Origin of the sequence: Streptomyces sp. NPDC012508 (assembly GCF_042902595.1) — a bacterium.
Lineage (GTDB): Bacteria > Actinomycetota > Actinomycetes > Streptomycetales > Streptomycetaceae > Streptomyces.
In genome coordinates this window covers 988,885-1,102,909 of the sequence record NZ_JBIBEO010000001.1, presented here as the reverse complement: position 1 = coordinate 1,102,909, position 114,025 = coordinate 988,885, and the positions used below count along the sequence as shown (strand labels likewise).

101 protein-coding genes and 1 pseudogene (1 of these 102 cut by a window edge) are annotated in these 114,025 nt (G+C 72.3%); 64 read left to right on the top strand and 38 right to left on the bottom strand.

What is annotated here, in order from left to right; translation table 11 throughout:
• Positions 1-142, bottom strand: the 5' end (the start) of a protein-coding gene (locus ACFY8U_RS04745; protein ID WP_389565599.1) for a TetR/AcrR family transcriptional regulator. Its footprint begins 476 nt before the window's first position; the window shows 142 of its 618 coding nt (coding positions 1-142); it begins with the start codon at positions 140-142; the stop codon falls past the left edge of the window.
• A gap of 135 nt (positions 143-277) precedes the next feature.
• On the opposite strand from ACFY8U_RS04745, the gene ACFY8U_RS04740 reads away from it, so the two are divergent.
• The 5 genes from ACFY8U_RS04740 to ACFY8U_RS04720 all read left to right on the top strand — a co-directional run bounded on the left by ACFY8U_RS04740 (position 278) and on the right by ACFY8U_RS04720 (position 6,778).
• Complete coding sequence (locus ACFY8U_RS04740; RefSeq protein WP_389565596.1) at positions 278-883, top strand: TetR/AcrR family transcriptional regulator; 606 nt, start codon at positions 278-280, stop codon at positions 881-883.
• Between the two features lie 135 nt (positions 884-1,018).
• Positions 1,019-1,942 carry a TauD/TfdA dioxygenase family protein gene (locus ACFY8U_RS04735; protein ID WP_389565594.1) on the top strand — a complete coding sequence of 308 codons (924 nt, stop codon included), beginning with the start codon at positions 1,019-1,021 and terminating at the stop codon, positions 1,940-1,942.
• 133 nt (positions 1,943-2,075) lie between these two features.
• A complete protein-coding gene (locus ACFY8U_RS04730; RefSeq protein ID WP_389565591.1) occupies positions 2,076-3,410 on the top strand; it encodes an MFS transporter in 1,335 nt (444 codons plus the stop codon).
• Positions 3,411-3,455: 45 nt separating this feature from the next.
• Positions 3,456-5,204, top strand: coding sequence for an aldehyde dehydrogenase family protein (locus ACFY8U_RS04725; protein ID WP_389565588.1), 1,749 nt, complete (start codon positions 3,456-3,458; stop codon positions 5,202-5,204).
• 95 nt (positions 5,205-5,299) lie between these two features.
• Positions 5,300-6,778 (top strand): long-chain fatty acid--CoA ligase, encoded by a 1,479-nt coding sequence (locus ACFY8U_RS04720; RefSeq protein ID WP_389565585.1) that lies wholly within the window; start codon positions 5,300-5,302, stop codon positions 6,776-6,778.
• A gap of 57 nt (positions 6,779-6,835) precedes the next feature.
• Here the strand turns inward: ACFY8U_RS04720 and ACFY8U_RS04715 are convergent, their stop codons facing one another.
• Positions 6,836-7,216, bottom strand: a complete 381-nt coding sequence (locus ACFY8U_RS04715) for a winged helix-turn-helix transcriptional regulator (RefSeq protein WP_389565583.1) — start codon at positions 7,214-7,216, stop codon at positions 6,836-6,838.
• 121 nt (positions 7,217-7,337) lie between these two features.
• On the opposite strand from ACFY8U_RS04715, the gene ACFY8U_RS04710 reads away from it, so the two are divergent.
• A complete protein-coding gene (locus ACFY8U_RS04710; RefSeq protein ID WP_389565580.1) occupies positions 7,338-7,745 on the top strand; it encodes a RidA family protein in 408 nt (135 codons plus the stop codon).
• A 70-nt stretch (positions 7,746-7,815) separates the two neighbouring features.
• Here ACFY8U_RS04710 and ACFY8U_RS04705 read toward each other — a convergent pair whose 3' ends face one another.
• The 3 genes from ACFY8U_RS04705 to ACFY8U_RS04695 all read right to left on the bottom strand — a co-directional run bounded on the left by ACFY8U_RS04705 (position 7,816) and on the right by ACFY8U_RS04695 (position 9,300).
• The gene (locus ACFY8U_RS04705; RefSeq protein WP_389565577.1) at positions 7,816-8,448 is read right to left on the bottom strand and encodes a UdgX family uracil-DNA binding protein; all 633 of its coding nucleotides are present in this window, start codon (positions 8,446-8,448) and stop codon (positions 7,816-7,818) included.
• A complete protein-coding gene (locus tag ACFY8U_RS04700; protein WP_361757517.1) occupies positions 8,448-8,741 on the bottom strand; it encodes a hypothetical protein in 294 nt (97 codons plus the stop codon). The genes ACFY8U_RS04705 and ACFY8U_RS04700 overlap by 1 nt, the downstream gene beginning before the upstream one ends.
• 175 nt (positions 8,742-8,916) lie before the next feature.
• Positions 8,917-9,300 carry a hypothetical protein gene (locus ACFY8U_RS04695; RefSeq protein WP_389565574.1) on the bottom strand — a complete coding sequence of 128 codons (384 nt, stop codon included), beginning with the start codon at positions 9,298-9,300 and terminating at the stop codon, positions 8,917-8,919.
• Positions 9,301-9,469: 169 nt separating this feature from the next.
• Between ACFY8U_RS04695 and ACFY8U_RS04690 the strand changes: the two genes are divergently transcribed.
• Positions 9,470-9,859 carry a helix-turn-helix transcriptional regulator gene (locus ACFY8U_RS04690; RefSeq protein WP_389565571.1) on the top strand — a complete coding sequence of 130 codons (390 nt, stop codon included), beginning with the start codon at positions 9,470-9,472 and terminating at the stop codon, positions 9,857-9,859.
• Between the two features lie 404 nt (positions 9,860-10,263).
• On the opposite strand, the pseudogene ACFY8U_RS04685 reads toward ACFY8U_RS04690, so the two are convergent.
• Positions 10,264-10,731, bottom strand: a pseudogene (locus ACFY8U_RS04685) (SRPBCC family protein); the annotation flags it as partial.
• A gap of 109 nt (positions 10,732-10,840) precedes the next feature.
• Positions 10,841-11,944, bottom strand: a complete 1,104-nt coding sequence (locus tag ACFY8U_RS04680; RefSeq protein WP_389565568.1) for a glutamate--cysteine ligase — start codon at positions 11,942-11,944, stop codon at positions 10,841-10,843.
• Between the two features lie 192 nt (positions 11,945-12,136).
• Between ACFY8U_RS04680 and ACFY8U_RS04675 the strand changes: the two genes are divergently transcribed.
• The 4 genes from ACFY8U_RS04675 (at position 12,137) to ACFY8U_RS04660 (ending at position 16,622) form a co-directional block, all read left to right on the top strand.
• Positions 12,137-12,673 carry an isochorismatase family cysteine hydrolase gene (locus ACFY8U_RS04675; protein ID WP_389565566.1) on the top strand — a complete coding sequence of 179 codons (537 nt, stop codon included), beginning with the start codon at positions 12,137-12,139 and terminating at the stop codon, positions 12,671-12,673.
• Positions 12,674-12,960: 287 nt separating this feature from the next.
• Positions 12,961-13,452 carry a flavin reductase family protein gene (locus ACFY8U_RS04670; RefSeq protein WP_389565564.1) on the top strand — a complete coding sequence of 164 codons (492 nt, stop codon included), beginning with the start codon at positions 12,961-12,963 and terminating at the stop codon, positions 13,450-13,452.
• Between the two features lie 135 nt (positions 13,453-13,587).
• Positions 13,588-15,168 (top strand): NCS1 family nucleobase:cation symporter-1, encoded by a 1,581-nt coding sequence (locus ACFY8U_RS04665; RefSeq protein ID WP_389565562.1) that lies wholly within the window; start codon positions 13,588-13,590, stop codon positions 15,166-15,168.
• A 32-nt stretch (positions 15,169-15,200) separates the two neighbouring features.
• A complete protein-coding gene (locus tag ACFY8U_RS04660) occupies positions 15,201-16,622 on the top strand; it encodes an amidase (RefSeq protein ID WP_389565560.1) in 1,422 nt (473 codons plus the stop codon).
• An 88-nt stretch (positions 16,623-16,710) separates the two neighbouring features.
• On the opposite strand, the gene ACFY8U_RS04655 is transcribed toward ACFY8U_RS04660, so the two are convergent.
• Entirely contained in the window at positions 16,711-17,766 is a 1,056-nt protein-coding gene (locus tag ACFY8U_RS04655; RefSeq protein WP_361769324.1) for a biotin/lipoate A/B protein ligase family protein, read from the bottom strand.
• 130 nt (positions 17,767-17,896) lie between these two features.
• Between ACFY8U_RS04655 and ACFY8U_RS04650 the strand changes: the two genes are divergently transcribed.
• The 3 genes from ACFY8U_RS04650 to ACFY8U_RS04640 all read left to right on the top strand — a co-directional run bounded on the left by ACFY8U_RS04650 (position 17,897) and on the right by ACFY8U_RS04640 (position 20,747).
• Entirely contained in the window at positions 17,897-18,733 is an 837-nt protein-coding gene (locus tag ACFY8U_RS04650) for an inositol monophosphatase family protein (protein ID WP_389565557.1), read from the top strand.
• 63 nt (positions 18,734-18,796) lie between these two features.
• The gene (locus ACFY8U_RS04645) at positions 18,797-20,218 is read left to right on the top strand and encodes a phytoene desaturase family protein (protein ID WP_389565554.1); all 1,422 of its coding nucleotides are present in this window, start codon (positions 18,797-18,799) and stop codon (positions 20,216-20,218) included.
• Between the two features lie 7 nt (positions 20,219-20,225).
• A complete protein-coding gene (locus tag ACFY8U_RS04640; RefSeq protein ID WP_389565552.1) occupies positions 20,226-20,747 on the top strand; it encodes an O-acetyl-ADP-ribose deacetylase in 522 nt (173 codons plus the stop codon).
• Positions 20,748-20,793: 46 nt separating this feature from the next.
• Here ACFY8U_RS04640 and ACFY8U_RS04635 read toward each other — a convergent pair whose 3' ends face one another.
• Positions 20,794-21,255, bottom strand: coding sequence for an Lrp/AsnC family transcriptional regulator (locus ACFY8U_RS04635; protein ID WP_389565549.1), 462 nt, complete (start codon positions 21,253-21,255; stop codon positions 20,794-20,796).
• A 253-nt stretch (positions 21,256-21,508) separates the two neighbouring features.
• On the opposite strand from ACFY8U_RS04635, the gene ACFY8U_RS04630 reads away from it, so the two are divergent.
• Together ACFY8U_RS04630 and ACFY8U_RS04625 are read left to right on the top strand one after the other, a co-directional pair.
• Complete coding sequence (locus tag ACFY8U_RS04630; RefSeq protein ID WP_389565547.1) at positions 21,509-22,396, top strand: DMT family transporter; 888 nt, start codon at positions 21,509-21,511, stop codon at positions 22,394-22,396.
• Entirely contained in the window at positions 22,389-23,570 is a 1,182-nt protein-coding gene (locus tag ACFY8U_RS04625) for an aromatic amino acid transaminase (protein ID WP_389565544.1), read from the top strand. The genes ACFY8U_RS04630 and ACFY8U_RS04625 overlap by 8 nt, the downstream gene beginning before the upstream one ends.
• Positions 23,571-23,583: 13 nt before the next feature.
• On the opposite strand, the gene ACFY8U_RS04620 is transcribed toward ACFY8U_RS04625, so the two are convergent.
• Entirely contained in the window at positions 23,584-25,488 is a 1,905-nt protein-coding gene (locus ACFY8U_RS04620; RefSeq protein WP_389565542.1) for a cellulase family glycosylhydrolase, read from the bottom strand.
• A gap of 198 nt (positions 25,489-25,686) precedes the next feature.
• Here ACFY8U_RS04620 and ACFY8U_RS04615 point away from each other — a divergent pair, with 198 nt between their 5' ends.
• Positions 25,687-27,741, top strand: coding sequence for a SpoIIE family protein phosphatase (locus ACFY8U_RS04615; RefSeq protein WP_389565539.1), 2,055 nt, complete (start codon positions 25,687-25,689; stop codon positions 27,739-27,741).
• Positions 27,742-27,801: 60 nt separating this feature from the next.
• On the opposite strand, the gene ACFY8U_RS04610 is transcribed toward ACFY8U_RS04615, so the two are convergent.
• The gene (locus ACFY8U_RS04610) at positions 27,802-30,690 is read right to left on the bottom strand and encodes a SpoIIE family protein phosphatase (protein ID WP_389565536.1); all 2,889 of its coding nucleotides are present in this window, start codon (positions 30,688-30,690) and stop codon (positions 27,802-27,804) included.
• A gap of 247 nt (positions 30,691-30,937) precedes the next feature.
• On the opposite strand from ACFY8U_RS04610, the gene ACFY8U_RS04605 reads away from it, so the two are divergent.
• Together ACFY8U_RS04605 and ACFY8U_RS04600 are read left to right on the top strand one after the other, a co-directional pair.
• Positions 30,938-32,419 (top strand): AlkA N-terminal domain-containing protein, encoded by a 1,482-nt coding sequence (locus tag ACFY8U_RS04605; protein WP_389565534.1) that lies wholly within the window; start codon positions 30,938-30,940, stop codon positions 32,417-32,419.
• A 15-nt stretch (positions 32,420-32,434) separates the two neighbouring features.
• Entirely contained in the window at positions 32,435-32,932 is a 498-nt protein-coding gene (locus tag ACFY8U_RS04600) for a methylated-DNA--[protein]-cysteine S-methyltransferase (protein ID WP_389565531.1), read from the top strand.
• A 34-nt stretch (positions 32,933-32,966) separates the two neighbouring features.
• On the opposite strand, the gene ACFY8U_RS04595 is transcribed toward ACFY8U_RS04600, so the two are convergent.
• A complete protein-coding gene (locus ACFY8U_RS04595) occupies positions 32,967-33,686 on the bottom strand; it encodes an NAD-dependent deacetylase (RefSeq protein WP_389565529.1) in 720 nt (239 codons plus the stop codon).
• A 66-nt stretch (positions 33,687-33,752) separates the two neighbouring features.
• On the opposite strand from ACFY8U_RS04595, the gene ACFY8U_RS04590 reads away from it, so the two are divergent.
• From ACFY8U_RS04590 to ACFY8U_RS04580, 3 genes are read left to right on the top strand one after another with little or no spacing between them, the layout of a single operon-like run.
• Complete coding sequence (locus tag ACFY8U_RS04590) at positions 33,753-33,962, top strand: type II toxin-antitoxin system VapB family antitoxin (RefSeq protein ID WP_361443094.1); 210 nt, start codon at positions 33,753-33,755, stop codon at positions 33,960-33,962.
• Positions 33,963-33,966: 4 nt separating this feature from the next.
• Complete coding sequence (locus tag ACFY8U_RS04585) at positions 33,967-34,488, top strand: NUDIX hydrolase (protein ID WP_389565526.1); 522 nt, start codon at positions 33,967-33,969, stop codon at positions 34,486-34,488.
• A gap of 1 nt (position 34,489) precedes the next feature.
• The gene (locus ACFY8U_RS04580) at positions 34,490-34,693 is read left to right on the top strand and encodes a hypothetical protein (RefSeq protein WP_389565524.1); all 204 of its coding nucleotides are present in this window, start codon (positions 34,490-34,492) and stop codon (positions 34,691-34,693) included.
• On the opposite strand, the gene ACFY8U_RS04575 is transcribed toward ACFY8U_RS04580, so the two are convergent.
• Together ACFY8U_RS04575 and ACFY8U_RS04570 are read right to left on the bottom strand one after the other, a co-directional pair.
• The gene (locus tag ACFY8U_RS04575) at positions 34,643-35,137 is read right to left on the bottom strand and encodes an NUDIX domain-containing protein (RefSeq protein WP_389565521.1); all 495 of its coding nucleotides are present in this window, start codon (positions 35,135-35,137) and stop codon (positions 34,643-34,645) included. The two genes, ACFY8U_RS04580 and ACFY8U_RS04575, sit on opposite strands and share 51 nt — an antisense overlap.
• Positions 35,134-36,201: an ADP-ribosylglycohydrolase family protein gene (locus tag ACFY8U_RS04570; protein ID WP_389565518.1), complete on the bottom strand. Its 1,068-nt coding sequence runs from the start codon at positions 36,199-36,201 to the stop codon at positions 35,134-35,136. The genes ACFY8U_RS04575 and ACFY8U_RS04570 overlap by 4 nt, the downstream gene beginning before the upstream one ends.
• 168 nt (positions 36,202-36,369) lie before the next feature.
• On the opposite strand from ACFY8U_RS04570, the gene ACFY8U_RS04565 reads away from it, so the two are divergent.
• On the top strand, positions 36,370-37,524 hold the full coding sequence (locus ACFY8U_RS04565) for a glycerate kinase (RefSeq protein WP_389565515.1): 1,155 nt from the start codon (positions 36,370-36,372) through the stop codon (positions 37,522-37,524).
• Between the two features lie 778 nt (positions 37,525-38,302).
• Here the strand turns inward: ACFY8U_RS04565 and ACFY8U_RS04560 are convergent.
• A complete protein-coding gene (locus tag ACFY8U_RS04560) occupies positions 38,303-39,502 on the bottom strand; it encodes a helix-turn-helix domain-containing protein (RefSeq protein WP_361594556.1) in 1,200 nt (399 codons plus the stop codon).
• A gap of 179 nt (positions 39,503-39,681) precedes the next feature.
• On the opposite strand from ACFY8U_RS04560, the gene ACFY8U_RS04555 reads away from it, so the two are divergent.
• From ACFY8U_RS04555 to ACFY8U_RS04530, 6 genes are all read left to right on the top strand, one after another.
• Complete coding sequence (locus ACFY8U_RS04555; RefSeq protein ID WP_389565513.1) at positions 39,682-40,500, top strand: ABC transporter ATP-binding protein; 819 nt, start codon at positions 39,682-39,684, stop codon at positions 40,498-40,500.
• Between the two features lie 58 nt (positions 40,501-40,558).
• Positions 40,559-41,401, top strand: coding sequence for an ABC transporter ATP-binding protein (locus ACFY8U_RS04550; RefSeq protein ID WP_361594560.1), 843 nt, complete (start codon positions 40,559-40,561; stop codon positions 41,399-41,401).
• A complete protein-coding gene (locus ACFY8U_RS04545) occupies positions 41,398-42,288 on the top strand; it encodes a branched-chain amino acid ABC transporter permease (RefSeq protein WP_361443071.1) in 891 nt (296 codons plus the stop codon). Before ACFY8U_RS04550 ends, ACFY8U_RS04545 begins: the two co-directional genes overlap by 4 nt.
• Positions 42,281-43,384: a branched-chain amino acid ABC transporter permease gene (locus ACFY8U_RS04540; RefSeq protein ID WP_389565508.1), complete on the top strand. Its 1,104-nt coding sequence runs from the start codon at positions 42,281-42,283 to the stop codon at positions 43,382-43,384. Before ACFY8U_RS04545 ends, ACFY8U_RS04540 begins: the two co-directional genes overlap by 8 nt.
• Entirely contained in the window at positions 43,381-44,652 is a 1,272-nt protein-coding gene (locus tag ACFY8U_RS04535) for an ABC transporter substrate-binding protein (RefSeq protein WP_361443065.1), read from the top strand. Before ACFY8U_RS04540 ends, ACFY8U_RS04535 begins: the two co-directional genes overlap by 4 nt.
• A gap of 128 nt (positions 44,653-44,780) precedes the next feature.
• Positions 44,781-45,344: a GNAT family N-acetyltransferase gene (locus ACFY8U_RS04530; protein WP_389565505.1), complete on the top strand. Its 564-nt coding sequence runs from the start codon at positions 44,781-44,783 to the stop codon at positions 45,342-45,344.
• A 63-nt stretch (positions 45,345-45,407) separates the two neighbouring features.
• Here the strand turns inward: ACFY8U_RS04530 and pssA are convergent, their stop codons facing one another.
• The 9 genes from pssA to ACFY8U_RS04485 form a co-directional block, all read right to left on the bottom strand.
• Positions 45,408-46,280, bottom strand: a complete 873-nt coding sequence (gene pssA, locus ACFY8U_RS04525) for a CDP-diacylglycerol--serine O-phosphatidyltransferase (RefSeq protein WP_389566170.1) — start codon at positions 46,278-46,280, stop codon at positions 45,408-45,410.
• The gene (locus tag ACFY8U_RS04520; RefSeq protein WP_260226710.1) at positions 46,273-46,929 is read right to left on the bottom strand and encodes a phosphatidylserine decarboxylase; all 657 of its coding nucleotides are present in this window, start codon (positions 46,927-46,929) and stop codon (positions 46,273-46,275) included. Before ACFY8U_RS04520 ends, pssA begins: the two co-directional genes overlap by 8 nt.
• A 180-nt stretch (positions 46,930-47,109) precedes the next feature.
• Positions 47,110-48,315: an acyl-CoA dehydrogenase family protein gene (locus ACFY8U_RS04515; protein WP_260226711.1), complete on the bottom strand. Its 1,206-nt coding sequence runs from the start codon at positions 48,313-48,315 to the stop codon at positions 47,110-47,112.
• Positions 48,316-48,317: 2 nt separating this feature from the next.
• Positions 48,318-48,842: a MaoC family dehydratase gene (locus ACFY8U_RS04510; protein ID WP_030320137.1), complete on the bottom strand. Its 525-nt coding sequence runs from the start codon at positions 48,840-48,842 to the stop codon at positions 48,318-48,320.
• A 5-nt stretch (positions 48,843-48,847) separates the two neighbouring features.
• On the bottom strand, positions 48,848-49,813 hold the full coding sequence (locus ACFY8U_RS04505) for a CoA ester lyase (protein WP_260226713.1): 966 nt from the start codon (positions 49,811-49,813) through the stop codon (positions 48,848-48,850).
• On the bottom strand, positions 49,810-51,822 hold the full coding sequence (locus tag ACFY8U_RS04500; protein ID WP_389565500.1) for a protein meaA: 2,013 nt from the start codon (positions 51,820-51,822) through the stop codon (positions 49,810-49,812). Before ACFY8U_RS04500 ends, ACFY8U_RS04505 begins: the two co-directional genes overlap by 4 nt.
• A 14-nt stretch (positions 51,823-51,836) precedes the next feature.
• Positions 51,837-53,174 (bottom strand): crotonyl-CoA carboxylase/reductase, encoded by a 1,338-nt coding sequence (gene ccrA / locus ACFY8U_RS04495; protein ID WP_361443054.1) that lies wholly within the window; start codon positions 53,172-53,174, stop codon positions 51,837-51,839.
• Between the two features lie 392 nt (positions 53,175-53,566).
• Positions 53,567-54,406 (bottom strand): TetR family transcriptional regulator, encoded by an 840-nt coding sequence (locus ACFY8U_RS04490; protein WP_389565496.1) that lies wholly within the window; start codon positions 54,404-54,406, stop codon positions 53,567-53,569.
• Positions 54,407-54,527: 121 nt separating this feature from the next.
• On the bottom strand, positions 54,528-56,309 hold the full coding sequence (locus ACFY8U_RS04485) for a 3-hydroxyacyl-CoA dehydrogenase family protein (protein WP_389565493.1): 1,782 nt from the start codon (positions 56,307-56,309) through the stop codon (positions 54,528-54,530).
• A gap of 321 nt (positions 56,310-56,630) precedes the next feature.
• Here ACFY8U_RS04485 and ACFY8U_RS04480 point away from each other — a divergent pair, with 321 nt between their 5' ends.
• Positions 56,631-57,227: a HEAT repeat domain-containing protein gene (locus ACFY8U_RS04480; RefSeq protein ID WP_389565490.1), complete on the top strand. Its 597-nt coding sequence runs from the start codon at positions 56,631-56,633 to the stop codon at positions 57,225-57,227.
• Here the strand turns inward: ACFY8U_RS04480 and ACFY8U_RS04475 are convergent.
• From ACFY8U_RS04475 to ACFY8U_RS04465, 3 genes are all read right to left on the bottom strand, one after another.
• On the bottom strand, positions 57,224-57,637 hold the full coding sequence (locus tag ACFY8U_RS04475) for a RidA family protein (protein WP_389565488.1): 414 nt from the start codon (positions 57,635-57,637) through the stop codon (positions 57,224-57,226). The genes ACFY8U_RS04480 and ACFY8U_RS04475 overlap by 4 nt on opposite strands.
• A 60-nt stretch (positions 57,638-57,697) precedes the next feature.
• Entirely contained in the window at positions 57,698-59,338 is a 1,641-nt protein-coding gene (locus ACFY8U_RS04470; RefSeq protein WP_389565485.1) for an alpha/beta hydrolase, read from the bottom strand.
• A 125-nt stretch (positions 59,339-59,463) separates the two neighbouring features.
• Positions 59,464-60,492, bottom strand: coding sequence for an Rv2578c family radical SAM protein (locus ACFY8U_RS04465; RefSeq protein ID WP_389565483.1), 1,029 nt, complete (start codon positions 60,490-60,492; stop codon positions 59,464-59,466).
• A gap of 162 nt (positions 60,493-60,654) precedes the next feature.
• On the opposite strand from ACFY8U_RS04465, the gene ACFY8U_RS04460 reads away from it, so the two are divergent.
• Together ACFY8U_RS04460 and ACFY8U_RS04455 are read left to right on the top strand one after the other, a co-directional pair.
• On the top strand, positions 60,655-61,098 hold the full coding sequence (locus ACFY8U_RS04460) for an SRPBCC family protein (RefSeq protein ID WP_361443033.1): 444 nt from the start codon (positions 60,655-60,657) through the stop codon (positions 61,096-61,098).
• Positions 61,099-61,335: 237 nt separating this feature from the next.
• Complete coding sequence (locus ACFY8U_RS04455) at positions 61,336-63,786, top strand: MFS transporter (protein ID WP_389565479.1); 2,451 nt, start codon at positions 61,336-61,338, stop codon at positions 63,784-63,786.
• 72 nt (positions 63,787-63,858) lie between these two features.
• On the opposite strand, the gene ACFY8U_RS04450 is transcribed toward ACFY8U_RS04455, so the two are convergent.
• Positions 63,859-64,944 carry a hypothetical protein gene (locus ACFY8U_RS04450; protein WP_389565476.1) on the bottom strand — a complete coding sequence of 362 codons (1,086 nt, stop codon included), beginning with the start codon at positions 64,942-64,944 and terminating at the stop codon, positions 63,859-63,861.
• Positions 64,945-65,248: 304 nt separating this feature from the next.
• Between ACFY8U_RS04450 and ACFY8U_RS04445 the strand changes: the two genes are divergently transcribed.
• The 14 genes from ACFY8U_RS04445 to ACFY8U_RS04380 all read left to right on the top strand — a co-directional run bounded on the left by ACFY8U_RS04445 (position 65,249) and on the right by ACFY8U_RS04380 (position 82,941).
• On the top strand, positions 65,249-67,609 hold the full coding sequence (locus ACFY8U_RS04445) for a collagenase (RefSeq protein WP_389565474.1): 2,361 nt from the start codon (positions 65,249-65,251) through the stop codon (positions 67,607-67,609).
• A 103-nt stretch (positions 67,610-67,712) separates the two neighbouring features.
• Positions 67,713-68,927, top strand: a complete 1,215-nt coding sequence (locus ACFY8U_RS04440; RefSeq protein WP_389565472.1) for an NAD(P)/FAD-dependent oxidoreductase — start codon at positions 67,713-67,715, stop codon at positions 68,925-68,927.
• Positions 68,928-68,959: 32 nt separating this feature from the next.
• Positions 68,960-69,274, top strand: coding sequence for a (2Fe-2S)-binding protein (locus ACFY8U_RS04435; RefSeq protein ID WP_361594588.1), 315 nt, complete (start codon positions 68,960-68,962; stop codon positions 69,272-69,274).
• Positions 69,255-70,721 carry an FAD-dependent oxidoreductase gene (locus ACFY8U_RS04430; RefSeq protein WP_389565469.1) on the top strand — a complete coding sequence of 489 codons (1,467 nt, stop codon included), beginning with the start codon at positions 69,255-69,257 and terminating at the stop codon, positions 70,719-70,721. Before ACFY8U_RS04435 ends, ACFY8U_RS04430 begins: the two co-directional genes overlap by 20 nt.
• A gap of 69 nt (positions 70,722-70,790) precedes the next feature.
• Complete coding sequence (locus tag ACFY8U_RS04425; protein WP_389565466.1) at positions 70,791-71,699, top strand: dihydrodipicolinate synthase family protein; 909 nt, start codon at positions 70,791-70,793, stop codon at positions 71,697-71,699.
• A 54-nt stretch (positions 71,700-71,753) separates the two neighbouring features.
• Positions 71,754-72,758, top strand: a complete 1,005-nt coding sequence (locus ACFY8U_RS04420) for a proline racemase family protein (protein ID WP_389565462.1) — start codon at positions 71,754-71,756, stop codon at positions 72,756-72,758.
• A gap of 104 nt (positions 72,759-72,862) precedes the next feature.
• Positions 72,863-74,176: an aldehyde dehydrogenase family protein gene (locus ACFY8U_RS04415; RefSeq protein WP_389566167.1), complete on the top strand. Its 1,314-nt coding sequence runs from the start codon at positions 72,863-72,865 to the stop codon at positions 74,174-74,176.
• A 72-nt stretch (positions 74,177-74,248) separates the two neighbouring features.
• Positions 74,249-74,935 carry a GntR family transcriptional regulator gene (locus tag ACFY8U_RS04410; protein WP_389565459.1) on the top strand — a complete coding sequence of 229 codons (687 nt, stop codon included), beginning with the start codon at positions 74,249-74,251 and terminating at the stop codon, positions 74,933-74,935.
• A gap of 86 nt (positions 74,936-75,021) precedes the next feature.
• Entirely contained in the window at positions 75,022-75,855 is an 834-nt protein-coding gene (locus tag ACFY8U_RS04405; protein ID WP_389565456.1) for a M55 family metallopeptidase, read from the top strand.
• Positions 75,848-77,185, top strand: coding sequence for a M20/M25/M40 family metallo-hydrolase (locus ACFY8U_RS04400; protein ID WP_389565453.1), 1,338 nt, complete (start codon positions 75,848-75,850; stop codon positions 77,183-77,185). Before ACFY8U_RS04405 ends, ACFY8U_RS04400 begins: the two co-directional genes overlap by 8 nt.
• A 51-nt stretch (positions 77,186-77,236) precedes the next feature.
• Positions 77,237-79,228: a prolyl oligopeptidase family serine peptidase gene (locus ACFY8U_RS04395; RefSeq protein WP_389565450.1), complete on the top strand. Its 1,992-nt coding sequence runs from the start codon at positions 77,237-77,239 to the stop codon at positions 79,226-79,228.
• Entirely contained in the window at positions 79,225-80,157 is a 933-nt protein-coding gene (locus ACFY8U_RS04390; RefSeq protein WP_389565447.1) for an LD-carboxypeptidase, read from the top strand. The genes ACFY8U_RS04395 and ACFY8U_RS04390 overlap by 4 nt, the downstream gene beginning before the upstream one ends.
• 135 nt (positions 80,158-80,292) lie before the next feature.
• Positions 80,293-82,062: a CocE/NonD family hydrolase gene (locus tag ACFY8U_RS04385; protein ID WP_389566164.1), complete on the top strand. Its 1,770-nt coding sequence runs from the start codon at positions 80,293-80,295 to the stop codon at positions 82,060-82,062.
• A gap of 153 nt (positions 82,063-82,215) precedes the next feature.
• Positions 82,216-82,941, top strand: coding sequence for a GNAT family N-acetyltransferase (locus ACFY8U_RS04380; RefSeq protein WP_389565444.1), 726 nt, complete (start codon positions 82,216-82,218; stop codon positions 82,939-82,941).
• A gap of 68 nt (positions 82,942-83,009) precedes the next feature.
• On the opposite strand, the gene ACFY8U_RS04375 is transcribed toward ACFY8U_RS04380, so the two are convergent.
• Both ACFY8U_RS04375 and ACFY8U_RS04370 read right to left on the bottom strand, forming a co-directional pair.
• Positions 83,010-84,119, bottom strand: coding sequence for an adenosine deaminase (locus ACFY8U_RS04375; RefSeq protein WP_389565441.1), 1,110 nt, complete (start codon positions 84,117-84,119; stop codon positions 83,010-83,012).
• Positions 84,120-84,187: 68 nt separating this feature from the next.
• Entirely contained in the window at positions 84,188-84,937 is a 750-nt protein-coding gene (locus ACFY8U_RS04370; protein WP_361440657.1) for a GntR family transcriptional regulator, read from the bottom strand.
• A 157-nt stretch (positions 84,938-85,094) separates the two neighbouring features.
• Here ACFY8U_RS04370 and ACFY8U_RS04365 point away from each other — a divergent pair, with 157 nt between their 5' ends.
• From ACFY8U_RS04365 to ACFY8U_RS04355, 3 genes are all read left to right on the top strand, one after another.
• On the top strand, positions 85,095-86,531 hold the full coding sequence (locus ACFY8U_RS04365; protein WP_389565438.1) for an MFS transporter: 1,437 nt from the start codon (positions 85,095-85,097) through the stop codon (positions 86,529-86,531).
• Positions 86,532-86,744: 213 nt separating this feature from the next.
• Positions 86,745-87,098, top strand: a complete 354-nt coding sequence (locus tag ACFY8U_RS04360) for a hypothetical protein (protein WP_389565435.1) — start codon at positions 86,745-86,747, stop codon at positions 87,096-87,098.
• A gap of 41 nt (positions 87,099-87,139) precedes the next feature.
• Positions 87,140-87,682: a GNAT family protein gene (locus ACFY8U_RS04355; RefSeq protein ID WP_361763357.1), complete on the top strand. Its 543-nt coding sequence runs from the start codon at positions 87,140-87,142 to the stop codon at positions 87,680-87,682.
• Here ACFY8U_RS04355 and ACFY8U_RS04350 read toward each other — a convergent pair.
• Entirely contained in the window at positions 87,666-87,998 is a 333-nt protein-coding gene (locus ACFY8U_RS04350) for a DUF6204 family protein (protein ID WP_389565432.1), read from the bottom strand. The two genes, ACFY8U_RS04355 and ACFY8U_RS04350, sit on opposite strands and share 17 nt — an antisense overlap.
• 68 nt (positions 87,999-88,066) lie before the next feature.
• Between ACFY8U_RS04350 and ACFY8U_RS04345 the strand changes: the two genes are divergently transcribed.
• On the top strand, positions 88,067-88,972 hold the full coding sequence (locus tag ACFY8U_RS04345; RefSeq protein WP_389565429.1) for an arginase family protein: 906 nt from the start codon (positions 88,067-88,069) through the stop codon (positions 88,970-88,972).
• Positions 88,973-89,013: 41 nt separating this feature from the next.
• Entirely contained in the window at positions 89,014-90,966 is a 1,953-nt protein-coding gene (locus tag ACFY8U_RS04340) for a DUF5107 domain-containing protein (RefSeq protein ID WP_389565426.1), read from the top strand.
• A gap of 22 nt (positions 90,967-90,988) precedes the next feature.
• Here the strand turns inward: ACFY8U_RS04340 and ACFY8U_RS04335 are convergent, their stop codons facing one another.
• Positions 90,989-92,371, bottom strand: coding sequence for an FAD-binding protein (locus tag ACFY8U_RS04335; RefSeq protein ID WP_389565423.1), 1,383 nt, complete (start codon positions 92,369-92,371; stop codon positions 90,989-90,991).
• Positions 92,372-92,550: 179 nt separating this feature from the next.
• Between ACFY8U_RS04335 and ACFY8U_RS04330 the strand changes: the two genes are divergently transcribed.
• Complete coding sequence (locus tag ACFY8U_RS04330; RefSeq protein WP_315894318.1) at positions 92,551-92,760, top strand: helix-turn-helix domain-containing protein; 210 nt, start codon at positions 92,551-92,553, stop codon at positions 92,758-92,760.
• Positions 92,760-93,317, top strand: coding sequence for a Clp protease N-terminal domain-containing protein (locus tag ACFY8U_RS04325; protein WP_389565418.1), 558 nt, complete (start codon positions 92,760-92,762; stop codon positions 93,315-93,317). Before ACFY8U_RS04330 ends, ACFY8U_RS04325 begins: the two co-directional genes overlap by 1 nt.
• 27 nt (positions 93,318-93,344) lie before the next feature.
• Here ACFY8U_RS04325 and ACFY8U_RS04320 read toward each other — a convergent pair whose 3' ends face one another.
• From ACFY8U_RS04320 to ACFY8U_RS04310, 3 genes are all read right to left on the bottom strand, one after another.
• Positions 93,345-93,692, bottom strand: a complete 348-nt coding sequence (locus ACFY8U_RS04320) for a VOC family protein (RefSeq protein ID WP_361440630.1) — start codon at positions 93,690-93,692, stop codon at positions 93,345-93,347.
• A 21-nt stretch (positions 93,693-93,713) separates the two neighbouring features.
• The gene (locus tag ACFY8U_RS04315; RefSeq protein WP_389565414.1) at positions 93,714-94,550 is read right to left on the bottom strand and encodes a methyltransferase domain-containing protein; all 837 of its coding nucleotides are present in this window, start codon (positions 94,548-94,550) and stop codon (positions 93,714-93,716) included.
• An 89-nt stretch (positions 94,551-94,639) separates the two neighbouring features.
• Entirely contained in the window at positions 94,640-95,170 is a 531-nt protein-coding gene (locus ACFY8U_RS04310; protein ID WP_389565411.1) for a GNAT family N-acetyltransferase, read from the bottom strand.
• A gap of 189 nt (positions 95,171-95,359) precedes the next feature.
• Here ACFY8U_RS04310 and ACFY8U_RS04305 point away from each other — a divergent pair, with 189 nt between their 5' ends.
• The 3 genes from ACFY8U_RS04305 to ACFY8U_RS04295 all read left to right on the top strand — a co-directional run bounded on the left by ACFY8U_RS04305 (position 95,360) and on the right by ACFY8U_RS04295 (position 99,982).
• Positions 95,360-97,210, top strand: coding sequence for a transketolase (locus tag ACFY8U_RS04305; RefSeq protein ID WP_389565408.1), 1,851 nt, complete (start codon positions 95,360-95,362; stop codon positions 97,208-97,210).
• A 266-nt stretch (positions 97,211-97,476) separates the two neighbouring features.
• Complete coding sequence (locus ACFY8U_RS04300) at positions 97,477-98,709, top strand: aminotransferase class I/II-fold pyridoxal phosphate-dependent enzyme (RefSeq protein WP_389565405.1); 1,233 nt, start codon at positions 97,477-97,479, stop codon at positions 98,707-98,709.
• A gap of 40 nt (positions 98,710-98,749) precedes the next feature.
• Positions 98,750-99,982 carry an MBL fold metallo-hydrolase gene (locus tag ACFY8U_RS04295; protein ID WP_389565403.1) on the top strand — a complete coding sequence of 411 codons (1,233 nt, stop codon included), beginning with the start codon at positions 98,750-98,752 and terminating at the stop codon, positions 99,980-99,982.
• On the opposite strand, the gene ACFY8U_RS04290 is transcribed toward ACFY8U_RS04295, so the two are convergent.
• Together ACFY8U_RS04290 and ACFY8U_RS04285 are read right to left on the bottom strand one after the other, a co-directional pair.
• Positions 99,962-100,618 carry a DedA family protein gene (locus tag ACFY8U_RS04290; RefSeq protein WP_389565401.1) on the bottom strand — a complete coding sequence of 219 codons (657 nt, stop codon included), beginning with the start codon at positions 100,616-100,618 and terminating at the stop codon, positions 99,962-99,964. The genes ACFY8U_RS04295 and ACFY8U_RS04290 overlap by 21 nt on opposite strands.
• Positions 100,615-101,388, bottom strand: a complete 774-nt coding sequence (locus tag ACFY8U_RS04285) for an MBL fold metallo-hydrolase (RefSeq protein WP_361595038.1) — start codon at positions 101,386-101,388, stop codon at positions 100,615-100,617. Before ACFY8U_RS04285 ends, ACFY8U_RS04290 begins: the two co-directional genes overlap by 4 nt.
• A gap of 307 nt (positions 101,389-101,695) precedes the next feature.
• Here ACFY8U_RS04285 and ACFY8U_RS04280 point away from each other — a divergent pair, with 307 nt between their 5' ends.
• From ACFY8U_RS04280 to ACFY8U_RS04255, 6 genes are all read left to right on the top strand, one after another.
• On the top strand, positions 101,696-102,100 hold the full coding sequence (locus tag ACFY8U_RS04280; protein ID WP_389565398.1) for a hypothetical protein: 405 nt from the start codon (positions 101,696-101,698) through the stop codon (positions 102,098-102,100).
• Positions 102,101-102,215: 115 nt separating this feature from the next.
• Positions 102,216-104,411 (top strand): phage holin family protein, encoded by a 2,196-nt coding sequence (locus ACFY8U_RS04275; RefSeq protein WP_389565395.1) that lies wholly within the window; start codon positions 102,216-102,218, stop codon positions 104,409-104,411.
• Between the two features lie 194 nt (positions 104,412-104,605).
• Positions 104,606-105,973 carry an amino acid permease gene (locus ACFY8U_RS04270; RefSeq protein ID WP_389566160.1) on the top strand — a complete coding sequence of 456 codons (1,368 nt, stop codon included), beginning with the start codon at positions 104,606-104,608 and terminating at the stop codon, positions 105,971-105,973.
• 81 nt (positions 105,974-106,054) lie between these two features.
• Complete coding sequence (locus ACFY8U_RS04265) at positions 106,055-106,402, top strand: hypothetical protein (RefSeq protein ID WP_389565392.1); 348 nt, start codon at positions 106,055-106,057, stop codon at positions 106,400-106,402.
• 51 nt (positions 106,403-106,453) lie between these two features.
• On the top strand, positions 106,454-106,600 hold the full coding sequence (locus ACFY8U_RS04260; protein WP_389565390.1) for a hypothetical protein: 147 nt from the start codon (positions 106,454-106,456) through the stop codon (positions 106,598-106,600).
• 54 nt (positions 106,601-106,654) lie between these two features.
• Complete coding sequence (locus ACFY8U_RS04255) at positions 106,655-108,460, top strand: alpha/beta hydrolase (RefSeq protein WP_389565387.1); 1,806 nt, start codon at positions 106,655-106,657, stop codon at positions 108,458-108,460.
• 12 nt (positions 108,461-108,472) lie between these two features.
• On the opposite strand, the gene ACFY8U_RS04250 is transcribed toward ACFY8U_RS04255, so the two are convergent.
• Positions 108,473-109,678 carry a low temperature requirement protein A gene (locus ACFY8U_RS04250; protein ID WP_389565384.1) on the bottom strand — a complete coding sequence of 402 codons (1,206 nt, stop codon included), beginning with the start codon at positions 109,676-109,678 and terminating at the stop codon, positions 108,473-108,475.
• Positions 109,679-109,865: 187 nt separating this feature from the next.
• On the opposite strand from ACFY8U_RS04250, the gene ACFY8U_RS04245 reads away from it, so the two are divergent.
• Both ACFY8U_RS04245 and ACFY8U_RS04240 read left to right on the top strand, forming a co-directional pair.
• Positions 109,866-110,228 carry a hypothetical protein gene (locus ACFY8U_RS04245; RefSeq protein WP_389565379.1) on the top strand — a complete coding sequence of 121 codons (363 nt, stop codon included), beginning with the start codon at positions 109,866-109,868 and terminating at the stop codon, positions 110,226-110,228.
• A gap of 19 nt (positions 110,229-110,247) precedes the next feature.
• A partial coding sequence (locus ACFY8U_RS04240) for a caspase family protein (RefSeq protein ID WP_389565376.1) occupies positions 110,248-114,025 on the top strand: 3,778 nt, incomplete at its 3' end.

The following is a 114,025-nucleotide window of genomic DNA, read 5'->3' as shown; positions in this document are numbered from 1 at the left end:
CGATGCCGGCCGCGGCTGCGACGGCGCTCACCGAGGCCTGCGCCCAGCCCACCTCGGCCACGACGTCGGTGGCGTGCTGGACCAGGTGCTCTCGTGCGTCCCGGAGCCGCGCCAGTTCGGCCGGCGTCTTGCGGTAGGCCATGGAAGCAGTGAATCACCGTTCAGACCTTCACGCCAGAGCCGGGGTGGGGGCCGGTGCGGTTCGGGGTACCGGACCTGGCGTCGGTCCGTGCGGCCGGTGTGGGGGTCGGCCGCCGTCGCCCCGTAGGGTCGGGGCATGGTCGACGAGCAGGCGGGGCGGGGCAGCGGACGTGGTCCTGGGCGGCCGCGCGAGGAGCGGGTCACGCGCGCGGTCCTGGACGCCGTGGTCGCGCTGGTGGCCGAGCAGGGCATGGGGGCGGTCACCATGGACGCCGTGGCGACCCGGGCCGGGGTCAGCAAGCCGTCGATGTACCGGCGTTGGTCCACCAAGCAGGATCTCGTCATCGCCGCCGCCGAGTCGCGGGTCGGTCCGCTGACCGTTCCGGACATGGGGGACTTCCGCGCCGAGCTGCGGGCGGTCCTCATGGCGCGCCTTGAGGCGTACCGGCAGCCGGGGATCGACAGGCTGCTGGCGGGGGTGATGGCGGCCGCGGCCGACCCGGGCTCCGAGCGTGGCGCGTACGGGGAGTACACCGCCCGCGTCACGGGGGAGATGCGGCACATCGTCGAGCGCGGAATGGCGCGGGGCGAACTGCGGCCCGGGATCGACGTGGACGCGGCGGTGACGCTGGTGGCGGCCTCGCTGGTCTTCCGGATGGTCGCCGAACTGCGTATGCCCGACGAGCGGCTGGTCGACTCGGTGGTCGACCTCATCGGCCGCGCCGTCGGGGCCCCGGACTGACGGGGCGTTCCCGCCGGCCTCCCCGGACGGATATTCGTTACTGGCGGTTTTGAATTCATGGCCGCAGACCCTTGCCAGGGCGACTCTGGATATCGATACTCCCGGTAACGATTCTTCGAGCCGTTCGGAGGGACCATGGACACCACCGTTGCCGACCCCAAGCCCGTCCTCGACAAGCCCCTGATGCACTACGGGGTACGCGTACTCGACCGCACATCGCCGGGGACCCCGGAGACCCGGTACGACCTCCTCGACGTCACTCCGCTCACCCCGCACTTCGGCGCCGTCCTCGGCGGCGTCGACCTCACCGGGGCGATCGGGGACGACCTCGCCGAGGAGCTGCGGCAGGCGCTCCTGGAGTGGAAGGTCGTCTTCTTCCGCGGCCAGACCGGCTTCACGGCCGAGCACCAGCTCGCCCTCGCCGGTGTCTGGGGGCCGCCCGAGCCCAACCCGTTCTTCCCCGGCACCGAGCACGTCGGCGTCTCCAGGCTCGCCAAGGACGCCAAGGCCCAGGGCAACAAGAACATCTGGCACAGCGACCACTCCTTCATGGTCAACCCGGCCCTCGGCTCGGTGCTCCGCGCCGTCGAGGTGCCCGCCGCGGGCGGCGACACGATGTGGGCGGACATGGGTGCCGCGTACGACAACCTCTCGGACGAGCTGAAGGAGCGGATCGAGGGCCTCACCGCGGTCCACGACTGGGAGCCCAGCTGGGGCGCGCTGATGAACGACGCGCAGAAGGCGGCCTTCCGCAAGAACTGGCCGCAGGTCGAGCACCCGGTCGCCGTGCGCCACCCGCGCAGCGGCCGCAGGACGCTCTACGTCAACGAGCCCTTCACGACCCGCATCGTCGGCCTGTCGGACGCCGAGAGCCGCGAGCTGGTGGACGAGCTGGTGCTGCAGGCCCGGATTCCCGAATACCAGATCCGCTTCCACTGGGAGGCCGACTCGATCGCCATCTGGGACAACATCGCCACCCAGCACTACGCGATCAACGACTACTACCCGCGGCGGCGGGTCATGGAACGCGTCGCGATCGAGGGCGTTCCCCTCTCCTGACCCCCGGCGTCCCCGCCTGCGGCGCTGCCGCCTCCGGCATTCCCGCCCCCTGCATTCCCGACTCCTTCGCCCTCCTTCCCTCCCCGCCCTCCCCGCCCGGCAACGACGCCGGCCGCACCCCTCCGGAGGTTCAGTGACCGCCGCTGACACCACATCGACGCCGCTCGGTGATCCCTCGTCGGCAGACCGCGGCACCAGGTCCCGCGCCTGGGCCGTCACCGGCCTGCTCGTCGTCTTCATGATGATCAACTTTGCGGACAAGTCGGTGCTGGGCCTGGCGGCCGACGAGATCCGCGCCGATCTGGACCTCAGCGCGACGGAGTTCGGGCTCGCCAACAGCGCCTTCTTCCTGCTCTTCTCGGTCGCCGCTGTCGTGGTCGGGGTGTTCGCCGACAAGGTGCGGCCCACCACGGTGATCCTGGTCATGGCCCTGCTCTGGTCGGTGGCTCAGGTACCGCCCGCCATAGGCGGCGGACTCGCCTTGCTGGTCGGCTCCCGGATCGTGCTCGGCGCCGCCGAGGGGCCGGCCTTCCCGGTCGCCCAGCACACCGCGTTCAGCTGGTTCCCCGACCACCGGCGCAATCTGCCGGGCGCCCTGGTCACGCTCGGAATCACCCTCGGTGTGATCACCGCTGCCCCCGGTCTCACCTGGGTCATCGACCACCACCACTGGCGCACCGCGCTGTGGGTGCTCGCCGCCATCGGCCTGGTGTGGGCGGCGGTCTGGCACTTCTTCGGCGGGACCGGAACGTACCGGACCGCCGACGCACCACGTGCCCACGGCGATGCCGCCGAGGCCCGTACCGGCGCTCCCGCCCCCGAAGCGGCCGGGGAGCGGGTTCCGTACCGGCGCATCTTCGCCACTCCGACCTGGCTCGCCGTCACCGCCGCCTACTTCACGTGCTATTGGGCCGTGGCGCTCATGCTGGTGTGGCTGCCGTCGTACCTGCGCAACGGACTCGGCTACTCCTCGTCCGAGGCCGGCCGCCTGGTGGTCCTGCCCTGGGTGATGGGCGCGGTCGTCCTGCTGGCGCAGGCCGGCATCACCGGATGGCTGATGCGGCGCGGCGTCAGCACCCGGTGGGCGCGCGGCGGCGTCGGTGGCGCGGCTCTCGCTCTCGGCGCGCTCGCGTGCCTCGGCGTGCCGCTCGTGGACGGCAGCGGCGCCAAGACCGCGCTGCTCGCCGTCGGCATGGGCCTCGGAGGTTCGTACGCCGCCGTCGCGGCCACCACCGTCTCCGAACTGGCCCCTCCGGGCCGGGCCGGAGGAGCCCTCGGCGTCATGAACGCCGTGGTCACCACGGCGGGCCTGGCCGCGCCGGCCATCGTCGGTGTGATGGTCGACCGGCAGGGTCCGGGCGGCTATCAGAACGCCGTGATCGTGACCGGCGCGATGCTCCTCGTCGGAGGGCTGCTCTCCGCCACGCTCGTCGACCCGGCCCGCGACCGCGCCCGGCTCCGCGCCTGATCCGTCGTCCTCGTACCCCGTCGCCGACCAGGAGTTGACCTCACCATGACCCCTGCCCCCGTTCCCTCCACTCCCACGCCCGCCGTGGACCTCGACACCGCCCCGCTCGACCGCGCCGTCGCCGATCTGCGCGCGGGCGCCGAGACCTGGGCGGCCACGCCGATCGCCGAGCGGATCGGTCTGCTGGAACGCATGCTGCCGCGGATCGCCTCGCGCGCCGCGGAGATGGTCGCGGACTCCGCCGCGGCCAAGGGCCTCGCCCCCGGCTCCCCGTGGACCGCCGAGGACTGGATCGGCGCCCCCTGGGCCCTCGCCCAGGGAGTGAGCGCCCAATTGCACGTCCTGCGCCGGATCGCCGCGGGCAAGTCACCCGTGGACCCGGGCGCCGTGCGCGAGCGCGACGGACGTGCCGTCGTGGACGTCTTCCCCGCCACCGGCTGGGACGCGCTGCTGCAGAACGGGACCACGGCACAGGTGTGGACGACGCCCGGCACCACGGCGCGCCAGGTCGTCGACCGGGCCGCCGGGGAGTACCGCGGACGCGCCGGACGCCCCGCCGTCGCGCTGGTCCTCGGCGCCGGGAACGTCGCGGCCATCACCCCGCTCGACATCCTGCACAAGCTCTACGCCGAGGGGCAGACCGTCATCGCCAAGATGAACCCGGTCAACGACTACCTCCGCCCCCACTTCGAGCAGGTCTTCAGCGAGTTCGTCGACCGGGGCTGGGTGCGCTTCGCCGACGGAGGAGCCGACGTGGGTGGCCATCTCGCCGGTCACGACCATGTCGACGCGATCCATGTCACCGGCAGTGAGAGGACGCACGACGCGATCGTGTGGGGCACGGACGAGCGGGCCGCCGAGCGCCGCCGTACCGACACGCCCCTGAACGACAAGCCCTTCAGCAGCGAACTGGGCGGTGTCACCCCGTGCATCGTGGCGCCGGGCGCGCCGGGCGACTGGAGCGCCGCCGACTTCCGGTACCAGGCCGAGCACATCGTCACCAGCAAGATGAACAACTCCGGCCACAACTGCGTCGCCAGCCAGATCCTGATCCTGCCCCGCGACTGGGACGGCAGCGACCGGCTGCTCGACGAGATCCGCCGGCTGCTGCGCGAACTGCCGCCCCGCGCCGACTACTACCCGGGCGCGGACGACAGGCTCGACGCGGTCCTCGCCGCTCATCCGGAAGCCGAGGTGTTCGGTGACGGCAGGTGCCGGGTCCTCGTCCCCGATCTCACCGGCGTGGACGACATGCTGCTCACCGACGAGGTCTTCGGCAGCGCGCTCGGCGTCGTCCGGCTTCCGGGGGCGGACGCGGACGCGTTCCTCCGCGAGGCCGTGAACTTCGCCAACGACCGGCTGCCCGGCACCCTGGGCGCCACGCTCATCGTCCACCCCAGGACCGAGCGCGCCCACCGCGCCGCCGTGGACTCGGCGATCGAGGGGCTGCGCTACGGCACCGTGGGCGTCAACGCCTGGTGCGCCCTCGGCTTCCTGCTGGGGTACACGCCCTGGGGCGCGTACCCCGGTCACACCCGGCAGGACATCGGCAGCGGCATCGGGTTCGTACACAACGCGTATCTGCTGGAGGACATCGAGAAGACGGTGCTCCGCTCACCGTTCGCCCCCGCCCCGCGCGGCCTGTTCACCGGCTCGCCGTCCCTGTCTCCGCGGCCTCCGTACTTCGTGACCAACCGCACCGCCCTGACGACCGTCGAGCGGCTGACCCGCTTCACCGCGGCGCCCTCCGCCGCCAGGCTTCCGGCCCTTTTCGCCTCCGCCCTGCGCGGCTGACCCGCCGCGCCCCCCCCGGCACGGCGAGTACGCCCGCCTGCCGGCCAACGCCCGCCCGCCCCGACCGTCCCTCGGACCTACCCGAAAGCCGTCCCATGAACCTCGCCGAGATCCTGCCCCGCACCGCCCTCGAACACGGCCACCGCACCGCCGTCGAGCTGGGCGACACCGCCTTCACGTACGCCGAACTCGACACCCTCTCCGGTCGCGTCGCCGCCCTGCTCACCCACCGCGGCGTCGCCCCCGGCGACCGCGTGGGTGTGATGCTGCCCAACAGCCTCGACTTCCCCGCCCTCTACTACGGCATCCTGCGGGCCGGCGCCGTCGCCGTCCCCATGAACCCGCTCCTGAAGTCCCGCGAGGTCGCCCACTACCTGAGCGACTCCGGCGCGGTGCTGCTGTTCGCCCACGAGGTGTGTGCCGCCGAGGCGGTACGGGGAGCGGAGGGCACCGCGACGACCGTCGTCCCGCTCGCCGCCGGGACACTCACCGAACTGCTCGCCGAGCATCCGGAGCCGGCCGCCTTGCTCCCGCGCGCGGACGACGACACCGCCGTACTGCTCTACACCTCGGGCACCACCGGCTCCCCGAAGGGCGCCGAACTCACCCACGCCAACCTGCTGCGCAACGCCGAGATCTCCGCGCGCTCGCTGATCCGTCTCACCCCCGAGGACGTGATCCTCGGCTGCCTGCCGCTGTTCCACACCTTCGGCCAGACCTGCGCCATGAACACCGCCGTCGTCGCGGGCGCCCGGCTGACCCTGACGGGCCGCTTCGACCCTGCCGACGCGCTCCGGACCCTCCAGGAGCGGGGCGTCACCGTCTTCGCCGGAGTGCCCACGATGTACGCCGCGCTGCTCGCCGCCCGTACCGCGCTGCCCGAGGCGTACGACACCGCCACCTTGCGTCTCTGCCTCTCCGGTGGCGCGTCCCTGCCCGTCGAGGTCCTGCTCGGTTTCGAGAAGGCCTTCGACGCGCCCGTCCTGGAAGGTTTCGGGATGTCCGAGACCTCGCCCGTCGCCTGCTTCAACCACCTGGACCGCCCGCGCAAGCCGGGTTCGGTGGGCACCCCGATCGAGGGCGTCGAGCTGCGTCTGATCGACGTGCACGACGGCGTCGGTGAGCTGTGCGTGCGCGGCCACAACGTCATGAAGGGCTACCTCGGGCGTCCGGAGGCCACGGCGGAGGCCCTCCAGGACGGCTGGCTGCGCACCGGCGACCTCGCACGCGTCGACGAGGACGGCTACTACTACATCGTCGACCGGAAGAAGGACCTCATCATCCGCGGCGGATTCAACGTCTACCCGCGCGAGGTGGAGGAGGTGCTGTACGAGCACCCCGCCGTGGCCGAGGCGGCGGTGGTCGGCCTGCCCCACGCGACCCTCGGTGAGGAGGTCGCGGTCGCTGTCGCGACCCGTCCCGGGGCGGAGGTGACGGCCGACGAGCTGCGGCAGTTCGTCCGGGAGCGGGTGGCGGCGTACAAGTACCCGCGGGAGATCAAGCTGGTGGAGGCGCTGCCGAAGGGAGCCACCGGAAAGATCCTGAAGCGGGAGATCACCTTCGGCGCGGAGTGACGGGGGGGACCGTCGAGCAGGGCCGGTCCGGGCCGGGGCGGCAGGGGAGCCGATCCGTCACGCGTCGAAGCGGCGGCGGGACTCCTCGATGTGGCCGAGGTTCTCGTGGGTCCAGTCGCACAGTCCGTCGATCGTCCTGCGCAGGGCCCGGCCCGGCTGGGTGAGCTCGTACTCGACCCGCGGCGGCACGGTGGGGTGGACGGTCCGCCGGACCAGGCCGTTGCGCTCCAGCATGCGCAGGTTCTGGGTCAGCATCTTGTGGCTTATGCCCTCGACCTCGTTCCGCAGCTCGCTGAAGCGCAGCGTGCGTTCACCGAGGAACTCGATGATCAGCAGCGCCCATTTGTTGGCGACGTCCGAGAAGATCTCCCGCGCCAACGAGTCCGCGCGTGCCAGGTCCGTGTCCTGGGCCGAGCCCTTGAACTGCTTGGTCACCATGAGGTTCCCCAGTCACCGAAAAGTGCGTTCTTCCATGTCAGGGGCCACTCTCCTACGGTTCCCAAGTAACCACAAGAGACCGAGCCCCCGCCGGGGCTCGCGTGACAAGGAGGCGGGCGACATGGCCATCACCCTGGTGAACCCGAGCGGACTGCCCACGGTCGATGCCTACCGGCAGGTGTCGATCGCGACCGGCTCGAAGCTGGTCTTCGTCGCAGGACAGGTGGCGTGGGACGCCGCCGGCGTCACGGTGGGCGAGGGTGACCTCGCCGCGCAGGTCGAGCAGTGCTACCTCAACGTCGCCACCGCGCTGGCCGAGGCCGGCGCCTCGTTCGACGACGTGGCGAAGCTGACCGTCTACGTCGTGGACTGGACCCCCGACAAGATGCCGCTGCTCATGGAAGGCGTGGGCCGTGCGACCGCGAGGCTGGGCGTCACCCCCGTACCGCCCGCCTCGCTGCTCGGCGTCGCGGCGCTGGACGTACCCGAGCATCTGGTCGAGATCGAGGCCACCGCGGTCATCGAGTGACCACCTGGCCGCCCTGCTCGAAGGGCTGCGAGCCACCCGGCTCGTAACCGGCGCGTGCCCACGCGCCTGGTCACAGGGCGCGCGCCGCGACCCGCAGGTCGGCGGTCAGGCCGGCGAGGGCCGCGTCCCGGTCGTCGGCGCGCAGGACCGCCGAGGGGTGGATCGTGGCCACGCACCGGATCCCGTCCGCGTCGGGCAGGGGCCGTACCACCCCGCGGTCCGAGCCGACCCGGAACGTCGGGCCGAGCAGCGACCGGCCGGCCGTCGCGCCGAGCACCACGACCATCTCCGGTGCGACCAGCCGGAGCTCCGCCTCCAGCCAGGGCCGGCAGGCCAGGGTCTCCCGGAGGCTGGGTGCCTTGTGGATGCGGCGCTTCCCGGGGCCCTTGCGGGTGAACGAGAAATGCTTGACCGCGTTAGTCAGGTACACCTCCGCCTCGTCGATCCCCACCTCCGCGAGGGCGCGCGAGAGCAGCCGCCCCGCCGGGCCCACGAACGGCTCACCCTCCAGGTCCTCGCGGTCGCCGGGCTGCTCACCGACGAGCATCATCCGGGCGTGAGGGTCGCCCCGGCCGAACACCGTCGCGGTCGCGTCCCGGTACAGCGGGCAGCCCTCGCACTCCGCCGCGGCCTTCCTGTGTGCGGGGATCCCGCCCCGCGAGGGAAGGTACGGAGTGGCGTCGTACCGCTCGTCGGCGGGCATCAGGCAGCGGCGCCCGAGGGTGCGGGGCCCGTGTCGGGCGTGGCCGGCCGGGCGGGGCCGACGACGGTGAGGGGAATGCCCAGGTGCTCGCACAGCCGCCGGGCTCGCGTGAGCGCGCTCAGTGAAGCCGCTGAGGGGTCCGCGGTGGGCAGCTGCACGCGTACGTGTCGCGGGCGGTGGGCGTGGACGAGCGCCTCGGTCTCCAGGGAGGCCGCCGCCCTGCTGCTGACATCGAGGTCGCGCAGAAACGTCACGTGCAGGACGCCGTCCTCGATGGCGTGGCTGATCAGCATGACGGTCTCCTTCTGTGCCGGCGTCCCTGCTGGACGGGACGTTCCATGCCCAACCGGGGCGGCTCGGCAAAAGGCCAGCGCTTGGGCCACCAACGAGCCATTGTCCGAGGAAGCAGGCCTTCCCGCACGTCCGCCGAGTCGGGGCGGCGTGCGGACCACCGCGCCATGTCGCAGGTCAGGCTGCGCCGCGGTTGCGGTTCGCGGAGCGCGGGGCGTGGGGGAGGTGCGTGATCCAGAGAGCCCCGGCTTCGAGCTGTTCCAGGTCGAGGCCGGTCTCCTGGCTGAGGTCCGCCATGCTGATGCCGTGGTGGTGCCGGCCCATGGTGCGGGAGATCTTCGCGAACCAGAGCTCCGCGTCGTGGTACGGGCGTCCTCTCAGCTCGTTCACGAGGAGGGCGAGGTGCTCGACGCTGCAGGCCGACAAGGGTCGCTGGCCGTCGTGCAGGGGGTCGTCGGGGTCGACGTACGACGAATCAGGTGCGCGCCCTTCGTACGGGCGTGGGCCGGTCGGGCATCCGCACACCCCACAGGGGGCGTGGTGGCGGGCGTCGGAGGTCATCGCGCACCTCCAGCAGGATCGCGGGGGGCGGGGGTGCCGCCCGGGGCCGGTCGGATTCCGGGGGAGCTCTCACCCGTAATGGTGCGCGCCCCTCCGATATACGTCAAGGAATACGTGAAAATCAGGACGTATAGTGAATGATCCGCGTCCAGATGGGCAGAGGAATGCCATGGCAGATGGCGCACGCCACCACCCGAGCTGGACCTTTCTGACCAATCACGCTCGGGTGCTCCTGATGCTCTCCCGTGATCCGGGGATCCGGCTGAGAGATGTCGCCGCCGAGTGCGGGGTGACGGAGAGAACCGTGCAGGCGATCGTCTCCGACCTGGAGGCCGACGGGTACGTCACTCGCACCCGGGCGTCGGACGGCCGTCGGAACCGCTATGAGATCAACCCCAAGGCCCAGTTCCGCCACCCCGCCGAAGCGGGGCACGAGATCGCCGGCCTCCTCGCCCTGCTGGCCGCCCCCGCCGAGTCGCAGGATCGTGTGGCGGCCGGGACGGGAGGCGGCGGATCCGGCCGGGCCCGCGACACCAGGCGGCGCGACGGCGAGGCGTGACGGCCCGGGGGAGAGCCCGGGAGGCGCGGGGGAGAGGCCCTGAACGCCCAGGGGAGCCCTGACGCCTGGGGGAGAACCCATGCAGGGCAGCCCATGGCAAGGGCGGTCCACGACAAGCAGAGCGCGCGGCCCACGACAAGCACAGTGCACGGAAGGCGCCAAGCGCAGCGCACGGAAGGGTGGCCGCCGACCCCGCGGGGTCGGCGGCCACCCTTCAGCTGTCGAGGCGAGCGGGTTCGCCCGCGAGGTCAGCCGTGCCGCATGTCGTCCGGGTCCACCGGCATCCGGCCGGCCCCCGGCGTCGGCGGCTTGTCCGCATAGCCCTGGCGAGGCGGTGCCCCCTCATCGGTCATGCGTGCCTCGCCCATGGCCGTGGTGCCGCTCGCACCGGCCGGATCCGTCATGGCGGCGCTCTCCGCCGGGGTGATCCGGCCGCGCCAGCCGCCGGTCTCCCGGCCGCGATCCTCGATGAAGCCCTTGAACCGCTTCAGATCGCCCTTAACCCGCCGGTCGAGCATGCCCAGCGCGTCGCCGGTCTTCTCCGCCATGCCTTCGGGCTGGAAGTCCATGGCCAGACTGACGCGCGTGTGCGCGGGGTCGATCTGCTGGAACGTGACGACACCCTTCTGGTGTACGTCGCCACTGACCGTGCGCCAGGAAATCCGCTCGTCGGGCAACTGGTCGACGATCTCGGTGTCGAACTCCCGCTGGACACCCGCCACCTTCGTCCTCCAGTGGCAGTGCTGATCGTCCAGCTGCTGTACGGTCTCCACGCCCTCCATGAAGCTGGGGAACTCCTCGAACTGCGTCCACTGGTTGTAGACCTGGCGCAGCGGGACATCGACTTCGATGGATTCCTTCACCATGCTCACGAGTCTCCTCCTTCACTGCTCAGACCGGACATCTCCGGCCAACCGCTCGGCTGCCCGTCCTGCGGGGGTTCAATCCCTCCGTCATGCGAAGGAGCCTCGGTGCTCCGTGTCAGGGAGCCGCGGTCATCGCCGCGAGCGCGTCGACGACGTCTTCGAGGCTGCCCCGCCGGCGGAGGACCTCCCGCTGGCGCGCCGCGCCGTTCCCGTCCGTACGGATACGTCGCCACGTGCTCTCGACCAGCTCCATGTCCCCCGCCGACTCCAGCCCTGGAGCCGCCCGCTCGACGAGCCGTTCCACGAGCCGTTCGGCGGGCTGCTCCTCGCCGCTCACGGGGTCGAGACCGACCCCGGTGATTCCCTGTGCCGCCGCGAGACGATGGGCCAGGAGCAGGCGGCTCGACGGGGTGTCCGGCGGCGGGGCGTGGGACTCCGCCTCGGGCAGCAGAGTGGCGGCCAGGCCGCGGACGAGAGCCGCCAACAGCACCACGACGTCGAGGTCGGCGTTGGCGTCCGCGATCCGGACCTCCAGGGTCGGCACGTGCTCGGAGGGCCGGGCATGCCAGTAGACCATCCGGTCGTCGAGGATCACCCCGGTCCCGATCAGCCCGCCGACTACCTCGCGATAGCGCCGTTCGTCGAGGACCGGGGGCGGTCCGACCGTCGGCCAGCGTGCGTGCTCGACCGCGCGCCAGCTGTCGAATCCGGTGTCCTTCCGCAACGAGAAGGGGGAGTTGGCGGCGAGGGACTGCAGGACCGGCAGCCAGGGCCGCATGTGGTTGGCCAGCCTCAGCGCCTGATCCCGGCGCAGCGACCCGACGTGGACATGGCAGCCGCAGACGAGGCCGGTGTAGGACGCGGTCTGAGGCGGGGCGTAGCGGCGGGCCATCAGCCGGTATCTGCGGGTGTCGGTCACCGTCAGCGGTTCGTCGGGCGGCAACGCCGGAGTCCCGGCGGCGACCAGCAGGCAGCCCGACGCCTCGGCGGAGGCGCTGACCACGCGCCGTAGCCGGGCGAGTTGCTCGCGTACGTCCTCGCTGCGCGTCGCGGGGCGGGTACAGATCTCGACCTGGGCGTCGTAGTACTCCGTCTGGACCAGTTCGCCGAGCGCGGGCTTCGCCGCCCGGAGCACGGCGGGCGCCCGGTTGACCGGAGCCCGGCTGTCGCGGTCCACCAGCATGAACTCTTCTTCGACACCCAGCGTCAGGCTCTTCATCACCTACCCCCAAGCGTCGCGACGGCATGACGTCGAGGGAGAGCCTCCGGCGCCAGGTAGTCGTCCCACACCGCGCGCCTGCCCTGAAATTCCCCCGGGATGCGCCCGTCCGGCCACGGACTCTGCGCCACTCGGCCCACCGCACGGCATCGCCGCACCGTCGGCGGCCGGACCGTCTGCGAGGTTGGGGGTATGACGAAGACCGCCCTGGTCGTGGTCGACATGCTCAACACGTACGAGCACGCCGATGCCGATCTTCTTCTGCCGTCCGTGACCGAGATCGTCCCCGTCGTCGTGGCCCTGGTGCGGCGCGCGCGCGAGCGCGGCATCCCCGTGATCTACGCGAACGACAACTTCGGCCAATGGCGGTCGCACCACGGCGAGATCCTCGACAGCGCTCTCTCGGGCCGGCGCCCCGACCTCGTCGAACCGGTCAAACCGGACGAGGACTCACTGTTCGTGGTCAAGGCCCGCCACTCGGTGTTCTACGAGACGCCGCTCGCGTACCTGCTCGGCACGCTCGGCATCGACCACCTCGTCCTCTGCGGACAGGTGACCGAACAGTGCATCCTCTACTCGGCCCTGGACGCCCATATCCGGCACCTGTCGGTGACGGTGGCCGAGGACGCCGTCGCCCACATCCACGAAGACCTCGCCCGCGCGGCGCTTCGGATGATGGAGCGCAACATGTCGGCGCGGGTGCGTCGCGCGGCGGACATCGGCTTCTGACCTCATGGATATGTTCCCCGGTTCGGGGAAGCCGCCGTGCTGATCGACCACTCCCGTCGGAGGTCTTCGGTGTCCGCTACCGCCCCGTCCGCGAGGTACGGGCCCGAGCGGCTCGTCACGCTGCCCGGTGCCCATCGCCCGCAGGCCGGCACAGGGCTGCTCGCCGCCGCCCTCTACCGGGAGAGGCCGGGGCGGGGCAATGGCTTCGGGGAGACAGGGACCGGCGCGGGTGCTCTCGCGCCGTCGGCCACCGAGCCCGACGGTCTTCACGGCAGGGGGAGTCGACCGTGACCGACCTGGACAACTTCACCGACCTGCTCGACTACCCCATGTACGTGGTGACGACCGCGGCGCCGGACGGCGAGCGGGCCGGTTGCCTCGTCGGGTTCGCGTCCCCGTGCTCCATCGACCCGCCCCGCTTCATGGCCTGGCTGTCACAGGAGAACCACACCTACCGGGTCGCCTGCCGCAGCGCATACCTGGCCGTTCACGTCCTGAGCGACGAACACCGGGAAACGGCACGGCTGTTCGGCGAGGAGACCGGCGACCGCGTCGACAAGTTCGCCCGCGCCTCCTACTCGCCGTCGGAGTACGCCGGGGTTCCGGTCCTCGACGACTGCGTCGCCTGGTTCGTCGGCCGGGTGGAGGCGCGTCTGGAAGGCGGAGACCACGTCGGCTTCCTTCTAGCGCCCGTCGCCGAGAGTCCTCCGGGGGACCCGGGGCCCGGCGTGATCCGTCTGAGCGACGTGGTGGACTTCTCTCCCGGCCACCCGGCCTGAGCGTCGCCTTCCTGCCTCTAGGGCGGCCGGTGGCATCGCTGTTATCGTCGAAGACTTCCTCGGCCGCCTCAGGCCGCTCAGAACCCCACGCCCGCACGGCCTCGTTCCGTCCCCGAACGAAGGGTTCCGCCGCTCATGACCGCAACCGCACCCTCGGGAAGACCCGGAGCACCCGGGGCATCCGGGTCCCTCGACGCAGGCGCCGCGACGCCCGACGGTCGCGTCGAACTCCCGCCCGGCACCGTCCTCGCCGACCCCCGCTTCGTCAACGACGACCTGCTGCCCGTCCCCGTCGTACGGCGCCGCTGGACCACGTACAACTTCGCCGCCCTCTGGGTCGGCATGGCCCACAACATCCCCTCATGGCTCCTCGCCTCCGGGCTCGTCGCCCTCGGCATGGACTGGAAACAGGCCGTCCTCACCATCGCGCTGGCCAATGTGATCGTGCTGCTGCCGATGCTCCTGACCGGGCACGCGGGACCCAAGTACGGCATCCCCTTCCCCGTTCTCGCCCGCGCCTCCTTCGGGCTGCGCGGGGCCAATCTGCCCGCCCTCATCCGGGCCGGCGTCGCCTGCGCCTGGTTCGGCATCCAGACCTGGATCGGCGGACAGGGCATCTTCATCCTGCTCGACAAGGTCTTCGGCGGCTGGTCCGACACTGCGAGGGTCGGCGGCCAGCCCTGGACGCTCTGGCTCTGCTTCGTGCTCTTCTGGATCCTCGAACTCGCCATCATCTACCGCGGGATGGAGGCACTGCGCCGCTTCGAGAACTGGGCCGCGCCGTTCGTCATCGTCGGCGCGCTCGTACTGCTGGTCTGGATCGCGGACAAGGCGGGCGGGCTGGGGCCGCTGCTGGACCAGCCGTCGAAGCTGGGCTGGGGAGCCGACTTCTGGCCGGTGTTCTTCCCGTCCCTGATGGGCATGATCGCCTTCTGGTCGACGCTCTCCCTGAACATCCCCGACTTCACGCGGTTCGGCGCCGGGCAGCGGGCACAGATCTGGGGTCAGACCCTCGGGCTGCCCACGACGATGACGCTCTTCGCGCTGCTCTCCGTGCTCGTCACCTCCGGCTCGCAGGCGGTGTACGGGGTGCCCGTCTGGGACCCGGTCGCGCTCGCCGCGAAGGCGGACAACGTCTTCGGGCTGCTCTTCGCCCTGGTGACCGTGCTCGTCGCCACGATCTCGGTGAACATCGCGGCGAACGTGGTCTCACCCGCGTACGACCTCGCCAACCTCGCCCCGAAGATCGTCAACTTCCGTACGGGAGCGCTGATCACGGGTGTCGTCGGCGTCCTGATCATGCCGTGGAAGCTGACCGAGACGCCCGAGCTGTACATCTTCACCTGGCTCGGTCTGGTCGGCGGACTGCTCGGTACGGTGGCGGGCATCCTCATCGCCGACTACTGGTTCGTCCGCCGGACCGTCCTCGACCTGGCCGGGCTGTACCGGCCGGACGGCCCGTACTGGTACCGGCGCGGCTGGAACCCGGCCGCCGTCCTGGCGTTCGCCGTCGGCGGGGTCCTCGCGATCGGCGGCTCGCACTCCGCGCCCGGCAAGGGCCCCTTCCCCGAGGACGGGCTCATCCCCTTCCTGAAGCCGCTCGCCGACTACGGCTGGGCCGTGGGTCTGGCCGCCTCCCTGCTGCTCTACATGGCTCTCATGCGCGGTGGGCCGGGTCGGCGGCAGGGTGGTGACAGAGAAGTTACGCTCCAGTAGGGTTCCGGCAGGCGAACGAGGAGGAGGCTGCCGTGACCACGGGCGACCACACCGGACTGGCCGAACAGGCGCGGCAGTTGGCCGAAGGTACGGTCACCTCGACCGCGCTCGTCCAGGCCGCGCTCGACCGGATCGAGGCCACGCAGCCCACCCTCAACGCCTTCCGCTGCGTCCGGCCGGAGGCCGCTCTCGCCGAGGCCGCCGACGCCGACCGCAGGCTGGCCGCGGGCGAGAGGCTGCCGCTGCTCGGCGTGCCCATGGCCGTCAAGGACGACACCGACGTCGCCGGACTGCCCACCCGCTTCGGCTGCGCCGGGGACATCCCCGACGCGGCCGAGGACGGCGAGGCCGTGCGGCGGCTGCGGGCCGCCGGAGCCGTGATCGTCGGCAAGACCAACTCCTGCGAACTGGGCCAGTGGCCCTTCACCGAAGGCCACGCCTTCGGCGCCACCCGCAACCCGTGGAACACCGGGCACACCCCGGGAGGCTCCTCCGGGGGATCGGCCGCGGCCGTCGCCGCCGGGGTCGTGCCCGCCGCCCTCGGCTCCGACGGGGCCGGCTCCATCCGCATACCCGCCGCCTGGACCCATCTGGTCGGCATCAAGCCGCAGCGCGGCCGGGTCTCCGTCCACCCGTACGACGACTGCTTCCAGGGCCTGACCGTCAACGGGCCGCTCGCCCGGACCGTCGGCGACGCCGCCCTGCTCCTCGACGCGGTCGCCGGGCCGCATCCCGCCGACCGCTTCCAGCCGGCCGTCGTCGACGCCTCGGCGGCGGCGCGCCGCGCGCCCGGTCGGCTGCGGATCGCGCTCGCCTGGCGCGCGCCGTTCACCGCCACGTACAACCCGCTCGACGCGGGTGTACGACGGGCGGTCGCCGATCTGGCCGAAGCGCTTGCCGGGCTCGGCCACACGGTGGAGGAGGCACGCCCGCGGTACGGGCTCATCGGGCTGAGCTTCCTGCCGCGCGCCACCGCGGGGATCGCCGAGTACGCCGACCGGCACCCCCAGCCCGCGCTGCTCGACCCGCGCACCCGCAGCGCCGCGCGCAGCGGCCGCCGCCTCGCCGGCCGCGCCCTGCGCGCAGCGCGTGGCCGCGAGGCGCACCAGCACCGCAGGATCGGCGCGCTGTTCGACACCTACGACGTGCTGCTCGCCCCGACGACAGCCGTACCTCCGCCCCGGATCGGCACGTTCGACGCGATGCCGGCCTGGCGCACCGACCTGACGATGGCGTCCGCCTGTCCCTACGCCTGGCCGTGGAACGTCCTCGGCTGGCCCGGCGTCAACGTCCCTGCGGGCTTCACGCCGGACGGCCTGCCGGTCGGCGCGCAACTCCTCGGCCCGGCGGGCAGCGAACCTCTGCTGATCTCCCTGGCGGCCCAACTGGAGGACGACCAGAAGTGGTTCGCCCACCGTCCGCCGCACACCGCCGGAGCCGCGTCGGCCGGCTGAGGCGTTCGGCTGCGCCGTGCGGCTCAGCCGTTCGCTCGGCCGTTCGACTGAGTCGGTGGCTGAGCCGTCCGCCTGAGTCGGCCGGAACCTACGGGACCCGGGCCGTCCACTCCTCGGTCGCGAACTTCGACGCCGCCAACTCCTTCGCCAGCGCCGTCTCCTCGGCCGTCACCCCGCCCTCCGTCAGGCCGTACCGGTCCCGGAACGAGCCGATCATGCGCTCGATGACCGCCTCGCGCGGCAGGCCCGTCTGGCGGCGCAGCGGGTCCACCCGCTTCTTCGCGCTCTTCGTGCCCTTGTCGGAGAGCTTCTCGCGGCCGATCCGCAGCACGTCCGTCATCTTGTCGGCGTCGATGTCGTACGCCATCGTCACGTGGTGCAGGACCGCGCCCTCGCCCGCCACCATCCGCTTCTGCGCAGCGCCCGCGATCTTGCCGGCGTCCGTCGCGATGTCGTTCAGAGGCTGGTACCAGGCCTTGACGCCCATGTCGCCCAGCGCGCCCAGGACCCAGTCGTCCAGGTAGGCGTAGCTGTCGGTGAAGGAGAGCCCCTGGATCAGGGCGCCGGGGACGGAGAGCGAGTAGGTGATGGTGTTGCCCGGCTCGATGAACATCGCGCCGCCGCCGCTGATCCGGCGCACCACCTCGATGCCGTGCCGCTCGGCCGCCGCCGGGTCGACCTCGTTGCGCAGGGACTGGAAGCTGCCGATCACCACGGCCGGCGCGCCCCATTCCCAGACCCGCAGGGTCGGCGGGCGGCGGCCGGCCGCGACCTCGGCGGTGAGGACCTCGTCCAGGGCCATGTGCAGGGCGGGGGACTGCGGCGGCTCGTGGATGAGCTGCCAGTCGTAGTCGGTCCAGTCCGTCGCGTGCGCCAGGGCCCGGCGGACGGCCACCCCGATGCCCTCCGTGGTGAGCCCGTACATCTCCGTGCCCGGCGGGAGCGCCGCGTCGATCCGGGCCGCGAGCCCCGACGCGTCGGTGTCGACGGGGGCGCCTTCGAGGGCGCGGTCGATGGCGAGGATCGCCTCGTCCGGCTCCAGGAAGAAGTCGCCCGCGACCCGGACGTCCGTCAGGACGCCGTCACGCGCCTCCAGGTCGACGACCACCAGCTTTCCGCCGGGAACCTTGTACTCGCCGTGCACGGACCCTCCCTCGCCCCGATCTCCCCGACTCCCCGTAAGGGGTGAACCGGTCCAAAGCGTACTCCGTGGGGAAACGGCGGGTTAAGGGACGGTCTCCCGGAATGTCAGAGTGCCGTGCTTAGCTGGACACATGATCGAAGACTTCCTTGACCACGTCCTCGCCGGCGGTACGACCGAGGTGGAGGAGGCGGTCCGCAAGGCGGCCGCGGCCGAGATCACGCCGCGCCACCGGCAGCTGGCCGCACACGAGATCGTCGAGAAGAACGGACCGCACGACCTGGTGACGATCGCCGACCGGGCCGCGGAGGAGCATCTGACTGCGTCCCTGACGGCGTTGCTGCCCGGCTCCGTCGTCGTCGGCGAGGAGGCCGTCCACGCCGACCCGGCGGTCTACGAGGCGCTCCAGGGCGACGCCCCGGTGTGGATCGTCGACCCCGTCGACGGCACCCGCCAGTTCGTGCGCGGAGAGCCCGGATTCTGCACCCTCGTGGCGCTCGCGCGACGCGGCGAAATCCTCGCCTCCTGGACGTTCGCGCCCGCCCTCGACCAGATGGCGATCGCGGTGCGCGGACGCGGGGCCACGCTCAACGGAGAGCCGATACGCTCCGGTTCGCCGGCGCCCGGCGCGGTCCTGACGGTCGCCACCTCCCACCCCGACTACACGACCGACGACCAGAAGCGCGCCCTGCTCGGCCTGGACACGGAGGGCGTCCGCCCGCGCCCCTGCGGCTCGGCCGGACTCGAGTATCTGGACGTGGCCCGGGGCCTTCTCGACGCCGTCGGATTCTCCTGGGAGTACGCCTGGGACCACGCGGCCGGGCTGCTCCTGGTGGCCGAGGCGGGCGGCGCGCACACGACGCTCGCGGGCGAGCCGTTCCGAATCACCGGAGGCAACGCGCTGCCGTTCACGGCGGCACGCGACCAGGCCACCGCCGACCGGATCCGGACACTGCTGCGGGGGGAGTGAGGGCGGCTGCGGGCCAGGAATATCCTGGGAGCCTTGGCCATCGGCTGACGAAGGAGTCCGAAGGTGCCATCGATGCTCGATGCCGTGGTCGTGGGGGCGGGCCCCAACGGACTGACCGCCGCCGTGGAGCTCGCCCGTCGGGGCCTCTCCGTCGCCGTGTTCGAAGCCAAGTCCACCGTGGGAGGCGGCGCCAGGACCGAGGAGCTGACCCTCCCCGGCTTCCGCCACGACCCCTGCTCCGCCGTGCATCCGCTCGGGATCGGCTCGCCCGTCTTCAAGACGATGCCGCTCGACCGGTACGGCCTCGAATGGCTGCACCCCCGGCTGCCCATGGCCCATCCCTGGGACGACGGTACGGCCGCCGTGCTCTCCCGGTCGGTCGCCGAGACCGCCGCGTCCCTCGGGCCGCGCGACGCCGGGACCTACCGCCGCCTCGTCGCCCCCTATCTCGGCAAGTGGGACACCCTGGCACGGGACTTCATGTCCCTGCCCCTCACCGCCCTGCCCCGGGACCCGGTCACACTCGCCCGCTTCGGCATCGACGGGATGCGGCCGTCCACCTGGCTCATGCGCCGTTTCCAGGACGACAAGGCGCGTGCCCTCTTCGCCGGCCTCGTCGGCCATGTCATCGCCCCGCTGGGCGGGTTCGCCACTTCGGCCGTCGGTCTCGTCTTCGCGCTGGCCGCGCACGAGGCCGGATGGCCGATGCCCCGAGGCGGCTCCCAGTCGATCTCGGACGCCCTCACCGCGTATCTCAAGGCGCTGGGCGGCGCGGTCCACACCGACTACGAGGTCAAGCGTCTCGACGACCTGCCGCCGGCCCGCGCGTACGTCTTCGACACCTCACCCACAGCCCTCGCCCGGATCGCGGGCTTCGGCGGCTACTACGACCACTACCGGTACGGCGCGGCCGTCTTCAAGGTCGACTACGCGCTCGACGGACCCGTGCCCTGGACGGCGAAGGCCGCCCGCGAGGCCGGCACCGTCCAGGTCGGGGCCGGTATGCGGGAGATCGGCACCGCCCTGGACCAGGCCTCCTCCGGTACGGCCCCCGGCACGCCGTTCCTCATCACCGCGCAGCCCAGCCTCGTCGACCCGAGCCGCGCGCCCGAGGGCAAGCACGTCTTCTGGGCCTACGGTCATGTGCCGAACGGCTGGGAGGGAGACCTCACCGAGGCGATCGAGCGTCAGATCGAGCGCTTCGCCCCGGGCTTCCGCGACCGGGTGCTCGCGCGCGCGACGGCCGGTCCTCCCGAACTCGCCTCCCGCAACGCCAACTACGTGGGCGGCGACATCGCCTGCGGTGCGGCCCGCGGCCTCCAGCTGCTGCTGCGCCCCAAGCTGTCCCTCTTCCCCTACGCGACCCCGCACCCGGCCGTGTTCCTCTGCTCCTCCGCCACCCCGCCGGGGCCCGGCGTGCACGGCATGTCCGGCCACAACGCGGCCAAGGCGGTCTGGCGCAGGCTGCGCGCGACGGGGCGATGATGACCGTATGAGTACGGAACCGACCCTCGTCCTCGTCCGTGGCGACATCACCGGGCAGCAGGTCGACGCCATCGTCAACGCGGCGAACTCCTCGCTCCTCGGCGGAGGCGGCGTCGACGGCGCCATCCACCGCCGCGGCGGCCCCGCCATCCTGGAGGAGTGCCGCAAGCTCCGCGCCGGCCACTACGGCGGAGGTCTCCGCACCGGCCAGGCGGTCGCCACGACGGCGGGCCGGCTCGACGCGCGCTGGGTGATCCACACCGTCGGCCCGGTCTGGTCGCGGGAGGAGGACCGCTCGGAGCAGCTGGCCTCCTGCTACCGCGAGTCGCTTCGCGTGGCCGACGAACTGGGCGCCCGTACGGTCGCCTTCCCTGCCATCTCCACCGGGATCTACGGCTGGCCCATGGACGACGGCGCCCGCATCGCCGTCGAGACGGTGCGGGCCACCGCCACCGCGGTGGACGAGGTCCGGTTCGTGCTCTTCGACGCGACGGCGTACGCGGCCTTCGAGTCCGCCGTTCGCACCTGAGCCGCCCGAGCCCCCCACCGAGCCTCCCCGAGCCCCCGCCTGAGTCTCACTTGAGGGGCGCGCCAGGACGGGGATAGATCCTGGACTGCTTCACACTGCCGAAGGCGAAGCTGGACTCGATCGACGCGATGCCCGGGATGGCGTGGATCCGGTTGCGCACCAGCGCCTCGTACGCCTCCAGGCTCTCGATGACGACCCTGAGCAGATAGTCGCTGCTGCCCGCCATCAGATAGCAGTCCTGGATGTGGTCGATCAGGCCGATGTGCCGCTCGAAGACGTTGACGGCTTCGGCCGTATGGCGTTCCAGCCGGATCCGTACGAAGACGGTGATCGGCAGGCCGAAGGCGACCTGGTCCACCATGGCCGTGTAGCCGCGGATCAGGCCCGCCTCCTCCAGCCGGCGCACCCGGCGCAGGCACGGCGAAGGCGAGAGCCTGATCCGGTCGGCGAGATCCTGGTTGGACAGCCGGCCGTCCTGCTGCAACTCGTGGATGATCTGCAAGTCCACCGCGTCCAACGTTGCTCCCTCACCGTTTCTGGCAGATTCTGCTCCCACGCTATGGCTGGAGGGCATAACTGGCAATCGGCTGCCCCGCCGAAAGCTCTAGCGTTGCTTGGAACAGCAGTGGCGAACGGAAGGCTCTTCGGTGGGCGGGATAGGGACGGCGGGGGCACCGCCCGTGGAGCCGACACACGGTGTCGGCCGGACCGGAAGACTTCGTACCGGACCCTTCCGAACGGGAACGCTCTCGCCGCAGGCCGTGGGCCTCGTCGCCCTGCTGCTCACCGTCGCCATCTGGGCCGCCTTCGCCCTCAGCGCCCGGGCCCTGAGCACCTCCACACTGCTCCCCGCCGACGCCGCCCTGCTGCGTTTCGGCGTGCCGCTCGTCGTCCTGGCGCCCGCCCTGTGGCGGCGCAGGCGCCGACTGGCCGCCGTCCGGCCCGGTCCCGCTGTCAAGATCATCTGCGGTGCGGGGGTCCCGTTCTTCCTCGCCGCCATGTACGGCGGCTCGCTGACCTCAGCCGCGTTCGTCGGGGCGATCGTCCCCGGCATGGTGCCCCTCTTCGTCTCCGCCCTCATGGTCGCGGGCGGCAAGAGCGCCCCGCGCGGTACGCAGTCGGCCGGCCTCGCCCTGATCGTGGCCGGCGTCGCGGCCCTGGTCTGGCGCTACACGGCCGCTCTGGACGCGGACGTCCTGCTCGGCGCCGGAACGCTGCTCGTCGCCAGCGGCCTGTGGGCGCTGTACACCGTGGGCCTGCGCGAAGTGGACCTCGACCCCGTCGGGTCCATCGGACTGCTCTGCCTGCCCTCCTTCGCCGTCATCGCCCTCCTGGTCCTGACGGGCGTCCTGCCCACCGGAATCGCCCACGCGGCCGGCGGTGACATCGCGCTGTTCCTCGTCGTCCAGGGCCTGGGCGTCGGACTGTGCGCCGGACTGCTGTACGCGTTCGCCATCCGCCGCCTCGGGCCGGAGCGCAGCTCGGTCGTCGGCAGCCTCAGCCCGGTCGCCGTCGTCCTGCTCGCCATACCCCTCCTCGACGAGTCGCCGACCCTGCCCGTCGTGGTCGGCGTCCCCCTCATCACCCTCGGCGTCGCGCTCGCCAACCGCCGCCCCCGCACTCCGACCAAGGTCTCCGCCGATGCTTGAGCTTCTCGCCGCCCCGCCCGTCGACCCGCTGTGGGACCTGTCGGCCGAATACGCCGCCGACCCCCGCCCCGAGCGCCTCGACCTCGTCCTCGGCGTCTACCGCAACCACAACGGCGTCACACCGGTCATGGCGGCGGTCAAGGAGGCCGAGATACGCCTCGCGGACCGCTCCGACTCCAAGGAGTACCGCGGACTCTCCGGCCACACCGCCTTCAACCGGGCCATGCTCTCCATGGTCCTCGGCACCGAGGCCAGGACCTCGCGCGCGACGGCCGTCCAGACCGTGGCGGGCACCGGGGCCCTGCGTCTCGTCGCCGACCTCGTACGCCAGACCCGGCCCGGCACCACGGTGTGGATCAGCGACCCCGCGTACGTCAACCACCGCCCCATACTCGAGGGCGCCGGGCTGGCGGTCCGGACGTACGGCTGCGGCGACGGCATGCTCGACGACCTGCGCGCCGCCCGGCGGGGCGACGTCGTCCTGCTCCAGGGCTGCTGCCACAACCCCACGGGGATCGACCCCGACACCGCGACGTGGGAGGCGCTGGCAGGACTCGCCGCGGAGCACGGCTGGGTCCCCTTCGTCGACCTCGCCTACCACGGGCTCGGCGACGGCCTGGACGCCGACCTGTGGGCCACCCGGATGCTGGCCGACCGGCTCCCCGAGGTGCTGATCGCCGTCAGCTGCTCCAAGAACTTCGGCCTCTACAGCGACCGCACCGGGTGCGCCATCGTCCTCGGCCCCTCCCGGCAGACGCTCCGGCACGTCGAGACGGCCCTGCAGAACGCCGCGCGCGTCATGTACTCCATGCCGCCCGACCACGGCGCCGCCGTCGTCGCGACCGTCCTGGCGGACCAGGGGCTGCGGGCCGTCTGGCGCGAGGAACTCGACGCCATGCGGGGACGGATCACCGCCAACCGGGCGGACCTCGTCGCGCACCTGGACGCCCTCGGGTCCCCGGAGGTGGCGGCCTCGCTCCGGAGCCAGAAGGGCATGTTCTCCATGCTGCCGCTGACGCCGGAGCAGATGCGCCGGATGCGCCGGCAGTCCGCCATCTACGGCACGAACGCGGGCCGCATCAACATCGCGGGCGTCTGCGCGCACCGGATCCCGTTCCTGGCGCAGGGCATCGCCGCCGCTCTGGAGACGCCCCGCGCCGTTCCCGCGCTCTAGGGGGTGTCCGGGCCTACGCCTCCGGGGGTGCCGGACGGCACAGCACGGCGGCCGGGGAGGGCCGGGAGCCGAACCGGGTGGTGAAGGCGATGCCCGCCGCGTACTCGGTGGGCAGGCACTGGCCCTTGTAGTGGCCGCTCGCGTACTCGCCACCGGGTGCGCCCGCCGGGCGGTCGTCACCCCGGTCGAACCACACCGTCCGCCCGCCGCCCGCCGGGAGCGCCGCACGGGCCGGAGCGCACAGGGCTGCGGAGACCCGCTCGCCGCGCACGCTGTAGCCGATCATGAACTGGCCCGCCGGACACTGGAACTTGGTGTAGCCGTTGGCCCAGTCGCCGCCCGCCGGGACGTGCGACTCGTCGCGGACGACCGTGTGGCCGCCGGTGCCGGCCCGCAACGCCGAGCTCGCGCACAGCCCGCGGCCCCCTGTGTGGCTGAGCCCGGCCAGCCGGGAGCCGTCCGGGCAGACGGCCTTGCGGGCGCCGCTGTCCCAGTCCCCGCCCGCCCGCACACGCAGCGAGGCGTTGTGGTCGCGGTGGTCGGTGGTCAGCTGGTACCAGGCGGGCGTGGCGGGTACGGCTCCGGTGCGGCCGGGCGCGTCGGTCAGCCCGGTCCACAGCGGGGTGCGCCAGTCGCCCGCGTCCAGGACACCGGTCCGCCGGCCCTCGGAGTCGTACCGCAGCAGCGCCCAGCTGTCCCCGCCGCTTCCGCCGCTCCAGCCGACCAGCGGCCAGTAGGCGTAGTCCACGTCGGCGTCGGTGAACAGCTCGGTCAGATTGCGGAACCAGTCGCGCGGGCGGCTGTTCGTCTCGTCGGCCCCGATGCCGAACTCGCTGACCCAGACCGGGGCGGTGAAGTGCCGGCCGGTCTCGGCGGAGACGTACAGCGCCTGGTCGTGGACGACCTGGCGGAGCTGCTCGCGGGTGAAGTCCTGGTAGCGGAGGTCGCTGGTCTCGCCGATCCCCGTGGCGCCGCTGTGGTTCGGGCCGGTGTAGCCGTAGAAGTGAGCCGAGTAGACGAGCTTGTCCGACACCACCAGGGTGTGCGAGAGGGTACGGACCGGGGTGAGGGTGGGGCGGCCGTGCGGGAAGCCGTCCACCGGGACGCCCTGCCAGTTGATGCCCTCGACGACGATCAGCAGGTCCGGGTTCGCCTCGGCCAGGATGCGGTCGCCTGCCTCCTGCGCGGCGGCGTGCCAGTCGTGGTTGTCGCCGAGCCCCCAGTTGGGGTCGTCCCAGATGTCGCGGCGGACCTCGTTGTACAGGTCGGCGCCGACCACGCGCGGATTGGCGCGGTAGCGCTTCGCCATGAAGACCCAGTCGTCGGCCCACCGGGCCGTGGACTGCCCGCTGCTGTTCCAGCGTTCGTTGCCGTCCACGGCGCAGCACCAGCGGGTCGTCACGGTGTGGTTGTTGAGGATGACGGCGAAACCGCCGGCGGTGAGGGCGGCGACGACGGCGTCGAAGACCTGGAGCGGGGTCTTGCCGCGCAGGGCCGGATTGGCTGCGACCGCGAGGTCCGGCACGGGAGCCGTGGCGCGCAGCATCTCGTTGGAGAAGGGGAGCCGGATGCTGTTCAGACCCAGGGCGCGGAAGTCGGCGAGGAGGGTCGGCAGCGGGGTTCGGTCCAGGCCGATCGGGATGCCGTGGGCGTTCTGCCCGGCGTGGTGGTTGGCCGGATCCGCGATGTCCCCCGAGCCGTTCCAGGAGCCCTGGGCGCCGTCCCAGTTGGCGGAGCGCAGCCGGAAGCGGTCGCCGTCGGCGTCGACGATGTGCCGTCCGCGGGTGGACAGCGGCGGGGTCCAGTCGGGGGCGGCGGTCGCGGACCGGGGCCCGGGCAGCGGACCGGGCTGCGCCGTGGCGGAAGCCGGCAGGGCGGGCGCCAGCAGGGCGCCCACCAGGAGGGCGCCGCGGACCATACGTAACAAGCTCTGCATCTCGTACCTGCCAGGCGGTGGGGGAGTGGGCGGCGCCAAGTTACCGGCGGGTCGCCAAGGGCGGAACCCCCTGGCCCACGGCGCGCACCCACCGTCCGGAGCCGTACCGCAGCGCCCCGCGTCGAGGGCTCGGCTAGGGTGATCGGGTAGGAAGACACCCCCCGGGGTTAGGTCGGATCGTTGGACACTACTCAGTCGCCGAGTGAGACGCCGGAGCGACCACCGGCGGCCATCGGTTACGCCGGTGTCCTGCGTGAACTCCTCCCGATCGCCCTGTGGCGGGAGGACTCCGACGGGCGGGTCGTCGAGTGGTCGCTCGCCGCCCAGGACCTACTGGGATACCGCCCGGACGACGTGCTCGGGCAGGTGGCGACACCCATCCTGGTGCCCGACGCCAACCAGGAACTCGCCGGACAGCTGACCCGGCGCGTCCAGGCGGGCGAGACCGTCGTGGGCACCCTTCCGGTGCGGCACCGCGACGGTCACGAAGTGACCATGGAGATGTGGATCGTCCCCGCCGCCGACCCCCGCGGGCGGCCGGGCGCCATGCTCATCGCGGTCGAGACCTCCGAGGTCCTGCGCATGCGGGACTCGCTGGCCGCGCTCCAGAGCCTCTTCACCCAGTCCCCGATCGGCCTCGGCACCCTCGGTACCGACCTGCGCTTCATCCGCGTCAACGACGCCCTGGCGCGGATGAACGGGGTCCCGGCCGCCGAGCATGTCGGCAGGCGGCTCACCGAGGTCGTGCCCGGCGTCAACGCCGCCGCCCTCGAAGCCACCATGCGGGAGGTCCTGGAGAGCGGCCGGGCCTTCGTCGACGTACGCCGCACCGGCCGGACCCCCGCGGACCCCGACCACGACCGGACCTGGTCCTGCTCGTACGCCCCGCTCCTCGACGGCTCCGGCCGGCGGCTCGGCCTGATCGCCTCCCTCATCGACATCACCGAGGGGCAGCGGGCCCTCGTCGAGGCCGAACGGGCCAGGCGCCGCTTCGCCCTCCTCGCCGAGGCCGGAACCCGGATCGGCACCACCCTCGACCTGCTCCAGACCGCCGAGGAGATCGTCCAGGTCCTCGTGCCGCAGCTCGCCGACTCGGCCGACGTACAGCTGCTCGAATCCGTGCTCGAACCCGACGAGGCGGCCGCCACCCAGGGACTGCTGCGCCGGCTCGCGGCCGTCTTCCCCGACCCCACCGCCCCCACCGCGCTGCTCACCCCGGGCCAGACCTTCCAGATCCCGCTCGGCACCGTGTACGAGCAGGTCATCACCGACGCCCAACCGCTGAACCTCTACCACTCCGACCTCCCCGCGCTCTTCCCCGACCCCCGCACCGAACCCCTGCGCGCCTACTTCGAGGCCAACACCGGTTCCGCGCGCCTCGTGCCGCTCGTCGCCCGCGGCACGGTGCTCGGCGCCGTCACCGTGACCCGGCTGCGTGAGCGCGAACCCTTCGACGAGCAGGACTTCGTCCTCATCGACGAACTCGTCGCCCGCGCGGCCCTCAACATCGACAACGCCCGCATGTACACCACGCAGCGGGAGGCCGCCCTCACCCTCCAGCGGAGTCTCACCAACAACGCCCTGCCCACGGTCGACGGCCTGGAGCTCACCGGCCGCTACCTCCCGGCGAGCGACCACGACGTCGGCGGCGACTGGTTCGACGTCATCGCCCTGCCCGAGGGGCGCACGGCGCTCGTCATCGGCGACGTCATGGGCCACGGCATCCACGCGGCCGCCGTCATGGGCCAGCTCCGTACGGCGGTACGGACCCTCGCCCGGCACGGCGTGCCCCCCGCGGAGCTGCTCCGCTCGCTCGACGACGTCGTCGCCGACGTCGGGGAGGACGAGATGGCGACCTGCCTCTACGCCGTCCACGACCCGGCCACCGGGCGCGTCGTCGTCGCCCGGGCCGGTCACCCGCCACCCGCCGTGGCCACGGCCGACGGGGCGATCACCTTCCTGGAGGGGCCGCCCGGCACCCCGCTCGGCACCGGCGGGCAGAACTTCGGGACCGAGGAGCTCCTGCTCCCGCCCGGCAGCCTGCTGGTGCTGTACACCGACGGCCTCATCGAGTCCCGGGACCGCGACCTCGACGAGGGCATGGACCGGCTCGCCGAGGTGCTGCTCCACCTCGAACAGCCGCTCAGCCGGCTGTGCGACGACATCCTCGAGCAGCTGCTGCCCTGCGCCCCGGGGGACGACGTGGCCGTCCTCCTCGCCCGCACGTCCCTGTGACCACCTGGGGGCCGCGACCTCCGGGGGTTCCGGGAGGCGTGACTCCTGGGGGCCGGCGGCTCACCAGGCGAGGTCCTCCAGCGCGTCCAGGTCCGGCACCACCATCGCCGGCAGCTCCGAGTCCGGCGTGGTCAGAGGCAGTTCCGCCCAGATGACCTTGCCCCGCTCGGTGTAGCGCGTACCCCAGCGCTCGGCGAACTGGGCCACGAGGAACAGACCGCGGCCACCCTCGTCGGTGGTCGCCGCGTAGCGCAGGTGCGGCGCCGTGCTGCTGCCGTCGAAGATCTCGCAGATCAGCCGGCGGTCGCGCAGCAGCCGGACCCGGATGGGCTCGGCGCCGTACCGGATCGCGTTGGTGATCAGCTCGCTCAGGATGAGCTCGGCCGTGAACGCGATGCCGTCCAGGCCCCAGGAGGCGAGCTGCTCGGCGCCGGCGTTGCGCACCCGGGAGACGTGCGCCGGATCGGCGGGCACGTCCCACTCCGCGATCCGCGCGGCCTCCAGCCGGCGGGTGTCCGCGACGAGCAGCGCGATGTCGTCGTCCGGGGCGGGCACGAGCAGCGCCGCCAGGACGTCCGTGCAGGCCTGCTGGGGACTGCGTCCTGTGGTGGCCAGAGCCTCGCCCAGGAGTGCGAGACCGGTGTCGAAGTCCCGGTCGCGGTCGACCAGCAGACCGTCCGTGAACAGCACCAGACGGCTGCCCTCCGGCAGGTACAGCTCCGTGGTCTCGAACGGCATCCCGCCGACCCCCAGCGGCAGCCCGGAGGGCATCTCCGGGAACTCCACCCGGCCGTCCTGGTGGACGAGCGCGGGCCCCGGGTGCCCGGCCCGGGCCATGATGCACCGGCCGTCGGCGGGGTCGTAGATGACGTACAGACAGGTGGCACCGGTGATCCGTTCGCGCCCCTCGTCGCCCTCCGCCGAACCGCCGGCCGCCGAACCGCCCGCCGCCGAGCGGTCCTCCGCCGAGCGGCCCTCCGCAGGACCGGCGAGTCCCGTACCGGCCTTCGCCTCGGAGCCGGAGCCGGAGCCTGCACCGGAACCGCGTTCCGCGCTCGAGCCGCCCGCCGATTCGCCCTCGGATCCGCGGTCGATCCGGTCGATGCGGTCGATCAGCTCGTCGAGGTGGCCCAAAAGCTCGTCCGGCGGCAGATCCAGGGTGGAGAAGTTGTGGACCGCCGTACGCAGCCGCCCCATCGTCGCCGCAGCATGCAGCCCGTGCCCGACGACATCGCCGACGACCAGCGCCACCCGCGCGCCCGGCAGCGGGATCACGTCGAACCAGTCCCCGCCCACCCCGGCCTTGGCGGGCAGATACCGGTACGCGACATCCACGGCGGACAGGTCCGGCAGGATCCGCGGCAGCAGGCTGCGCTGGAGCGTCACCGCCATCTCGTGTTCACGGGTGAACCGGCGGGCATTGTCGATGGAGACCGCGGCGCGCGCGGTCAGCTCCTCGGCGAAGGTCAGATCCTCCTCCCCGAACGCCTCCTGCGTCCCGGCACGCCAGAAGTTCGCCATCCCGAGGACCACACCCCGGGCCAGCACCGGTACGGCGACGAGCGAATGCAACCCGTACGCGAGGGCCTCGGCCGCGCCCTCCGGGTCCTGGGCCCGCCAGCCGTCCGCCGTGTTCAGGTCCTCCACCAGGACCGCGCGACCGCTGTCCAGCGCCATCGCCATCGGCGTGGTCGGGACGACACAACGGATCAGGTCACCGACCGGCTGGAACGGATGCTCGGCGCGGAAGCCTGTCAGCGCCGTCCTGCGCATCTCGGTGAACGCGCCCGACGGCTCCTCGCCCCGGAGCACCGGCTCGAGCAGCTCCACCGTGACGAAGTCGGCGAAACGCGGAACGGCGACCTCCGACAACTCCTCCGCCGTCCGCACCACGTCCAGTGTGGTGCCGATCCGCACCCCCGCCTCGTACAGCAGCTGCAGCCGTCCCCTGGCCACCTCGGCCCGCCCCGAGACCGTGGCGAGCTCGGTCGAGTCACGCAGCGTCATCACGGTGCCGGTGGGCCGGCCGCGATACGGCGCCGTGGGACGCACGTTGACGGCGAGCAGCCGGTCGCCCGCCAGATGCACCTCGTCGTTGACGACCCGTCCGGAGGAGAGCAGCGCGGCGGTGCGGGGATCGAGGCCCAGCTCGTTCACATGCCGCTGCTCGGCGTCGGGGGCCAGGTCGAGCAGCCGCCGGGCCTCGTCGTTGGCGAGCAGCAGCCGCAGGTCCGCGTCGATGATGAGCACCCCCTCGCGCACGGCGTGCAGCACGGCCTCGTGGTGCTCGTTGATCCGGGTCATCTCGACCGGGCCCAGGCCGTGGGTCTGCCGCCGCAGCCGCCGGCTCACCAGCGCCGCGCCGCCCACCGCGAGCACCAGGGCGCCCGCGGCCGTGCCGAGCAGCAGCGGCAGCTGGTCCTCGACCACGTTGCCGACGTTCTCGATCTCGATGCCGGTACTGACCAGGCCGACGATGTCGCCGTCCTCCGTACGTACCGGAACGATGGCCCGGACGGCGTCCGAGGGCTCCCCGTGGAAGATCTCCGTGAACGACTCGCCCCCTCGGGCGCGCGCGAAGTCGCCGGTGGAGCGCTGCCCGATCAGCTCGGGCCTGGAGTCCGTGTAGCGGATGCCGTCGGGCGTCATGACGGCGAGGAAGTCGAGACCGGAGGCCAGCCGAACGCTCTCGGCCCGCGGCTGGAGCAGGGCGGTCGGATCGGGGGCGCGCAGGGAGTCCACCAGACCCGGGGCGTGTGCGAAGGCCTCCGCGGCGGCGAGCGAGCGGTTCCGGGCGTCACGCTCCGTGTCGTAACGGGCCTGGAAGATCAGGGCCAGCGCGCCCACGGTGACGAGCAGCACCACGATGACCGCCTGGAGGGCGAACACCTGCCCGGCGACGCTGCGCAGCCCCAGCCCCTTGGGCTGGTGGCCAAGCCGTCCGCTCATGGGGTGCTTCTCGGTGATTCGGCTGTCGTCGGAGCTGCTGGCGTCAGGGATTCTGCACTCACCCGTCCACTTCCTCGGTTCCTCGGCCCGCCGGCGGCGTCGGGAATCCGCTTCTTCCATGCTGCTCCAGTGTCGGCGGGATATCGAGGCGGGGCGAGTCGCGGGGGGCCGGGCAGGGCCCGCTCCCCGAAGGTCCATGTCGTTTTCTCGCCAGCGGACGCCCCCTCGGGTCCCCGACCATGGAGGCATGCACACCGACACCGAGCGCTGCGTCCGGGCCGTCCGTTCGAAGGACGCCCGCTTCGACGGCGTGTTCTTCACCGCCGTCCTCACCACCCGGATCTACTGCCGTCCCAGCTGCCCGGTCGTGCCGCCCAAGGCCGAGAACATGGTCTTCCACCCGAGTGCAGCCTCCTGCCAGCGCGCCGGATTCCGCGCCTGCAAGCGCTGCCGTCCCGACACGAGCCCCGGCTCCCCCGAGTGGAACGTCCGTGCCGACGCCGTCGCCCGGGCCATGCGGCTGATCCAGGACGGGATCGTGGACCGCGAGGGCGTCCCGGGCCTCGCCACCCGGCTCGGCTACTCCACCCGCCAGATCGAACGCCAGCTCCTCGCCGAACTCGGCGCGGGGCCGCTCGCCCTGGCCCGCGCCCAGCGCGCCCAGACCGCGCGGCTGCTCATCGAGACGACGCCGATGCCGATGGCCGAGATCGCGTTCGCGGCCGGCTTCTCCTCGATCCGTACGTTCAACGACACCGTCCGCGAGGTCTTCGCGCTGGCCCCCGGGGAGCTGCGTGCCAGGGCCGCGCGGTCGCCGGCCGCCGACGGCGCCCCGCGTACCCCGGGCGTGATCGCGCTCAGGCTGCCGTACCGCTCCCCGCTCAACCCCTCGAACCTCTTCGGCCACCTCGCCGCGACCGCCGTCCCCGGGGTGGAGGAGTGGCGGGACGGCGCCTACCGCCGGACCCTCGCCCTCCCGCACGGACACGGCATCGTGGCCCTCACTCCCCGGCCCGACCACATCGCCTGCCGGCTCTCCCTCACCGACCCCCGCGATCTGACCCACGCCATCAGCCGCTGCCGCTGGATGCTCGACCTCGACGCCGACCCGGTCGCCGTCGACGAGCAGCTGTGCACGGACCCGCTGCTCGCGCCGCTGGTGGAGTGGGCGCCCGGGCGGCGCGTGCCCAGGACCGTCGAGGCGGCCGAGTTCGCCGTACGGGCCGTGCTCGGCCAGCAGGTCTCCACGGCCGCCGCCCGCACGCACGCCGCCCGCCTCGTCACCGCGCACGGTGTCCCCGTGGAGGACCCCGAGGGTGGACTCACCCACCTCTTCCCGGCCCCCGAGGCGCTCGCCGGCCTCGACCCCGAGTCCCTCGCACTGCCCCGCAGCCGCCGCACCACCCTCCTCACGCTGGTCCAGGCCCTCGCCGACGGCTCACTGAGTCTCGGCCCGGCCACCGACTGGGACGAGGCCCGCGCCCGGCTCCTCGCCCTGCCCGGCTTCGGCCCCTGGACCACGGAGGTCATCGCGATGCGGGCGCTCGGCGACCCCGACGCCTTCCTCCCCGGCGACCTCGGCGTCCGCCGCGCCGCCGGGGGGCTCGGCCTGCCCTCCACGCCCGCCGCGCTGACCGCCCGCGCCGCGCGATGGCGGCCCTGGCGCGCGTACGCCGTCCAGTACCTCTGGGCCACCGACAGCCATCCGATCAACCACCTCCCGGCATAAGGAAGTCGTCCCGCCATGCCCGACGTCCGGCACACCGTCATCGACAGCCCGTACGACCCGCTGACCCTGGTCGCGGTCGACGGCGAGCTGAGCCGCATCCATATGACCGAGCAGCGCCATCGCCCCGCCGAGGAGACCTTCGGAGAGCCGGACCCGCGCCCCTTCGGCGAGGCGATCCGTCAGCTCGACGCGTACTTCGCAGGTGAACTGACCGAGTTCGACCTGCCGTTGAAGCTGATCGGCACCCCGTTCCAGCTGCGCGTCTGGGAGCGGCTCCACACCATCCCGTACGGCGAGACGCGCACGTACGGCGAACTGGCGGAGGCCCTCGGCAACCCGGGCGCATCCCGCGCCGTGGGCCTCGCCAACGGCAAGAACCCGGTCAGCATCGTCGTACCGTGCCACCGCGTCGTCGGGGCGGGCGGTTCGCTGACCGGATACGGCGGCGGGCTCGGCCGCAAACGGCGGCTGCTGGCCTTCGAGTCGGGCGCGGAACCGGACGCGCTCTTCTAGCGGCGAGCTTCGGCGGAGGGCTCAGGCCGGGTCATCAGCGCAGGCCCTCCAGGAGCGCGGGCAGGGACGTGCCGATCGGCTCGCGCACCACCTCGTCGGCGAGCGCGTCGTACGGCGTGGGCTCGGCGTTCACGATGATCAGCCGGGCCCCGTGCTCGGCGGCGATCCCCGCGAGCGAGGCGGCCGGCTGGACCTGCAGGCTCGTCCCGACCGCGATGAACACCTCCGCCGCCTTGGCGATCGACATCGCCTCGCCGATGACCACCGGGTCGAGCCGCTGCCCGAACATGACCGTCGCCGACTTCAGGATCCCGCCGCATTCCAGGCACGGCGGATCCTCCTCGCCCGCCTCCACGCGCGCCAGGGCCTCGGCCATGGTGGTCCGGGCGTGGCACGCGGTGCACACCACCGACCGCGCGGTGCCATGGAGTTCGACCACCTTGCGGTCCGGCATCCCGGCGAGCTGATGCAGCCCGTCCACGTTCTGCGTGAGAACACGGACGGCGACCCCGGGCGCCTTCTCCAGCTCGGCGACGGCCCGATGGGCCGCGTTGGGCCGGGCCTTGAGCGCGGGGCTGTCCCACCGCATCCGCCAGGCCCTGCGGCGGATCTCGGGGTCGGCCATGTAGAACTCGTACGTCACGAGCTTCTCCGCCTCGGGGTCCTGCCGCCAGAGCCCCTGCGGGCCGCGGTAGTCGGGAATCCCGGAGTCGGTGGACACCCCGGCCCCGGTGAGAATCGCCACGAGAGTCATACGACGAGCGTATGCAGCCCGACGAACCCACCGCGAGCCGATTTCGGCGGGTGCTAGTTTCGCGCCATGGCCAAGGTGAACATCGAACTCGACGCCGAACTCGTCGTGGAAGTCATGGTCCTCGCGGGCGTCAACAACCCGCAGGACGCGGTCGAGGTGGTCGTCCGCGACTACATAGCCCGCGGACACCGCACGGAGGCCCGCGTGGCCACACGCGAGGCCGAGGCCCCACCCCGCGGCGGCAACCCGCTGACGACCGAACCCCCGCAGGGCTGAGCCGGTGAGCACGCCACGACGCACCCCTCGACGCGCCGCCCGTGTCGCCGTACTGGATCCCGACGGCGCCGTCTTCCTCTTCCGCTACGACAACGAGGAGGTGGGCGTGCACTGGGCCATGCCCGGCGGCGGCCTCGAACCCGGGGAGAGCCCGCGCGACGGAGCCGTACGCGAACTGCGGGAGGAGACAGGCTGGGAGGGGATCGAGCCCGGCGCGCTGCTCTGCACCTGGGAGCACGACTTCACCCGCGCCGGAGTTCCCGTACGCCAGCACGAACACATCTACGTGGCGTACGGGCCGCGCCGCGCGCCCGCCGGGGACCTGGCGGCCGCGCACGCGGAGGACAAGATCCAGTTCGGGCGGTGGTGGAGCCCCGAGGAGCTGGCGGCGTCCGACGAGGCCCTCTGGCCGCCGGACCTGGCCGACCTGCTCGCCCGCTTCGGCGCGAGAGGCGGCGACGGCGGCATAGGGGATGGCAGCGGCATGCGGGGCGGCGGCGGGGACGGCGGCGGGGGAGCGGCCTGAGATGTCCGGGGATCCCGGCAGACGCGCCCGGATCCTGACCCTCGGGTGCCTCTACACCATCATCGTCGCCGTCCTCCTGGTCGTCATCGGGCTCGTGCTCGCCTCCGTCATGGTGACCTCGTTCTTCGACCGTCCGGCGGAGCCGAAGAACACATCACCCGACCGCGGGGCGGCCGTTCTCCAGCTCGGCGGGGCCACGGCCTGAGCCGAGGGCGTCGAGGGCCGCGAGGACACGTGGGCCCAGGGTCCCCAGGAGATGGGCGGTCACCTCGGAGGGTTCGATCAGCTTCCAGGAGAGCAGTTCCTCCTCCTGGAGGCGGATCGCCGCGAGCTGCTCGTCGGACAGCACCCCGCCGTCGTACACGTACGCCACGATCGGCGGCCGCCCCGTGCCGTGCGCCCAGTCGAGCGCGAGCAGCGCCCCCGGCGCCACGTCGAGGCCGATCTCCTCCGCCGTCTCGCGGCGCGCCGCCTGACGGGGCGTCTCGCCCGTGTCGGACTCGACCGTGCCGCCGGGCAGCACCCAGCCCTCGCGGTAGTTCGGCTCGACGATCAGGACGTGGCCCGCCGCGTCCCGGAAGAGCGTGGCGGCACCGGCGAGGACACGCGGCAGGCCGGCGATGTACGTGGCGTAGTCGGTCGTCGTCATTCCGTCAGCGTAACCAGCCGGAGTGTCCGCTCGGCCAACTCGCCGATCCGCACCCCGTCGAAGCCGAACACGGCGCTGCGCACCCGGTCCCGCAGCGGCTCCGACCACTGTGGCGGGATCGCCGCCGCCCCGCACAGCACCCCGGCCACCGAGCCCGCCGTCGCCCCGTTCGAGTCGGTGTCCAGGCCGCCGCGGACCGTCAGCGTGATCGTGGTGGTGAAGTCCCCGCCGCCGTACAGCAGTCCGGCCGTCAGGACCGCCGCGTTGGGGACCGTGTGGATCCAGCCCAGCCCGCTCGTCCGCTCCGCGAGCTCGCCGAGGGCGTCCGACCAGTCCACGCCCGACTCGTACAGCGCGATCGTGTGCCGCACCGTGCGGGCGAGGCGACTGCTCGCCGGGATCCGCTCCAGCGCGGTCTCCAGCGCGGAGCGCACGTCCGGCGCCGTGAACGCGGCGGCGATCAGCGCGGCCGCCCACATCGCGCCGTACACGCCGTTTCCCGTGTGCGACAGCACCGCGTCCCGGCGGGCGAGCGAGGCGGCGCGGCGCGGGTCGCCGGGGGAGGTCCAGCCGTAGACGTCCGCCCGGATCAGCGCACCGATCCACTCCTGGTGCGGGTTGTCGTACGTCGCGGTCAGCGGCGGCCTCAGACCGTTGGCGAGGTTGCGGTAGGCGGTCCGCTCGGCCGTGAACGTCTGGAGGTACGGCAGCCGCAGCAGCCAGAGCTCGCCCACCTGCTCGGTCGTGAAGGCGAAACCGCGGGTCTCCAGGAGGTGCAGGCCCAGGATGGAGTAGTCGATGTCGTCGTCCCGGCAGCTTCCGTCGATCCGCCCGCGCACGCAATGCGGCCACTCGGGCCGGAGCTCGAACCCCGCGACGTCGGCGGGCGGCGGGGGCAGGTAGTCGGTGAGCGGGAGCGCGTCCGTCAGCCGCAGGTACCGGTCGATGTGCTCGGGCGTCCAGTGGTCGCCCCGCTCGACGGGCTTGCCGAGCATGTTCCCGGCGATCCGTCCCGTCCAGCCGCCGAGGATGCGGTCGGCGAGTTCGCCGTGCGTGAGCGCCATACGTCCGGTGTACCGAATCCACCGTCCCGGCGCGCGCCGACGCGTCCGGGCGCTCGGATGGCACCCTTATGGTGCGAAATATCGTCTTATCAGGGGGTGGCACGGTGTCGGGGGGTGCGGATAGGGTCGGCTCGGCGCGACTGCACGTTCGAAAGCAAGGGATGCAAGGTGACGGACGGAGCAGTAACTGAGGTCGCACGCGTACTCGTCGCGGCCGACAAGTTCAAGGGCTCGCTCACGGCCGTACAGGTCGCGGAGCGGGTCACAGCAGGTCTGCGACGGGTCGTCCCGGAGCTGGAAGTGGAGACCCTGCCGGTTGCGGACGGCGGCGACGGTACGGTCGCGGCCGCGGTGGCGGCCGGTTTCGAACGCCGTGAGGTACGGGTGGCCGGGCCGCTCGGCGAGCCGGTGACGGCGGCGTTCGCGCTGCGCGGCACCACGGCGGTCGTGGAGATGGCGGAGGCCTCTGGCCTCCAGCTGCTTCCGGCCGGTGTGTTCGCGCCGCTGACCTCGACGACGTACGGCTCGGGCGAGCTGCTGCGTGCGGCGCTGGACGCGGGCGCGACGACGATCGTCTTCGGCGTCGGCGGGAGCGCGACGACGGACGGTGGCGCGGGGATGCTGGCCGCGCTCGGGGCGGTCTTCCTGGACGGCGCGGGCGAGCCGGTCGGACCGGGCGGAGCCGCGCTGGCCTCGCTCGCCTCCGCCGACCTGTCGGGCCTCGACCCGCGGTTCGCCTCGGTCGAGCTGATCCTGGCCAGCGACGTCGACAACCCGCTCACCGGGCCGAAGGGCGCTCCGGCCGTGTACGGCCCGCAGAAGGGCGCGACGCCGGAGGACGTCGAGACGCTGGACGCGGCGCTCGCGCACTTCGTGACCGTCCTTGAGAAGGCGATCGGCCCCAAGGCGTCCGAGTGCGCGGTCGCGCCCGGCGCGGGCGGTGCGGGTGGCATCGGGTACGGCGCGCTCGTCGGTCTGGACGCGAGCTTCCGCCCCGGCATCGAGCTGATGCTCGACGTCCTGGGCTTCGCCCCGGCGCTGGAGCGGGCCACGCTCGTCATCACGGGTGAGGGCTCGCTCGACGAGCAGACGCTGCACGGCAAGGCCCCGGCGGGCGTCGCGGCGGCGGCGCGAGCGGCGGGCAAGGAGGTCGTGGCGGTGTGCGGCCGCCTGGCCCTCCCGCCCGAGGCCCTCGGCAAGGCAGGCATCCGCCGCGCCTACCCCCTGACGGACCTCGAACCGGAACCGTCCAAGTCCATGGCCAACGCGGGCCCGCTCCTGGAACAGGTGGCGTCCAACATCGCAAGGGACTTCCTGGCGTAGCCCCGGCGCGGCCAGGCCGGGGTGAACCCCCACGCCCCTGGAGGCGCGGCGAGGCCGGGGTGCACCCCACGCCTCTTGTTAGCCACACCGGCAACTGCCGGCGGGCCCGGCCCGCCGGGGCCGCCCCCGCCGCCCGAAGCTGCCGACTTGGCGGGGTCGCGGGCCAACGGCCCGGGCGTCGCGCGCGAGGTGGTCGTCCGTGCCCGTGTCGCGGGCGTGGAGGCGCGGTCCGACGGGCCGGGCGTACGGTGCGAAGCTGCCGACCTGGCGGGGCCCCGGGCCAACGGCCCGGGCTTCGGCGGGCCGCCGCGCGAAGCGGTCGCCGCGGGCCGACGGTCCGGGTGTCGCGCGCGAGGGGGTCGTCCGTGCCCGCGTCGCGGGCTCCCGGCCGTGGGTGGGGGCGCGGTCCGAAGGGCCGGGCGTACGGCGCGAAGCCGCCGGCCTGGCGCGGCCACGGCCGACGGGGTCGGGCGTCGCGTGCGAGGCGGTCGTCCGTGTCCGCGTCGCGGGGCCCCGGCCCTGGGTGGACGCGGTCCGACGGGCCGGGCTTACGGCGCGAAGCTGCCGACCTGGCGCGGCAGCGGGCCAACGGCCCGTCGCGCGCAGAGGGGTCGTCCGCACCTCCCGTCGCAAGGCCCCCGGCCCAACGGGCCACGCCGTCCCGACGGCGCGAAGCCGCCGCGCTTCGGGGGTGGGGTGCGGACCCCGCATCAGCCCCCACCCGCCCCCGGCAGGGTTTCGGGAAGGGGTGGGGTGGGGGAGCCCCCCCCGGCGCCCCTCAGCCCGGCGCCGTCAGGCGGAACGCGTCCAAGGCCAGCGTCATCTCCGTCAGGTCCCGCGGCCGTGACAGAGACCGGGACGTCAGCTGCTCAAGGCGGCGCAGGCGGTTGAAGACCGTGTTGCGGTGACAGTACAGACGCGACGCCGCCCGCCCCGCCGACCCCTCGCAGTCCAGCCAGACGTCGAGCGTCTCCAGCAGGACCGCCCGGTCCGCCGGATCCAGCTCCAGCAGGCCGCCCAGGACGTCCGCCACCAGCAGCCCGGCCAGTTCCGGCTGCCCGACCACCAGCGCGCCCGCCATCCGGCGGTCCAGGCGGACGATCTGCCGGGAGTCCGGCGGACTCGTCCGCAGCGCCAGTTCCGCGAGCCTCCGCGCCCGGCCCAGCTCCGCGAGACCGGTCACCACCGGGCTGATCCCGCCCGGCCCCGGGCACCGCCCCTGAAGCAGCTCCGACAGCGCGTCCAGGCCCGTGCCCTCCGCCAGCGACACCACGCCGATCTCGCAGTCCGCGCCCATCCGCCACAGGAACCGCACCCCGGCCCCCTGCACCCGCCGGTGGAACGGCTCCGGCACCTCCCGGCGGTCGTGCCGCAGCACCACCACCGCATACCGCCCGTGCTCCGGCAGGTCCAGGCCCGCCGCGGCCTGCGAGGTCACCTCCGGCGAGCGCTGCCCCTGGAGCAGCGCGTCGAGGAGCGCCTGAAGCTGCTCGTCCGTGCGGCGCCGCAGCTCCAGCTCGGTCGACCGGTACGCCTCCGACGCCGTGTCCGCCTGCGCGTCCACCGCCGACCACACGATCGTCGCCGACTGCGTCAGCGCGGCGAGGCGCGGCGGGAACGCCGAGGCCTCCTCGATCAGCGCGTCCCACACCAGATGCCCGGCGTGCCGGTACGCGTGCACCACCAGCTCCAGCGGCATCCCCTGCTCGGCCCGCCGCCGCCCCATCTCGTCCGCGTGCTCCAGATCCCGCCGAGGCGAGTCCCGGGGCGCCGAGATCATCTCGATCCCGATCCGCATCGCCTCGTGGGCCTCCTGCCAGTGCTGGTCGTACGGCACGATCCGGCCGTACGCCGGCTCGTACTCGTGCAGGTCCCTCAGATGCTCGTCCACCAGTTCCGGCAGCCGCTCCAGAAGTGCCGTGCACGCCTCGGCAAGCAGCTTCCAGTCGTCACCGGTCCGCGGTCTGCGCCGTCCCATGCCCGGAGGATGCCACCCCCGCCCCCGTCCCGACAGGCCCCTGACACGCGGTGTTGTGCGCGTGCACAACCCACCCCGGCGCCCGCTGGTCACCGGCAGCGTTTCGGCCGCCGCACGTGGACGGACGGCCGCCGCGGTGCTGGGGTGAGCGCCACTGAACGGGCCACGGAAGGGGAACCATGGGAGGGACCGCACTCGCCCTCGAGGTCGCGGACCTGTCGGCGGGGTACGGGCCGGTACGCGCTCTGAGGCAGGTGTCGCTCACCGTGCCGGAGGGCGGCGTCGTGACCGTCCTCGGCGGCAACGGAGCGGGAAAGTCCACGCTGTTGCGGGCCGTCTCGCGCACACTGTCGTTCCACGGCGGGGCCGTCGTCTCCGGCACCGTGAGCTTCGGTGGCCGCCCGATCGGCGGGCTCGCGCCCGACCGGGTCGTCGCCGCCGGGGTCTCCCAGGTGCCCGAGGGCCGGCAGGTGTTCGCCCGGATGACGGTCGAGGACAACCTGCGGGCGGGAGGACTCGGCGCGCGCGGCGACCGCGCCGCGAAGGCGGCGGCCCTGAAACGCGTCCACGAACTCTTCCCCGTCCTCGCCGAACGCGCCCACCAGCGCGCGGGTCTCCTCTCCGGCGGCGAACAGCAGATGCTCGCCGTCGGCCGCGCGCTGATGGCCTCGCCGAAGCTGCTGCTCCTGGACGAGCCCTCGCTCGGCCTCGCCCCGCTCATGGCCGCCCGGATCGCCGACACCATCCGCGAGATCAACGCCCAGGGCACGGCCGTCCTCCTCGTCGAACAGAACGCGGCGCTCGCGCTGCGGCTCGCCTCCGTGGCGTACGTCCTGGAGGTCGGCGAGGTCACCCTCTCCGGCCCGGCCGCCGAACTCGCCGCCTCCGACGAGGTACGCCGCCGCTATCTGGGCGTCGTCGACGAGGACGCCGCCGCCGACGCGGCGACCGCCACGACCGCCCACCCCGTGCTCTCCCGCTGGGAGGGCGGCCGATGACGACGCCCACCGCCCGGCCCGACGGCGCCCGCCCGACGCAGTCCCGTGGAGAGAACCGATGAACCAGCTCCCGCCTCCCGGCGAGGCGGCCGAGGCCGGCGCCGGGGCGGACCGTACCCCCGCCGTGTCCGTACCCGCCCTCGACGTCCGTGACGTCACCGTCCGCTTCGCCGGGCTCACCGCCCTCGACGCCGTCTCCTTCACCGTCCGCCCCGGCACCGTCCACGCCGTCATCGGCCCCAACGGCGCCGGCAAGTCGACCTGCTTCAACGTGCTCTCGGGTGTCTACAAGGCGACCTCCGGCAGCGTCCGCTTCGGCGCACACGAACTCACCGCCCTGCCCCCGCACAAGATCGCCGACCTCGGGGTCGCCCGCATCTTCCAGAACCTCGCGCTGCCGCCCCGCGCCACCGTCGAGGACAGCCTGATGCTCGGCCGCCACCGCCTGACCCGGACCGGCTTCCTCGCCGCCGGGCTCCGGCTGCCCTCCGCCGCCCGCGAGGACGCCCGCCACCGCGCCCGCGTCCGGGAGATCGCCGCCTTCGTCGGCCTGGAGAAGCAGCTCGGTCAGCCCGCCGGATCGCTTCCGTACGGGCAGCAGAAGCTTGCCGAACTGGCCCGCGCCCTCTGCATGGAGCCCAAGCTGCTCCTTCTCGACGAGCCTGTCGCGGGCATGACCGCCGACGAGCGCCGTCGTACCGCGGCCGTCATCGCCGGCGTCCGCGACAGCCTCGGGATCTCCATCGTCCTCGTCGAACACGACATGGGAGTGGTGATGCGGCTCGCCGACGCCGTCACCGTCCTCGACTTCGGCCGTCGGATCGCCGACGGCGCCCCCGGCGACGTACAGAACGACCCGGCGGTCGTCCGCGCCTATCTCGGAGAGGAGACCGCCGAGTGACCACCTTCGCCGAACTCCTGCTCAACGGCATCTCGTTGGGCTCGATCTACGCCCTCATCGCCCTCGGCTTCGTGGTGATCTTCCGCGCCACCGAGGTCGTCAACTTCGCCCACGCCTCCCTGCTGCTCGCCGGCGGCTACTTCACCGCCGTCCTCCACGACGACATCGGCTTCTGGCCGGCGCTGCTCGTCGGCATCGGCGGCGCGGCCCTGGTCGGCGCGGCCGTGGAGTTCCTCGTCATGCGCCGCTACCGCGGCTCCGACCACAGCGTCCTCGCCATCGTGACCATCGGCGTCGACATCCTGCTCGCCACCGAGCTGACCCGCCGTATCGGCACGGACATCCTGTCGCTCGGCGACCCCTGGGGCGACGCCGTCGTCACCTTCGGCCCGGTCACCCTCGCGCAGACCAGGATCGCGGCCTTCCTCGCCGCCGCGCTGCTCATCACGGCGTTCCTGCTCGCCTTCCGGTACACCTCCTGGGGCGTCGCCATGCGCGCCGCCGCCGAGAACCAGGAGACCGCCGCCCTCATGGGCATCCGCCTCGGCCGGGTCTCGCTCGGCGCCTGGGCGGTGGCCGGCGGGCTGGCCGCCGTCGCCGCGCTCTTCCTCACCGTCTTCCCGACCCCCGGTCTGGAGCGCTCCACCTCCTTCGCCGCGATGAAGGCCTTCCCCGCCGCCATCCTCGGCGGCCTCGACTCCACCACCGGCGCCCTCGTCGGCGGCCTCCTGGTCGGCATCACCGAATCCCTCGCCACCGGCTACCAGGGCGATCTGACCTTCCTCGGCCGGGGCATCGGCGACCTCGCCCCCTATCTGGTGATGGTCGCGGTGCTGCTGATCCGTCCGGCCGGACTCTTCGGTACGAAGGAGCTGGCCCGTGTCTGACGCGCTCACCCGCCGTGGCGCCGCCACGCTCGCCCGTCCCCGTGTCTACGGATGGGCCGTCGCCGGCCTCGTCCTCGCCGCCTTCCCCTTCTACCTGGACCGCTTCTGGCTCCAGGCCGGGCTCTTCGCCATGGCCGCCGCGATCGGCGCCATCGGCATCAATCTGCTGACCGGCGCCACCGGCCAGCTCTCCATGGGCCACGCCTTCTTCCTGGCCGTCGGCGCCTACGGCTACTGCGCCTTCGCCGGCGACGGGGCGGACGGGCTCAGCGGGCTCGGCCTGCCGGGCTGGCTCGCCGCCGTCCTCGCCGTCGCCCTCGCGGGCCTGGCGGGCGGAGTGTTCAGCCCCATCGCGGGCCGGCTCACGGGCGCGTACCTCGGTATCGCCACCCTCGCGCTGATCTTCATCGGCCAGCACGTCCTCTTCAACGCGCACGACCTCACCGGCGGCTTCAACGGCCGGGCCGTGCCCCCGCTCAGCCTCTTCGGTCTCACCTTCGACGACGCCGAACTCCTCGTCGCGCAGGTGCCGTTCGGATCCGCGGAGAAGCTCTGGTACCTCGGCCTCGTCCTTCTCCTCGCGGGCGCCCTCTTCGCCCGCGGAGTCCTCCGCGGCCGCCCCGGCCGCGCCATGAACGCCATCCGGGACCACCGGATCGCCGCCGGGGTCATGGGCATACCCGTGGCCCGCTACCGCGCCGCCGTCTTCGTCCTGTCGTCCATGTACGCGGGCCTTGCCGGTGTCCTGCTCGCGCTGGTCTTCCAGCGGACCGTGCCGGAGTACTTCGGCATGCTGCTCTCCCTCGAATACCTGGCCATGATCGTCATCGGCGGTCTCGGCTCGGTCGCCGGTGCGGTGGTCGGAGGCGTCTTCGTCTCCCTCCTCCCGCAGCTCCTCAACCGGTACAGCGACGCGCTGCCCCTGGTCTCCGCCCCCGGGACGGGCGGGATCGCACCGGGGGAGGCCGCCCGCTATCTCTACGGCGCCGCCGTCGTCGCGGTGGTGCTCTTCCTGCCCGGAGGCCTGGTCCGGCTGGCCACCCGGAAACCCAAGCGAACCGACCGACCCTCGCACTCCTCTGGGGAGGAACGATGATCCACCGACGACAGGCGACCAGAACCATGGCCGTCGCGCTCGCCACCCTCGTCGCACTGACCGCCGCCGGCTGCAGCTCCAAGGCCAAGAGCGGCGACGACAAGGGCACCGGCGCGGGCGGGGTGAAGTCCGGCAAGGGCATCACCGACAAGACGATCGCGGTCGGCGCTCTCACCGACATGACGGGTGTGTACGCCACGCTCGGCAAGAGCGTCACGCAGGCGCAGCAGCTGTACGTGAAGCAGGTCAACGCGGCCGGCGGGATCTGCGGCCGGCAGCTGGAGCTGACGGTCCGCGACCACGGCTACGACCCGCAGAAGGCGCTCTCCGCCTACACCGAGCTGGAGCCCAAGGTCGCCGGCTACATGCAGTTCATCGGCTCCCCGTTCGTCGCGGCCGTCAAGCAGCGCGTCGACGGCCAGGACAAGGGCCTGGTGCTGCCGCAGGCCTGGTCGGCCTCGCTGCTCGGCTCCCCGTACATCCGCGTCCTCGGCTCCACGTACGACGTCGAGACGATCAACGCCGTCGACTTCCTGGTGAAGGAGAAGGGCCTGAAGTCGGGCGACAAGCTCGGCCATGTCTACTTCGAGGGCGACTACGGCGAGAACGCGCTGGCGGGCTCGAAGTACGCGGCCGAGAAGGCGGGTCTGACGGTCGTCGAGCAGAAGATCAAGCCCACGGACAACGACATGTCGGCGCAGGTGGCGGCGCTCAAGCAGGCGGGCGTCAAGGGCATCGTCATCAGCGCGGGCCCGCGCCAGGCCGCCTCCCTCGTCGGCGTCGCGGCGGCGACGAAGCTCCTGGTACCTGTCATCGGCAACAACTCGGCCTTCGCGCCGCAGCTGCTCGGTACCCAGGCCGGCCCGGCGCTGGAGAAGATGTACTGGTTCGCCTCCCCGAGCCTGCCGATCGGCGCGGACACACCGGTGGCGAAGAAGCTCGTCGCCGACTACAAGGCCGCGTACCCGAGCGACAGCCTCGACAACGGCATCGTCGCGGGCTGGACGGCGGCGAGCGTCTTCGGCGAGGCGCTGAAGAAGGCGTGCGACGCCAAGGACCTCAGCCGCGAGGGCATCGACAAGGCGCTGCTGACCCTGAACGCGTACGACGCCGGCTTCGGCACGCACGACTTCAGCGACCCGAAGGCCCCGTCCTCGCGGGAGTCGGTCATCCTGCAGCCGGACAAGTCGGTCCCGGGCGGGATGCGAACGGTCCGCGAGCCCTTTGTCTCGGACGCGGCGAAGGCCTTCACCCCGAAGGTGGGCTGAGCCAGGCGTACGGGAGCCCCGCCGCGCACCCCGCGCGGCGGGGCTCCCGCGCGCGCTCCCGCACGCGGGCGCCACCGCCCCGAAGCACGTGTCACCTTCCGGAAACACAGGGGTGTGAAGCTCGGCCCATGAGCGAACACGTCACCGATCGCCCCCTCCCCGCCCTCGAGGCTCCCGTCGAGCGGCTCGGCCCGCCCGCGATCCGCGCCCACGCCTCCGAAGGGCTCGCCGCCCTCCTCGTCGACGCCGTCGACGGCGGGGCCTCCCTCGGCTTCCTCGCGCCCCTGGACCCGGCCGAGGCGGCCGCCTGGTGGCTCACGGTCGCCGAGGAGGCCCACCAGGGCGTACGGGACGTCTGGGCGGCCCACGGGCCCGGGGGCGAGCTCCTCGGCGCGGTGACGCTCGTACGGACCGAGAAGGCGAACGGCCGCCACCGAGGCGAGATCGCCCGGCTGATCGTCCACCGCGACGCCCGGGGCCAGGGCCTGGGCGGCCGCCTCCTGGCCGCCGCGGAGGCCCACGCGGCGCGCGAAGGCCTCACGCTCCTGATCCTGGACACCGAGACCGACAGCCCCGCCGAGGGGCTCTACCGCAAGGCGGGCTGGACGCGTGCCGGAACCATCCCGGACTTCGCCGCCGACCCCTCGGGGACCCTGCGCCCCACCACGCTCTACTACAAGCGCCTGACCTGAGGCGTACACGACGAAGGGCCCGGGCGCTTCCCGCACCCGGGCCCTTCGTCGTACACGTATCGCCTACGGCAGCTGAGCCGCCTCCGCCTGCCGCGCCTCCCGGCTCTCACGCCGGTTGTCGCGGAAGGTGTTCACCCGCCGGGCCGTCGCGAAGAGGGGGATCACGGCGCCCAGCACGACCTGCAGCGCGCAGCCGGTCTGGAGCAGCAGCTGCCCGCCCGGCGCGTCGAACGCCCAGGCCGCCAGCATGCCCATCGCGCCCACGATCCAGCTGAGCATCGCCACCGCGAGGATGCCCCGCGGCTTGGGGTACTCGACCCGGCTCACCATCAGCCAGGCGACACCGATGATCGCGAGGAGCGTCGGGATGAACGGCAGCTCGAGAAGCACGATCGAGACGACCGTCAGCGCGCCGAAGGGGCTCGGCATGCCCTGGAACATGCCGTCCTTCATGGTCACGCAGGAGAATCTCGCCAGCCGCAGCACCACCGCGAGCAGCACCACGATCGCGGCCACCGCCGAGACCTTCTGCTGCGCGCCGGGCGTGACCATGCCGTACACGAGTACGAAGTAGGCCGGCGCCAGACCGAAGCTGATCAGGTCCGACAGGTTGTCGAGCTCGGCACCCATCGGGGACGAGCGGAGCTTGCGCGCCACGATGCCGTCGAACAGGTCGAAGATCGCCGCGGCCAGCATCAGGATCACGGCGGTGGCGGCGCTGTTGCGCGCCATGCCGGTCTCGGTGCTGCCCGTGAGGTGCGGGATGAGGATCCCGGTGGTGGTGAAGTACACCGCCATGAATCCACACGTCGCGTTACCGAGCGTGAGGGCGTCCGCTATGGACAGCCTCAACGACAGCGGCATCTCCTCGTCCTCGGCATCCTCCGCGTCGCCGTCGGCGACCCAGTCGGCGGCCCGGGTGTCGGGATCAATCACGGTCAATGCGAGTCACCCCCGCGGTCGTGGTCTGACCGACCTCGACGGCGACGTCCACACCCTCCGGAAGGTAGATGTCAACGCGTGACCCGAAACGGATCAGACCGATGCGCTCGCCCTGCTCGACCTTCGTCCCCTGGGGGATGTACGGCACGATGCGCCGGGCCACTGCCCCGGCGATCTGCACCATCTCGATGTCACCGAGCTCGGTGTCGAAGTGCCAGACAACGCGCTCGTTGTTCTCGCTCTCCTTGTTGAACGCCGGGACGAACCCGCCGGGGATGTGCTCCACGGACGTCACCGTGCCGGCCAGCGGCGCGCGGTTGACGTGGACGTTCAGCGGGCTCATGAAGATGGCGACCCGGGTGCGTCCGTCCTTCCACGGCATGATGCTCTGCACCACACCGTCGGCGGGGGAGATGACCCGGCCCTGAGCGATCTCGCGCTCGGGGTCGCGGAAGAACCACAGCATGCCCGCCGCCAGAGCGGTGGTGGGCACGGCGATGGCCGCGGCGCGCCGAGACCGGCGCGCACGCACGAGGCTCAGCGCCGCGGTGGCGACGGTCGGCAGAAGCCACGGCGATGCTCCGCGTGCGATGCGTACGCCGGCGAGGCTGTCGCGAGGTGCAGAGGTTTGGCTGTGGGGCATGGATGACCTTCGTAGCGGATGATGCCGCACTGGCAACGGGGGACGGCGGCTTTCCATCGATGCTATCGGGTGGGAGCCGCAACTGGGTAAGCCAGAAGCCGAGTCGGTCGGCCGGAAACGCTCAGAGAACGTTGACAGGGTGTGATCTTCTTCGCGGCCGAACCGACTCAAAAGCGACAATCAACCCTGGAACCGGTACTCCTCGAGCAACCGGCGGCCAATGATCATTTTCTGGATCTCGGCGGTACCTTCACCGATGAGCAGCATCGGAGCCTCGCGGTAGAGGCGCTCGATCTCGTACTCCTTCGAGAACCCGTATCCACCGTGGATACGGAAGGCGTCCTCGACGACTTCCTTGCAGTATTCGGAGGCGAGGTACTTCGCCATCCCTGCTTCGAGGTCGTTTCGTTCCCCGGAGTCCTTTTTGCGTGCTGCGTTCACCATCATGGCATGAGCGGCCTCGACCTTGGTAGCCATCTCGGCGAGCTTGAACTGAATCGCCTGGTGCTGGGCGATCGGCTTGCCGAAAGTGTGACGTTGCTGGGCATAAGAGACACCCAGTTCGAAAGCACGCTGAGCGACACCGCAGCCACGGGCCGCGACATTCACGCGGCCGACCTCCACGCCGTCCATCATTTGGTAAAACCCTCGGCCGGTGGTCCCGCCGAGTACCCGATTGGCCGGAATGCGCAGTCCGTCCATGATGAGTTCGGTCGTGTCGACGCCCTTGTAACCCATCTTGTCGATCTTCCCGGGGATGGTGAGGCCGGGGCGGACCTCTCCGAAGCCGGGCTCCTTCTCGACGAGGAAGGTCGTCATCGACTTGTGGGGCGCCGTGCCCTCGGGGTGTCCTTCGTCACTTCGGACGAGAACGGCGACCAGCGTTGACGTTCCGCCGTTCGTCAGCCACATCTTCTGGCCGTTCAGGACGTACTCGTCGCCGTCCTTGACCGCCTTCGACGTGATCGCCGACACATCCGAGCCGAGGGCCGGCTCCGACATCGAGAACGCGCCACGCGTCTCGCCGGCCGCCATCCGCGGAAGGAAGTAGTCCTTCTGCTCCTGGGTGCCGTGCTGCTTGAGCATGTACGCCACGATGAAGTGCGTGTTGATGATGCCGGAGACCGACATCCAGCCGCGGGCGATCTCCTCCACGCACAGCGCGTACGTGAGCAGCGACTCACCCAGACCCCCGTACTCCTCGGGGATCATCAGACCGAAGAGGCCGAGCTCCTTGAGCCCGTCGACGATCTGCTGCGGGTACTCGTCGCGGTGTTCGAGCTCGGTCGCGACCGGGATGATCTCCTTGTCGACGAACTCCCGGACGGTCTTGAGGATCTCCTGCTGGACATCCGTCAGCCCGGCGGTCTGGGCGAGTCGGGCCATGGCTACTTCTCCGTCTTCTTCGCGGGCTCGATCAGCTCGGGGCGGCCGGGCTGCTCGCCGCCGCGCTCCTTGATGTACGTCTCGGTGGGGACCATCACCTTGCGGCGGAAGACACACACGAGGGTGCCGTCCTGCTTGTAGCCCTTGGTCTCGACGTAGACGATGCCGCGGTCGTTCTTCGACTTCGACGGGGTCTTGTCGAGGACCGTGGTCTCGCCGTAGATGGTGTCGCCGTGGAAGGTCGGGGCCACGTGACGCAGCGACTCGATCTCCAGGTTGGCGATCGCCTTGCCCGAGACGTCCGGGACGGACATGCCGAGCAGCAGCGAGTAGATGTAGTTGCCGACGACGACGTTCTTGCCGAAGTCCGTCGTGTTCTCGGCGTAGTTCACATCCATGTGCAGCGGATGATGGTTCATCGTCAGCAGGCAGAAGAGGTGGTCGTCGTACTCGGTGACCGTCTTTCCGGGCCAGTGCTTGTACACGGCGCCGACTTCGAACTCTTCGTAGGTGCGGCCGAACTGCATCGGACTCAGGCCTCCGGGATCTCGAACTTGGTGGTGCGCTCCATGCCGGCGGCGCGGCCCTTGCCGGAGATGACCAGCGCCATCTTGCGGGAGGCCTCGTCGATCATCTCGTCGCCGAGCATGGCCGAGCCCTTCTTGCCGCCGGCCTCGGAGGTGTAGTAGTCGTACGCGTCCAGGATCAGCTCGGCGTGGTCGAAGTCCTCCTGCGACGGGGAGAAGATCTCGTTCGCGGCGGCGACCTGGTCCGGGTGGAGCACCCACTTGCCGTCGAAGCCGAGCGCGGCGGCGCGGCGGGCGACCGCCTGGTAGCCCTCGGGGTTGCGGATCTGCAGGTAGGGGCCGTCGATCGCCTGGAGGTTGTTGGCGCGGGCGGCCATCAGGATCTTCATCAGGATGTAGTGGTAGGCGTCGGCGTCGTAGCCGGGCGGCTGCTCGCCGACGACCAGGGACTTCATGTTGATGGAGGCCATGAAGTCGGCCGGGCCGAAGATGATGGTCTCGACACGCTGCGAGGCGGTCGCGATCGCGTTGACGTTGTTGAGGCCCTGGGCGTTCTCGATCTGCGCCTCGATGCCGATCTTGCCGACCTCGAAGCCCATGGTCTTCTCGATCTGCGTCAGCAGCAGGTCGAGCGCCACGATCTGCTGCGCGTCCTGGACCTTCGGCAGCATGATGCAGTCGAGGTTCTGGCCGGCGCCCTCGACGACGGTGACGACGTCACGGTACGTCCAGTGGGTCGTCCAGTCGTTGACCCGCACCACGCGCGTCTTGCCGGTCCAGTCGCCCTCGTTCAGGAACTTGACGATGGTGTGGCGGGCCTCGGGCTTGGCGAGCGGCGCGCAGGCGTCCTCCAGGTCGAGGAAGACCTGGTCGGCGGCGAGCCCCTGGGCCTTCTCCAGGAAGCGCGGGTTGGAGCCGGGGACCGCCAGACACGAGCGACGCGGGCGGAGTCGGTTCACGGGGCTGGTCATGCGGGGACCTCCAGGGGGTCGAGCTTGTTCGCTTTCCGGATCTCGTCGACGATACGGCCGATGATCTCCGTGATACCGAAGTCCTTCGGTGTGAAGACGGCGGCCACACCCGCGCGCTTCAGTTCTGCGGCGTCGGCGTTGGGGATGATCCCCCCGACGATGACCGGGATGTCCACGGCGCCGGCCTCACGGAGGCGGTCGAGGACGTCCGGGACCAGCTCGGCGTGCGAGCCGGAGAGGATCGACAGACCCACGCAGTGCACGTCCTCCGCGAGGGCCGCGTTGACGATCTGCTCGGGCGTCAGCCTGATCCCCTGGTAGACCACCTCGAAACCGGCGTCACGCGCGCGTACGGCGATCTGCTCGGCCCCGTTGGAGTGCCCGTCGAGGCCCGGCTTGCCGACCAGCAGCCGCAGCCGCCCGGAGCCGAGCTCCGTGGCCGTCCGCGCCACCTTCTCCCGTACGAGAGCCAGCGGGGTGCCCTCCTCGGCCGTCACCGCGACGGGTGCGGAGGAGACGCCCGTGGGGGCGCGGAACTCGCCGAAGACGTCCCGCAGCGCCCAGGACCACTCGCCGGTCGTGACACCCGCACGCGCGCACTCCACGGTCGCGGCGAAGAGGTTGCCGTCCCCGGCAGCCGTGGCCTTGAGGGCCGCCAGCGACTCCTGGGCCCGGTTCTCGTCACGGTTGTCACGCCACTCGTGGAGCTTCGCGACGACCTTGGCCTCGTTGGCCGGATCGACGGTCATGATCGCCGTGTCGAGATCCGAGGTGAGCGGGTTCTCCTCGGTCGACTGGAAGATGTTCACGCCGACGATCTTCTCGTCGCCGGACTCGATCCGGGCGCGCCGCTCGGCGTGCGAGGAGACCAGCTGCGACTTGAGGTAGCCGGACTCGACGGCGGCCATCGCGCCGCCCATCTCCTGGATCCGGTCGATCTCGGCCAGGCACTCCTCGACGAGCGAGCCGACCTTTGCCTCGATCACGTGCGACCCGGCGAAGATGTCCTCGTACTCCAGCAGGTCGGACTCGTGGGCGAGCACCTGCTGGATACGGAGCGACCACTGCTGGTCCCAGGGGCGGGGCAGGCCCAGCGCCTCGTTCCAGGCGGGCAGCTGGACGGCACGCGCGCGTGCGTCCTTGGAGAGCGTGACGGCCAGCATCTCCAGGACGATCCGCTGGACGTTGTTCTCCGGCTGCGCCTCGGTCAGACCGAGCGAGTTGACCTGGACGCCGTAGCGGAACCGGCGCTGCTTGTCGTTCTCGATGCCGTACCGCTCGCGGGTGACCTTGTCCCAGATGCGGCCGAAGGCGCGCATCTTGCACATCTCCTCGATGAAGCGGACGCCCGCGTTCACGAAGAACGAGATACGGGCGACGACTTCGCCGAAGCGGTCCGCCGGGACCTGGCCGGAGTCCCGGACCGCGTCGAGCACCGCGATCGCGGTGGACATCGCGTACGAGATCTCCTGGACCGGAGTGGCCCCCGCCTCCTGCAGGTGGTAGCTGCAGATGTTGATCGGGTTCCACTTCGGGATGTGGTTCACCGTGTAGGTGATCATGTCCGTCGTGAGGCGCAGCGACGGGCCGGGCGGGAAGACGTGCGTCCCGCGCGACAGGTACTCCTTCACGATGTCGTTCTGGGTGGTGCCCTGGAGCCGGGTGACGTCCGCGCCCTGCTCCTCGGCGACCACCTGGTAGAGCGCCAGCAGCCACATCGCCGTGGCGTTGATGGTCATCGAGGTGTTCATCTGCTCCAGGGGGATGTCCTGGAACAGCCGGCGCATGTCACCGAGGTGCGAGACCGGGACCCCGACCCGGCCGACCTCGCCGCGGGCGAGGATGTGGTCGGGGTCGTAGCCGGTCTGCGTGGGCAGGTCGAAGGCGACCGAGAGACCGGTCTGGCCCTTGGCCAGGTTGCGCCGGTACAGCTCGTTGGACGCCTCGGCGGTCGAGTGACCGGCGTAGGTCCGCATGAGCCACGGCCGGTCCTTCTGACGCTCTGTCATGTACGGTCCCGGGCTCAGATGTTACGGAAGCGGTTGATGGCGTCGATGTGCTTCGCGCGCATCTCCGGGTCGCGCACGCCGAGGCCCTCCTGGGGGGCGAGCGCGAGGACGCCGACCTTGCCCTGGTGCAGGTTGCGGTGGACGTCGTACGCGGCCTGGCCGGTGTCCTCCAGGGAGTAGACCTTGGAGAGCGTCGGGTGGATCTTGCCCTTGGCGATCAGGCGGTTGGCCTCCCACGCCTCGCGGTAGTTGGCGAAGTGCGAGCCGATGATGCGCTTCAGGGACATCCACAGGTAGCGGTTGTCGTACTGGTGCATGTAGCCCGAGGTCGAGGCGCAGGTGGTGATGGTGCCGCCCTTGCGGGTGACGTACACCGAGGCGCCGAAGGTCTCGCGGCCCGGGTGCTCGAAAACGATGTCGATGTCCTCGCCGCCGGTCAGCTCACGGATCTTGGAGCCGAAGCGCTTCCACTCGCGCGGGTCCTGGGTGTTCTCGTCCTTCCAGAACTTGTAGCCCTCGGCGTTGCGGTCGATGACCGCGTCCGCGCCCATCGCCCGGCAGATGTCGGCCTTCTCGGGGGAGGAGACGACACAGATCGGGTTGGCGCCGCCGGCCAGCGCGAACTGGGTGGCGTACGAGCCGAGGCCGCCGCTCGCGCCCCAGATCAGGACGTTGTCGCCCTGCTTCATGCCGGCGCCGTTGCGGGAGACCAGCTGGCGGTACGCGGTGGAGTTCACCAGGCCGGGGGAGGCGGCCTCCTCCCAGCTCAGGTGGTCCGGCTTCGGCATGAGCTGGTTGGACTTGACGAGCGCGATCTCCGCCAGGCCGCCGAAGTTGGTCTCGAAGCCCCAGATGCGCTGTTCGGGGTCGAGCATCGTGTCGTTGTGGCCGTCCGAGGACTCCAGCTCGACCGAGAGACAGTGCGCGACGACCTCGTCGCCGGGGTTCCAGGCGTTGACGCCCGGGCCGGTGCGCAGCACGACGCCCGCGAGGTCGGAGCCGATGATGTGGTACGGCAGGTCGTGGCGCTTGGTGAGCTCGGAGAGCCGCCCGTACCGCTCGAGGAAGCTGAAGGTCGAGACCGGCTCGAAGATCGAGGTCCAGACCGAGTTGTAGTTCACGGAGCTGGCCATCACGGCGACCAGGGCCTCGCCCGGGCCGAGCTCGGGGAGCGGCACGTCGTCGAGGTGGAGCGACTTGCGCGGGTCCTTGTCGCGGCTCTCGAGGCCGGCGAACATCTCGGCCTCGTCCTTGTGGACGGTCACGGCGCGGTACGACTCGGGGAGCTTGATGTTGGCGAAGTCCGCGGACGTGGCGTCCGTCGACTGGATCGCGTCCAGGATGTCCTTCACGGGGTGCCTCCGGCGGTGCGGCGTCCGGGCGGGACGCACTGAGGGGTTACGTCTTGGAGTGCTGCTGTGGAGGTGTGCCGTCGGTTCGGCGGGTGGTGCGGTGGCTGCGCCGGGTGGGCGCTGAGGGTTGCCTGTGACGCAGGCGTCCGGGCGCACAATCACGATGGCTTGTGGGGACAGCCGGCGCACGAGGAGGCCTCGGCGCGCCGGCCGCCCGGACAACATCAACGTATGGCACCGCGTGTCACCTGACAAGGCACTGCGTGCCAACAATTTCACTCATATGCAATCTGCCGGTCACACATGAGCGATGATCGATCGAAGGTGGGGGTAAAACGGGACGAGGGCCACCCCCCGGGGGCGGGGGGCGGCCCTCGTCGTGAAACCGGCGGTCAGTCGCGCTGGAGCGCGTTCCGGATGGTGCGCATGACCTCGTCGAGCGGAGCGTCCGTACGCGCCACCGCGACCAGGACCCCGCCCTCCGTGGACATGGTCGCCGCGGGCGCCTGTGCGGCCGTCTGAGCGCCCGTCTGGGGCGTCTGGGGGGCCGAGACCGGCCGTGCTCCTATGCCCGTACCGAACGTCTCCCGCACGATCGCGAAGGCGTGGTCCAGCTGCGCCTCCACGTCCCCCTGGCCCCCGGCCCGCAGCCAGCGGCGCAGGACGTGGTTGTGGGCCGTGACGACCGCCGATGCCGCCACCTCGGCGAGCAGCGGGTCGTCGTTGCCGTCGTGGTGGTCGCGCTCGTCGAAGTGGCCCAGCAGATAGCGGGTGAAGAGCCGCTCGTAGCGGGCCACCGAGGCGATCTCACGCTCGCGCAGGGTGGGTACCTCACGGGTGAGCCGGTACCGCTCCACGGAGACCGCCGGGGACCCCGCGTACATCTTCATGACCTCCTTGATGCCCCGGCAGACCGTGTCCAGCGGGTGCTCGTGCGGCGGGGCGGCGTTGAGGACCGCCTCCGCGCGCACCAGGGTGTCGTCGTGGTCCGGGAAGATCGCCTCTTCCTTGGAGCGGAAGTGGCGGAAGAAGGTCCGGCGGGCGACCCCGGCCGCCGCGGCGATCTCGTCGACCGTCGTGGCCTCGTACCCCTTGGTCGCGAAGAGCTCCATGGCCGCGGCCGCCAGCTCGCGGCGCATCTTCAGCCGCTGTGCGGCCGCACGGGTGCCGGCCGCACTCTCCTGGCTGTCGGAGGTGGACGTGGCACGGGGTGACTTTGCGGCCTTGGACATGTCCTGAACGTACTGCATCAGTGCGGGAGTGTGCCCAGGTGGGGGAGGGTCGCCCGGACCCGTGCCGGGGGTGCCGTGGGCACCCCCGGGGCTCAGCAACCCTCCCCAGCCCGCGTAGGGCTCAGCGTCGGGCATATTCGCGGAAGCCGCGCCCCGTCTTGCGGCCGAGGCAGCCGGCCGCCACCAGGTGCTCCAGAAGCGGCGCCGGAGCCAGGCCCGGGTCGCGGAACTCGCGGTGCAGGACCTGCTCGATGGCGAGCGAGACGTCCAGGCCGACGACGTCGAGCAGCTCGAACGGACCCATCGGGTAGCCGCCGCCCAGCTTCATCGCGGCGTCGATGTCGTCCAGGGTCGCGTAGTGCTCCTGGACCATCTTGATCGCGTTGTTCAGGTACGGGAAGAGCAGCGCGTTCACGATGAAACCGGCCCGGTCGCCGCAGTCCACCGGGTGCTTCCGGATCTTCGTGGTGACCTCGCGGACCGTGGCGTGGACGTCGTCCGCGGTCAGGACCGTACGGACGATCTCCACCAGCTTCATCGCGGGCGCCGGGTTGAAGAAGTGCATCCCGATGACGTCCTGCGGGCGCGAGGTGGCGCGTGCGCAGGCGACGACCGGCAGGGAGGAGGTCGTGGTGGCGAGCACCGCGCCCTGCTTGCAGATCTTGTCGAGCCGGGCGAACAGCTCCTGCTTGATCGCCAGGTCCTCGGCGACCGCCTCCACGGCCAGGTCCACCTCGGCGAAGGCGTCGAGCGAACCGGCCGGGGTGATCCGGGCCAGCGTCTCGTCGCGGGCCTCACCGGTCATCCGGCCCTTGTCGACGGAGCGGGCGAGGGACTTGGCGATCCGTGCCTTGGCGGTGTCCGCCTTCTCCTGGGAACGGGCGGAGAGGACGACCTCGTACCCGGCCTTGGCGAAGACCTCGGCGATGCCGGAGGCCATCGTGCCCGAGCCGGCGACGCCGACCGAGCGGACCTCGCGGCCGCCGCCGGTGGCGGCGCTCTCCAGCGGGGTCAGCGCGTCGCGGACCACGGTGGCCGAGCCGGCGGCGTCGTACGTGTAGAAGCCGCGGCCGGACTTGCGGCCCGTGAGACCCGCCTCGCTGAGCTGCTTGAGGATCGGGGCGGGGGCGTGGAGCCGGTCGCGCGACTCGCTGTACATCGCCTCCAGGACGGTACGGGCGGTGTCGATGCCGATCAGGTCGAGCAGCGCCAGCGGGCCCATCGGCAGGCCGCAGCCGAGCTTCATGGCGGCGTCGATGTCCTCGCGGGAGGCGTACTTCGCCTCGTACATCGCGGCGGCCTGGTTGAGGTAGCCGAAGAGCAGGCCGTCCGCGACGAAGCCGGGACGGTCGCCGACCGCGACGGGCTCCTTGCCCAGGTCGTGCGCGAGGGCGGTGACGGCCTCGACGGCCTGCGGCGCGGTGAGGACGGAGGAGACGATCTCCACCAGCTTCATGGCCTGGACCGGGGTGAAGAAGTGCAGGCCGAGCACGCGCTCCGGGTGGGCGGAGTCGGCGGCGAGCCGGGTCACGGAGAGCGCGTTGGTGCCGGTGGCGATGATCGCGTCGGGCCGGAGGACGGCGTCCAGGGCCCGGAAGACCTCCTGCTTGGCCTCGTACGACTCGGGCACGACCTCGATCACGAGGTCGGCGTCGGCCGCCGCCTGGAGGTCGGAGTAGGTGCGGAAGCGGGCGAGGACGTCCTGCCGCTCCTCCTCGGTGATCCGCTCACGGGCCACCGCACGGGCGGTGGACGCCTCCAGGGCGGCGACGGCCTGGATCGCGGCGGCTTCGCTGATGTCGATGCCGATGACCTCGCGGCCGGCGCGGGCGAGGACATCGGCGATGCCCTTGCCCATGGTGCCGAGACCGACGACGGCGATGGTGGAGAGAGGGGTGTCCATCAGGGGACTCCAGGAGGGAAGAGTGACGACTGAAGGCGGCGCGTGCGGAGCGCGTGCGGGCGCGAACGGGTCGCGAACGGAAAACGCGAGGAGTTCACGACGGAAGCGCGAAGAGTCGCGTGGAAAAGGCGATGGACTCTGTCCCGGAGTCACATCGAAAACTGCCGAACCGACAAACTCGATCTCACGACGGCTGCGTCACCAGGCCGTTGTGAGGATGCGGGGGTTACCCGCTCACCTGAGATTAACCGGCGGGTAACGAGGGCGCCAGTCCCGGGGAGTTCAGAAAATGTGATCTGGATCGCGGATACGCTGACAGCCATGGATATCGCCCAGGACCCCGAATTCTGCTCGATGATCGATCGATTGCGGGACGAGATCCTCGACGGTGCGGAAGGTGACCGAAAGGCTTTCGAAGAACTCGCCGCGACCGACGATCCCGAAGAGTCCGCCCGCGTCCTGACCGCGCCCGGCCAACCGCTCTGGGCCCGAGAGATCGCCGCCTTCCGGCTCGGCCTCGCCCGCGACCCACGCGCCTTCGAAGCCCTGGTCCTGCTTCTCAACCACCGCGACCCGGAGCGCTGCGTCTCCGCCGCGTACGCCCTGGCCCGGCTCGGCGACCCGCGCACCGCGCGCGCGGCCGCCGCCCTCGCCACCAACGAACTCCGCGTCGCCTACGCCCTCTTGCCGGTCCGGCTGCTCGCCGACCTGCGTGCCCCCGAGTCCGTACCGGCTCTGGTCACCGTCCTCGAACGGCGTCTGGGGTCCGACGATCCGCACTGGCGGGTCGGCGTCGCCTGTGCCGAGGGGCTCGGCGCCCTCGGCGATCCACGCGCCCTGCCGGCGCTGGAGGCCGCCCTCCCGCACCCCCGCCTCGGCCGGGCGGCCGCCGAGGCGCTCGCCCGGCTCGCCCGCTAGCCGGCGTCGGCCTCCGGGACCAGGGCGAAGGCCTCGATCTCGATCAGGAGCTCCGGGCGGACCAGCGCCGCGACCTGGACCGCGGAGCTCGCCGGGAGCGGCGCCGCGCCGAAGGCCTCGTCCCGCGCCGTCCGGACGGCCGGGAGGTGGGCGACGTCGGTGACGAAGTACGTCAGCTTCACCACGTCCTCGAACCCTGCGCCCGCAGCGGCGAGGCAGCGGCGCAGATTCGCGAAGACCTGACGGGCCTGCGTGCACGGGTCGTCCGCCCCGACCACGGCGCCCGAGGCGTCGAGGGAGCACTGGCCGGATATCGCGACGAACCGGCCCGTGCCCCACACGACATGGCTGAACTGGGGGCTGGCCGCGACACCGTCGGGGGCGGGCACATGGGTCAGGTGCGTACTCATGCCCGACATCCTCGCGCACGCCACTGACAGTCCGGCCCGGCCCCCGTGTGGCGGGGTTCCTCAGCGTTCGTGGCCGAGGAGCCCGTGCAGGACCGCGCCTCCCGTCACGCCGGCCGTGCCGCCGCCTGTCGTGGCCCCCGCCGCGGTGTCCGTGGCGGAGCCGTTGCGGGCCGCGGGGGCGGCCTTGAGCGGTACCGGCTCCGGGAGCGCCTCGCAGACCGCGTCCACCTCCGACTGCCCGTCACCGCGCGGCACGGTTCCTGTGGCCAGATAGGCCGCCAGGTGCTCGTCCAGGCAGTCGTTGCCGGCCAGCGACACCCCGTGGTTGCCGCCACCCTCCTCGACGACCAGGCTGGAGCCCCGCACCATCTGCCGCAGCGCGACGGCGCCCTCGTACGGGGTGGCCGCGTCGTCCGTCGCCTGGAGGATCAGCACCGGCGCGACCTCGTCGTTCGTGACGTCCGGCGGCGTGAGCGAGTCCACCGGCCAGAACGCGCACGGCGCGTTGTACCAGGCGTTGTTCCAGGTGGCGAAGGGCGCCTTGGCGTGGACGTCCCAGTTGTCCGTACGCCAGGTGTTCCAGTCGCGCGGCCACTTCGCGTCCCGGCACTGGACGCTCGTGTAGACCGAGTAGCCGTTGTCCGCCGCCTTGTCCGCCGCCGCGTAGCTCTCGTACGCCCGGGTCAGCGGGACCGCGTTCTTGTCGTTGACGTACGCCGAGAACGCCCCGGCGAGCGACGGCCAGTACCCGTCGTAGTACCCGCCCGGCAGGTAGGTGTCCTCCAGTTCGCCGGGGCCGACCTTGCCGCCCGCCGGGGTCTCACGCACCGCGTCCCGCATCCGGTACCAGGCGGCTTCGACCGCCGCCGGGTCCGTACCGAGCTTGTACGTGGCGTTCTGGCGGGCCACCCAGGCCATGAAGTCCTTGTGGCGGGTGTCGAAGGCGAGGTCCTGCGCGAGGTTGTCCTCGTACCAGACGCCCTGGGGGTTGACGACGGAGTCCAGCGCGAAGCGTCGCACGCGCTCCGGGTAGAGCCGCGCGTACACGGCGCCGAGGTAGGTGCCGTAGGAGTACCCCAGATAGTTGAGCTGGGGCGCGCCGAGCGCCTCGCGGATCGCGTCCAGGTCCCTGGCCGTGCTGACGGTGTCGATGTGCGGCAGGACGTCGGCGTACTTCTCTCCGCACGCCGTCGCGAAGGCCTGCGCCCGCTCGACCCCCTTCTGTTCGGCCTCCGCGCCGCTCGGCAGCGAGTCGGGGCGCACCGGGTCGAAGTGGCCGGGCCTGCAGTCGAGGGCGGGCTCGCTCCTGCCGACCCCGCGCGGATCGAAGCCGATGACGTCGTACTGCGCCGCCACCGACGCGGGCAGCGAGGCAGCCACGAACCCGGCCAGCGTCCTGCCGCTGCCGCCCGGTCCGCCCGGGTTGACGAGCAGGGGGCCCTGGAACTCCTTCGCGGAGTGCGGGATCCGCGTCAGCGCGAGCGTGATGCTCCGGCCGGCCGGGTCGTCGTGGTTCAGCGGCACCTCGAGCGTGGCGCACTGGAGCTTCGGATACGCCGAGGTGGCACAGCCGCTCCAGACGAGCGGCGCGATCGGGCGGGGGGTCGGCTCGGGCCGTGGGGCCGCGGACGCGGGCAGGACGGTGGCCGTCCCGGCGACCAGCGCCCCAGCGGCGATCAGCATTCCTGCGCGTGTGGTCATAGGGCGTCCGTGCCCCGGAGCGCATGCGGAAGGACCTCTTCCGCACAGAGTTGACCCGATCAGGCGATCCGTCGGATCCGTTCAGGTCTTCGGGTTCCCTCGTGTGCCCCTCGGCCGTCCGTCCCTCAGAGGAGGGTGAGCTGCTCGGGCGCCCCCGCGAGCGCGGGCTCCTCCGGTACGGACAGCCGGCGCGGCGCGCCCCGGTGGGCCGGCCCGATCCCGAACTCGGCGGCCAGCTCGTGCACCTGACGGGTGATCCGGCGCTGGTACCAGGTCGGGGCGTAGGCCCCGGCCGCGTACATCCGCTCGTACCGTCCCACCAGGTGCGGATGGTGCTGCCGCAGCCAGGTGAAGAACCACTCGCGCGCACCCGGCCGCAGGTGCAGGACGAGCGGGGTCACGGAGGTCGCGCCCGCCTCCGCGACGGCGCGCACGGTCTCCCGCAACTGGTCGGGACGGTCGCCGAGGAAGGGGATCACGGGGGCCATCAGCACTCCGCAGCCGATGCCGTGCTCACCGAGCCGGCGGACGACGTCCAGGCGCCGCTGGGGCGAGGGCGTCCCGGGCTCGACCGTGCGCCACAGCTCCTGGTCGGTGAAGCCGACGGAGACGGAGATGCCGACCTCGGTCACCTGCGCGGCCTGTACGAGCAGATCGAGGTCGCGCAGGATCAGGGTGCCCTTGGTGAGGATGGAGAAGGGATTGGCGTGGTCCCGCAGGGCCTCGATGATCCCCGGCATCAGCCCGTAGCGCCCCTCGGCCCGCTGGTAGCAGTCGACGTTGGTGCCCATCGCGATGTGCGCGCCCTGCCAGTGGCGGGAGGCGAGCTGGCGGCGCACCAGCTCCGGCGCGTTGATCTTCACCACGATCTGGGAGTCGAAGCCGAGACCGGTGTCGAGGTCCAGATAGCTGTGCGTCTTGCGGGCGAAGCAGTAGACGCACGCGTGCGTGCAGCCGCGATACGGGTTGATCGTCCACTCGAAGGGCATGCGAGAGGCGCCCGGCACCCGGTTCACGATCGAGCGGGCCCGCACCTCGTGGAAGGTGATCCCGCGGAACTCGGGTGTGTCGAACGTGCGGGTGGTGACCGCGTCCGTACCGAACAGCGCGGTCCCGGCGGCGGCGGGGTCGTCGCCCAGGTTGTCCCAGCGCATGGACGCCTCCTCGGTAGCAGTGGCCTCAGCCGTACGCCCAGAATAGAACACGTGTTCCCTTGATCGTTGCAACCCGGTTCGGGAGCCCGGATTTGGGAGGCCCGCGCCCAGGTGGTTGGCTGGTGCCACACCCCTGAGGAACCAAGTGCTGGAGGAAGTGCAATGGCGCAGGTAGAGGCCACCACGGAGCGGATCATCGCGGCGGACCCGGAGAAGGTGTTCGACGCTCTGGCCGACTACAGCGGCACGCGCGCGAAGGTGCTGCCCGAGCACTTCAGCGAGTACGAGGTGCGCGAGGGCGGCGACGGCGAGGGAACCCTCGTCCACTGGAAGCTCCAGGCCACCAGCAAGCGGATCCGCGACTGCCTCCTGGAGGTGACCGAGCCCACCGACGGGCAGCTCGTCGAGAAGGACCGCAACTCCTCCATGGTCACCACCTGGACCGTCACCCCCGCCGGTGAGGGCAAGTCCCGGGCCGTCGTCACCACCGTCTGGAACGGCGCCGGAGGCATCGGCGGCTTCTTCGAGAAGACCTTCGCGCCCAAGGGGCTTGGCCGCATCTACGACCTCGTCCTCGCCAACCTCGCCGCCGAGGTGGAGAAGTAACGCTCCCGCGCTCACCGATTCGAGTGGTCTTCCCGCGACCCCCGCACCGGCGCCCCGCGCGCCCGGGGGTTGCGGGGCTCTCCGTAAACGCGCTGATGAGCGCCCCAAGTGCGCCGCCTCGCAGGCCCGTTCACCACCCCGGGCGCAACTGACCTCCCGTGCCGTCCGACTTGCCCCCGCTTCGCGCCCAATGCGAAGAATGGCGCGGCGCTGATGTCGTGACGAGGGGAGCAGCACGTGGGTGCGATCACGCTGGCGAAGGACGACGTACCGCGCGTCGCGGACGATCCGCCCTCCGGCCAGGCGCCGATGCCCCCGGCCGGGGACGGGGCCCTCGATCCCCGCCGCGTTCGGCTCGTCTTCTTCGGCCTGATGCTCGCGCTGCTGCTCGCCGCGCTGGAGCAGATGATCGTCGCGACCGCCCTGCCGAAGATCGTCGGCGAACTCCAGGGCCTGGACCGGATGTCGTGGGCGATCACCGCCTATCTCCTGACCGCCACCATCGGCCTGCCGATCTACGGAAAGCTCGGCGACCTCTTCGGCCGCAAGGGCGTCTTCGTCTTCGCCATCGTGGTCTTCGTCATCGGCTCGGCCCTGGCCGGCTGGTCACGCTCCATGGACGAGCTCATCGCCTTCCGCGCCGTCCAGGGAGTCGGCGCGGGCGGCCTGATGATCGGCGTCCAGGCGATCATCGCGGACATCGTCCCGGCCCGGGAACGCGGCCGGTACATGGGACTCATCGGCGCCGCCTTCGGACTCGCCTCCGTCGCGGGCCCCCTGCTCGGCGGCTTCTTCACCGACCACGTCTCCTGGCGCTGGTGCTTCTACTTCAACGTGCCCTTCGGCCTCGTCACGCTCGCCGTCGTCGCCGTGGTGCTCAAGCTCCCCAGGCCGAAGACCCGGGCCAGGCTCGACGTCCTCGGCTCGGTCCTGCTCGCCGCCGCCTCCACCTGCCTGGTCCTGCTCACCAGTTGGGGCGGGACCGAGTACGCCTGGGACTCCAGGGTCATCATCGGTCTCGGCGCCGGGGCGGCCGCAACCACGCTGCTCTTCCTCGTCGTCGAGCACTTCGCTCCCGAACCGCTCATCCCGCTGCGACTGTTCCGCGACTCGGTCTTCACCGTCACCAGCCTCGTCGGCGCGGTCGTCGGCATCGCGCTCTTCGGCGCCGCCAGCTATCTGCCGACCTTCCTGCAGATGGTGGAGGGCGCGAGCGCCACCGAGTCCGGCCTGCTCATGCTGCCGCTGATGGGCGGGATCGTCCTCGCCTCGATCGTCTCGGGGCAGCTGATCACCCGCACCGGCCACTACAAGATCTACCCGGTGCTCGGCGGAGCCGTCTCCGTCGTCGGCATGTGGCTGCTCTCCCGGATGGAGACGGACACCCCGCGCCTCCACCACAGCGTCTGGCAGGCCGTCCTCGGCGTCGGCATCGGCCTGGTCATGCCGGTGCTGATCCTCGCCGTCCAGAACTCCGTACGCCCCGGCGACCTCGGCACCGCCACCAGCGCCCACAACTACTTCCGCCAGATCGGCGGCAGCGTCGGAGCCGCCGTCTTCGGCACCCTCTTCGCCTCGCGGCTCGACGACGCCCTCGCCGACTCCCTGCCCCGTACGGCCGGATCGCCGCTGCCCGCCGCCGAATCGATCACCCCCCAGGCGGTGCACGCCCTGCCGCCCGCCCTGCGCGACGCCTACATCCAGGCGTACGCGGACGCGATGCCGCGCATCTTCCTCTACCTCGTGCCGGTCCTGGTGCTCGGCCTCGTCCTCGCCTTCTTCCTCAAGGAGCAACCGCTGGTGTCCCACCACACCCCCACCCCCGAGGCCCCCACCGCCGTCCCGCGCGCCCGCGCGGCCGCCGCCCCCGCCGCCTCCGGCGGCTACCCGGCGGGCCTCCCGGTCTGCGGCACGGTCCAGCACCACGACGGAAGCCGGGTCCCGCGCGCGGCCCTGACCCTCATCGACGTCCAGGGGCACCAGATCGGCCGCGGCGGCAGCGGCGAGGACGGGCGGTACGCCCTGAGCGTCCCCGGGCCCGGCGCGTACGTCCTGATCGCCGCGGCCGGCGGCCATCAGCCGCAGGCCGTCTCCGTCACCGTCGGCGAACGGCCGGTGGAACTCGACGTCGTCCTCGGCGGCGCGGGCCGCCTCGCCGGCTTCGTCATGACCGCCGACGGGACCCCCGTACGGGACGCGGCGGTCACCCTCACCGACGTACGCGGCGAGGTCGTCGCCTCGACCCGCAGCGGACGCGAGGGTGGTTACGTCATCACGGAGCTGGTGGCGGGGGAGTACACGCTGGCCGCCAGCGCTCCGGCCTTCCGGCCCGCGGCGCTGCCGGTGAGTGTGCAGGCCTCCCGCGAGACCCGCCAGGACATCGAGCTGGCGGGCGGCGCGGTGCTGCGCGGGACGGTGCGCGCGGGCGGGGAGCGCAGCGAGATGGGGGTCCCCCCGCCGGGAGGGTGGGGGAGGCCCGTCGAGGACGCGCGCGTCACGCTGCTCGACGCGGCGGGGAACGTCGTCGACACCCTGACGACGGGGCCGGACGGCACCTTCCGGTTCGTGGACCTGTCCTCGGGCGAGTACACGGTGATCGCGGCGGGCTATCCGCCGGTCGCGACCGTGCTGCAGGTGGCGGGCGGCGGACGCACCGAACGGGACCTGCAACTCGGTCACGAGGACTGACTGCCGGAAGGAGGGCTCCGCTCGGGACACCGGGCGGAGCCCCCGTTTCGCGCGGAGGTCTGCCCGGGGAGATCAGGAGGCGGCGGTCGCCCTGCGCAGCGTGTCGATGCAGCTGCTGATCGCCGCCTGAAGGGCTTCGAGGCGCTGGAGCATGTCGTCCTCGACGACGTCCTCCTCCAGGACCTCGTCGAGCGTCAGCTCCTCGAAGACCTTCGTCGCCTTCTGCAGGCTGTTGTAGAACTTCGTCCGGCGCTCCTGGACGCGCAGCGCGGGATCCGCCTCGACGGCCTCGGCGACCATCCCCTTCACCGCGTCGTACGCCTCGCCGGCCCACTCGCCCGCCCCCTCGGCGTCGTCGAGCTCGTCGATCAGGGAGAGGTGCCGCTCCGCCTCGGCGCGCAGCGCGGCCGGCGCTTCGACCGTCTGCCCGGCGGGCGTCCTGATCTGGCCCTTCTCCGCGATCTGCCGGACGTACGCGATCCGGTCGGCCGCCTTGGCCTCGCCGGCCACGGCCTTCTTCAGCTCGTCGGTCCTGGCGATGGCGCGGGCCATCTCGGTCTGCAGCGCCGGGTCCTCCTTCATCCGGTCGAGCAGCGCGCCCCGCGCGGCCTCGGCCGTGCCCGGGTCGGCGAGGATCGCGGCCCGCAGGGCGGTGGGGTTCTCCGCGACCTCCAGCGCCTTCGTCGGACGGATGCCCTCGGCCTCGGCCGCGGCGGTGATCGCGTGCCCGCGCACGGAGGAGGCGCTGGAGCGTGAGGAGTAGTACGACAGCCAGACGTCGGCCTCGGGCAGCTCGATGTCCTCGCCCGGGACCAGCGCCTCGAACTGCGGGACGAGGCCGTCGTCGGCGGCCATGTCCCAGGCCTTGTAGTACCGCATGACGCGCTCGGGGGAGCACTCCGCCAGCTCGGCGAAGGCCTTCGCCGACACCTTCGCGCCGGAGACCCCGGACTCGTCCGCCGCCTGTCCGCCGGGCCGCACGCTGCGCGCCACCTTCAGCGCGAACGCCCAGCCGCCGGTACGGGCGTAGGCCCCGAACTCACGGGCGTCCCTGACCACCACGTCGGGCACGTCCTGGACGACGAAGTCCGTGGCGTCGGCCTCGTGGGCCTCGTGGGCCTCCGGGGCTGCTTCGGTGGCGACGATCGCGGTGGTCAACGAGGGGTCTCCTGACGGCACGGGGTTCGGGGTGGGTCGGCAACACGCGCCGACAAGCCTATACGCACGCACAGGGGTGATTTGACCCACTTCGCGTCCGGTGCGGGCCGGGAGTGCGTCCAGGGCGGGCCGTGGGCGGGCCGGGGGCGGGCCGGGGAACTGATGCCACCCGAGGGGTTGTCAGTGCAATTTCACATTACTATGTTACAGCGCACACGGCATGGTGAACCTCCGTCAAATGCCGTGCGAACCACAGCAGTTCGCGCTCCACCCCCCACGGCCACCCCCTACAGCAGGAGTTCTGTTGTTCATCCACAGACGCGTGCGCTCGTCCCTGCTCGCCTCCGCGATAGCGGTCACCCTCCTGGCCTCCGCCGGTCAGACCGCCGTCTCCGCGGCCGGTACGGACTCCCCGACCACCCCCGCCGCCCCGGCCCGGGCGCTCGGCGCTGCCGCGCCCCAGGCCGGGCAGAACGCGAACCCCTTCGACGAGGTCGAGCACCTCGCCGCCGCCCCTCGTCAGACCTTCGGGCCCGCCCCCGCCCCCGGCGGCCTCGCCACCGGCCGTGTTCCCGGCCGGGCGCCCGCCGCCACCACCGTGCGGGCCCAGGCCGCGGCCGTGACCACCACCGCGGCCGGCGTCCCCTGCACGCTCGACGGGATCACGGGCCTCGCTCCCGACGCCTTCGCCGACTTCCTCGCCGACCCGGCCGTCACCGCCGACGGCTGTCTGCGCGGCCTCATCTGGACCTGGGACGCCCGGCTCACGCCCGTCATGTCTGACGCCCACGTCCAGGCCGTCGCCCGCCGCATATCGAGCCTGGCCGCCGCCCACGACGGCCGGAACTCCTCCCACCTGGAGGAGATGTTCACCTACCTGCACGCCGTCGCCTACCACGACTTCTCACGCGACGAGATCGACGTCACCGACGCCCCGACCGTCGACGCCATGCGCCGGGCCGTCGCCGACTTCGGTGCCGCCGCCCGGACCTTCGACGTCACCCCGAGCAACGCCCGCACCCTGCGCGAGGCCCTCTACTCCGCCAGCGCCCCGGGCCTGCGCCACCACCAGCTCGCGCTGATCAAGAACGTGCTCGCCACCATGGGTCCCGACCGCCCGGCCACCCACCAGGACGCCGGCTGGGCGGGCGCCGCACTGGCCGCCCTCTCCGTCAACTACCTCGGCGTCTACCCGGGCAACCAGGACACCGCCTTCCACGCGGCGGCGGCCGCCGACCCCGCCTACCGGGCCGCCTTCAAGGCCTTCGCCGGGTACACCCACCTCAAGGGCGGAGCCAACGCCTGGGTGACCCGCGACGCCCTCAGCGAGTACGGCCGCTTCGGCCAGATCGCGGGACTGAAGGACTCCGTCGTCGCCGACCTCGGCGGACTGATCGGCCCGGTCAGGAACGACTGGGGCGCCGGCAGCGCGCCCTGGGCGACCCTTGTCTCCTGGCTCAACTTCTACGAGGCCTGCAAGCCGTACGGGGTGTGCAAGGACGACATCGAGAAGCAGATCTTCCCCTACACGTACACCTACGACAACGGGGCGATCAAGGTCCGCACCGGTCTCGACCGGGCCACCGTCGACCAGCTGTACTACGCGAGCAAGCAGGTCAAGGCGCAGTACCACCGGGTCCTCGGCACCGAGCAGCCGCTCGCCGGCGACCCCAACACCAGCCTGAACATCGTGCTGTACGGCTCCCGCGCCGACTACGAGAACTACCACCCCGTCCTGACCGGGATGGACACGAACAACGGAGGCATCTACATCGAGCGGGGCGCCACCTTCTACACGTACCAGCGCCGCGTGCCGCAGGACTCCTCCCTCACCCTCGAGGAGCTGTTCCGGCACGAGTACGTCCACTACCTCAACGGCCGGTTCGCCGTCCCCGGCTTCTTCGGCGAGGGCCCCTGGTACGAGGGCGACCGCACGACCGCGATGGACGAGGGAACGGCCGAGTTCTTCGACGGCGCGACCCGCGACAACGGCATCGCCGTCCGCAAGTCGCTCGTGCGCAGCATCATCGGTGACACCGCGGGCGGCAACCCGCGGATGAACGTGGAGCAGATCCTCAACGCCACCTACGACGGCGACGGCTTCCGCTTCTACAGCTACGCCGGCACGTTCTTCGAGTACCTCTGGACCGAGAAGCCCTCGCTGCTCCGTGAGATGTACCGCCACCTGCGCAACAACGACGTCCAGGCGTACGACTCCTGGCGCCACCGGATGGGCGCGGACACCTACGTCCAGCGTGGCTACGACCGCTTCCTCGACGCGCAGATCGCCAAGGTCGACGACCTCTACGTCCCGAACACCACCTACACGCCCAACGACCGGCTGCGTGACTCCACGCTCGCCGCCGTCAGGTCCTCCTTCGCCACCGCCACGTACAACACGCCCGACTGCGTCGAGAACGGCGACCCGGGCAAGCGCAGGTTCACCTGCACCGGCCGGATCACGGCCAACCTCACCAGGTGGTCCAGCGACGACCAGAACTTCAAGGACATGTCCGAGACGGTCGACTACTTCCTCCTGGACCGGGCCGGTGCGGCCTCCACCAACCTGGCCGACATGAACTGCAGCTTCGGACCCGTGGAGATCTGGTCCAACAAGACCGCCGGTACGTCGAGTTACAGCTGCGAGGGCCCGCTGCGCAGCTGACCCCACCACAACCCCGTGCCCCGGCCCCGCGATGCGCGGGGCCGGGGCATCGGATTTCTGCGCAGGTCTTGGCGAACGTTGTGCAATGTGAAATATTACTGACGTGCTCACGGGAAACAGCTCGGACGTCATCGTCGTCGGCGCGGGCGTCGTCGGCGCGGCCTGCGCCTACTATGCCGCCCGGGCCGGCCTCACCGTCACCGTCGTCGACCGAGGCCCGGTCGCGGGTGGCACCACGGGCGCGGGGGAGGGGAACCTCCTGGTCTCCGACAAGGAGCCCGGTCCCGAACTCGAACTCGCTCTGCTCTCGGGGGTGTTGTGGCAGGAGCTGGCCGAACTGCTGCCGTCGGGAATCGAGTACGAAGCCAAGGGTGGTCTCGTCGTCGCCTCGGGGGAGGGCGGGATGGACGCCCTGCGCGCGTTCGCCGCCGGACAGGCCGACGCCGGGGTCGATGCCAGGGAGGTCCCGGCCGGGCTGCTGCACGAGCTCGAACCCCACCTGGCGCCCGGCCTCGCGGGAGGCTTCCACTATCCGCAGGACGCCCAGGTCATGCCCGCCCTCGCCGCCGCGCACCTGCTGCGCGCGAGCGCGGGCGGAGGCAGCGGGGCGAGCGGGGCGAGCGGGAGCGGAGGCGGTGGCCGTGGCCGAGGGGCCGTTCGGCTCAGGCTCGGCGAGGAGGTCCTCGCGGTCCTGACCGGATCCTCGGGAGAGGTACGCGGAGTCCGTACCCCGGCGGGCGAGCTCCACGCCCCGAACCTGGTGAACGCCGCCGGAACCTGGGGCGGTGACCTCGCGCGCCTCGCCGGAGCGGAGCTTCCCGTCCTGCCGCGCCGGGGCTTCGTCCTGGTCACCGAACCCCTGCCGCGCGTGGTGCGCCACAAGGTCTACGCGGCCGACTACGTGGCCGACGTGGCCAGCGGATCGGCCGCGCTGCAGACCTCGGCGGTGGTCGAGGGCACCCCGGCCGGCCCGGTCCTGATCGGCGCCAGCCGGGAGCGCGTGGGCTTCGACCGCACCCTCTCCACCGAGGTGCTGCGGCGCCTGGCGGCCGGGGCCACCCAGCTCTTCCCGGTGCTCGCCGGGGTCCGGGCGATCCGGACGTACGCGGGCTTCCGCCCGTATCTGCCGGACCATCTCCCGGCGATCGGCCCGGATCCGCGCGTCCCCGGTCTGCTGCACGCCTGCGGCCACGAGGGGGCCGGGATCGGACTCGCGCCGGTGACCGGGCAGATCGTCGCCCGCTGTCTCACCGGGGCCGAACCTCCGCTCGACATCGGGCCGTTCAGGCCCGAGCGATTCGCTTCCGTGACCTCCTGAACCCGCACACCCGTCCCGAGAGGAGAGGCCCCGTGGCCCGTACCCCCACCGACCTGGTCGGGGCGCAGCCCGGCCCGCCGTTCGAGATCACCTTCGACGGCCGCCCGATCACCGCCCTGCCCGGGCAGTCCGTCGCAGCCGCGCTGTGGGCGGCCGGAATCCTCGCCTGGCGCACGACCCGGAAGGACGGCCGTCCGCGCGGCGCGTTCTGCGGCATCGGCCAGTGCTACGACTGTCTCGCCACGGTCAACGGGCAGCCCAACCGGCGGGCCTGCCTGGTCCCCGTCAGCCCCGGCGACGCGATCACCACGCAGGAAGGGCACGGCCATGACCGCCTCGGGGTCTGAACGGGACGAGACGTACGACCTCGCGGTCGTCGGTGCGGGCTCCGCCGGTATCGCCGGCGCGGTCGCCGCGTCCGGACTCGGCCTGACCGTCGCCCTCGTGGACGCCTCCCCGCGGACCGGTGGACAGTTCTACCGGCATCCTGCACCGGCCCTGGGGGCCGTCCGGCCCGAGGCCCTGCACCACGACTGGTCGGCCTTCCGTGACCTGAGCCGCCGCCTGGCGGACTCCGACGTGACCCACCTGGCCGGACACCATGTGTGGAGCCTGACCAGGAGCGGCGGGGCGCCCGAGGGCCTCTGGACGGTGCACGCCGTCACCGGATCCGACGGCGCCGAGGCACGCCCCGCGACGGTCCGCGCCCGCGCCGTGCTGCTCGCCACCGGGGCGTACGAGCGTCAACTGCCCTTCCCCGGCTGGACCGTGCCCGGAGTCGTGGGGGCCGGCGGAGCGCAGGCCATGCTCAAGTCGGGCCTGGTGCTTCCAGGGAGGCGTGTGGTCGTGGCCGGCAGCGGTCCGCTGCTCCTCGCGGTCGCCTCGTCGCTGGCCGCGGCCGGTGCGCGGGTTCCGGCGGTGGTGGAGGCCTCCGGATATCTGCGGTACGCCCGGAGCCCCCGGACGCTCGCGAGGAACCCCCGCAAGGCCGCCGAGGCGCTGCTCCACGGTGGCGCGCTGCTGCGGCACGGCGTACGGCTCCGGACGCGCAGCGCCGTCACCGAGGTGCACGGCACCGACCGTGTGGAGGCCGTCACCGTCTCGCGGCTCGACCGTGACTGGCGGCCCGTACCGGGGCCGGGCCGGCTGATCGCCTGCGACGCGCTGGCCGTCGGGCACGGACTGGTCCCTCAGATCGAGCTTGCCACGGCGCTCGGCTGTACCACCCGCCGCCTGCCGGACGGCACCCTGGCCCTGACCCTGGACCCACTCCAGGAGACCTCGGTGAGCGGCCTCTGGGCCGCGGGCGAGGCCGGAGGCGTGGGCGGCGCGGAACTTGCGCGTGCGGAAGGTGAGTTGGCGGGCCTCGCGGTGGCGGCCCGGCTCAGAGGCAGTCGCGCTCCCGGAGGCCGGGTCCGCGAACTGCGCCGCCGCCGGGACCGTATGCGCGCCTTCGCGGACGTCATGGCCGCCGCCCACGCGCCCGGACCGGGGTGGCCGCGGTGGATGACGGACGAGACGGAGGTGTGCCGCTGCGAGGAGGTCACCGCCGGACAGGTCCGTGAGGCGGTCACCGGCCTCGGCGCGCGCGACGCACGGACCGTCAAGCTGTTCACCCGGGCCGGTATGGGCTGGTGCCAGGGCCGGACGTGCGGGACGGCCGTCGCGTGCCTCGCAGCAGCCGGAGCCGGAGCCGGCACCGTCGAAGCCCCGGCCGAACCCCCTGCCGAGCGCCGCCCGTTGGCCGTCCCGGTCCCGCTGTCGGTGCTCGCCGCACTCGACGAGGAGTCCTGACGGACGGCCCCTTGTGGGCGCTCCGAATCGCTCAGTAAAATGTCACACCATACAGAAAGGTTCGTCGACATGACCGGCACCTCCTGGACCGGCGCCACCCCCTGGCGCGGCATCATGGTCGCCACCACCCTGCCCCTGCGGGACGACCTCTCCGTCGACCACGACGCCTACGCCGAACACGTCCGCCGGCTGATCGACAACGGCTGCGACGGAGTCGTCCCCAACGGCTCGCTCGGTGAATACCAGACCCTCACCGACGAGGAGCGCGCCCGCGTGGTCCGCACCGCCGTCGAGGCGGCGGGCGACGGGGCGCGCGTCATGCCCGGCGTCGCCGCCTACGGCAGCGCCGAGTCCCGGCGCTGGGCGGACCAGGCGGCCGAGGCGGGCTGCGGCTCGGTGCTCCTGCTGCCCCCGAACGCCTACCGCGCCGACGAGACGGCCGTACGCGCCCACTACGCCCACGTGGCGGCGGCGGGCGTGCCGGTGGTCGCGTACAACAACCCGATCGACACCAAGGTCGACCTCACCCCCGGCCTGCTGGCCCGGCTGTACGAGGACGGCTCCGTCGTCGCCGTGAAGGAGTTCAGCGGCGATGTCCGCAGGGCGTACGAGATCGCCGAACTCGCCCCGGAACTCGATCTGCTGATCGGCGCCGACGACGTCCTGCTCGAACTGGCCGTGGCCGGTGCCGTCGGCTGGATCGCCGGCTACCCCAACGCCTTCCCCGCCACCTGCGCGGAGCTGTACCGCGCGGCGGTCGCCGGTGACCTGGCCACCGCGCTGCCGCTCTACAAGTCCCTGCACTCGCTGCTGCGATGGGACTCCAGGACGGAGTTCGTCCAGGCGATCAAGCTGTCCATGGACATCGTGGGCCTCCCCGGCGGCCCCACCCGTCCGCCGCGCCTCCCGCTCACGGGCGAGACGGAGGCCCGGGTGCGGACCGCCACCGAGAAGGCCGTGGCCGACGGCCACCACTGACCGGTACCCACGACCGGCCACGGCCCACCACACCCGCCCAGCGAAAGGAAGCCCGTGCGGACCCGTCATGTCTTCCACGCCGTCGACTCGCACACCGAGGGCATGCCCACGCGTGTGATCACCGGCGGCGTCGGGGTCATCCCCGGCGCCACCATGGCCGAGCGCAGGCTGCACTTCATCGAGCATCTGGACCACCTCCGCACGCTGCTGATGTACGAGCCGCGCGGGCACGCCGCCATGAGCGGTGCCATCCTCCAGCCGCCCACCCGGCCCGACGCCGACTACGGCGTGCTCTACATCGAGGTCTCCGGGCTGCTGCCGATGTGCGGACACGGCACGATCGGCGTCGCCACCGTCCTCGTCGAGACCGGCATGGTGCCGGTGAGCGAGCCGGTCACCACCGTGCGGCTCGACACCCCGGCGGGCCTGGTCACCGTCGACGTACGCGTCGAGGACGGTGCCGCGAAGTCGGTCACCTTCACCAACGTGCCCGCGTTCTGTGTCGGCCTGGACCGCAAGGTGGCCGTGCCCGGGTACGGAACGGTCACCTACGACCTCGCCTTCGGCGGCAACTTCTACGCCTTCGTCCCCCTGGACGACCTGGGCCTGCCCTTCGACCGCGCCCGCAAGGACGACCTCCTCGCGGCCGGACTCGCCGTCATGGAGGCGATCAACGCCTCGCCGGACCGCCCCCTCCACCCGGAACAGCCGGAGATCGAAGGGGTCAAGCACGTCTATCTCGCGGCCCCCGGCTCCGATGCCCGCCACTCCCGCCACGCCATGGCCATCCACCCCGGCTGGTTCGACCGCTCCCCGTGCGGAACCGGCACCTCGGCGCGGATGGCTCAACTCCACGCCAGGGGCGAGCTGCCGCTCGACCGCGACTTCGTCAACGACTCCTTCATCGGTACGAGCTTCACCGGCAGGCTCGTCGCCGAGACCGAGGTCGGCGGGGTGCCCGCCGTCGTCCCGACCGTGACGGGCCGGGCCTGGATCACCGGTACGGCGCAGTACTTCCTCGACCCGGACGACCCGTTCCCCGGAGGTTTCCTCCTGTGATCGCCCACCGCACCGACCGCGACGACCCCGTGGATCTCACCGGCGCCCCGGTCCTCACCTCCCGCAACCCGGCCGATCCGGCCGACGTCCTCCTGCGGATCCCGATGCCCGGCGCCTTCGCGGTGGCCGACGCCGTCGAACGGGCCCGCGCAGTCCACACCGGCTGGCTGCGCGGCGGGGCGGCGGCCCGCTCCGCGGCCCTCGGTGCCGTCGCGGCGGCCGTCGAGGCCGCGGCGCCCGAACTCGCCGCACTCGCCGTACGGGAGGTGGGCAAGCCGCTCACCGAGGCCAGGGCGGAGGTCGCCCGTACCGTCGCGATCTGGCGCTACTACGCCCAGGCCCCCTTCGAGCCGACCGGAGCCGTTCACGAACCTGCCGCGGGGGCCGGACTCCTCCTGACCCGGCGCCGGCCGCACGGCGTGGCCGGGCTCATCACCCCGTGGAACTTCCCCTTCGCGATCCCGAGCTGGAAGGCGGCCCCGGCCCTCGCCGTCGGCAACGCCGTCGTCCTCAAGCCCGCCCCCGAGGCCACCGCGTGCGCGCTGCGCCTGGCCGAGATCGTCCAGAAGGAGCTGCCCGAAGGGGTGTTCACGGTTCTGCCCGGTGGAGCGACCGAGGGGAACGCGCTCGTTTCCGCAGCCGATGCCGTCTCCTTCACCGGCTCGACCGCCGTCGGCCGTGCCGTCGCCGCGTACGCCATGGCCCGGGGGGTCCCGGTCCAGGCCGAGATGGGCGGGCTGAACGCGGCGATCGTGCTGCCGGACGCCGACATCGGACAGGCCGCCGCGCACATCACCGCCGCGATCGCCGGATACGCGGGGCAGAAGTGCACCGCCACCAGCCGGGTCGTCGCCGTCGGCGCCGCCCTCGACCCGCTGCGCGAGGCTCTCACCGAGGCGCTGCGCACCGTCTCTGTCGGCGACCCGGCCGACCCGGCCACCGTCTGCGGTCCGCTCATCGACGAGCGGGCCCGCGACCGGCTCGCCGCGGCCTGGGAGGGGCTCCCCACGCTCGCCGGCGGCACCCTTCCCGCCGCGGGGCCCGGCTGGTACGCGGCGCCGACGCTGGTCGAGAAGGTGGCCCCCGATCATCCGCTGCTGCACGAGGAGGTCTTCGGCCCGATCGCGTCCCTGCTCCCCGCCGACGACCTGGCCCAGGCCGTGCGGATCACCAACTCCGTGCCGTACGGCCTGGTCACGTCGGTCCACACGGCCGATCTGAACACCGCCCTGTACGGCCTCGACGCGCTCGACACCGGAATGGTCCGGATCAACGCCCCTTCCAGCGGTGTGGACTTCCATCTGCCGTTCGGAGGGTCCAAGGAGTCGAGCCTCGGCCCGCGCGAACAGGGACGGGCCGCGCTCGACTTCTATGCGACGAGTCGCACCTACACCCTGTCACCTGCGGAAACAACGTGACATTGTACGGTGGTGGTCCAGAACCGAACCGACGGAGCTGGTCCAGACCCGGACGAAGGGACCACCGCCACCATGGGGCACCTGACCCACCGCGACCTCAGCACCTCCGTGGAGCGGCTGCGTGACCAGGTCGCCCATGCCCTGCGCGCAGCCCTCATCTCGGGTGAACTGCGGCCCGGTGTCGTCTACTCCGCGCCGACCCTGGCGGAGGACTTCGGGATCTCCGCCACCCCCGTCCGTGAGGCGATGCTCGACCTGGCGCGCGAAGGCCTGGTCGAGCCGGTCCGCAACAAGGGGTTCCGGGTCACCGAGGTCGACGAGCGCGACCTCGACCAGTACACCGAGATCCGGGCGCTCATCGAGATCCCCGTCGTCGGCCGGGTCACCCGCACCGCCGCCCGGGAGGACCTGGAGGCGCTGCGGCCGGTCGCCGAGGAGATCGTGCGCGCCGCCAGGGAGCACGACCTCATCGGGTATCTGGAGGCCGACCGGCGGTTCCACCTCACGCTCCTCGGACTCGCCGGCAACGAACGCCTCGTCGAGACGGTCGGTGACCTGCGCAAGCGGTCCCGGCTGTACGGGCTGACCGCGCTGGACGAGCGCGGTGAGCTGATCCCGTCGGCCGAGGAGCACCTGGAGCTCCTCGACCTGATGCTCGCGGGTGACGCCAAGGGCGCGGAGCGGTGCATGAAGCGGCACCTGGGCCACGTCCGCTCCCTCTGGGCCACGAGCGACCGGGCGGCACGCACCACCGGCTGAGCCCCTGCCGCTCTTTGCCCGCTCCTCCTTCGCACCGAAGGTTTTCGCACTTAAGGTGGGGTTGCGTCGAGGAGACCGGGAGCACGATGAAGATCCTGATCAGCGCCGACATGGAAGGCGCCACGGGTGTCACCTGGCCGGCGGACGTGCTGCCGGGGACGCCCCAGTGGGAGCGGTGCCGGACCATGTTCACCTCCGATGTGAACGCCGCGGTGCTGGGCTTCTTCGACGGAGGCGCCGACGAGGTGCTCATCAACGAGGCCCACTGGACCATGCGGAACCTGCTGCTCGAACAGCTCGACGAGCGGGCCGAGATGCTCACCGGGCGGCACAAGTCCCTCTCCATGGTGGAGGGGGTGCAGCACGGCGACGTCGACGGCATCGCCTTCGTCGGCTACCACACCGGCGCCGGCACGGAAGGCGTCCTCGCCCACACCTACCTCGCCAACTCCATCACGGGCGTCTGGCTGAACGGCGAGCGGGCGAGCGAGGGGCTGCTCAACGCCCATGTGGTGGCCGAGTACGGCGTGCCCGTCGTCCTGGTCACCGGCGACGACCTGACCTGCGAGGACGCCCTCGGATACGCGCCCGAGGCGCACAAGGTCGCCGTCAAGGACCATGTCTCGCGGTACGCGGCGGTGTGCCGGACCCCGCAGCGCACGGCGAGCGACATCCGGGCCGCCGCGAAGGCCGCCACCGCCCTCGCCGTACGGTACGAGCCGGTGCCCGGTGGGCCGTACACGGTCGAGCTGGAGTTCGACGCCGAGCATCTGGCGGCCGCCGCCACCGTCGTCCCGGGCGTGGCCAGGAGCGGCGAGCGCAGGGTCGCGTACACCAGCGAGACGATGTACGAGGGCATTCGCACGTTCAAGGCGGTCACCACGATCGTCTCCGCAGCGGTGGAGGAGCAGTATGGCTGAGCCTGCCCAGGGCGGCCCGGACACCACGGCGCTCGACGAGGTGGTGACCTTCACCTCCGAGCTCATCCGGATCGACACCACCAACCGGGGCGGCGGGGACTGCCGCGAGCGGCCGGCCGCCGAGTACGTCGCCGAGCGCCTCGCCGCCGTCGGTCTGGAACCCACCCTCCTGGAACGGACCGCGGGCCGCACCAACGTGGTGGCGCGCATCGAGGGCACCGACCCGTCCGCCGACGCCCTGCTCGTCCACGGCCATCTGGACGTCGTCCCGGCCGAGCCCGCCGACTGGGCCGTCCACCCCTTCTCCGGCGAGGTCCGCGACGGAGTGGTCTGGGGACGCGGCGCCGTCGACATGAAGAACATGGACGCGATGGTCCTCGCCGTCGTCCGCTCCTGGGCGCGCCAGGGCGTCCGGCCGCGCCGGGACATCGTCCTCGCCTACACCGCAGACGAGGAGGCGAGCGCCGAGGACGGCTCGGGCTTCCTCGCCGACGAGCACCCCGGGCTCTTCGAGGGCTGCACCGAAGGCATCAGTGAATCCGGGGCGTTCAGCTTCCACCCGACCCCCGGCATGACGCTCTACCCGATCGCCGCGGGCGAGCGCGGCACCGCCTGGGTCAAGCTCACCGCCCACGGCCGCGCGGGCCACGGCTCCAAGGTCAACACCGCCAACGCGGTCACCCGTCTTGCCGAGGCCGTCGCCCGCATCGGCTCCCACACCTGGCCCGTTCGCCTCACCCCGACCGTACGGGCCGCGCTCACCGAACTCGCCGCCCTCTACGGCATCGAGACCGACGTGAACGCGGACGGATTCGACGTCGACCAGCTCCTGGAGAAGCTCGGACCGGCCGCCGCCCTCGTCGAGCCGACCGTGCGCAACAGCGCCAACCCGACGATGATGGAAGCCGGTTACAAGGTCAACGTCATTCCCGGGCGGGCCGTGGCCTACGTCGACGGCCGGATGCTGCCGGGCGGCGAGGAGGAGTTCGCCGAGGCGATGGACCGGCTCACCGGTCCGGACGTGGAGTGGGAGTTCCACCACCGGGAGGTCCCCCTGGAGGCCCCGGTCGACTCGTCCACGTTCGCTCGACTGCGGGCCGCTGTAGAGCACTTCGATCCGACGGGGCACGTCGTCCCGTTCTCCATGTCCGGCGGCACGGACGCCAAGCAGTTCTCCCGGCTCGGCATCACCGGCTACGGCTTCTCGCCGCTGAAGCTGCCCCCGGAGCTCGACTACGGCGCGCTGTTCCACGGCGTCGACGAACGGGTTCCGGTCGACGCCCTGCACTTCGGCGTCCGGGTCCTCGACCGCTATCTGAGGTCCGCGTAGTTTCAGTCGGGTTCGAGTGAGTCTCGTCAAGTCCGCGTAAAGGAAGTCGCGATGGTCCCCACGGGCGCCTATGGCACCTGGCCCTCCCCGATCGACGCCGCGCTGGCCGCCCGCCACGACGGGCGGCCCGAGTACGTCGGCGTCGTCGGCGACGAGGTGTGGTGGACCGCGCCCCGCCCCACCGAGGGCGGCCGGCGCGCGCTCGTCCGCCGACGGGCCGACGGCACCGAGGAGTCGGTGCTCCCCGCCCCCTGGAACGTCCGCAGCCGGGTGATCGAGTACGGCGGACAGCCCTGGGCGGGCCTGGCGCGCGAGGTCGACGGCCCGCTCGTCGTCTTCAGCCACTTCGCCGACCAGCGGCTCTACGCGTACGAGCCCGACGCCGGCCCGGACACCGGGACGGGCCCACGACCGCTCACGCCCGTCTCCGCCGTGGGCGGCGGACTGCGCTGGGTCGATCCCGTGATCCGTCCGGAGCGCGGCGAAGTCTGGTGCGTCCTGGAGGAGTTCACCGGCCCAGGGCCCACCGATGTGCGCCGGGTCCTCGCCGCCGTACCCCTCGACGGATCGGCCGCCGAGGACCGGACCGCCGTGCGGGAACTCTCCGACGGACGGCACCGGTTCGTCACCGGCCCCCGCCTCTCGCCGGACGGACGGCAGGCCGCCTGGCTCGGCTGGGACCATCCCCGGATGCCCTGGGACGGTACGGAGGTGCTGCTCGCCGACGTCACCGCCGACGGCACCCTGCTGGGCGCCCGCCCCGTGGCCGGCGGCCCGGAGGAGTCCGTGCCCCAGGTCGGCTGGACCTCCGACGGACAGCTGCTGTACGTGAGCGACCGCAGCGGCTGGTGGAACCTCTACCGTGCGGACTCCGGCGGCGAGCCGGTCGCGCTGTGCCCTCGCGCGGAGGAGTTCGGCGGACCGCTGTGGAAGATCGGGCTCAGCTGGTTCCAGCCCCTGGAGAACGGCCTCGTCGCCGTCATCCACGGCAAGGGCGCCACCTCGCTCGGCATACTCGACCCCGAGAGCGGCGAGCTCGTCGACGCGGCGGGCCCCTGGACCGAGTGGGCCGCCACCCTCGCCGTGCACGGCAGCCGGGTGGTCGGCGTCGCCGCCAGCCCGCGCAGCGCCTACGAGGTCGTGGAACTCGACACCTGTACCGGCCGGACCCGGATCATCGGCTCGGCCCACGACGATCCCGTCGACCCGTCGTACTACCCCGAGCCCCAGATCCGTACCTTCACCGGGCCCGACAACCGCGAGATCCACGCCCACATCTACCCGCCGCACAGCCCCGACCGGACCCCGCCCGGCCAGGAACTTCCCCCGTACGTGGTGTGGGCCCACGGCGGACCGACCGGCCACGCGCCGCTCGTCCTGGACCTGGAGATCGCCTACTTCACCTCGCGCGGCATCGGCGTCGCCGAGGTCAACTACGGCGGCTCCACCGGCTACGGACGGGAGTACCGTGACCGGCTGCGCGAGCAGTGGGGCGTCGTCGACGTGGAGGACTGCGCCGCCGTCGCCGAGGCGCTCGCCGCCGAGGGCACCGCCGACCCCGCCCGGCTCGCCGTCCGCGGCGGCAGCGCGGGGGGCTGGACCACGGCCGTCTCCCTCGTCACCTCCGACGTCTACGCCTGCGGCACGATCATCTACCCCATCCTCGACCTCCTGGGCTGGGCCACCGACGAGACCCACGACTTCGAATCCCAGTACCTGGAGTCGCTCGTCGGCCCGCTCGCCGAGGTGCCGGCCCGCTACCAGGAGCGCTCGCCGCTCGATCACGTCGAGCGGATCTCCGCGCCCTTCCTGCTGCTCCAGGGTCTGGACGACGTGATCTGCCCGCCGGCGCAGGCCGCGAGGTTCCTCGCGCGCATGGCCGGGCGGGGGATCCCGCACGCCGGAATCTCCTTCGAGGGCGAGGGCCACGGCTTCCGGAGGGCCGAGACGATGATCCGGGCTCTGGAGGCCGAACTCTCCCTGTACGCACAGACCTTCGGCATCGCACGCCCCGACGTCCCGCTCCTGGAGCTGAAGAAGTGACCGTGACCCCGCTGCACCGTCCCCCGCGACTTCGCCCCGGCGCCCGCGTCGCCGTCGTCGCGCCCAGCGGACCGATCCCGGAGGAGCGGCTCGCGGCGGGTCTCGACATCCTGCGCGGCTGGGACCTCGAACCGGTCGTCGCTCCCCATGTCCTGGACGTCCACCCGGAGTTGGGCTACCTCGCCGGTACGGACGAGAGCCGCGCCCGTGACCTCCAGGAGGCCTGGTGCGATCCCGCGGTCTCGGCGGTGATCTGCGCCCGGGGCGGCTACGGCGTCCAGCGGATGGTGGACGTGATCGACTGGGCGGCGATACGGGCCGCGGGCCCCAAGGTCTTCGTCGGCTACAGCGACGTCACCGCCCTGCACGAGGCGTTCGCCGTCCGCACCGGACTCGCCACCCTGCACGGGCCGATGGCTGCCGCGGCCACCTTCCTCAAGGACCCGCGCACCCAGGAGTCCCTGCGGGCCACCCTCTTCGAGCCCGAGTCCGTGCGGACCCTGGGCCTGGGTACCGCACGCCCGCTGGCCCCCGGCCGGGCCCACGGCGTCACCCTCGGCGGCTGCGTGAGCCTCCTCGCCTCCGAGCTCGGCACCCCGCACGCCCGGCCCTCCGCCCGCGGCGGCCTGCTGCTCCTGGAGGACGTGGGGGAAGAGCCGTACCGACTGGACCGGATCCTCACCCAACTGCTGCGCTCCGGTTGGCTGGACGGGGTGGCCGGCATCGGTCTCGGCTCGTGGGAGGAGTGCGGCCCCTACGACGAGGTCCGCGCGGTCCTCGCCGACCGCCTCGGCGGGCTCGGCGTCCCGGTGGTGGAGGAGCTGGGCTTCGGCCACAGCGAGACGGCGCTCACCTTCCCGCTGGGCGTGCCGGGCGTGCTGGACGCGGAGGCGGCGACGCTCACGCTGGACGTACCGGCGCTGAGCTGACCACCCCCTCCGACCTTCACCGAATCTCCGTCAACCCCCACTGTCAGGCGCGTTGACGGGATCTGACACGTGTCACACCATGGGCCCGGTTCGGTACTTACCAGTCGGTATCCTCAGCGTGGAGGCCCCGTGTCCGTGTCCCGTGCGCTACCGCTCTCCCGTAAGTTCCTCGCTCTGGCCGCGAGTTCGGCTCTCGCCGCGCCGCTCGCCCTCGCCGGTCCCGCGAGCGGCGCCGAGGCGGGGGCGTACACCGTCACACCGCTGACCTTCACCGTCGAGGCGGGCGGACGGACGTGCACGGTCGACGCCGACCTCTACCGTCCGGCCGGTGTGGACGCCGCGCACCCGGCACCCGCCGTACTCGCCACCAACGGCTTCGGCGGGAGCAAGGCCGACGGATCCACCGACGCCATCGGGAAGGCCTTCGCCGCCCGCGGCTACGTCGGACTCGTCTACTCCGGGCTCGGCTTCGGCCGATCCGGCTGCCTGATCTCCCTCGACGACCCCCGCATCGACGGGCAGGCCGCCTCCGCACTCGTCGACTTCCTCGGCGGCGCCCGCGCCGCCGACGACGGCACCCGCGCGGACTTCGTCACCCAGGACGGTGCGGGCGACCCGCGCGTCGGCATGATCGGCGGCTCCTACGGCGGCGCCGTCCAGCTCGCCACCGCCTCCGTCGACCGCCGGCTCGACGCGCTCGTCCCGCTCATCACCTGGAACGACCTCGCCTACTCCCTCGCCCCCAACGCCGCCGACCGCGCCACCCCGGGCGTCTTCAAATGGCAGTGGGCCAACGGCTTCTACCTGATGGGGGAGGGCCAGCCGCTGCTCGTCCCCTCCCTCGACCCCTCCCGCATCAACAGCCTCCGCTGTCTGCACTTCGTCACCGACGCCTGTGACACCGTCCGGCTGCTCAACTCCGGGCGCTACCACGACGCGGACACCAGGAAGATGCTGGACTTCGCCCGGAGCGTCTCCCCGGTCTCGTACCTCGACCGGGTCAAGGCACCGACGCTCGTCGTCCAGGGCCGGTCCGACAGCCTCTTCAACCTCAACGAGGCCCAGGACACCTACGAACGGCTCCAGGCGCGCGGCGTCGAGACCAAGATGATCTGGCAGTCGTGGGGGCACAGCGGGGGACAGGCGCCCGGCGAACTCGACCTGGCCCAGGGCAATCTGGAGACGAGTTACGTCGGACAGCGCGTCCTTGCCTGGTTCGACCGCCACCTGCGACGCGACAGGAGCACCGACACGGGCGCGGAGTTCGCCTACCACCGCTCCTGGCAGAGCGGTTACGGCACGGCGGCCCGGGTGCCGGCCCTCAGTCAGAAGCTCTACCTCTCCGGGGACGGCAAACTCGTCGACAACCGCGCCAAGGTCGCCAGGGGCTCGCGCGAGTACCGCAACTGGCTCGTCCCCACGAGCCACTCGGAGTCCTCGCTCGCCGGACTGATCGGACTGCCCGACCCCCAGCCGTACGACGTCAAGGGCACCTACCTCGGCTGGACCAGCGCCCCGCTCACGGCCCCCGTCGACGTCGTCGGCTCCCCGAGGGCCACCCTCCGGGTCGTCTCCCCGAGGACCGAACGCGTCCAGGGCTCCGGCGACGCCGCCGACAAGCTGGTGCTCTTCGCCAAGGTCTACGACGTCGCACCGGACGGAAGGAAGACCCTGGTCGACCGGCTCGTGGCGCCGGTGCGGGTACCCGACGTCACCAGGCCCTTCACGGTGGAGCTCCCGGGCATCGTGCACCGCTACGAGACCGGTCACCGGCTGGAGTTCGTGATCGCGGCCAGTGACGACGCCTACTCCGGCAACCGGGGCATCAAGCCCGTGACCGTCACCGCCGCACCCGACGACACCGGGGTCCTGGAACTGCCCGTTGTCAAGGGCCAGGTGGGGTAGCAGCCAGAAGGGTGGATTCACGCGACCTTCGGGCGTTCTTTACCTGTTCTTTTCCCACTCCGCGGGCAGTGGGACGGAGACTGTGCCTCCGCCTTCGTGCCGTGACGTCGGTGCGGGGCGCAGCTCCCTCCTCGCAGAAGGACCGAAGGCCCCGTGCCACTTCCCGTTGTGCTGTCCGGCCGCACCGTACGGCTGGAACCCCTCGCACCACAGCACGCCGCCGCGATCGCCGCGGCCGGCACCGAGGACCGTACGACGTACGCGTTCACGCCCGTCCCCCACAGTCCGGACGCGGCAGAGATCTATATCGAACGTGCCCTGGCCGAACAGGCCATGGGCCGGGCGCTGCCCTTCGCCGTCGTCAGTACCGCCGACGGGCGGATCGTGGGCTCGACACGGTTCCTGGAGCTGGACTACTGGCAGGGGCCGCTGGTCTGGCCCTCGGTGCCCGGCGTCCCGCACGGTGATCCGCTCACCTCGGTGCCCGACGCGGCCGAGATCGGCAACACCTGGCTCTCGCCCCGGGCCCAGGGCACCGGCGTCAACACCGAGGCCAAGCTGCTGATGCTCCGGCACGCCTTCGAGGCGTGGGGCGTACGGCGGATCTCGATGCGCGCGGACGCCAGGAACCTGCGCTCCCGGGCCGCCATCGAGCGGCTCGGCGCCACCTGCGAGGGCGTGCGCCGGGCCCATTCGCGCGGCCTCGACGGGGCCGTGCGGAGCACCGCCTTCTACTCGGTCCTGGACGAGGAGTGGCCGGCGGTGCGGGCCCACATCGAGGCACGGGTCGACCGGGCGTCCCGCCTCGACCACCCCACCCGGTTCGACCCGATGCCGGGCCTCGACGCGGCCCCCCGAGGGCCTCTGGTCCCGGCCTAGCCGCGACAGCGCGAAGAGCCCCCGCCCAGCGCTGGACGGGGGCTCTTCGCCTGGGTCACCGGCGCGGACTAGCGCGCCGCGAGCGCCGCGTACCCCGGGCGGACGACCTCGTCGATCAGACGCCGCCGCTCCGGCAGCGGCAGGAAGGCCGCGTCGAGCGCCGCGATCGTGAACTCCTCGAAGACCTCCGGGCCGTAGCCGAAGGCGTCCGCCATGTGCTGGAACTCCTCGCTCATGGTGGTGCCGGAGACCAGCCGGTTGTCCGTGTTGAGCGTGATCCGGAAGCCGAGGCGGCGCAGCTCGTCGATCGGGTGAGAGGCGTAGTCCTTGGCCGCACCCGTCTGGAGGTTGGAGGTCGGGCAGACCTCCAGGGCGATCCGGTTGTCGCGGACGTACGCGGCGAGGTGGCCGAGCGTGCCGTCCTCGGCGATGTCGTCCGTGATCCGCACGCCGTGGCCGATCCGCTCGGTGCCGCAGACCTGGACGGCCTCGTGGATCGACTCCGCGCCCACGGCCTCGCCGGCGTGGATCGTGAAGTGGCAGTTGTGCCGCTTCAGGTGCTGGAAGGCCGGGAGGTGGCGGGCCGGCGGGTTGCCGATCTCGCCGCCGGCGATGTCGAAGCCGGCCACGCCGTTCTCGCGGTGGGCGACCGTGAGCTCCGCGATCTCGAGCGACCGGTCGGTGTGGCGCATGCCGGTGAGGAGCGTACGGACGGTGATCCGGCCGCCCGAGCGGCGCTCGCCCTCACGGAAGCCGTCGTTCACGGCCTCGACGACCTCGTCGAGGGTCAGCCCGGCCGCCAGGTGCTGCTCGGGGGCGTAGCGGATCTCGGCGTAGACGACACCGTCCGACGCCAGGTCCTCGGCGCACTCGGCCGCGATCCGGTGCAGCGCCTCGCGGGTCTGCATCACCGCGCAGGTGTGGGCGAAGGTCTCCAGGTACCGCTCCAGCGAGCCGGAGTCGGCGGCGTCCCGGAACCAGACCGCGAGCGCGGCCGGGTCCTCGGTCGGCAGCGCGGTGTAGCCGCACTCCCGGGCCAGTTCGACGATGGTGGCGGGGCGCAGGCCGCCGTCCAGGTGGTCGTGGAGGACGGCCTTCGGCGCGCGGCGGATCCACTCGGCGACGGGTATGGAGACCGGGCTGCTGAGCGGGGCGGCAGGGTTGTCAGACAAGTGCATGGCGCGGAAGTGTACGCCACGCCGGGGGCGGGCCGCTGTGACGGCCGTCGCCTCCGGGGGTCGGGCCCTCAGTTCGACTGGAGGACCGGCAGCGCGGGGGCGCCCGTGGGGAGCATGTGCTTGGCCGCCAGGATCGGGGTGTCCCCGACCCGTACCACCTGGGTGACGAGCACCGCCGGGGTGTCGGCGGGCCGGCCGAGCTGCTCACCGCGGCGCTGTCCGAGCAGGGTCGCGGTCACGCTGCTGTGCGCCCCCAGCGGCACCCCGCGCGAGGCTCCCGCGAGCACCGCCAGCATCGACGTCCGCTCGGGCGCCGGCTCGGTGCGCAGCGCCTCGGCGAAGTCCCGGTGCGTCGCCTCCAGCACGTCGTCGGCCGCCGCCCACTCCTGGCTGAGCGCGGCCGCCGCACCCTCCCCGGCCAGCAGCGACTCCCAGAACCGCAGCTCGGCCCTGGCGGGGGCGAGGAGGTGCTGGGTGGTGAAGTCGGTGGGCTCCTCCACGGCCCGGAGCAGGGCCCGGACGCGCAGCGGGGTGCCCGCGCCGATCAGCTCCTCCAGGGGCTGGATGTGCTCGAAGCCGCGGCGCGGCGGGTGGTCGTTGACCGTCCGGCCGACCCCGCGCCGGACGGAGAGCAGGCCGTCCTCCTGGAGCAGTAGCAGGGCTTCGCGCAGGGCGGGCCGGCTGACACCGAGCTCGCCGGCGAGCTTCGGCTCGGACGGAAGGGTCGAGCCCGGGGGATAGGTGCCGTCGTGGATGGCGTCCGCGATCCGCTCGTAGAGCACCACGACCGGTCGCCGCTGCTGTCCGCTGACTGCCACTGCCCCTCCTTGGCCCGGTTGTCGGCAAGTGAACGGTATTCGGAATCACAGGTCAAAGGGACTTGACGTGTGACGCGCGTAGAACTCACTCTGTCTGGGCGTTGCTTGTCAGACAAGCTCGGTCCATCGATATGACATCCACGGCAAAGGGGCCCACATGTCAGCCACATCCGACCTCAAGGGCCGCGGGCCCATGCTCCTGGCGATGGTGCTCGCCGTCCTCGGCTACCAGATCAACGCCACGATGCTCAGCCCCGCCCTGCCGGATGTCATCGAGCGCCTGGGCACGACCACGGCCGCCGCCGGTCTCTCGCAGACCCTCTTCTTCCTGATGGCGGCCATCGGTCAGGTCACCCTCGCCCGCCTCAGCGACCAGCGCGGCCGCAAGCCGATGATGATCGTCTGCGCCTTCGTCCTGATCGCGGGCAACCTGCTCTGCGTCTTCGCGCCGAACATCGAGGTCTTCATCGCCGGCCGCATCCTCCAGGGCATCTCGGCTGCGATGTTCACCCTCGCCTTCCTCACCCTGAACCAGCTGCTCACCCCGGCCGGCTTCGGCAAGGCCGCGGGCATCATCACCGCCGTCAACGGCGGCCTCGCCGGCGTCGACGCCATCGCCGGCGGCCAGATCGCCGACACCATCGGCTTCCGCGGCGTCTTCGTCTGCTCCACCCTGATCGCCGTCGCGGGCCTGATCGGTGTCCGGAGGTACGTCCCCGACGTCCCGCCCACCGCGGCCGACGGCCGCTTCGACTCCCGTGGCATCGTCGCCCTCGCGCTCGGCCTCACCGGCGTCCTCGTCGGCCTCGCCCAGGGCGCCGCCTGGGGCTGGACCTCCGTCCTCACCCTCGGCTTCCTGCTCGGCGGCCTCGCCTCGCTCGTCTTCTTCGTCGTCTCGCAGAAGAGCGCCGCCAATCCGGTCATTCACATCGAGGTCCTGGCCTCGCGCCGCGCCTGGCCGCTGCTGCTCACCACCGTCTGCACCCTGGGCGGCGCCTTCGGCGCCATCGCGCTGACGATCCCGCTCTTCTCGCAGGACGGCCGCGTCGGCCTCGGTCTCTCCGCCGTGACCGCCGCCGTCCTCTTCCTCACCCCGATCCAGCTCATCGGCGTGATCTCCGCCCCGCTGACCGGCCGTCTCGGCCCGAAGATCGGCTGGCGCAAGATCGTCGTCACCGGCGCGATCGCCAACTTCGCGATCTTCCTCCTCGCCACCTTCTTCCTGCACAACGAGTGGATCCTCGTCGCCGCGCTCGCGGCCCTCGGTGTCACCTACGGCGGCTTCATGCTGACCGGCCTCAACGGCCTCGCCGTCACCACGGCCCCCAAGGACAAGCCCGGCTCGCTCTCCGGGCTCAACGGCGCCTGCTTCGGCATCGGGGCCTCCCTCGGCATCGCCCTGGCCTCCGCGATGATCACGGCCGGCAGCGACGCGGGCGGTCCGACCGAGGCGGGCTACCAGCACGCGATGTACACGGCACTCGCCCTGCTCGGCGTCGGCGTCGTGACCGCCCTGCTCATCCAGCGCCCCGACCCGGCCGACGCGGCGGACGCGGACTCCGACGAGCCGCAGCTGGTCCTCGCCCACCACTGACCGGGCACGACGGGAGAGGCCGCACCCTCACCCGTACGGCCCCTTCCACCGCCCCTGTGCGGACCGGATCCCTCCATCCTGGTCCCACGGGGGCGGGCGCGTACGACGGAGGAGAGGTCCGGGCATGAGTCCCACCGAGACATCGAGCACCGGTGGCCCCCGGCGCTCCGGACCCCTCACGCCCCGCCGGTACACGGCGACCCGGCGGTGTTCATGAGGCGGGCGGCGCTCCTGGGCGCGGGCGCCGTCGTCGCGCTCGCGGCCGTGGCGGTCGCGTCGGCGGAGGCAGTGCCGGGGGAGAAGACGGCGGAGGCGGACGCCCGGCCGATGCCCGACCTCCTCGGCAAGGGCCTCTGGTGGGTCTTCACGGCACTCGCCCCTCGCACCCGCCTCGACGTCCATGACGTCGCCGGTCGCGACCGGCGGGTGCTCTGGCCGCCGAACTGGACGGTGTGCACGCAGTACCCGACCGAGGGCGCGGCGCTCGACGGCCGGACGACGGTCGTGATCGGTGTGGTGAAGAAGGGCGAGAGCTGCCCGCCCCGGGTCACCTCGGCCCGCCGCTGACCCCCGGCGCCACCGCCGGTCCCTCCCCGTAGCCTGAGGGCATGTCCGACGATCTTGGTCAGTACCTCACCGCCGGTTCCCGGGTGGGCCTGCGGCCCTACTCGCTCGACGACGCCGAGGAGTTCACCGCACGGGTGCGCGAGAGCCGGGAGCTGCACCACCCCTGGCTCTTCCCGCCCGACCGTCCCGAGACCTTCGCCGCCTACGCGCGGGCGATGACCGACGACCCCGCCAGAGCCGGGTTCCTCGTGTGCGACCGCGAGGCGCGGGGCCGGATCGCCGGGTTCCTCAACATCAACAACATCGTCCGCGGCGCGTTCCTCAGCGGCGCCCTCGGCTACGGGGCCTTCGCGCACGCGGCCGGGCGGGGCCTCATGGGCGAGGCGCTCGGACTGCTCCTCCCGTACGCCTTCGGTCCGCTGGGGCTGCACCGTCTCGAAGCCAACATCCAGCCCGGCAACGCGGCCTCCCGCGCGCTCGTGCTCCGGGCCGGATTCCGGCTCGAAGGGTTCTCGCCCGCCATGCTCCACATCGACGGCGCCTGGCGGGACCACGAGCGGTGGGCGGTCACCGCTTGTAGTTGATCTTCATGGTGTCCATGTCCGTGACGGAGGACCTGAGCTCGCCGTAGCCGTGCCCGAGCTCCTTCAGCGCCGTCTCCGCCCGGTCCTCGGCGATCGCTGCGGCCATCTCCTCGCCGTCCGTCGCGTCCGACATGACGGCCAGACGGTACGAGAAGTGCTTCAGCGTCCTGTCGTAGGCGAGCGAGCCCTCCGGGGTGAACCGCATCGCCGACATCCCGTGCGCGTCGACCTCGGCGAGCAGCCGGGCCCGGCTCTCCTCCGAGAGCCCCTCGAACGTGCCGCGCACGATCACCCGGTAGGTGTGCTGGGTGCTCATTCCCCTGGTCCTCACGTCGTTCGGCAAAACCGTTGAAGATCCAGAGTACGGCGGCGAGGATGAGGCGCATGCGGAATATCGTGGCCCTCGACGCCCCGTCCAACCTCGGTCTGCGCCCGCCGCTCCCCGGCACCGTCCCGGGCTGCCACAAGCTCGCCGGAGCCCTGCGGGACAACCGGATCGTCCAGCGGACCGGCGCGCTGGAGGGCGGAGTCGTCGTCCCGCCGCGCTACGACCGGGGCGGCTGGCAGGAGGGCGACGGCGTCTTCAACGCGGCCGCGCTCGCCACGTACACCCGCACCCTCGCGGACCGGATCGAACACCACGTACGGGCCGGGGACTTCCCGCTCGTTCTCGGCGGCGACTGCTCGATCCAGCTCGGCGCCTCCCTCGCCCTGCGCCGCATCGGCCGCTACGGGCTCGCCGCGATCGACGCCTCCCCGGACTTCCGTCACCCCGGCAACTCCGACCGCGTCGGCGCCGCGGGAGGCGAGGAGCTGGCCCTCGCGACCGGCCGGGGCCAGGGGGACCTCACGGACCTGGAGGGCCTCGGGCCCTATCTCCGTGAGGAGGACGTCCGGCTCTTCGGCATCCGTGACGCGTACCAGGACGATCCCGAACTCGTCGAACTGCGCGCCCTGAAGGTCCCCGTCGTCACCGTCGCCGACCTGCGCGCCTGGGGCCCGGCCGACCTCGCCGCCGCGACGGTCACCGCGTTCGAGGCCCCGGCGCTCGACGGCTTCTGGGTGCACCTGGACGCCGACGTCCTCGACCCCGCCGTGATGCCGGCCGTCGACAGCCCCGACCCCGAGGGCCTCTTCCCGGACGAACTCACGCCCCTGCTGCGGACCTTGGTCCGCTCCGAGCGCTGCGTCGGGCTCAACATCACGATCTACGACCCCGATCTCGACCCCGGCGGCACGGCCGGAGCGCTGCTCACGGACATCGTCGTCGCCGCCCTCACCGAGGACTGAACGGCGGGACCCCCTGGTCAGCCGCCCGTCCGCCGTGTTCCATGGCCGACATGACGACCGTACGACGTGCCGTACTGACCCTGCCCGCCGCCCCGTTGGGGCCGGACAACCCGCTGCCGGCCCTGCGAACCCTCGACGGGACCCCGACGGTCGACGCCCGTGCCACGGAAGGGCTGCCGCGCGACATGGCCCGGCAGCTCGGGTACGCACCGCTGCGCACCCTGCTGCCGGTCCCGGTCCGCGACGGCTACGGACGTGAGCGCGTGCCCACCGAACTCGACGCGATCGTCATCGAGAACGAGCGGATGCGGGCGACCGTGCTGCCGGGACTCGGGGGCCGCGTCCACTCCCTGCACCACAAGCCCAGCGGGCGTGAACTCGTCCACCGCAACCCGGTGTTCCAGCCGGCCGCCTTCGCCCTCAACGGTGCCTGGTTCGCCGGTGGCATCGAGTGGAACATCGGCGCCACCGGCCACACCACCCTCTCCTGCGCCCCCCTGCACGCCGCGATCGTCCCGTCCCCGGACGGCGGCGAGATGCTCCGCCTGTGGGAGTGGGAGCGGCTGCGCGACCTGCCCTTCCAGGTCGACCTATGGCTGCCCGAGGGCTCGGACTTCCTCCATGTCGGCGTCCGGATCCGCAACCCGCACGAGCGGTCCGCGCCCGTCTACTGGTGGTCCAACACCGCCGTTCCGGAGGACCGCCGGATCCTCGCCCCCGCCGACGAGGCCTGGTTCCACGGTTATGAGCGGGGCCTGCGCCGCGTCGCCGCCCCCGCCGGCGAGAACGGCGCGGACCACACGTATCCGCACCGCGGCTCCCTGCCCGCCGACTACTTCTACGACCTCGGCGACCCGCAGCGACGCTGGATCGCCGCCGTCGACGAGACCGGCGCGGGGCTCGTCCAGACGTCGACGGACGTGCTGCGCGGGCGCAAGCTGTTCCTCTGGGGTTCGTCCCGGGGCGGACGACGCTGGCAGGAGTGGCTCACGGAGCCCGGCGCACCCGGCTACGCCGAGATCCAGGCGGGCCTTGCCCGTACCCAGCTGGAGCATCTGAAGCTGGAGGGCGGCGCGGAGTTCAGCTGGCTGGAGGCGTACGGACCGCTGGCCGCCGCGCCCGGGGCGGTACACGGCGAGGACTGGTCGGCGGCCCGCGCGGAGGTGGAGTCGTCCCTCGAGGCGGCGCTGCCGCGCGCTGCCGTCGAGGCCGCGTACGAGGCGTGGCGCGAAGGCCCGGCGGACGCCGATCCGGCCACGGTCCTCGCCGCCGGGTCGGGCTGGGGCGCTCTCGAAGTCCTCTGCTCGGGACATGAGCTGCCCGGTACGCCGTTCCCCGTGTCGACCCTGGGGGAGGAGCAGAAGCCCTGGCTGGAGCTTCTCCGTACCGGCGTCCTGCCGCCCCTCGCCGACGGCGCCGCGCCCGGCCCGTCCCTGGTCGCGGACCACTGGCGGGACATGCTGGAGACCGCACCCGCCGAGCCCCTCACCGAGTACCACCTCGGGCTCGCGCAGTGGCACGCCGGCGATCTCGCCCAGGCCGTGCGGAGCTGGGAACGCGGGCTCCGGCAGGGCGGCATGCGCTGGCCGTTGCTGTACTGCCTGGCCGTCGCCGACCGGGACGGCGGGCACCCGGTGCGCGCCGCCGAGCGGTACGTCGAGGCCTTCGAGGCCCTGCCCGCCGACGCCGACGAGGTGGTGACCGCCGCCCTGGGCCGTGAAGCCCTCACCGCGCTCCTGGAGGCCGGGAACGCGCCCCGGGCCCGCGCACTCCACGACGGTCTGCCGGAACCGGTGCGCGCCCGGGGCGCGTTCCGCCTCCTGGACGCCCGCCTCCTCCTCGCCGAGGGCCGGACCGCCGAGGCCCGAGCGGTCTTCGACCAGGGCTTCGAGGTGGCGGACCTGAGGGAGGGCGCCGAGATCCTGGGCGAGGTGTGGTCGGCCCTGACCGACGAGCCGCTGCCGGACTTCTACGAGTTCCGCATGCGTCCCTGAGGGCCCGGCCGACGGCCCCCGGTCAGAAGATGCGCTGGCCGGGGGTGAGGACACCGTCGGGGTCATAGCGGTGCCGCGCGGCCTCGAACTCGTCCCAGAAGCGGCCGAAGTGGCGCACCCAGTCGTCCTTGGTGAGCGGTACCGACCCGATGGGATACCAGCAGCCGCCCGCCTCGACCGTGGTGTCGTACTGGCGCCGGTTCGCGGCGACCATCTCGTCGGCGGAATCCGCGCCCGGGGAAGCGGTCTTGAGGAGCGAGAAGAGGTAGGCGATCTCCTCGTCCGGCATGACCGGGAGCGGGGTGCGGCACTTGGTGGTGAGCACAGGGTAGAGCAGGATGACCGCGCTCGCTCCGACGGCCTCCGGCTTGAGGCCGGCGAGCGTGTCGGTGACGACGGTGTTCACCGTGGAGGCCGGGAGCAGACCGTCGTACCAGGGGTGGGGGAGCTTCCACTCGCCCATGGCCGTGAAGGCTTCCACCATCGCGGAGAGCCGGTTGACGAAGTCGAAGTACGGGACGTCCTGGGCCTCGACGGAGGCGGCCCCCAGGTCGTCCGTGAGCCGGGCGTCGTCGTCGGCGGATCCGTCGTAGGAGGCGGCCTCCACCCTGTACATCCAGCCGTCCGGGGTGGGCCGGGCCTGACCGATGAGGTAGTCGAACCGTCCTTCGCCGATCAGCTCGGCCTGCCGGGCCGTGAGCTCGGCGACGCTCCGGAAGGTCAGGGTGTAGAACCTGACCGAGCGGGGCGCGGGGATCAGGGAGAGCGTCGCGCGGGTGATGATCGCGCACTGCCCGAGGCCGCCGAGGGCGGCCCGGAAGAGATCGGGGCGCACGGTGGGGGAGCAGGTCGCGATCTCGCCTTCCCCGGTCACGACCTGGAGTTCGAGCACGTTGTCGGCCTGCGTGCCGTGGTGGCCGATCTGCCCGCCCAGGCCTCCGGCCGACAGAGTGCCGCCGACGGACAGCTCCAGGTAGTCGGTGAAGGCCGGCGGGGTGAGGCCACGGGGCAGGGAGGCCCGGACCACGGAGCTCCAGAGCGCCCCGGCCTGGACTATGGCGGTGTCGTCGCGGATTTCGACGGAATCCAGCGAGCCGAGGTCGATGACCAGCCCGGAATCCACCTGTGCCTGACCGTTGGTCGAGTGTCCCTGGCCGCGAGGGGCGACCTGCAGCCCGCGCTCCCGGCAGTGGCGCACCATCGTGGCGACGTCCTCCGCCGAGCCGGCCCTGAGGACCGCGGCGGGCGGCCGGTGGACCAGGCGGCCGAAGTCGGTGGACGCCGCGTCGAGAGCGGCGGAATCGAAGCGCAGCTCCCCGTCCAGCGCGGGAACCGCGTCGAAGGCGGCAGGGCCGGGTCCGGCGGCCGGGTCGGTGTGCGACACGGGGAGTTGAGGAGGCGTCATGGTGACTCCAGATCGGCGTGGTGAAAGGAACTCCGCATGCGTGCACAGTCCCCACATATTGTGATCATTTTCCGGCCGAAAGTTCCGCGATATATCGAATCCGGCTGTTCGTGGTGGTGGAGCGACCCGCCTTGTCAACCATGGTTGACAAGGCGGGGGTGTCAACGTAGGTTGACGTCATGACCGATGCAACCGATCTCGCAGCGCGGGCGGGGGACCGGGACCCCCGGGTCGGCCTGCGCGCCGTATCCGCACTGAGGCGGCTCCTCGAACAGCTGGAGGCCGTCCAGGTGCGCAGCGCCCGTGCCCAGGGCTGGTCGTGGCAGGAGATCGCGGCAGAGCTGGGCGTGAGCCGTCAGGCCGTGCACAAGAAGTACGGGAGGCATTGATGTTCGAGCGATTCTCGGCAGGGGCCCGGGCCGCGGTGATCGAGGCCGTGGAGCGGGCCCGGCGCGACCGCGCCGCCGTGGTCACCGAAGAGCACCTGCTGCTCGCGCTGCTCGACGCGGAGGGGACCAAGGCGTCCTTCGTGCTGCGGGCCCTCGGTGCGACCGACCGGCGGGCCTCGCTGGAGGCGGAACTCTCCGACGCCCATCGGCGGGGCGGCCTCTCGAGGGCCGACATGGAGGCGCTCGCGGGTCTCGGCATCGACGTGCCGGAGATCGTCGCCCGCGTCGAGGAGGCCCACGGGCCCGGCGCCCTCGCCGACGACCGCGAGGGGGGTTCCCGGCGTTTCGGAAGGCCCACATTCAGCCGGGAGGCTGCGAGCGTCCTGGAACGCTCCCTGCGGATCTGCCTCGGACGCCGTGAGAAGGCGATCGGCGACGAGCATCTGCTGCTCGCCCTGACCGCCCGCCCGGGCGTCGTGGCCGAGGCCCTCGCGGACCACGGCATCACCTACGCATCGGTGGAACGGGCCCTCGGGCAGGGTGCGTCCGCCGCCTGAGCCGAGCCCCTTCCCGCGGGGCGGGGGTCAGGACCGCCGGTCGACGTACTCGAAGACCGAACCGTCCGGATGGGCCGCGATCAGATTGCGGCCCACCGGGGTCGGGACCGGGCCGGCCAGGATCTTGGCCCCCGCCTCCGCCAGCGCCGTGAACGCCGCGTCCACGTCCTGCACGGAGATGGTCGCGCTGACCTTGCGCAGGACCTCCAGCTCCGCCTCCGGCCCGCTCATCAGGAGGAAGCAGCCGACGGCCGCCACCGAGACCCCGCCCCGCTCGAAGCGGAGGGCGGGGGAGCCGGTGAGCCGCTCGTAGAAGTCCACGGCGGGTTCGAGCTCGTCGACGCAGATACGAAGAGTGCTCCCGAGAATCTCCATGAGGACGAGCCTAGTTGAGGATCACGGGACCCGGCAGAGGACCTCGCCGTGCGGGACCATGAACCAGGCGTCCTCCTGCCGGCCCCACTCCCGCCACGCCTCGGAGATCGCGTGCAGCGTGTCCGGCGTCGCGTGGCCGCCCTCCACCACCAGCTTCGCGTAGACGGACTCCGTCGTCCGGTCCGCCCACAGTCCGCTCCACCACGCCCGCTCCTCCGGCGTCGCGTAACACCAGGTCCCGGCCGTCGTCGTGATGTCCGTGAACCCCGCCTGCCGCGCCCAGGAGAACAGCCGCCGCCCGGCGTCCGGTTCGCCGCCGTTGGCCCGCGCGACCCGGTGGTACAGCTCCTGCCACACCTCCAGGGCGGGCGGCTCCGGGTACCAGGCGAAGGAGCCGTAGTCGCTGTCCCGGGCGGCGACCACTCCACCCGGACGGCACACCCGCCGCATCTCGCGCAGCGCCCGCACCGGGTCGCCGACGTGCTGCAGCACCTGGTGGGCGTGGACGACGTCGAAGGAGTCGTCCGGGAAGTCCAGGGCGTGGACGTCGGCGACCGCGAACTCCACGTTCACCGCTCCCCGTTCGGCCGCCACGGCCCGCGCCTTGTCCAGGACGTCGTCGGCGGCGTCGACCGCGGTCACCCGTCCCGGTGCGACCAGTGCCGCCAGATCGGCGGTGATCGTCCCGGGGCCGCAGCCCACGTCCAGGACGTCCAGGCCGGGCCGCAGTTCGGGCAGCAGGTACGCCGCGGAGTTCGCGGCGGTGCGCCAACTGTGCGAGCGCAGCACCGACTCGTGGTGCCCATGGGTGTAGACGGCGGTCTCGTGAGGCCTGGACTCGTCGGCGGCATGCGTCATGACCGGACTCCCTGGTGTGAGTGGATACGGCCACGGTACGCGCATCAGCCGCATGGTGAGATGGGTATCTCGCCATGCGGACTGACGGTTCAGGCGGTCGGTCGGACGGACAGGGGGCGCCGATAACGCAGTTCGTCGAGCGTCCTGCCCGCCGTGGTGTCCTGGACGACGGCGCCGTCCGGCCGCCAGCCCGCCGCCTCGTAGAAGCGCCGCCCCCTGGCGTTGTCCGCGAGGACCCACAGCGCCGCCTCGCAGAACCCGTCCGCCGCCAGCGCCTCCTCGGACGCGGCGAGGAGGCTTCGGCCCACCCCCGAGCCCCACGCCTCCGGGGCCGCGTAGAGCGCCGCGATCTCCCCGGTCGTGGCGGCGTCGAGATCGTCGTCCGGCCACGCGCGGAAGGCGCAGAACCCGACCACCCGCCCACGGGCCTCGGTCGCCACGAGCACCGAGGCGGGCTCCGGCGCCTCCAGCCGGGCCGACCAGACGGCGGTGCGCTCCTCGACGTCCAGACCGTCCAGGTACGCGTGGGGGAGCAGGGCGCGATAGGCCACCTGCCAGGAACGGACATGGACGGCGGCGATCGCCGCCGCGTCCGCGGGGAGTGCTGCTCGGATGGACATGCGCCGCATTCTCGAGGCCCGCCGCTGTCCCCGGCGAGTGGATATCGGGCGAGCGGGCATCCGCCGGGTGCGCGGAACCGACCCGTCCGTGAGCGGCACCGGCGGGCATACGGCGTGGAGGCCTGGGTACCCGGGCGGTGTGGAACCCGCCAGCGACCGGACGCCGCCACGTGTGGAGGAAGGCTTTCGATGCGGTACGAAACGATGTCCTCGCTCGCCCAACAGCTCCGCGTCGACGCCGTGCGAGCCACCGACGCGGCCGGCTCCGGCCACCCGACGTCCGCCATGTCGGCCGCCGAGATCGGTGCGGTCCTGCTCACCCGGCACCTGCGCTACGACTTCGACCGCCCCGACCACCCCGGCAACGACCGGCTCGTCCTCTCCAAGGGGCATGCCTCGCCCCTGCTCTACGCCATGTACCGGGCGGCCGGCGTCGTCGGCGCACAGGAGCTGCTGACCTTCCGGCGCGCGGGCAGCCTCCTCGAAGGCCATCCCACCCCCCGGCTGCCCTGGGTCGACGTCGCCACCGGTTCGCTCGGCCAGGGTCTGCCGATCGGCGTCGGCATGGCGCTCGCGGGCAAGTTCCTGGACCGCGTCCCGTACCAGGTGTGGGTGGTCAGCGGCGACAGCGAGATGGCCGAGGGCTCCGTCTGGGAGGCCGTCGAGCACGCCGCGTACTGCGGTCTCGACAACCTCACCCTCATCGTCGACGTCAACCGGCTCGGTCAGCGCGGCCCCACCCGCCACCAGCACGACCTCGGCGCCTACGCGAGCCGCCTGGAGGCCTTCGGCTGGCACACCGTACGGATCGACGGACACGACGTCGAGGCCGTGGACGCGGCTCTGCGCGAGGCCCGCGCGACCGTCGGCCGGCCCACGGCCGTCCTCGCCGCCACCCGCAAGGGCCGGGGCGTGGCCGCCGTCGAGAACCGCGAGGGCAAGCACGGCAAACCCCTCCCGGACGCCGAGGCCGCCATCGCCGAACTCGGCGGTCACAGCGACCTGAGCGTGCGGGTCACCGACCCGCCCGCCGCCCTGGTGCCGCGGTCGGACGGGGCCGCCACGCCGTCCCTCCCCACGTACGAGCTGGGTGAGAAGGTCGCCACCCGGGACGCCTACGGACAGGCTCTCGCCGCCCTCGGACGGACGCGCGGCGACATCGTCGCGCTCGACGGAGAGGTCGGTGACTCGACCCGCACCGAGAAGTTCGCGAAGGCGCACCCCGAGCGCTACTTCGAGTGCTGGATCGCCGAGCAGCAGCTCGTCGGGGCCGCCGTCGGCCTCCAGGCGCGCGGCTACGTCCCGTACGCCTCGACCTTCGCCGCGTTCCTCACCCGCGCCCACGACTTCATCCGCATGGCGGCCGTGAGCCGGGCCGGGATCAACCTGGTCGGCTCGCACGCCGGCGTCTCGATCGGCCAGGACGGGCCGAGCCAGATGGGCCTGGAGGATCTGGCGATGATGCGCTCGGTCCACGGCAGTACCGTCCTCTACCCGTGCGACGCCCACCAGACGGCGCGGCTCGTCGCGACCATGGCCGACCTGGACGGCGTCCGCTATCTGCGCACCACCCGCGGCGCCACACCCGTCGTCTACGGGCCCGACGAGGAGTTCCCGGTCGGCGGGAGCAAGGTCCTCCGCAGCCACGGCGAGGACGACCGGGCGACCGTCGTCGCGGCCGGGGTGACCGTGCCGGAGGCCCTGAAGGCGGCCGACCGGCTGGAGAGCGAGGGGCTGCCGGTCCGCGTGATCGACCTCTACTCGGTCAAGCCGGTCGACACCGCGACCCTCGACGACGCGGCGGGGACGACCGGCTGCGTCCTGACCGTGGAGGACCACCGGCCCGAGGGCGGCATCGGCGACGCGGTCGCCGAGGCGTACGCCAACGGCCACGGCGGAGTGCCGCGCCTTGCCCGGCTCGCCGTCCGCTCCATGCCCACCTCGGCGACCCCGGAGGAGCAGCTCCACGACGCGGGCATCGACGCGGACGCGATCGTCTCGGCGGTCGAGCTGATGCTGGAACGCGTCCTGGTCCGCTGAGCGGCACGCGATCCCCCGGGACCCGCCGAGACGACGCACCAGGATCCACGGGGAGCGGGTGCGGGTCACTCGGCCGTGCCCGCCCCCGCGCCTCACCCGGACAGCCCTACGCGTCCCGGCGGGGCGGGGGCCCTCGGCCTCCGCGCGTACCCCCGTACCGGCGGCGCGGCCGGCGCCCGCTGAAGCAGCGAATCGCCCTCAACCTTCGTATAAAGGGCACTGAGGCGCCGTACGGGGCGGCGGCCGGTGTTCGGGAGGTGCGGGAGATGCGGCAGACGGCCCCGGAAGGGCGCGGCCCCGTGCGCTACGGACCACCCGCTCCGGAACCCGGCCTGCCCGTGCTGCCCGGGCTCGCCGCGATCCTGGCCGCCGCCGCGGGGCGCACCGCCGTCGAACCCCCCGGCGGCGGGCCCGTGCTCCGCGAGGCCGCCAGTGGCTACTGGTGGCGGCGGGGGCTGCGGACACACGCCGAGGACGTCGTCGCCGCGCCCGGTGCCCAGCCCCTGATGCTCGCCCTGATCGCCGCCCACGGCGGCGACATCCTGATGCCCCGGCCCTGCCCCGCCTGGTGGACCCCACAGGCCCGGCTCCTCGGCCGCCCCGCGTACCACGTGCCCACTCCCGCCGAGTGCGGCGGCGTCCCCGACCCGTACGCCCTGCTCGAAACCGTCCGGCGGGTCCGCGCCGAGGGCGGCCGGCCCCGGCTGCTGCTGCTCTCCGTCGCCGACGACCCCACCGCCACCGTCGCCCCGCCCGAGCTGGTCCGCGAGGCGTGCGAGGCCGCCGTCGCCGAGGGGCTGCACATCATCAGCGACGAGACCTGGCGCGACACCCTGCACCGGCACCACGACACCGTGCTCCTCAGCCCCGCCGAGATGTGCCCCGACGACGTGACCGTCCTGTACGACCTGTCCGGCGCCCTCGCCCCGGCCGCCTGGCCCTGCGCCGTGGCCCGCTTCCCGCCCACCGGCCCCGACCGGGCCGACCGCTACACCGACCCCCGCGCCCGCACCCTCGACATCCTCACCGCGCTCGGCGCCTTCGTCGACGGTCCGGTCGCCCCCGCCGCCGCGCACGCCCTCGACGAGCCGGAGGAGGTCACCGTACGGGTCGCCCTCGCCTCGGCCCTCCACGCGCGCGTGGCCGCCGCAGCCCACCGCGCCGTCCTCACCGCCGGCGCCCTCGCCCGGCCGCCCCAGGCCGGCCGCCACCTCTACGCCGATCTCGGACCGCTGCGGGCCGGACTCGCCGCCCGGGGCGTCACCGACTCCATGGAGCTGGAGAACCACCTCGGCCGACGGCTCGGCACCCCCGTCCCCGGCGGCCACCGCTTCGGCGACGAACTCGGCGCCCTGCGGGTGCGCTTCGACACCGGCGCCTTCCTGGGGTCGACGGAAGAGGAGCTGATGGAGTCCCTCACCGCCGCGAACCCGCTGGAATTGCCGCACGTGGCCCGCGCGTTGAGCTCCTTCGGAACCGCCCTGGAGGAACTCCGGTGACTCGACCGTCCCGACGAACCGCGTAGAACGGAGCCCGCAGATGACGGAACGGACGGCACGGCCGACGCAGGCCCCGCATTCCGTACGCGACGGCCGGACCACCCCCACCTCCGGGCCCGCACCCGCGCCCACCCCCACCTCCGCGCCTGCGCCCGCTCCCACGACCACCCCCATCTCCGCGCCCACCCCCTCGCCCACCTCCGGGCCCGCACCCGCGCCCACCCCCACCTCCGCGCCTGCTCCCACCCCCACGACCACCCCCATCTCCGCGCCCACCCCCTCGCCCACCCCCTCGCCCGTCCCCTCCCCGGTCCTTCAGCCCCTCGGCCGGATCCGGACCGACTGGCCCCGCTCCTTCACCGAGCGGCTCACCGCCCCGCTCCCCGGCGTCCGCGCCATGGCGCGCCTCGCCCGCGAAGGCGCCGTGCGCCCCGACGCCGAAGGGCTCCGCGACATCCCGCTGCTGCCCTTCGCCCCCGGCCCGCTGCCCGACGCCGGACCCGACACCCTCGCCGTCACCTGGGCGGGCCACGCCAGCTGGATCCTGCGAGCCGGCGGCCTCACCGTCCTCACCGATCCCGTCTGGTCCCGCCGCATCCTCGGCACCCCCGCCCGTATCACCCCCGTCGGGGTCCGCTGGGAGGACCTGCCGCCCGTGGACGCCGTCGTCATCAGCCACAACCACTTCGACCACCTCGACGCCCCCACCCTCCAGCGGCTCCCCAGAGACACCCCGGTCTTCGTCCCCGCCGGTCTCGGCCCCTGGTTCCTGCGCCGCAGGTTCAGCCGAGTCACCGAGCTCGACTGGTGGGAGGCGGCCGAACTCGACGGCGTACGCTTCGAGTTCGTCCCCGCCCACCACTGGTCCAAGCGGACCCTCCTCGACACCTGCCGCTCGCTCTGGGGCGGCTGGGTGCTCACCGACCGCTCCGGCCGCACGGTGTACTTCGCCGGCGACACCGGCTACGGCCACTGGTTCGGCGAGATCGGCGCACGTCACCCGGGGATCGACCTGGCCCTGCTCCCGATCGGCGCCTACGACCCGCGCTGGTGGCTCAGCGACGTCCACACCGACCCCGAGGAGGCCGTCCGCGCCTTCCAGGACCTCGGCGCCCGCCGGATGGCCCCCATGCACTGGGCGACGTTCGTGCTCTCCTCCGAGCCCGTCCTCGAACCGCTCACCCGCGTCAGGGCCGCCTGGGAGCGGGCCGGGCTGCCCCGCGAGGACCTCTGGGACCTCCCGGTCGGGGCCTCACGCGTGCTCGCTCCCTGACCTGTCGCCGCGCCGTGCCGCTCCCCGTACCCGCCGCCAGAGCGCCGGAGCCAGACTGATCAGCACGGTCAGCGCCACCGCCGCCAGCACGCCCTGCCACGGCTCCGGGAACAGCGAGCCGCCAAGGATCCCGATCAGCCCGTACGTCGCCGCCCAGGCCAGACAGGCCGGCACATCCCCGCGTACGAACCCGCGCAGCGGCATCTCCGCGAGGAGACACGCCAGCATCACCGGGATCCGCCCCGCCGGAATCAGACGCGACAGCACCAGCACCGACACCTGGTGCGCGGCGAGCTTCTCCTGTGCCTGAGCGAGCCGGTCGGGGGCAGCCCGCCCCCGCAGCACCGCGAGCCACCGCGAGCCGTTCCTGGAACGGACCCCGCGCTGCCCCAGCCAGTACAGCGCCACATCCCCCAGGAGGGCCGCGGAGGCCGACACCAGGAAGACGAAGAGCAGCGCCGACGGAGCCGTCTGGTGGAAGGCGACCACGGCCGCCGAGCTGACGATCGCCCCGGTCGGCACCACCGGCACCAGCGCGCCGAGCGCCACCAGCAGGAAGAGCGAGGGGTAGCCGATCGCCTGTTGCGTCGACTCGGGCGGCAGCTCCCCCGCCGCGCGCAGCAGAGCGTCGATCACCGGGCGACCTCGGGACGCACGCGCTCGCCGTGACCGAGCAGGTGCACCGCGACCTTCGGCGCGAGGCGCGCCGCCTGCCGGACGAACTCGTCGCCCGGCGCGTGGAACTCGTGCGGCCGCACCGCGTCCATCCCGATCGGCCAGTACGTGCCGTAGTGCACCGGAACCGCCGCGGCCGGGGACAGCTCCGCGAGCGCCCGCGCCGCCCGCCCCGCGTCCAGATGACCGTGACCCAGATACGGCCCCCAGCCGCCGACCGGCAGCAGCGCCACGTCCACCGGCCCCACCGCCTCGGCCATCCCGTCGAAGAGCCCGGTGTCACCGGCGAAGTACGTCCGCGCCTCCCCCTCGACGACGTACCCGAGCGCGGGGGCGCGGTGCGGCCCCACCGGCAGGCGCCGCCCGTCGTGCAGCGCCGGCACGGCCCGTACCGTCACACCCTCCACCGTCACCGAGTCGCCCGGCCCGACCTCGGTGAGCCGCAGACCCCGCCCGTCGAGCCGCCGCAGCCCCGGAACGGCCGCCGGCGCGCCGCGCGGCACGATCAGCCGCGTTCCGGGCGTCAGTCGGGCGAGCGACGGCAGATGCAGGTGGTCGGCGTGCAGATGGGAGACGAGCACCGCCTCGGCACGCTCGGCCTCGGGCGGCGGCAGCGCGCCCCGCCTGCGCCGCAGATGCGCCAGCCGGCGGGCGAAGAGCGGATCGGTGAGGAACCGGACCCCCGAGTCCTCGACCGTGCAGGTGGCATGACCCCACCAGGTGACCTCCACCGGCTCGCCGCCCTTCCGCTCGGCACTCCACTTGTCACGAGGGTAGATGTCCGGAGCGGGCGACGCGGGGCGTCTACGGTGGTTCGCGGGGGTAGCCATCCGTCAGCAAGGGGATGGGAGTCGCGGTGAGCACGATGGGGACGACCTGCAATTCGGCGCAGTGTCCGCGCTGCGGGGGCGTCCTGGCCGTCACCCAGGACGGCTGGAGGATCTGCCACACCTGTGGCTACTCCTCGCCGCCCTGAGGTCCCGCGGGAGCCCCGGAGGTGCCCTCCTCGGGCACCCGGGATCGGAGTAGGGTCGGGCCATGGACGACGTTCGGGTGGCGGCGATCGCCAGTCTCACCCCGCTCGAGGAACTCGACAGCGACCCTTTCCTGGTCGACACGCGCAGTCAGCACGCCATGTGCGCCCGCTGGGCCCTGGACAAGGGGTACGTCGTGGCGAGACAGCTGCTCTTCTACGGGATCCGGCCCGACCACGCCGTGCTCTGGGCGGACGTGGACGACGGCCACGTCGACCTCTTCGTCGCTCCCAACGAACGTGTCCTGTCTCGGGCGTTGACCGATCTGCCGGGGTTCGTCGCGGAGTGCGAGCGCCGTGGCGTACGACTGGAGACCGCGGGCCTCGACGAGCCGTCCTACGACGCCGCGGCCAAGGCGGACGTGCACCGAAGGCTCTCCATGCCCACCGCCGGCTACGACGGCTGCTAGGGGTCTCCCCGGGGCTCCCGGGACGTGTCCCCTGGCGCCCCCACCCCGCCCTGCCTGCGCCCCCTGGGTGATGTGCCACGCTTGAGGCAGGTAACGGGTGAAAGGTGAACCACGCGTGGGTGACGGGCGATGGCGTACCGCCGGCCGCTGGCGGACCGCGGGAAGCGCCCTGGTGCGGGTGATCGTGGTCTGGGCGGTGTCCACCCTGACCATGCTGGCCCTCGCCGGGCTGCTGCCCGACTTCGAACTCCAGTCGGCCGACGGCGACAGCATCACCCGCACCGCCCTCACCGCCGTGTGGGGCGCCGGCGCCTTCGGCCTCCTCGGCGCGCTGGTGTGGCCGGTCGTCGTCCGGGCGCTGCTGCTCGTACCGGCCCTGGTTCTCGGCCTGTTGGTCTTCTTCCTCAACGGCTCGCTGCTGCTGATAGCGCTCTGGCTGATCCCTGACGGGCGCGGCGCCGCCGACCCCGAGACCGCCGTCGTGGTCGCCGCGGTCATGTCGGCCGTCGCCTCGGCGACTTCTACCGCGCTCGCCGTTCGCGACGACGACGCCTACCGCCGCCGCCTCTACCGGCTCGCCGCCCGCACCCGCCCCCGCGCTGTGACGGAGGGTCCCCCCACGCCAGGCGTAGGGGGAGACCCCCCACCCGTCCCCGGCACGCTCTTCCTGCAACTCGACGGCGTCGGCCACCGGGTGCTCCGCGACGCCGTCGACGACGGCCTGATGCCGACGGTCGCCGGCTGGCTCGACACCACCCACCGGCTCACCCCCTGGCGCACCGACTGGTCGAGCCAGACCGGCGCGAGCCAGCTCGGCATCCTGCACGGCTCCAACGAGGACGTGCCCGCCTTCCGCTGGTACGAGAAGGACACCGGCCGGCTGATGGTCTCCAACCGGCCCGCGAGCGCCGTCGAGCTCCAGCGGCGGGCGATAGCCCGCACCGGGGACGGCGGGCTGCTCACCCTCGACGGCGCCTCGCGCGGCAATCTGTTCAGCGGCGGCGCCGACCAGCTCGCGCTCGTCCTGTCCATGGCCGCCCGCCGTGGCCGCCGCAACCGCTCCCGCGCCGGGTACTTCGCGTACTTCGCCGACCCCGCGAACGCCGTCCGCACCGCGGGCTCCTTCGTCGCCGAGGCCGTCCGCGAGACGGCCCAGTCGACGCGGGCGCGGCTGCGCAAGCAGACCCCGAGGGTCTCGCGCGGCGGCGCCTACCCCCTCATCCGGGCCTTCGCCACCGTCGTGGAACGGGACGTGGTCGTGGCCGCGGTGATCGGGGACCTGCTGGCCGGGCGGACCGCCGTCTACGCCGACCTCGTCGCGTACGACGAGGTGGCCCACCACTCCGGCCCGCACGGCCACGACACCGACAGGGTCCTCGCCCGGCTCGACCGGTCGATCGCGCTGATCGCCAAGGTCGCGGAGCACGCGCCCCGCCCGTACCGGATCGTGCTCCTCTCCGACCACGGCCAGAGCCCCGGCGCGACCTTCGAGGGCGTGTACGGACTGACCCTGCGGGATCTCGTGCGCGCCGGCTGCGGGCTGCCCGTGCCGCGCCGGGTCCGGCACACCCCCTGGGGGCACCCCCAGACGGAGTCTGGGGGAGGCTCGGAGGCCCGGGACGCGGCACGTGACGCGCTGCGCAGCGCCCTGCACCGGCCGGTGGACGAGGACGGCGAGCGGATGGGCGAGCAGGTGCGGGACGAGGCCGAGCCGATCGTGCTCGCCTCCGGGAACCTCGGGCTGGTCTCCTTCCCGGGCGTGCCGCACCGGATGACCCGCGAGGAGATCGACCGCCGCCACCCCGCGCTGCTGCGCACCCTCGCCAACCATCCGGGCGTCGGCTTCCTGCTCGTCGCGAGCGCCGAGCACGGTTCGGTCGTCCTCGGACGGGGCGGGGCGGAGGTGCCGCTCGCCGAACTCGCCGACGACGGGCCGCTCGCGGTCTTCGGGCCGGGCGCGGCGGACGCGGTCCGGCGCACCGACGGCTTCCCGCACGTCGCCGACATCATGGTCAACTCGATGTACGACCCCGCCACGGGAACCGTCCACGCCTTCGAGGAGCAGATCGGCTCGCACGGCGGCCTCGGCGGCGAGCAGGGGCGCCCGTTCCTGCTGTCGCCCGTGGACTTCTCCGCGCCGGTGCCGGACGGGGGCGAACTGGTGGGCGCGGAGCAGGTGCACCAGGTGCTGCGCCGCTGGCTGCGGGAGTGCGCGGGACCGCAGGTGCCGCTGGAGATTTCCCCGCGCATCAGCGATGCGGAAGCGTTTCTTCCGGTTGACGGCCCGGTCGTACCGGAGAAAAAGAGCTGATTTGGTGGGGCGTCTCACGTACCGGACCATGTCCGGGTTTGCACGACGAGAGGCGCACCACCCCCATGAGCACGGCCATGTCCGACCGGTCCGCGGTCGATTCCCCCCACCGGTCCACGGTCACCTCCGAGACCTCCGCGGAACAGAACAAGCACACCCGGCGGTTCGGACTCCCGATCGCCACCGCCCTGGTCATGGGCAACATCATCGGCGGCGGAATCTTCCTGCTGCCCGCCTCCGTCGCCCCGTACGGCACGATCAGCCTGGTCGCCTTCGGCATCCTCACCCTCGGCGCGATCGCCCTCGCGCTCGTCTTCGGCCGGCTCGCCCGCCGCCACCCGCAGACCGGCGGGCCGTACGTCTACGCCCGCGCGGCCTTCGGCGACTTCGCCGGTTTCCTCGCGGCCTGGTCGTACTGGATCACCGCCTGGGTCTCCAACGCGGCCCTCGCCGTGGCCGCCGTCGGCTACCTCGACGTGCTGATCCCCGTGCACGAGTCGAAGGCCGCCACCATCGCCGCGGCGCTCACGCTCCAGTGGCTGCCGGCGCTCGCCAACCTCGCCGGCACCCGCTACGTCGGTGCCGTCCAGCTGATCGCGACCGTCCTCAAGTTCGTCCCGCTCCTCCTGGTCGCCGTCGGCGGGCTGTTCTTCTTCGACAGCGCCAACCTCGGGCCCTTCCAGGCGGGTGACGGCGGCGCGATCGGCGCGGTCTCCGCCTCCGCCGCGATCCTGCTCTTCAGCTACCTGGGCGTGGAGTCGGCGGCCGTCAGCGCCGGCGAGGTCCGCGACCCGCGGCGCAACGTCGGCCGGGCCACCGTCCTCGGCACCCTGGGCGCCGCCGCGATCTACCTCCTCGGCATGATCGCCGTCTTCGGCACGGTCGCCCACGACCGGCTGGTCGACTCCTCGGCTCCGTTCTCGGACGCCGTGAACGCCATGTTCGGCGGCTCGTGGGGCGGCACCGCCATCGCCTGCATGGCCCTCGTCTCCATGCTCGGTGCGCTCAACGGCTGGACGCTGCTCAGCGCCCAGACCCCCTACGCGGCGGCGCGCGACGGGCTCTTCCCGAAGGTCTTCGCCCACAAGCGGCGCGGCGTGCCCACGGTCGGCGTGATCGTGACGGTCGTCCTCGCCTCGCTCCTGACCGTCTACAACTACACGGTCGGCACCGAGGGCGTCTTCGAGATCCTCGTCCTCGTCACCACGTTCACCGCCACCGTCCCGTACCTCCTCTCCACCGCCGCTCAGATCTACTTCCTGCTCTCCGGCCGCTCCGAGCGCGTCGACCGCGGCCGTCTGGTCCGCGACGGCGTCCTGGCCGCGGCCGCCTTCGGCTTCTCCATGTGGCTGGTGGCGGGCTCCGGGTACGCGGCGGTCTACCAGGGCGTGCTGTTCCTCTTCGCCGGAGTCCTCGTGTACGCGTGGATGTCGGCCCGCAAGGTGCGGCGGGAGACGTCCGAAGGCGCCCCCGACGGCACGCTCGACGGCACGGCCACCGGCACGGCCGGAATCGCTCCGGGCGGCGCGTCCGAGCGCGTGAATTCGGGCGTGCGCGCGTAGGCCGCCCGGGCGGATCCACCGCCCTCACCGGCACGTCGGGCCCGTCCCGGGGCAGTACGCAAGTCCATGAGCCCCGCCCCCGTGCCCCGCACCGAACCCGCCGCTCAGGCGGGTGTGGTGCGACGTGCGGTGCTCGTCCTGGCGCTGGTGCTCGCCGCCCTGTTCGGCGTGGGCGCCGGCGCCGTGTGCCCGGCCGGCATGGAGGCCAGGCCGGCGTCCGCGAGTCCGGCGCCCGACCTCGGCGGGGAGACGCACGAGGCCGCAGAGGCCGAGGCCACGGGGCCCGGACGGCTCCGTTCGCGGTACGGCGACGTCCGCGCCCGCGCCCGTGCCGCCCGCCCGGCTCCCGCCGGGATCCGGGCCGCCGCCCCCGTACCCGTACCCCGCCCGCGCGGCGAGGCCCGGCGGTGCGTGGTGATGCGCTGCTGAGAGGCCCGTACCTCTCACAGCCCCTCACCCCCCACCGCAAGGAGCTTCACCATGCCCGTCGACCCCTTCGTCGTTCTGCGCGCCCTGCTGCGCGCCGAGGCCGCCCGCAACGCACGTGTCGCGCCCGGGGAGTCGGAACGCGCAACGGTCCGCGAACCGGAACCCGCGCCCGCCCGGGACGAGCGTCAGGCCGGCTAGGAGAGCGCCGGCGGGCCGATTGCGGAACGCTGCCCGGTGGACGAGGCTGAGCCGATGACCTCGACCGACCGGCACACCGCTCCCGATCGGTCCGCCGGCCCCGCCGGACGCCTCGCGTCGCTCCGACCGAACGCCCTCGGCTCACGGCTCGTGTCCGTCGCCCAACACCCGTACTGGGACCGCCCCGACCCCTCGTACCTGATCCGCCGCTGGCCAGACCTCACCGCGCTCTGTGCCGCCACGCTCTTCTTCTGGGCCTCCCTCACCCCCTCGCTGGTCCCGCGCCCCTGGTACCTCCAGGGCGTCGTCGGCGGCATCACCGCCACCATCGGTTACGCGCTCGGATCCTGCGCCGCCTGGCTGTTCCGGGCGCTCGTGCGCCGCCGGCCCGGCGGGCGGACCCGCGCCAGGTGCTGGCAGGCGTACTGGGTGATCGCCGTGGTCCTCTCGGTGTGGCTCATCTCCGAGAGCGCCCGGATGCAGCGTCAGCTCCGGGTCCTGCAAGGCCTGCCGCCCGCCCTGACCTGGCACAGCCCGATGATCGCGCTCATGGCGGTCGCGCTGCTGCTGGCGCTCCTCCTCGTCGCCCGTGCCGTCCGGCTCGGGTCCGCCAAGCTGATCCGCCTGCTCGGCCGACTGCTGCCCAAGCCCGTCGCCTTCGCCGTCGGGACGCTGCTCTCCACCCTCGCCGTCCTCGTCGGCGTCCGGGACGTGGTCTTCGACCGGGGGGTCGTCGACATCGCCGACCGGATCGCGGAGGCGACCAACGGCGGTACGAAGGACGGCATCCACCGCCCCGTCTCGCGATACGTCTCCGGCGGCCCGGGCTCCCTCATACCCTGGGAGGACCTCGGCCACCAGGGCCGCAACTTCACCGGCTCCGCCCTCACCCGCGCCCGCATCACCGCCGTGAGCGGACGACGCGCCGCCGCAGACCCCGTCCGGGTCTACATACCCTCCGCGCTGCCCGCCGCCTTCGAGGACGAACGCCCCTTCGCCGCCCAGGCCCGGCTCGCCGTCCGCGAACTGGAGCGCACCGGCGCCTTCGACCGCCGCGTGCTCGCCGTCGCCGGCACCACCGGCACCGGCTGGGTCAACCCCAACGTGGCCGAGCCCCTGGAGTTCATGTACGGCGGAGACACCGCGATCGTCGCCGTCCAGTACTCGTACCTGCCCAGCTGGGTCTCCTTCCTCGTCGACAAGGAGAAGGCCGGCCAGGCCACCCGCGCACTCGTCCAGGCCGTGCGCGTCCGCATCGACGCGCTCCCCGCCGAGCGGCGGCCCAAGCTCCTGGTCACCGGCGAGAGCCTCGGCGCGTACGCCATCGAGGCCTCCTTCGACGGCCCGGACGACCTGCTCGCCCGCACCGACGGGGCCCTGCTGCTCGGCACCCCGAACTTCTCCCCGATCTCGCGGGAGATCCGCCGCGACCGCGACCCCGGCAGCCCCGTCTGGCGCCCCCAGTACGAGAACGGCGCGCGGGTCCGCTTCGCGCAGTTCCCGGCGGCCGACCTCGCCCGGCCCCCGGCCCCCTGGCAGTGGCCCCGAGCGGTCTATCTGCAGAACGCCTCCGACCCGGTCGTCTGGTGGTCGCCGGACCTCCTCCTGGACCGTCCCCCGTGGCTCGCGGACCCGCTCGGCCCGGACATCACGCCCGAGATCGACTGGTTCCCCTTCGTCGCCTTCTGGCAGACCTCGGTCGACATGGCCGTCTCGTACGGCGTGCAGGCACCGCACGGCCACCGCTACGGGGCAGGGGCCGTGGACGGCTGGGCGGCGGTGGCCCCGCCGGAGGGCTGGACGGCCGCCGACACCACCAGGCTGCGCGGCTACATCCAGCACCGCGACGCCGCGTACTGAGCCGGCGGCACCTCAGCCCGCTCCGGGGGCGCTCCGCTCGGCCGCGCCCCTGCCGTGCAGGGTGACGAGCGCCGTCAGGCCGACGGCGAGGAGCACCAGCGCCACCAGGGCCGGGACCAGACCGACGAGCGCGCCGGACGCCAGCGCGCACACCCCGCCCACGGCGAGGACCGTCGGCCGGCGCCCCGAGGTGCGCAGCACGATCGCGGCGCCGCCGAGCAGGAAGACGCCGACCCCGCCCGTCAGCGACCAGGCCACGACGCCGTGCAGCGGCTCGGAGAGACCGTAGTGGCCGGTGTCGGCGACCTGTTGCAGGACCTTCTTCATCCCGAGCGCGCACAGGACCACCCCCGCGACCAGCGGCAGGTGCAGGAAGGTGTACACGTCCCGCGCGAACCGGGTCCGCTCGTCCCCCTCCAGACCGGCGAGGCGGTGCTCCGCCCCCTCCGCGAGCCGCCGGAAGTACAGCGCCCAGATCGCGGCCGAGAGCAGCAGACCGGCCGCGGCGGCGCCCAGGACCGCGACCGTGATCGGAAGGCCGGACACCCCCACACCCATCGCCACGATCGACTCGCCGAGCGCGATGATGACGATCAGCCCGTGCCGCTCGGAGAAGTGCTCGGGGGAGTTGACCCGCCAGCCGGAGGCTCCCGTGACGTAGATCCCGCCGTAGTCGATCACCACCGCGCCCAGCCACAGCAGGAGTTGGACCATGCCGGTGTACGCGGAGCCGATCAGCAGCAGCACCAGCGGCGGCGCCACGGACAGCAGCGCGGTGCGGCGCAGGGTGGCCCGCAGGGCGGCGTCGTCGGGGCTGGAGATCCAGTACGAGACGAGGTGGAGCGTGCGCACGGCCCCGTAACACAGCACGAAGAGGAGCGGAGCCGAGAGGCCGCCCGGCGCGTCCTCGAACACCTCGGGCACCACGAGCGACACGATGAAGACGACGGCCATCACCACCACGAGCACCGCGAACAGGGCCCCGGAGTCGGCCCGGACGACGTTGCCCAGCCAGGCGAAGCAGCACCAGCACCACCACAGCAGCGCCAGCACGATCATCGCGCCGACCACGCGCATCGCCGACGGGTCGGCCGCCATCAGGGCGGTGACCTGAGTGATCGCGTACACGAACACCAGGTCGAAGAAGAGTTCGGCCGGCGTCACCCGGTGTTCGTCTCCGGCCGCCACCATCCGCGCCCGGTCCCTGCGCCACGCCATGTGCGTCTCCCACCGTCCCGGTGGCGGCCCCCGCCACCACGGCGCGAACAATACCCACGCGCCGCCCGTACGGCTGTCCCGGCCATCCCTGTTTCCCTCGTGACCGGGCCTGCGCCAACTGCCCTGCGGAGAGGGCGAACTACCCCTATGATGTGACATCTTCTGTGCGGATCATCGAGGGGGAGCAGTGTTCGAGACGGTCGAAATCTCTGGTGCCGGGGCCGACAACGCGGTCGAGTCGCTCGACGTTCTGGTGACGGTCGATGACCGCGGAGCGACGTCGAACTCGGGTGAGAAGGGGATCTTCGGACGGGGCACCGGCGAAGGCTCGGTGCGCACGATTCCCGTCGCCGTCCTGCGGGAGAACCTGCAACGCATGGTGAACGGCCTTCAGCAGGTACTCGGTGAAGTGCGGGTCCCTGAGGGGGGCATGACGCTGCAGCAGGCTCAGGTGTCGTTCGAGATCACGGCGACCGGCGGCATCACTCTCGTGGGAACGTCGGCCCAGGTCGGTGCCAAGGGAGCGATCACGCTGACCTTCGGCTCGTGACGGGCGGACGGCGAGCCCCATGAGCGCTGCCTTCCGCGCCCTTCTGATCGGCGTACCTGCCTACCGTGACGACGCGATCGACGACCTTCCCTTTGTCACGGACGACATGGCCGAACTGGAGGTGGCCCTCACCTCCGCCGGCTACCTCGTGGCCGTGCACGACGTCAAGGAGACCGACCGCGACAGCATCGACTCCGCCGTCGAGGAGTTCTTCCAGGACGCCGCCCCGGGCGACACGCTGCTTCTCTATCTGAGTGGCCACGGTGTTCACCACAACGGCGTGGACTACCTCGTCCCGAAAGGCGCTTTGACGCGGTCTCACGACTTCCGCAGCAGGTGCCTCTCGCTCGACTTCAGCACGTACGTCGAACGCAGCCGCGCCGGTGATGTCGCCGTCTTCGTGGATGCCTGTCGCGAGGGCATCGTCCTGAAGGAGATGGCGGCGGTCAACGCCGCCGGCTGGTCGGACATGCAGGTGGATCGGGCCGGCGCGCGCCACTACTGCCATGTGTACGCCTGCTCGCCCGGCGAGCGTGCTCGTTACACGACGGCGGGCAACAGCACGTTCAGCATCTTCTCGAGGGCGCTCAGCTCCGTGGTGATCAGCGAGAGCGGGCCACGCACACTCGGCGAGCTGAAGGAACAGCTGCAGATGGCGGCGGACGCCCTGACCGCCGAGCACAACCTTCCTCGGCAGCAGATCAGGGTGCGTACCGAGACGGAGACCGACGCCTTCGCCCTCTTCGACCGTCCGGATCGCGACGATCCCGGTGCGGCCGGAGAGCACGCCTGGGTGGCCGCCGCTCGGGAGCATCCTGCGTGGAAGCAGATCGGTGACGGCCCGGGTGCCGCCGAAGGCATGAGAGAGGCGGCAATCTCCATCATCGCGCACGTCGCCGAGCAGACGGATCACGACGAAGCCTTGCTGCAGGGCGACTCCTGGCGGCCCGTCGGCTTCGCCGAGCGGATGACCGGTCGCATGGGCTGGTTGCTCTCCAAGGTTCTCAATCCTGAGAAGCTGGCACTCTCACCGGCGGAAGCCGCCCTGCTGGTGGTCGCTCCCTTCCTCTACGAGGCCTGCGCGAACCGTGCGGCGGTGGACATGCTGGGAGCCGATCCCACGAACTTCGGAGCGACCCCCTGTCCGTCTCCCGCGCGTGCGAACTATGAGCAGTTCGTCTCCACGCGGCCGAGGCTGGTACGCCGGGCGTTCTCGTCCGGAAAGGCTGGCGCGACACACGACATCGCATGGTGGCTGTTCCGGCGCTGGCTGGCCAGGAAGCCTGGAGACTTCCACGATCAGGTGCTGGAAGGGCTGCTCGGTCCGCTGGAGTTCATGAGCGAGAACGTCTCGGCCGGTGATCGCAAGCTGGTCGCCGAGCTGTTCGAGCTGGACACGCTCTCGACGCTGATGCGCTCGCTGCGGACCTCGTTCGACATCGCGACCGTTCGGCCGGAGCGACAACTGGCGGGATCCACCGAGGCGGAACAGCGCATCCGGGAGCAACTCCTGATCGTGCTGCTCATCGTGGCGCACCACCTGGCGATCGACCCCGTCCTGCTGCCCGATGTCGTCGTGGAGCACCTGGACATCAGCTACTCCGTGGACATGGCGGAGCTTCACAGAACGATCGAGACGGCGGTCTGGCATCCGCGTGGCCGAACCCGCGTGCTCAACGCCGCCTGCCGCCATCCGGCGGTCGGTCTCGCGTTGCGGCAGCAGGCTGATCTGCTCGACGCCGTTCTCGGTTCGATCGACGTCCAGGCCGGTAGCGAACCCCAACTGGCTCCGCTTAAGGACCTGCCCGTGCATGCCACGGCCGACCAGGTGCGTCCGGCGGCCGACGCTCAGGGCCGACCCGCCTACGAGTCCACGGACCTGCGCTTCCGTCTCGCGGACGACCGCATCCAGGAACTCCTCATGGGCGAGCAGCTGTACGGCGATCCCGCCCTGGCGATCAGGGAGTTGTACCAGAATGCCCTGGACGCCTGTCGCTACCGCGGTGCGCGCACGGCCTATCTTCGGCGGGGGAACGCTCATCTGGCCGAGTGGTCGGGGCGCGTCCACTTCGTTCAGGGCGTGGACGAACGGGGCCGGGCCTACATCGAGTGCACGGACAACGGCATCGGCATGGGGGAGCGTGAACTGCGGGAGGTCTTCTCGCACGCCGGTATGCGGTTCGCCGACCTGCCCGAGTATCTCGACGAGCAGGCGGCCTGGCGCGATGCGGGCATCGAGATTCATCCGAACAGCCGTTTCGGTATCGGTGTCCTGAGCTACTTCATGATCGCGGACGACATCTCGGTGACCACTTGCCGGCTGGACCACGAGGGCCACCCCGGCCACCGGCTGCGGGTCGACATCGCGGGGCCGGGCTCTCTCTTCCACATCCGCGACCTGGGCCGCGGACACGACGCCTTCACCACCGTGCGGCTGTACCTCCGCTCACCGGACGACGCGCCGTCCTGTACGGACCTGCTGCGGCGGCTGCTGTGGATCTCCGAGTACGCGGTCACCGCGACGGATGGGGCGACACGGTTGGAGTGGGAGCCCGGGCGGCTCTCCCGCGTGGCGCCCCTGGGCGCCGCGGACCCCCACGTCGAGAGTGCGGAACGGGCCGAAGGCGCGACGGCGGACGCCACCTCCAGTGCCGACGTCTGGTGGACCAGCACGACCGGGGGCGTTCTGGCGGACGGGGTGTGGATGGGCGTGTCCCTGTTCGGGGCGGTCGTCAACCTGACCGGGCCGTACGCACCTCAGTTGACTGTGGACCGACGGCGCGCTCTCGCCTACGACAGGTCGCACGTCACCGATCTCCTCCACCGGGAGATCGGTGCGCTGATGGGGCCGGATGCTGAGGTGCTGGAACACGGTTGGCTCGCGGAGCTCGCCAAGCATCAGCCGCCCCTCGCGGACGCCGTGGCCGAGGCGGCGGTGGCATGCGGCTTCGCGCCGTGGTCCGTGCACGGCCACGAGATGGACATCACGGCTGTCGGCTGCTTCCCCTCGGACGTCGAGCTGCTGAGTGATCTGGATCCGACCGACAGGCGCTTCGGCGCTCAGCGAATTCCGGAGTACATCGCGGACTGGCGCGCGCTGGCATGGGCGGCCGCCGGATTCTTCCCCGGCGTGTCTGTCGCCGCTGCCACGAGCATTCCCTTGGCGCAGCCCACGGACGGCAGATTGCTCGCTCTCCAACGGCATTCCAGGAGCCACTATCGGTCGGTCACGATCCGACAGGACGAGTGGGTGCGGCTTGGTCAATCCGTGCCGCTGGGGCATGTGTTGTGGTTCGCCGACCTTGTGGGGCGTCGTCCTGAGGTGGTTGCGGCGAGGCTGATGGAGCTCGGGCTGGAGTTGCCGGAGGGCGTCGTGTTGCCCGAGACGGTCGACTCTGACGACCTTCGTATCCTCAGCGAGGAAATCGACGGACAGGATCCGTGGCTGGATTCGGCGTTTGTCGTGCCGTTGGGGCACGTGCTGCGGGCCGCCCATCGGATGGTGCGTCGTCCTGAGGTGGTGGCGGCGAGGTTGGTGGAGTTGGGGTTGCGGTTGCCGGAGGGCGTCGTGTTGCCCGAGACGGTCGACCCTGACGACCTCCGTATCCTCAGCGAGGATGCCGACGAAGAGAGACCGTGGCTGGATTCGGCGTTTGTCGTGCCGTTGGGGCACGTGCTGCGGGCCGCCCATCGGATGGTGCGTCGTCCTGAGGTGGTGGCGGCGAGGTTGGTGGAGTTGGGGTTGCGGTTGCCGGAGGGCGTCGTGTTGCCCGAGACGGTCGACCCTGACGACCTCG

Bases quoted from the DNA above. Each gene is read 5' to 3' on its own strand.
- ACFY8U_RS04725 (WP_389565588.1), top strand. From the start codon at position 3,456: ATGACCCCTGCCCCCGTTCCCTCCACTCCCACGCCCGCCGTGGACCTC.
- ACFY8U_RS04695 (WP_389565574.1), bottom strand. From the start codon at position 9,300: ATGACCTCCGACGCCCGCCACCACGCCCCCTGTGGGGTGTGCGGATGC.
- ACFY8U_RS04320 (WP_361440630.1), bottom strand. From the start codon at position 93,692: ATGGAGATTCTCGGGAGCACTCTTCGTATCTGCGTCGACGAGCTCGAA.
- ACFY8U_RS04605 (WP_389565534.1), top strand. From the start codon at position 30,938: ATGCACACCGACACCGAGCGCTGCGTCCGGGCCGTCCGTTCGAAGGAC.
- ACFY8U_RS04590 (WP_361443094.1), top strand. From the start codon at position 33,753: ATGGCCAAGGTGAACATCGAACTCGACGCCGAACTCGTCGTGGAAGTC.
- ACFY8U_RS04550 (WP_361594560.1), top strand. From the start codon at position 40,559: ATGAACCAGCTCCCGCCTCCCGGCGAGGCGGCCGAGGCCGGCGCCGGG.
- ACFY8U_RS04570 (WP_389565518.1), bottom strand. From the start codon at position 36,201: ATGGCGCTCACGCACGGCGAACTCGCCGACCGCATCCTCGGCGGCTGG.
- ACFY8U_RS04700 (WP_361757517.1), bottom strand. From the start codon at position 8,741: ATGCTGATCAGCCACGCCATCGAGGACGGCGTCCTGCACGTGACGTTT.
- ACFY8U_RS04715 (WP_389565583.1), bottom strand. From the start codon at position 7,216: ATGGTGACCAAGCAGTTCAAGGGCTCGGCCCAGGACACGGACCTGGCA.
- ACFY8U_RS04430 (WP_389565469.1), top strand. From the start codon at position 69,255: ATGACCGCCTCGGGGTCTGAACGGGACGAGACGTACGACCTCGCGGTC.
- ACFY8U_RS04350 (WP_389565432.1), bottom strand. From the start codon at position 87,998: ATGAGCACCCAGCACACCTACCGGGTGATCGTGCGCGGCACGTTCGAG.
- ACFY8U_RS04400 (WP_389565453.1), top strand. From the start codon at position 75,848: ATGGCTGAGCCTGCCCAGGGCGGCCCGGACACCACGGCGCTCGACGAG.
- ACFY8U_RS04310 (WP_389565411.1), bottom strand. From the start codon at position 95,170: ATGTCCATCCGAGCAGCACTCCCCGCGGACGCGGCGGCGATCGCCGCC.
- ACFY8U_RS04720 (WP_389565585.1), top strand. From the start codon at position 5,300: ATGAACCTCGCCGAGATCCTGCCCCGCACCGCCCTCGAACACGGCCAC.
- ACFY8U_RS04650 (WP_389565557.1), top strand. From the start codon at position 17,897: ATGATCGAAGACTTCCTTGACCACGTCCTCGCCGGCGGTACGACCGAG.
- ACFY8U_RS04580 (WP_389565524.1), top strand. From the start codon at position 34,490: ATGTCCGGGGATCCCGGCAGACGCGCCCGGATCCTGACCCTCGGGTGC.
- ACFY8U_RS04355 (WP_361763357.1), top strand. From the start codon at position 87,140: ATGTCCGACGATCTTGGTCAGTACCTCACCGCCGGTTCCCGGGTGGGC.
- ACFY8U_RS04735 (WP_389565594.1), top strand. From the start codon at position 1,019: ATGGACACCACCGTTGCCGACCCCAAGCCCGTCCTCGACAAGCCCCTG.
- ACFY8U_RS04500 (WP_389565500.1), bottom strand. From the start codon at position 51,822: ATGACAGAGCGTCAGAAGGACCGGCCGTGGCTCATGCGGACCTACGCC.
- ACFY8U_RS04260 (WP_389565390.1), top strand. From the start codon at position 106,454: ATGCCCGTCGACCCCTTCGTCGTTCTGCGCGCCCTGCTGCGCGCCGAG.
- ACFY8U_RS04475 (WP_389565488.1), bottom strand. From the start codon at position 57,637: ATGAGTACGCACCTGACCCATGTGCCCGCCCCCGACGGTGTCGCGGCC.
- ACFY8U_RS04705 (WP_389565577.1), bottom strand. From the start codon at position 8,448: ATGCCCGCCGACGAGCGGTACGACGCCACTCCGTACCTTCCCTCGCGG.
- ACFY8U_RS04335 (WP_389565423.1), bottom strand. From the start codon at position 92,371: ATGACGCCTCCTCAACTCCCCGTGTCGCACACCGACCCGGCCGCCGGA.
- ACFY8U_RS04560 (WP_361594556.1), bottom strand. From the start codon at position 39,502: ATGGGACGGCGCAGACCGCGGACCGGTGACGACTGGAAGCTGCTTGCC.
- ACFY8U_RS04300 (WP_389565405.1), top strand. From the start codon at position 97,477: ATGCGGCAGACGGCCCCGGAAGGGCGCGGCCCCGTGCGCTACGGACCA.
- ACFY8U_RS04425 (WP_389565466.1), top strand. From the start codon at position 70,791: ATGACCGGCACCTCCTGGACCGGCGCCACCCCCTGGCGCGGCATCATG.
- ACFY8U_RS04690 (WP_389565571.1), top strand. From the start codon at position 9,470: ATGGCAGATGGCGCACGCCACCACCCGAGCTGGACCTTTCTGACCAAT.
- ACFY8U_RS04620 (WP_389565542.1), bottom strand. From the start codon at position 25,488: ATGGTCCGCGGCGCCCTCCTGGTGGGCGCCCTGCTGGCGCCCGCCCTG.
- ACFY8U_RS04640 (WP_389565552.1), top strand. From the start codon at position 20,226: ATGAGTACGGAACCGACCCTCGTCCTCGTCCGTGGCGACATCACCGGG.
- ACFY8U_RS04535 (WP_361443065.1), top strand. From the start codon at position 43,381: ATGATCCACCGACGACAGGCGACCAGAACCATGGCCGTCGCGCTCGCC.
- ACFY8U_RS04395 (WP_389565450.1), top strand. From the start codon at position 77,237: ATGGTCCCCACGGGCGCCTATGGCACCTGGCCCTCCCCGATCGACGCC.
- ACFY8U_RS04485 (WP_389565493.1), bottom strand. From the start codon at position 56,309: ATGGACACCCCTCTCTCCACCATCGCCGTCGTCGGTCTCGGCACCATG.
- ACFY8U_RS04480 (WP_389565490.1), top strand. From the start codon at position 56,631: ATGGATATCGCCCAGGACCCCGAATTCTGCTCGATGATCGATCGATTG.
- ACFY8U_RS04270 (WP_389566160.1), top strand. From the start codon at position 104,606: ATGGGCAACATCATCGGCGGCGGAATCTTCCTGCTGCCCGCCTCCGTC.
- ACFY8U_RS04625 (WP_389565544.1), top strand. From the start codon at position 22,389: ATGCTTGAGCTTCTCGCCGCCCCGCCCGTCGACCCGCTGTGGGACCTG.
- ACFY8U_RS04250 (WP_389565384.1), bottom strand. From the start codon at position 109,678: ATGGCGTGGCGCAGGGACCGGGCGCGGATGGTGGCGGCCGGAGACGAA.
- ACFY8U_RS04680 (WP_389565568.1), bottom strand. From the start codon at position 11,944: ATGAAGAGCCTGACGCTGGGTGTCGAAGAAGAGTTCATGCTGGTGGAC.
- ACFY8U_RS04740 (WP_389565596.1), top strand. From the start codon at position 278: ATGGTCGACGAGCAGGCGGGGCGGGGCAGCGGACGTGGTCCTGGGCGG.
- ACFY8U_RS04575 (WP_389565521.1), bottom strand. From the start codon at position 35,137: ATGACGACGACCGACTACGCCACGTACATCGCCGGCCTGCCGCGTGTC.
- ACFY8U_RS04255 (WP_389565387.1), top strand. From the start codon at position 106,655: ATGACCTCGACCGACCGGCACACCGCTCCCGATCGGTCCGCCGGCCCC.
- ACFY8U_RS04610 (WP_389565536.1), bottom strand. From the start codon at position 30,690: ATGAGCGGACGGCTTGGCCACCAGCCCAAGGGGCTGGGGCTGCGCAGC.
- ACFY8U_RS04340 (WP_389565426.1), top strand. From the start codon at position 89,014: ATGGCCGACATGACGACCGTACGACGTGCCGTACTGACCCTGCCCGCC.
- ACFY8U_RS04415 (WP_389566167.1), top strand. From the start codon at position 72,863: ATGCCCGGCGCCTTCGCGGTGGCCGACGCCGTCGAACGGGCCCGCGCA.
- ACFY8U_RS04305 (WP_389565408.1), top strand. From the start codon at position 95,360: ATGCGGTACGAAACGATGTCCTCGCTCGCCCAACAGCTCCGCGTCGAC.
- ACFY8U_RS04330 (WP_315894318.1), top strand. From the start codon at position 92,551: ATGACCGATGCAACCGATCTCGCAGCGCGGGCGGGGGACCGGGACCCC.
- ACFY8U_RS04345 (WP_389565429.1), top strand. From the start codon at position 88,067: ATGCGGAATATCGTGGCCCTCGACGCCCCGTCCAACCTCGGTCTGCGC.
- ACFY8U_RS04365 (WP_389565438.1), top strand. From the start codon at position 85,095: ATGTCAGCCACATCCGACCTCAAGGGCCGCGGGCCCATGCTCCTGGCG.
- ACFY8U_RS04325 (WP_389565418.1), top strand. From the start codon at position 92,760: ATGTTCGAGCGATTCTCGGCAGGGGCCCGGGCCGCGGTGATCGAGGCC.
- ACFY8U_RS04280 (WP_389565398.1), top strand. From the start codon at position 101,696: ATGGACGACGTTCGGGTGGCGGCGATCGCCAGTCTCACCCCGCTCGAG.
- ACFY8U_RS04520 (WP_260226710.1), bottom strand. From the start codon at position 46,929: ATGCCCCACAGCCAAACCTCTGCACCTCGCGACAGCCTCGCCGGCGTA.
- ACFY8U_RS04530 (WP_389565505.1), top strand. From the start codon at position 44,781: ATGAGCGAACACGTCACCGATCGCCCCCTCCCCGCCCTCGAGGCTCCC.
- ACFY8U_RS04510 (WP_030320137.1), bottom strand. From the start codon at position 48,842: ATGCAGTTCGGCCGCACCTACGAAGAGTTCGAAGTCGGCGCCGTGTAC.
- ACFY8U_RS04405 (WP_389565456.1), top strand. From the start codon at position 75,022: ATGAAGATCCTGATCAGCGCCGACATGGAAGGCGCCACGGGTGTCACC.
- ACFY8U_RS04465 (WP_389565483.1), bottom strand. From the start codon at position 60,492: ATGCGCTGGGACAACCTGGGCGACGACCCCGCCGCCGCCGGGACCGCG.
- ACFY8U_RS04360 (WP_389565435.1), top strand. From the start codon at position 86,745: ATGAGGCGGGCGGCGCTCCTGGGCGCGGGCGCCGTCGTCGCGCTCGCG.
- ACFY8U_RS04675 (WP_389565566.1), top strand. From the start codon at position 12,137: ATGACGAAGACCGCCCTGGTCGTGGTCGACATGCTCAACACGTACGAG.
- ACFY8U_RS04505 (WP_260226713.1), bottom strand. From the start codon at position 49,813: ATGACCAGCCCCGTGAACCGACTCCGCCCGCGTCGCTCGTGTCTGGCG.
- ACFY8U_RS04295 (WP_389565403.1), top strand. From the start codon at position 98,750: ATGACGGAACGGACGGCACGGCCGACGCAGGCCCCGCATTCCGTACGC.
- ACFY8U_RS04600 (WP_389565531.1), top strand. From the start codon at position 32,435: ATGCCCGACGTCCGGCACACCGTCATCGACAGCCCGTACGACCCGCTG.
- ACFY8U_RS04460 (WP_361443033.1), top strand. From the start codon at position 60,655: ATGGCGCAGGTAGAGGCCACCACGGAGCGGATCATCGCGGCGGACCCG.
- ACFY8U_RS04555 (WP_389565513.1), top strand. From the start codon at position 39,682: ATGGGAGGGACCGCACTCGCCCTCGAGGTCGCGGACCTGTCGGCGGGG.
- ACFY8U_RS04315 (WP_389565414.1), bottom strand. From the start codon at position 94,550: ATGACGCATGCCGCCGACGAGTCCAGGCCTCACGAGACCGCCGTCTAC.
- ACFY8U_RS04410 (WP_389565459.1), top strand. From the start codon at position 74,249: ATGGGGCACCTGACCCACCGCGACCTCAGCACCTCCGTGGAGCGGCTG.
- ACFY8U_RS04470 (WP_389565485.1), bottom strand. From the start codon at position 59,338: ATGACCACACGCGCAGGAATGCTGATCGCCGCTGGGGCGCTGGTCGCC.
- ACFY8U_RS04710 (WP_389565580.1), top strand. From the start codon at position 7,338: ATGGCCATCACCCTGGTGAACCCGAGCGGACTGCCCACGGTCGATGCC.
- ACFY8U_RS04665 (WP_389565562.1), top strand. From the start codon at position 13,588: ATGACCGCAACCGCACCCTCGGGAAGACCCGGAGCACCCGGGGCATCC.
- ACFY8U_RS04595 (WP_389565529.1), bottom strand. From the start codon at position 33,686: ATGACTCTCGTGGCGATTCTCACCGGGGCCGGGGTGTCCACCGACTCC.
- ACFY8U_RS04515 (WP_260226711.1), bottom strand. From the start codon at position 48,315: ATGGCCCGACTCGCCCAGACCGCCGGGCTGACGGATGTCCAGCAGGAG.
- ACFY8U_RS04375 (WP_389565441.1), bottom strand. From the start codon at position 84,119: ATGCACTTGTCTGACAACCCTGCCGCCCCGCTCAGCAGCCCGGTCTCC.
- ACFY8U_RS04490 (WP_389565496.1), bottom strand. From the start codon at position 54,406: ATGTCCAAGGCCGCAAAGTCACCCCGTGCCACGTCCACCTCCGACAGC.